General features: G+C 29.2%; 107 protein-coding genes and 1 pseudogene (2 of these 108 cut by a window edge). 25 read left to right on the forward strand and 83 right to left on the reverse strand.

The features are described from left to right. The 4 genes in view from IPH62_17520 to IPH62_17535 are tightly spaced (at most 46 nt apart) and all read right to left on the reverse strand, a layout consistent with a single transcriptional unit that may run on beyond the window. Positions 1 to 1,193: the 5' portion of a sugar ABC transporter substrate-binding protein gene (locus tag IPH62_17520; GenBank protein ID MBK7107075.1), read on the reverse strand. Its footprint begins 82 nt before the window's first position; only the first 1,193 of its 1,275 coding nucleotides appear in the window; it begins with the start codon at positions 1,191 to 1,193; its stop codon lies beyond the left edge, outside the window. A gap of 4 nt (positions 1,194 to 1,197) precedes the next feature. Next, positions 1,198 to 3,171 carry a T9SS type A sorting domain-containing protein gene (locus tag IPH62_17525; GenBank protein MBK7107076.1) on the reverse strand — a complete coding sequence of 658 codons (1,974 nt, stop codon included), beginning with the start codon at positions 3,169 to 3,171 and terminating at the stop codon, positions 1,198 to 1,200. Positions 3,172 to 3,217: 46 nt separating this feature from the next. Then, a complete protein-coding gene (locus IPH62_17530; protein ID MBK7107077.1) occupies positions 3,218 to 5,290 on the reverse strand; it encodes a beta galactosidase jelly roll domain-containing protein in 2,073 nt (690 codons plus the stop codon). A 30-nt stretch (positions 5,291 to 5,320) separates the two neighbouring features. Continuing rightward, a complete protein-coding gene (locus IPH62_17535) occupies positions 5,321 to 7,699 on the reverse strand; it encodes a glycosyl transferase family 36 (GenBank protein MBK7107078.1) in 2,379 nt (792 codons plus the stop codon). Positions 7,700 to 7,914: 215 nt separating this feature from the next. On the opposite strand from IPH62_17535, the pseudogene IPH62_17540 reads away from it, so the two are divergent. From IPH62_17540 to IPH62_17550, 3 genes and pseudogenes are all read left to right on the forward strand, one after another. Beyond that, a pseudogene (locus IPH62_17540) lies at positions 7,915 to 9,050 on the forward strand (integrase). Between the two features lie 1,005 nt (positions 9,051 to 10,055). Beyond that, positions 10,056 to 10,484 carry a hypothetical protein gene (locus IPH62_17545; GenBank protein ID MBK7107079.1) on the forward strand — a complete coding sequence of 143 codons (429 nt, stop codon included), beginning with the start codon at positions 10,056 to 10,058 and terminating at the stop codon, positions 10,482 to 10,484. Continuing rightward, positions 10,484 to 11,068, forward strand: coding sequence for a hypothetical protein (locus IPH62_17550; protein MBK7107080.1), 585 nt, complete (start codon positions 10,484 to 10,486; stop codon positions 11,066 to 11,068). The genes IPH62_17545 and IPH62_17550 overlap by 1 nt, the downstream gene beginning before the upstream one ends. 7 nt (positions 11,069 to 11,075) lie before the next feature. Here IPH62_17550 and IPH62_17555 read toward each other — a convergent pair whose 3' ends face one another. After that, the gene (locus IPH62_17555) at positions 11,076 to 11,726 is read right to left on the reverse strand and encodes a response regulator transcription factor (protein MBK7107081.1); all 651 of its coding nucleotides are present in this window, start codon (positions 11,724 to 11,726) and stop codon (positions 11,076 to 11,078) included. After that, positions 11,723 to 12,847, reverse strand: coding sequence for a sensor histidine kinase (locus IPH62_17560; protein MBK7107082.1), 1,125 nt, complete (start codon positions 12,845 to 12,847; stop codon positions 11,723 to 11,725). Before IPH62_17560 ends, IPH62_17555 begins: the two co-directional genes overlap by 4 nt. A gap of 213 nt (positions 12,848 to 13,060) precedes the next feature. Between IPH62_17560 and IPH62_17565 the strand changes: the two genes are divergently transcribed. From IPH62_17565 to IPH62_17575, 3 genes are all read left to right on the forward strand, one after another. After that, positions 13,061 to 13,321 carry a DUF3892 domain-containing protein gene (locus tag IPH62_17565; protein ID MBK7107083.1) on the forward strand — a complete coding sequence of 87 codons (261 nt, stop codon included), beginning with the start codon at positions 13,061 to 13,063 and terminating at the stop codon, positions 13,319 to 13,321. Between the two features lie 222 nt (positions 13,322 to 13,543). Continuing rightward, positions 13,544 to 14,524, forward strand: coding sequence for a hypothetical protein (locus IPH62_17570; protein ID MBK7107084.1), 981 nt, complete (start codon positions 13,544 to 13,546; stop codon positions 14,522 to 14,524). 496 nt (positions 14,525 to 15,020) lie between these two features. Beyond that, positions 15,021 to 15,209, forward strand: a complete 189-nt coding sequence (locus IPH62_17575) for a hypothetical protein (protein ID MBK7107085.1) — start codon at positions 15,021 to 15,023, stop codon at positions 15,207 to 15,209. A 70-nt stretch (positions 15,210 to 15,279) separates the two neighbouring features. Here IPH62_17575 and IPH62_17580 read toward each other — a convergent pair whose 3' ends face one another. The 12 genes from IPH62_17580 to IPH62_17635 all read right to left on the reverse strand — a co-directional run bounded on the left by IPH62_17580 (position 15,280) and on the right by IPH62_17635 (position 31,445). Next, positions 15,280 to 17,595, reverse strand: a complete 2,316-nt coding sequence (locus tag IPH62_17580) for a polysaccharide biosynthesis tyrosine autokinase (GenBank protein ID MBK7107086.1) — start codon at positions 17,593 to 17,595, stop codon at positions 15,280 to 15,282. 18 nt (positions 17,596 to 17,613) lie between these two features. Then, on the reverse strand, positions 17,614 to 18,141 hold the full coding sequence (locus tag IPH62_17585) for an SLBB domain-containing protein (protein ID MBK7107087.1): 528 nt from the start codon (positions 18,139 to 18,141) through the stop codon (positions 17,614 to 17,616). A 155-nt stretch (positions 18,142 to 18,296) separates the two neighbouring features. Continuing rightward, a complete protein-coding gene (locus IPH62_17590) occupies positions 18,297 to 20,222 on the reverse strand; it encodes a hypothetical protein (protein MBK7107088.1) in 1,926 nt (641 codons plus the stop codon). A gap of 230 nt (positions 20,223 to 20,452) precedes the next feature. Then, the gene (locus tag IPH62_17595; GenBank protein ID MBK7107089.1) at positions 20,453 to 22,300 is read right to left on the reverse strand and encodes a polysaccharide biosynthesis protein; all 1,848 of its coding nucleotides are present in this window, start codon (positions 22,298 to 22,300) and stop codon (positions 20,453 to 20,455) included. 991 nt (positions 22,301 to 23,291) lie between these two features. Further along, positions 23,292 to 24,932, reverse strand: coding sequence for a hypothetical protein (locus IPH62_17600; GenBank protein ID MBK7107090.1), 1,641 nt, complete (start codon positions 24,930 to 24,932; stop codon positions 23,292 to 23,294). 616 nt (positions 24,933 to 25,548) lie between these two features. Next, entirely contained in the window at positions 25,549 to 26,865 is a 1,317-nt protein-coding gene (locus tag IPH62_17605; protein ID MBK7107091.1) for an aminotransferase class I/II-fold pyridoxal phosphate-dependent enzyme, read from the reverse strand. Positions 26,866 to 27,176: 311 nt separating this feature from the next. Further along, complete coding sequence (locus tag IPH62_17610; protein ID MBK7107092.1) at positions 27,177 to 27,431, reverse strand: type II toxin-antitoxin system HicB family antitoxin; 255 nt, start codon at positions 27,429 to 27,431, stop codon at positions 27,177 to 27,179. Positions 27,432 to 28,162: 731 nt separating this feature from the next. After that, a complete protein-coding gene (locus IPH62_17615) occupies positions 28,163 to 29,422 on the reverse strand; it encodes an ATP-binding protein (GenBank protein ID MBK7107093.1) in 1,260 nt (419 codons plus the stop codon). Between the two features lie 127 nt (positions 29,423 to 29,549). Continuing rightward, positions 29,550 to 29,759, reverse strand: coding sequence for a type II toxin-antitoxin system Phd/YefM family antitoxin (locus IPH62_17620; GenBank protein ID MBK7107094.1), 210 nt, complete (start codon positions 29,757 to 29,759; stop codon positions 29,550 to 29,552). Positions 29,760 to 30,377: 618 nt separating this feature from the next. After that, positions 30,378 to 30,743 carry a PIN domain-containing protein gene (locus IPH62_17625; GenBank protein ID MBK7107095.1) on the reverse strand — a complete coding sequence of 122 codons (366 nt, stop codon included), beginning with the start codon at positions 30,741 to 30,743 and terminating at the stop codon, positions 30,378 to 30,380. After that, on the reverse strand, positions 30,724 to 30,972 hold the full coding sequence (locus IPH62_17630) for a hypothetical protein (protein MBK7107096.1): 249 nt from the start codon (positions 30,970 to 30,972) through the stop codon (positions 30,724 to 30,726). Before IPH62_17630 ends, IPH62_17625 begins: the two co-directional genes overlap by 20 nt. A 305-nt stretch (positions 30,973 to 31,277) precedes the next feature. Next, a complete protein-coding gene (locus tag IPH62_17635) occupies positions 31,278 to 31,445 on the reverse strand; it encodes a hypothetical protein (protein MBK7107097.1) in 168 nt (55 codons plus the stop codon). A gap of 608 nt (positions 31,446 to 32,053) precedes the next feature. Between IPH62_17635 and IPH62_17640 the strand changes: the two genes are divergently transcribed. Beyond that, complete coding sequence (locus IPH62_17640) at positions 32,054 to 32,449, forward strand: helix-turn-helix domain-containing protein (protein MBK7107098.1); 396 nt, start codon at positions 32,054 to 32,056, stop codon at positions 32,447 to 32,449. A gap of 29 nt (positions 32,450 to 32,478) precedes the next feature. Here the strand turns inward: IPH62_17640 and IPH62_17645 are convergent, their stop codons facing one another. The 43 genes from IPH62_17645 to IPH62_17855 form a co-directional block, all read right to left on the reverse strand. Further along, complete coding sequence (locus tag IPH62_17645) at positions 32,479 to 33,024, reverse strand: acyltransferase (GenBank protein ID MBK7107099.1); 546 nt, start codon at positions 33,022 to 33,024, stop codon at positions 32,479 to 32,481. Between the two features lie 27 nt (positions 33,025 to 33,051). Then, positions 33,052 to 33,699: an acetyltransferase gene (locus IPH62_17650; GenBank protein ID MBK7107100.1), complete on the reverse strand. Its 648-nt coding sequence runs from the start codon at positions 33,697 to 33,699 to the stop codon at positions 33,052 to 33,054. Between the two features lie 24 nt (positions 33,700 to 33,723). After that, the gene (locus IPH62_17655) at positions 33,724 to 34,473 is read right to left on the reverse strand and encodes an SDR family oxidoreductase (protein MBK7107101.1); all 750 of its coding nucleotides are present in this window, start codon (positions 34,471 to 34,473) and stop codon (positions 33,724 to 33,726) included. Positions 34,474 to 34,475: 2 nt separating this feature from the next. Next, the gene (locus tag IPH62_17660; protein MBK7107102.1) at positions 34,476 to 34,715 is read right to left on the reverse strand and encodes an acyl carrier protein; all 240 of its coding nucleotides are present in this window, start codon (positions 34,713 to 34,715) and stop codon (positions 34,476 to 34,478) included. A gap of 28 nt (positions 34,716 to 34,743) precedes the next feature. Continuing rightward, positions 34,744 to 35,724: a ketoacyl-ACP synthase III gene (locus IPH62_17665; GenBank protein MBK7107103.1), complete on the reverse strand. Its 981-nt coding sequence runs from the start codon at positions 35,722 to 35,724 to the stop codon at positions 34,744 to 34,746. A 98-nt stretch (positions 35,725 to 35,822) separates the two neighbouring features. Next, positions 35,823 to 36,242: a PIN domain-containing protein gene (locus IPH62_17670; GenBank protein MBK7107104.1), complete on the reverse strand. Its 420-nt coding sequence runs from the start codon at positions 36,240 to 36,242 to the stop codon at positions 35,823 to 35,825. Further along, a complete protein-coding gene (locus IPH62_17675) occupies positions 36,242 to 36,490 on the reverse strand; it encodes a hypothetical protein (protein ID MBK7107105.1) in 249 nt (82 codons plus the stop codon). The genes IPH62_17670 and IPH62_17675 overlap by 1 nt, the downstream gene beginning before the upstream one ends. A 238-nt stretch (positions 36,491 to 36,728) precedes the next feature. Then, positions 36,729 to 37,331 (reverse strand): sugar transferase, encoded by a 603-nt coding sequence (locus IPH62_17680; GenBank protein MBK7107106.1) that lies wholly within the window; start codon positions 37,329 to 37,331, stop codon positions 36,729 to 36,731. Then, entirely contained in the window at positions 37,321 to 38,535 is a 1,215-nt protein-coding gene (locus IPH62_17685; GenBank protein ID MBK7107107.1) for a glycosyltransferase family 4 protein, read from the reverse strand. The genes IPH62_17680 and IPH62_17685 overlap by 11 nt, the downstream gene beginning before the upstream one ends. A gap of 132 nt (positions 38,536 to 38,667) precedes the next feature. Continuing rightward, entirely contained in the window at positions 38,668 to 39,828 is a 1,161-nt protein-coding gene (gene wecB / locus IPH62_17690) for a UDP-N-acetylglucosamine 2-epimerase (non-hydrolyzing) (protein MBK7107108.1), read from the reverse strand. 65 nt (positions 39,829 to 39,893) lie between these two features. Continuing rightward, on the reverse strand, positions 39,894 to 40,247 hold the full coding sequence (locus IPH62_17695; GenBank protein ID MBK7107109.1) for a four helix bundle protein: 354 nt from the start codon (positions 40,245 to 40,247) through the stop codon (positions 39,894 to 39,896). A gap of 88 nt (positions 40,248 to 40,335) precedes the next feature. Then, positions 40,336 to 41,625 (reverse strand): NAD-dependent epimerase/dehydratase family protein, encoded by a 1,290-nt coding sequence (locus IPH62_17700; protein ID MBK7107110.1) that lies wholly within the window; start codon positions 41,623 to 41,625, stop codon positions 40,336 to 40,338. A gap of 222 nt (positions 41,626 to 41,847) precedes the next feature. After that, positions 41,848 to 42,114: a GIY-YIG nuclease family protein gene (locus tag IPH62_17705; protein MBK7107111.1), complete on the reverse strand. Its 267-nt coding sequence runs from the start codon at positions 42,112 to 42,114 to the stop codon at positions 41,848 to 41,850. Positions 42,115 to 42,413: 299 nt separating this feature from the next. Continuing rightward, positions 42,414 to 43,424, reverse strand: a complete 1,011-nt coding sequence (locus IPH62_17710) for a polysaccharide biosynthesis protein (protein ID MBK7107112.1) — start codon at positions 43,422 to 43,424, stop codon at positions 42,414 to 42,416. Positions 43,425 to 43,460: 36 nt separating this feature from the next. Further along, positions 43,461 to 44,231, reverse strand: a complete 771-nt coding sequence (hisF, locus tag IPH62_17715) for an imidazole glycerol phosphate synthase subunit HisF (GenBank protein ID MBK7107113.1) — start codon at positions 44,229 to 44,231, stop codon at positions 43,461 to 43,463. 2 nt (positions 44,232 to 44,233) lie between these two features. Then, complete coding sequence (gene hisH, locus IPH62_17720; protein MBK7107114.1) at positions 44,234 to 44,848, reverse strand: imidazole glycerol phosphate synthase subunit HisH; 615 nt, start codon at positions 44,846 to 44,848, stop codon at positions 44,234 to 44,236. Continuing rightward, a complete protein-coding gene (locus IPH62_17725) occupies positions 44,845 to 45,990 on the reverse strand; it encodes an N-acetyl sugar amidotransferase (GenBank protein ID MBK7107115.1) in 1,146 nt (381 codons plus the stop codon). The genes hisH and IPH62_17725 overlap by 4 nt, the downstream gene beginning before the upstream one ends. A gap of 93 nt (positions 45,991 to 46,083) precedes the next feature. After that, positions 46,084 to 47,298: a glycosyltransferase gene (locus tag IPH62_17730; GenBank protein MBK7107116.1), complete on the reverse strand. Its 1,215-nt coding sequence runs from the start codon at positions 47,296 to 47,298 to the stop codon at positions 46,084 to 46,086. A 22-nt stretch (positions 47,299 to 47,320) separates the two neighbouring features. Then, positions 47,321 to 48,634, reverse strand: coding sequence for an oligosaccharide repeat unit polymerase (locus IPH62_17735; protein ID MBK7107117.1), 1,314 nt, complete (start codon positions 48,632 to 48,634; stop codon positions 47,321 to 47,323). After that, positions 48,631 to 49,329 (reverse strand): LicD family protein, encoded by a 699-nt coding sequence (locus IPH62_17740; GenBank protein MBK7107118.1) that lies wholly within the window; start codon positions 49,327 to 49,329, stop codon positions 48,631 to 48,633. The genes IPH62_17735 and IPH62_17740 overlap by 4 nt, the downstream gene beginning before the upstream one ends. A gap of 1 nt (position 49,330) precedes the next feature. Next, positions 49,331 to 50,557 carry an oligosaccharide flippase family protein gene (locus tag IPH62_17745; GenBank protein ID MBK7107119.1) on the reverse strand — a complete coding sequence of 409 codons (1,227 nt, stop codon included), beginning with the start codon at positions 50,555 to 50,557 and terminating at the stop codon, positions 49,331 to 49,333. Positions 50,558 to 50,593: 36 nt separating this feature from the next. Beyond that, on the reverse strand, positions 50,594 to 51,667 hold the full coding sequence (locus IPH62_17750) for a phosphonoacetaldehyde reductase (GenBank protein MBK7107120.1): 1,074 nt from the start codon (positions 51,665 to 51,667) through the stop codon (positions 50,594 to 50,596). A 49-nt stretch (positions 51,668 to 51,716) separates the two neighbouring features. After that, complete coding sequence (aepY, locus tag IPH62_17755) at positions 51,717 to 52,841, reverse strand: phosphonopyruvate decarboxylase (GenBank protein ID MBK7107121.1); 1,125 nt, start codon at positions 52,839 to 52,841, stop codon at positions 51,717 to 51,719. 10 nt (positions 52,842 to 52,851) lie between these two features. Next, positions 52,852 to 54,153, reverse strand: a complete 1,302-nt coding sequence (aepX, locus tag IPH62_17760; protein MBK7107122.1) for a phosphoenolpyruvate mutase — start codon at positions 54,151 to 54,153, stop codon at positions 52,852 to 52,854. Positions 54,154 to 55,461: 1,308 nt separating this feature from the next. Next, positions 55,462 to 55,833 carry a nucleotidyltransferase domain-containing protein gene (locus IPH62_17765; protein ID MBK7107123.1) on the reverse strand — a complete coding sequence of 124 codons (372 nt, stop codon included), beginning with the start codon at positions 55,831 to 55,833 and terminating at the stop codon, positions 55,462 to 55,464. Positions 55,834 to 55,839: 6 nt separating this feature from the next. Then, the gene (locus tag IPH62_17770) at positions 55,840 to 56,238 is read right to left on the reverse strand and encodes a nucleotidyltransferase substrate binding protein (protein ID MBK7107124.1); all 399 of its coding nucleotides are present in this window, start codon (positions 56,236 to 56,238) and stop codon (positions 55,840 to 55,842) included. A gap of 142 nt (positions 56,239 to 56,380) precedes the next feature. Next, positions 56,381 to 57,556, reverse strand: a complete 1,176-nt coding sequence (locus IPH62_17775) for a glycosyltransferase (GenBank protein MBK7107125.1) — start codon at positions 57,554 to 57,556, stop codon at positions 56,381 to 56,383. Positions 57,557 to 58,173: 617 nt separating this feature from the next. Further along, positions 58,174 to 59,376: a GDP-mannose 4,6-dehydratase gene (gene gmd, locus IPH62_17780; GenBank protein MBK7107126.1), complete on the reverse strand. Its 1,203-nt coding sequence runs from the start codon at positions 59,374 to 59,376 to the stop codon at positions 58,174 to 58,176. Positions 59,377 to 59,447: 71 nt separating this feature from the next. Next, positions 59,448 to 59,816, reverse strand: a complete 369-nt coding sequence (locus IPH62_17785; protein MBK7107127.1) for a four helix bundle protein — start codon at positions 59,814 to 59,816, stop codon at positions 59,448 to 59,450. Between the two features lie 165 nt (positions 59,817 to 59,981). Then, positions 59,982 to 61,127 carry an adenylyltransferase/cytidyltransferase family protein gene (locus IPH62_17790; GenBank protein ID MBK7107128.1) on the reverse strand — a complete coding sequence of 382 codons (1,146 nt, stop codon included), beginning with the start codon at positions 61,125 to 61,127 and terminating at the stop codon, positions 59,982 to 59,984. Between the two features lie 151 nt (positions 61,128 to 61,278). After that, positions 61,279 to 62,313, reverse strand: coding sequence for a GDP-L-fucose synthase (locus IPH62_17795; protein ID MBK7107129.1), 1,035 nt, complete (start codon positions 62,311 to 62,313; stop codon positions 61,279 to 61,281). Continuing rightward, positions 62,306 to 64,003 carry an O-antigen ligase family protein gene (locus IPH62_17800; GenBank protein ID MBK7107130.1) on the reverse strand — a complete coding sequence of 566 codons (1,698 nt, stop codon included), beginning with the start codon at positions 64,001 to 64,003 and terminating at the stop codon, positions 62,306 to 62,308. Before IPH62_17800 ends, IPH62_17795 begins: the two co-directional genes overlap by 8 nt. A 40-nt stretch (positions 64,004 to 64,043) precedes the next feature. Next, a complete protein-coding gene (locus IPH62_17805) occupies positions 64,044 to 64,226 on the reverse strand; it encodes a four helix bundle protein (protein MBK7107131.1) in 183 nt (60 codons plus the stop codon). Between the two features lie 34 nt (positions 64,227 to 64,260). Next, positions 64,261 to 64,524 carry a GIY-YIG nuclease family protein gene (locus tag IPH62_17810; protein ID MBK7107132.1) on the reverse strand — a complete coding sequence of 88 codons (264 nt, stop codon included), beginning with the start codon at positions 64,522 to 64,524 and terminating at the stop codon, positions 64,261 to 64,263. 11 nt (positions 64,525 to 64,535) lie between these two features. Then, positions 64,536 to 64,706 carry a four helix bundle protein gene (locus IPH62_17815; protein ID MBK7107133.1) on the reverse strand — a complete coding sequence of 57 codons (171 nt, stop codon included), beginning with the start codon at positions 64,704 to 64,706 and terminating at the stop codon, positions 64,536 to 64,538. A 209-nt stretch (positions 64,707 to 64,915) separates the two neighbouring features. Then, complete coding sequence (locus IPH62_17820) at positions 64,916 to 66,112, reverse strand: hypothetical protein (protein MBK7107134.1); 1,197 nt, start codon at positions 66,110 to 66,112, stop codon at positions 64,916 to 64,918. A 172-nt stretch (positions 66,113 to 66,284) separates the two neighbouring features. Beyond that, positions 66,285 to 67,055, reverse strand: a complete 771-nt coding sequence (locus IPH62_17825) for an ImmA/IrrE family metallo-endopeptidase (protein ID MBK7107135.1) — start codon at positions 67,053 to 67,055, stop codon at positions 66,285 to 66,287. A gap of 82 nt (positions 67,056 to 67,137) precedes the next feature. Beyond that, positions 67,138 to 67,293, reverse strand: coding sequence for a four helix bundle protein (locus IPH62_17830; GenBank protein MBK7107136.1), 156 nt, complete (start codon positions 67,291 to 67,293; stop codon positions 67,138 to 67,140). A gap of 34 nt (positions 67,294 to 67,327) precedes the next feature. Then, positions 67,328 to 67,591, reverse strand: coding sequence for a GIY-YIG nuclease family protein (locus IPH62_17835; protein ID MBK7107137.1), 264 nt, complete (start codon positions 67,589 to 67,591; stop codon positions 67,328 to 67,330). A gap of 11 nt (positions 67,592 to 67,602) precedes the next feature. Further along, positions 67,603 to 67,773, reverse strand: a complete 171-nt coding sequence (locus IPH62_17840; protein MBK7107138.1) for a four helix bundle protein — start codon at positions 67,771 to 67,773, stop codon at positions 67,603 to 67,605. 252 nt (positions 67,774 to 68,025) lie between these two features. Beyond that, positions 68,026 to 68,724 carry a nucleotidyltransferase substrate binding protein gene (locus tag IPH62_17845; protein MBK7107139.1) on the reverse strand — a complete coding sequence of 233 codons (699 nt, stop codon included), beginning with the start codon at positions 68,722 to 68,724 and terminating at the stop codon, positions 68,026 to 68,028. Positions 68,725 to 69,243: 519 nt separating this feature from the next. After that, positions 69,244 to 69,624, reverse strand: a complete 381-nt coding sequence (locus IPH62_17850) for a hypothetical protein (protein ID MBK7107140.1) — start codon at positions 69,622 to 69,624, stop codon at positions 69,244 to 69,246. 102 nt (positions 69,625 to 69,726) lie between these two features. Then, positions 69,727 to 70,416, reverse strand: a complete 690-nt coding sequence (locus IPH62_17855) for a hypothetical protein (GenBank protein ID MBK7107141.1) — start codon at positions 70,414 to 70,416, stop codon at positions 69,727 to 69,729. Between the two features lie 1,081 nt (positions 70,417 to 71,497). Here IPH62_17855 and IPH62_17860 point away from each other — a divergent pair. Both IPH62_17860 and IPH62_17865 read left to right on the forward strand, forming a co-directional pair. After that, entirely contained in the window at positions 71,498 to 71,734 is a 237-nt protein-coding gene (locus IPH62_17860; GenBank protein MBK7107142.1) for a hypothetical protein, read from the forward strand. A 19-nt stretch (positions 71,735 to 71,753) separates the two neighbouring features. Continuing rightward, positions 71,754 to 72,182, forward strand: a complete 429-nt coding sequence (locus IPH62_17865; protein ID MBK7107143.1) for a hypothetical protein — start codon at positions 71,754 to 71,756, stop codon at positions 72,180 to 72,182. 550 nt (positions 72,183 to 72,732) lie between these two features. On the opposite strand, the gene IPH62_17870 is transcribed toward IPH62_17865, so the two are convergent. From IPH62_17870 to IPH62_17935, 14 genes are all read right to left on the reverse strand, one after another. Next, positions 72,733 to 73,104: a type II toxin-antitoxin system VapC family toxin gene (locus IPH62_17870; protein ID MBK7107144.1), complete on the reverse strand. Its 372-nt coding sequence runs from the start codon at positions 73,102 to 73,104 to the stop codon at positions 72,733 to 72,735. Beyond that, positions 73,091 to 73,261 (reverse strand): hypothetical protein, encoded by a 171-nt coding sequence (locus tag IPH62_17875; GenBank protein ID MBK7107145.1) that lies wholly within the window; start codon positions 73,259 to 73,261, stop codon positions 73,091 to 73,093. The genes IPH62_17870 and IPH62_17875 overlap by 14 nt, the downstream gene beginning before the upstream one ends. A gap of 264 nt (positions 73,262 to 73,525) precedes the next feature. Further along, entirely contained in the window at positions 73,526 to 74,182 is a 657-nt protein-coding gene (locus tag IPH62_17880; protein ID MBK7107146.1) for a nucleotidyl transferase AbiEii/AbiGii toxin family protein, read from the reverse strand. 1 nt (position 74,183) lies between these two features. Further along, positions 74,184 to 74,411, reverse strand: a complete 228-nt coding sequence (locus IPH62_17885) for a hypothetical protein (GenBank protein ID MBK7107147.1) — start codon at positions 74,409 to 74,411, stop codon at positions 74,184 to 74,186. A gap of 740 nt (positions 74,412 to 75,151) precedes the next feature. Next, entirely contained in the window at positions 75,152 to 76,273 is a 1,122-nt protein-coding gene (locus IPH62_17890; GenBank protein MBK7107148.1) for an ATP-binding protein, read from the reverse strand. 84 nt (positions 76,274 to 76,357) lie between these two features. Next, the gene (locus IPH62_17895) at positions 76,358 to 76,918 is read right to left on the reverse strand and encodes a hypothetical protein (protein MBK7107149.1); all 561 of its coding nucleotides are present in this window, start codon (positions 76,916 to 76,918) and stop codon (positions 76,358 to 76,360) included. Continuing rightward, positions 76,905 to 77,066 carry a hypothetical protein gene (locus IPH62_17900; GenBank protein ID MBK7107150.1) on the reverse strand — a complete coding sequence of 54 codons (162 nt, stop codon included), beginning with the start codon at positions 77,064 to 77,066 and terminating at the stop codon, positions 76,905 to 76,907. Before IPH62_17900 ends, IPH62_17895 begins: the two co-directional genes overlap by 14 nt. A gap of 457 nt (positions 77,067 to 77,523) precedes the next feature. After that, positions 77,524 to 78,111 (reverse strand): N-acetyltransferase, encoded by a 588-nt coding sequence (locus tag IPH62_17905; protein MBK7107151.1) that lies wholly within the window; start codon positions 78,109 to 78,111, stop codon positions 77,524 to 77,526. 224 nt (positions 78,112 to 78,335) lie between these two features. Continuing rightward, on the reverse strand, positions 78,336 to 78,686 hold the full coding sequence (locus tag IPH62_17910; GenBank protein MBK7107152.1) for a four helix bundle protein: 351 nt from the start codon (positions 78,684 to 78,686) through the stop codon (positions 78,336 to 78,338). A 41-nt stretch (positions 78,687 to 78,727) separates the two neighbouring features. Then, complete coding sequence (locus tag IPH62_17915; protein ID MBK7107153.1) at positions 78,728 to 79,675, reverse strand: Gfo/Idh/MocA family oxidoreductase; 948 nt, start codon at positions 79,673 to 79,675, stop codon at positions 78,728 to 78,730. Positions 79,676 to 79,709: 34 nt separating this feature from the next. Continuing rightward, on the reverse strand, positions 79,710 to 80,489 hold the full coding sequence (locus tag IPH62_17920; GenBank protein ID MBK7107154.1) for a copper resistance protein NlpE N-terminal domain-containing protein: 780 nt from the start codon (positions 80,487 to 80,489) through the stop codon (positions 79,710 to 79,712). Between the two features lie 54 nt (positions 80,490 to 80,543). Beyond that, positions 80,544 to 81,482: an SDR family oxidoreductase gene (locus IPH62_17925; protein MBK7107155.1), complete on the reverse strand. Its 939-nt coding sequence runs from the start codon at positions 81,480 to 81,482 to the stop codon at positions 80,544 to 80,546. Between the two features lie 321 nt (positions 81,483 to 81,803). Beyond that, complete coding sequence (gene wecB / locus IPH62_17930; GenBank protein ID MBK7107156.1) at positions 81,804 to 82,916, reverse strand: UDP-N-acetylglucosamine 2-epimerase (non-hydrolyzing); 1,113 nt, start codon at positions 82,914 to 82,916, stop codon at positions 81,804 to 81,806. A 157-nt stretch (positions 82,917 to 83,073) separates the two neighbouring features. Then, positions 83,074 to 84,315 (reverse strand): DegT/DnrJ/EryC1/StrS family aminotransferase, encoded by a 1,242-nt coding sequence (locus IPH62_17935; protein ID MBK7107157.1) that lies wholly within the window; start codon positions 84,313 to 84,315, stop codon positions 83,074 to 83,076. Positions 84,316 to 84,929: 614 nt separating this feature from the next. On the opposite strand from IPH62_17935, the gene IPH62_17940 reads away from it, so the two are divergent. The 10 genes from IPH62_17940 (at position 84,930) to IPH62_17985 (ending at position 97,736) form a co-directional block, all read left to right on the forward strand. After that, positions 84,930 to 85,754 (forward strand): glycosyltransferase, encoded by an 825-nt coding sequence (locus tag IPH62_17940; GenBank protein ID MBK7107158.1) that lies wholly within the window; start codon positions 84,930 to 84,932, stop codon positions 85,752 to 85,754. A gap of 3 nt (positions 85,755 to 85,757) precedes the next feature. Beyond that, positions 85,758 to 87,050: an NAD(P)/FAD-dependent oxidoreductase gene (locus IPH62_17945; protein ID MBK7107159.1), complete on the forward strand. Its 1,293-nt coding sequence runs from the start codon at positions 85,758 to 85,760 to the stop codon at positions 87,048 to 87,050. A gap of 160 nt (positions 87,051 to 87,210) precedes the next feature. Further along, positions 87,211 to 87,810, forward strand: a complete 600-nt coding sequence (locus IPH62_17950; GenBank protein ID MBK7107160.1) for a polysaccharide biosynthesis/export family protein — start codon at positions 87,211 to 87,213, stop codon at positions 87,808 to 87,810. Between the two features lie 25 nt (positions 87,811 to 87,835). Beyond that, positions 87,836 to 90,256, forward strand: a complete 2,421-nt coding sequence (locus IPH62_17955; protein ID MBK7107161.1) for a polysaccharide biosynthesis tyrosine autokinase — start codon at positions 87,836 to 87,838, stop codon at positions 90,254 to 90,256. 20 nt (positions 90,257 to 90,276) lie between these two features. Beyond that, complete coding sequence (locus tag IPH62_17960; GenBank protein ID MBK7107162.1) at positions 90,277 to 91,692, forward strand: hypothetical protein; 1,416 nt, start codon at positions 90,277 to 90,279, stop codon at positions 91,690 to 91,692. A gap of 59 nt (positions 91,693 to 91,751) precedes the next feature. Then, complete coding sequence (locus IPH62_17965) at positions 91,752 to 92,900, forward strand: DUF354 domain-containing protein (GenBank protein ID MBK7107163.1); 1,149 nt, start codon at positions 91,752 to 91,754, stop codon at positions 92,898 to 92,900. Beyond that, positions 92,857 to 94,044 carry a hypothetical protein gene (locus IPH62_17970; protein ID MBK7107164.1) on the forward strand — a complete coding sequence of 396 codons (1,188 nt, stop codon included), beginning with the start codon at positions 92,857 to 92,859 and terminating at the stop codon, positions 94,042 to 94,044. The genes IPH62_17965 and IPH62_17970 overlap by 44 nt, the downstream gene beginning before the upstream one ends. Positions 94,045 to 94,075: 31 nt before the next feature. Next, entirely contained in the window at positions 94,076 to 95,539 is a 1,464-nt protein-coding gene (locus tag IPH62_17975; GenBank protein ID MBK7107165.1) for an oligosaccharide flippase family protein, read from the forward strand. 3 nt (positions 95,540 to 95,542) lie between these two features. After that, complete coding sequence (locus IPH62_17980) at positions 95,543 to 96,844, forward strand: O-antigen ligase family protein (GenBank protein MBK7107166.1); 1,302 nt, start codon at positions 95,543 to 95,545, stop codon at positions 96,842 to 96,844. Positions 96,845 to 96,866: 22 nt separating this feature from the next. Continuing rightward, positions 96,867 to 97,736 carry a glycosyltransferase family 2 protein gene (locus IPH62_17985; GenBank protein ID MBK7107167.1) on the forward strand — a complete coding sequence of 290 codons (870 nt, stop codon included), beginning with the start codon at positions 96,867 to 96,869 and terminating at the stop codon, positions 97,734 to 97,736. 36 nt (positions 97,737 to 97,772) lie between these two features. On the opposite strand, the gene IPH62_17990 is transcribed toward IPH62_17985, so the two are convergent. The 5 genes from IPH62_17990 to glgP all read right to left on the reverse strand — a co-directional run bounded on the left by IPH62_17990 (position 97,773) and on the right by glgP (position 107,437). Next, entirely contained in the window at positions 97,773 to 99,926 is a 2,154-nt protein-coding gene (locus tag IPH62_17990) for a hypothetical protein (GenBank protein MBK7107168.1), read from the reverse strand. 181 nt (positions 99,927 to 100,107) lie between these two features. After that, positions 100,108 to 101,055, reverse strand: coding sequence for a T9SS type A sorting domain-containing protein (locus tag IPH62_17995; GenBank protein ID MBK7107169.1), 948 nt, complete (start codon positions 101,053 to 101,055; stop codon positions 100,108 to 100,110). A 1,171-nt stretch (positions 101,056 to 102,226) separates the two neighbouring features. Next, positions 102,227 to 103,324, reverse strand: a complete 1,098-nt coding sequence (wecB, locus tag IPH62_18000; protein ID MBK7107170.1) for a UDP-N-acetylglucosamine 2-epimerase (non-hydrolyzing) — start codon at positions 103,322 to 103,324, stop codon at positions 102,227 to 102,229. Between the two features lie 113 nt (positions 103,325 to 103,437). Then, positions 103,438 to 104,775, reverse strand: coding sequence for a nucleotide sugar dehydrogenase (locus tag IPH62_18005; protein MBK7107171.1), 1,338 nt, complete (start codon positions 104,773 to 104,775; stop codon positions 103,438 to 103,440). Between the two features lie 97 nt (positions 104,776 to 104,872). Next, complete coding sequence (glgP, locus tag IPH62_18010; GenBank protein ID MBK7107172.1) at positions 104,873 to 107,437, reverse strand: alpha-glucan family phosphorylase; 2,565 nt, start codon at positions 107,435 to 107,437, stop codon at positions 104,873 to 104,875. A gap of 217 nt (positions 107,438 to 107,654) precedes the next feature. Between glgP and IPH62_18015 the strand changes: the two genes are divergently transcribed. The 6 genes from IPH62_18015 to groL all read left to right on the forward strand — a co-directional run bounded on the left by IPH62_18015 (position 107,655) and on the right by groL (position 113,396). After that, on the forward strand, positions 107,655 to 108,263 hold the full coding sequence (locus IPH62_18015) for a glycerol-3-phosphate acyltransferase (protein MBK7107173.1): 609 nt from the start codon (positions 107,655 to 107,657) through the stop codon (positions 108,261 to 108,263). Between the two features lie 15 nt (positions 108,264 to 108,278). Next, entirely contained in the window at positions 108,279 to 109,466 is a 1,188-nt protein-coding gene (locus IPH62_18020) for a trypsin-like peptidase domain-containing protein (protein MBK7107174.1), read from the forward strand. Further along, positions 109,463 to 110,764 carry an adenylosuccinate lyase gene (locus IPH62_18025; GenBank protein MBK7107175.1) on the forward strand — a complete coding sequence of 434 codons (1,302 nt, stop codon included), beginning with the start codon at positions 109,463 to 109,465 and terminating at the stop codon, positions 110,762 to 110,764. The genes IPH62_18020 and IPH62_18025 overlap by 4 nt, the downstream gene beginning before the upstream one ends. A gap of 11 nt (positions 110,765 to 110,775) precedes the next feature. Beyond that, the gene (locus tag IPH62_18030; GenBank protein ID MBK7107176.1) at positions 110,776 to 111,285 is read left to right on the forward strand and encodes a peroxiredoxin; all 510 of its coding nucleotides are present in this window, start codon (positions 110,776 to 110,778) and stop codon (positions 111,283 to 111,285) included. 140 nt (positions 111,286 to 111,425) lie between these two features. Beyond that, positions 111,426 to 111,722, forward strand: a complete 297-nt coding sequence (gene groES / locus IPH62_18035) for a co-chaperone GroES (GenBank protein MBK7107177.1) — start codon at positions 111,426 to 111,428, stop codon at positions 111,720 to 111,722. Between the two features lie 36 nt (positions 111,723 to 111,758). Further along, positions 111,759 to 113,396: a chaperonin GroEL gene (gene groL, locus IPH62_18040; protein ID MBK7107178.1), complete on the forward strand. Its 1,638-nt coding sequence runs from the start codon at positions 111,759 to 111,761 to the stop codon at positions 113,394 to 113,396. Positions 113,397 to 113,471: 75 nt separating this feature from the next. On the opposite strand, the gene IPH62_18045 is transcribed toward groL, so the two are convergent. From IPH62_18045 to IPH62_18055, 3 genes are all read right to left on the reverse strand, one after another. Then, a complete protein-coding gene (locus tag IPH62_18045; protein MBK7107179.1) occupies positions 113,472 to 114,155 on the reverse strand; it encodes a Crp/Fnr family transcriptional regulator in 684 nt (227 codons plus the stop codon). Between the two features lie 132 nt (positions 114,156 to 114,287). Beyond that, positions 114,288 to 114,824, reverse strand: a complete 537-nt coding sequence (locus tag IPH62_18050; protein ID MBK7107180.1) for a WG repeat-containing protein — start codon at positions 114,822 to 114,824, stop codon at positions 114,288 to 114,290. 211 nt (positions 114,825 to 115,035) lie between these two features. Beyond that, positions 115,036 to 115,343: the 3' portion of a citramalate synthase gene (locus IPH62_18055; GenBank protein MBK7107181.1), read on the reverse strand. Its footprint extends 1,261 nt past the window's final position; 308 of the gene's 1,569 nt are visible here — the last part of the coding sequence; the start codon falls outside the window, past its right edge; it ends in the stop codon at positions 115,036 to 115,038.

Here is a 115,343-nt window from a genome sequence, read left to right on the forward strand (position 1 = left end):
GTCATTGAATTTCGAGCAGCCATTTCTGCATACTGCTGAATTTTTGAAAATGCAATTTGCTCCCATTCGGTAATTTTGGGTGTTTCGGTTACATTATGAAATTGATTGAAGAAAGCCTGCATAAATTCATTTTGAGAAAAAGTTGAATCTTCCCATGCCTGCTTCACTGAAGGAAGATCATTTATTAATAAATAAAATTCCAACTGAATTTTCGGATCAGATAAAAATTCAACAAGTTTCCATACAGAATCTTTATTTTCAGATTTATTGTAAATAACTAAACTTGATCCGCCGGCTAAAGAAGTACCTGGATAACTTCCATATTTGGCGGGCATTGCAGCAGTTCCCCATTTACTTTCTAAATCTCCTTTCATCCATTTTTTAAATTCCGGAATATTCCAAGGACCAGAAATGTACATCGAAAAATATTCTTCAGCAAAAGCTTGATAAACATTTGTAACTTGAGAAATTCCAATTGGAGCTAATTTTTCTTTGTGAAATTTTATTAAGTATTCAAATGCTTCTTTGAATTCCGGTTCGCTGAAGGCTCCGTAACTATTATTGTTTTTAAGTATTGATGATTTATTCTGCAGCGCAAAAATTATAAAACTTGCCCACTCGTTTGTCGGAAGATAAATTGCATACTTTTCTTCACCCTTAAAATTAGCTTTAATTTTTTTTGATGCATCGTATAATTCTTCCCAAGTTTTAGGGAAAGTTTTATATCCGGCTTTTTCTAAAATATCTTTACGATAAAAAATAATTCTTGTATCAATATACCATGGAATTCCGAATATAGAATTTTCAATTACATTTGTATTCCAAATTCCTTCAAAATAATTTTGTTTTTTTATTGTTGAGGATTTACTAAGAAATTGATCGAGATTTTCTAAAGCATCTAAAGCGACAAACTGCGGGACCCAAGTATTTCCTAGTTGAAACAGATCAGGTAAATTATCGCTGGCATATGCGGAAATTAATTTTTCTTGCGCAGCCGTCCACGGAATTGCTTGAACATCAACTTTTATATTTGGATGAAGTTTGTAAAATTTCGGAAGCAGCTTTTGTACATATTCTCCTTCGGCTCCCATTCCCCAAAATTTAATTGTTGTTATATTATTTTCTTGTTTTCTTTCACTGCAAGAAATTAATAGCAAAATTAAAATGGGTAATATTTTTAAAAGTGAATTCACTTTATCATTTCATCAAAATCATTTTTTTTGTTTCAATAAAATTACTGGCTCGCAAAGTATAATAATAAATTCCGCTTGATAAATTTTCTGCATTAAATTCTATTTGATAATTGCCGGGATTCTGGTTTTCATTTACCAATGTTTTTACTTCTCTTCCCAAAATATCATATATTTTTAAAGTTATTTTCACATCGTCATTTCGAGAAGCTTGCGACGAGAAATCTCTGAGATTTCTCACTTCGTTCGAAATGACTGCAACAGAAGGTACGGAGTATACAATTGTTGTTGTTGGATTAAATGGATTTGGATAATTTTGATCAAGACTAAACTTTGTAGGAATTTCAATATTATTTTCAATGTCAGTTGGTGTTTCAGAATCAAAAAATGGAGGATATGCATTAAATATTTTTTTGATATCGGGATCATTCATAAATAAATTCCATAATAACTGAGATCTATAATTCTCAATCATACAAACAATTGGACCTTGATCTATTGCCAAATATCCATCACTAAACCATTCACCATTTACGCCATTTGAAGAATATGTTAAATTAAAAGCATCTTTAAATCCATACTTCCCCCATAATTTATCTTTAAATGTTCTGTAAAAATATTTCACTGCTTGGGTTGAAGCATAAGGTGTATAAGGCATTGAAGAAAGTGCGGCAGTCGGAGAAATTGTACCATTATCATTATTCATCGGTTCGTGTGCAGTATATCCAACACCTGGAATTGAATAACTGGCTGTTAAACCCCAGCATTCATCGCTGTATCCAACATGATTTTTAGGATTATCAATACAATAGTTCAGATTGATTAAACTTTGATTCATATTTTGTCCAAAATAATTTGCATATAAATCTCTTTTTACTCGGGGATCAAAACCAATAAAAGAATAATGTGTGAAAAATAATGGACCACCATAACCTCCACCTACAGAAAGTGTAATTCCATATTTTGGCGTTCCGGTATATTTAATATTTCCATTATTTCCCCACCCGCTTGCATAGTATTGAGTTGATATTGGATAAGTTGGAGAAGCCAATGCCAGCAAGTACGGCATCAATGTTTCGTTCCATCCGTGAAAAATAAATGCATCACTAAAATCGAAACCTAATGTTGGCGACCAATTCCAATAAAGACCGGACGAGCTATTTCTATAAAAATTCCAATCTACATTTTCCCAAAGCTGAGTAATTAAATTTCTAATTTCACTTTCTGTCGAATCTGATTGATCAAAATATTGTCTTGCACATAATAAACCTTGAACCATAAATCCGGTTTCAACAATATCTCCGCCGTTTTGTGCTCCAAAGTTTATAACTTTTCCGGTTGTACCATTAAACCAATGCGGGAAAGCTCCGTGGAATTTATCCATTTTATTCTGCATAAAATCTGCAATTTTTAAAATTCTTTCGGCACCTTGTTCTCGTGTAATAAAGTTTCGTTCAATGCCAACAAGAATTGCCATTACGCCAAAACCGCCGCCGCCGATTGTATTAGTTTTATCCGATTCATCGGGGTGCCAGCGCTCGCGGGCAACTCCTGAAGTTGGATCGCCCCAATCCCAGAAATATCTAAAGGTTGCACGCTGAACCATATCCATAAATTCATCATCCGTAATTTCACTTGTCAAAATTTCAACTTCTTCACTTAATGGAGAAACATTTCCAGCATTATCCATTGATTGAATTTTATATTTTTCACTTTTATTAACTGTACCAAGCCAAATCATTTTATTATTTAAATTATTTGAAAGTATTTCGGAAAATGTATAAATGGATCCATTCCATTTATATAGAATATAATTTTTTATATCTGAGCTTTCTTCAATATCCCAATACAAATCGCCATGTAATTCATAAGAATATGCTCTAAAATTATTAGGTGTTTGCGGTGGGATTGTATCTTGTGCAAATATAAAATTATTCATCATCACAAAAACAATAAAACAATAAATATTTTTTTTCGTCATATATCCCCTTATAAACAAATTCAATTTGATAAATAAAAAATCATTTTTACATTTTAATAATATTTATGGAAAATTTATTTTGAGAAATAATTTTACTTTTATTTTTCAATTGAAAAATAATTTCATGCTTTCCTATATCAACCCAATTTGGGAATTTAATATTCATACTTTCAAAATGTTTGAAAATAATTGAATTGGGATATACATTTAAGTCAGTTACATTTCCAATATTTTTTTTGTCAATTAAAATCTCGAGCAAACAATTCATTATTTCATTGTATGTATCATTTATAATATGAAAATCAAAATTAATTTTTGATTCTTTGAAATACTGATCTTGCCTTAAATTTACCGAAAGTAAAATTGGTTCATAACATTCTTTCAATGTATTGAAACCATTTTTCTTTTCAAGATAATAATCAATAACCGACCAAGTTATAGAAGGCCAGCAATCAACAAACATAAATTGAAAAATTCCGGTAATTCCTTCATTCTTTTTTCTTCTATAAAAATGAATTGCTGTTCGTAAAAGTTCCGATTGATAATTTTGCGAATTTTCGATGAACTCATCAATATTTTTTCCGGTTTGAACTTTTGCAATATTATAAGTTGTGTCAGGCTGAAAATCATGATACTTCCAAAATTCAATATCCGGTGGAAATAATTTGTTTTCCGGAATAAATTTTTCTAAAGAATTTTTATTCGGCAAACCTTGAGCACCAAACTCTGTCACTAACGGTCCCATTGGTGCTGCAGCAAAATGCTCTTTATTTCCCCAATACCAGCCGTCGTATGGATGTTCTTCATAATTTGATGCAAGTCTTATTATTCTTGATTGATCTTCACTTTGCACTGCATTGTACAGCAATTTATCTAAAGAATTAATTTGTTCGCCGGGTTCATTATGACAACACCAAAATGCAATTGAAGGATGATTATAAAATTGATTTACCATTTCTTTAATTTGACAAACAGCATTTGCAGCAAATTTTTCCGATTCATCATAAGTCCATTGCAAAGCAAAATCTTGCCAAAGTAAAATTCCGATTCTGTCAAATTCATCATAAAGTTCTTTTCTATTTACATGAGCATGAATACGAACAATATTAATGTTTGCTTCTTTTATAAGATTTACAATTTTTGCAATTCTTTCGTTTTTTAGTTCGCTTAAAAATTGAGTTGGAATTATATTTGTTCCTCTTAAAAACAATTCTTTATCATTTAAGAAAAACCGACATTGGGAATCTAAGAAAATTTTTCTTACCGCAAATTTTTCACTAAATGAAATAAATTTATGAATGTTTATATCGAGATCATACAATTCCGGCTTGCCTAAATCCCAACTCCACCAAAGTATTGGGTTTGAAATTTCGAAAATAATATTTACAATTGATTGATTTGGTTGGATAAATATTTCTTGGAAATATTCAGTTTTTCTTTTTTTTGAATCAATTGCAGTAAATGATATTTTTGGTTTAACTGGCGAATTTAAATTTGATTTATAAGAAATTTCTACTTGAATTTTTGCACTTTTAAAATCTTGACTTAAATGAGTTGAAATTTTTGTGTTTTCAATAAATATTTTTTCATTAAAAAACAATTCAACATCATTCCAAATTCCGCCGGTATTTTGATCCTGCCCATATTCTAAACTCCATGCGCCCGGTCTGCAATCGTGGTGATTAAAAATTCCTTTTATTAATTGTTTTTTTAACGGCCAAACTTTTCCCGGTTCTTCATTTGGAGAATTTACTTTTACCGTTAAAATATTTGTTTCGTTAAATTTTAATTTGTTTGTTACATCAAAATAAAATGTTTGAAAATATCCTTCATGATTTTCAAGGAATTTTCCGTTTAACCAAATATCCGCAAAATAATCAACACCCTTAAACTTCAATATTGATAGGGTTTCATCCAGTTTCTTTTTATTTATTCTAAATGATTTTTGAAACCAAACCGATCCGGAAAAATTATGCAATCCAGCCAATTCCCAATTAATTGGGAGTTCCATAACGTTAGTTTTTTCTGATTGAAAAAGTTTATTAATTTTTGAAAAAGTAAAATTGGAATTTGAATCTTCAATATAATTCCATTTTCCGTTTAAACTCATTTTTGGCATTTCATTTACCGAATGTGAAAATTTATTTAATCACCCTAAATATACTTCTACATTAACTTCTTTCTTATCTTCAATTAAAATTGTATTTGAATTTACAATTTTTCCGTCAATTTCAATTTTCTTTATTCCATTATTTACATGAGCATCATTAAAAACATTTATGGAATATATTGTGCCTCTAAAAATTCTTTTAATTTTAAAACCATACCACTCTTTTGGAATATGCGGATCGATAACAAGTCCTTCATTTGAAGCTCTGATTCCAAGAATCCAATCAACAATAACTTTTTGATACCACGATGCTGAGCCGGTGTACCAAGTCCAGCCGGCCATTCCGTAATTTGGTGAGTCGGGACCATCAATATTTCCCGGCATTACATAAGGTTCGGCAACATACTTATCTGGATTCATTCCCGAATAAATTGGACACATTTTTTTGAATATATCATATGTAGTTTCGGAATCATTTAATAATGAATAAGCCCAAATTGACCAAGTTGCGGCATGCGAATAAACACCGCCATTTTCTCTTCTTCCCGCAGCATATCTTGAAAGATAACCAATATATTTATCCGGTTTGGAATAGGCGGGCTGCAATAGTAAAGCTCCATTATCACGGATTAAATGTTTTCTCACTGCTTCCATTGCCTGAATTTTTTTATCATTTTCTGCAATATCACTAATCACTGCCCATGATTGCGGATTTAAATAAATTTTTCCATCCTCACATTCTTTGCTTCCTATTTTTTCACCGGAATCTTTTGTCCCACGAAAATACCATTCACCATCCCATGCATGCTGATTAAAAGATTTTTTCAGTTCATCCTTTGCAGAAGTAAATTTATCGAAAATGTCATAATCACCTTTGAAAATTGTATATGGTAAAAATCTTTGAATTACATCATATAAAAATTCTGTAAGCCAAATAGATTCTCCCTTCATATCTAAGCCGACAGCACTCAATCCATCATTCCAATCTCCTGCACCAATAAATGTTAATCCTCTTGGGCTAAGTTTTGAAAGTACTTTATATATTGCCTTCAAACAATGTTCATAAATTGTATTCATTTTTTGTTTATCATCATAATACGGTTCCAAGTGATCAAGAATTTTTAGATCTTTTGTTTCTTGAATATAATGTGAAACAATATACGGCAACCATAAAAGATCGTCAGTCATTTTTGTTTCCAAACCGGTTTCACTTATTGGATGCCACCAATGTAAAACGGTTCCATCACTAATTTGATGACGAGCGTGCAAACGAATTTGTTTTTCTGTTAACTTTGGATCAATCGGCAAATAAACTAAACTATCTTGAAGTTGATCTCGGAAACCAAACGCGCCACTTTGCTGATAGTAAGCAGTTCTTCCCCAAAGTCTTCCAGATATTGCCTGATATCGTACCCACTTGTTAACAAAAATATTCATTGCTTCATCCGGCGTATCAATAACCATAGTGCCTAAAATGTCTTCCCACTTATTTTTTACATTTTGGAACGCAACATTTATTTGATTTTGTTCCCAATATGAATTTACAATTGATTTTATTTCATTTTCAGATTCGGCAAGCCCTAAATAATAATTTACGCTTTCTTCACAACCAGAATTAATTTTTAGATCAATTTTTAATGATGCAATTGAATCATAAAATTTGCCGCAAGTATTTGTCATATTTCCGGTTACAACTGCTTTAGGTTTTTCCAAATTTCCATAGTTTCCCAAAAATGATTCTTTATCACACTCAAATTGAGAAACTTTTTTATTTGCGATAAAATATGCAGAATATGGATAATCTATATTCCAATGCCCTCTATCGCCCAATGGAATATCCCAAATACGTTTTTTTGCAACTATGCCATTTAGATTTTCATTAAACTCAGTTTCTAAAAATTGTTTATGAAATTCACGATGATGATCATTTGAAGAACCTAAAACCCATTCAAAATAATTTATAATTGAAAGATCAATTTCTTCTTCGCTTCCATTTTTTATATTGAAATCCCAAATTTCCAAATTGTTATCAAAAGGGATAAAAATGGTAATTTCAACTTTAACTTTTTTGAACTCAGTAACAAATTTTGTGTAACCGATTCCATGAATACATTTAAAATTATCTAATTTAGTTTTTACCGGATTCCAAGTCGGACTCCAAATTTCATTTGTTTTATTATTTCTTAGATAGAAAAATTTTCCCCAATTATCTTGAATCAAATCTTGATGCCACCTTGTAATTCTGTTGAATTCTGAATGCTCATTCCAGCTAAAGCCGCCGCCGGTTTGAGAAATAATTACTCCGTAATTTCCATTTGAAATTACATTTACCCAAGGTTTTGGTGTTTTAGGATTTTTTATTACATACTCTGAACCATCATCAGAAAAAAAACCATATTTAGTTTCAAATTTTGCCATAGGTAATTACCAATATTTATAAAATGTGATTATGATTATTTGCAAAATAATGTAAGCGTTTACATATTTCTAAACTAACCAAACATTTATTTTTTGTCAAGAAGTTATTTTTTAAGTTTTGAAGTCGAATTGACTCACAATTAAAGTAACCGAAGTTAATTAGGAAAACAATACGTTGCCTCATAATATAAGTAACCGAAAAAAGCGGAAATATTATGAGCAAAAAGTCGAAACAAGAGTATATTGCAGCTATACGAGCAAGATATTTAAGTTCAAATAAGGCAGAAAAACAGAAACTTCTTTATGAAATATGCACTACTTGTGGATATAATAGAAAATATATAATAAGGGTATTGAATAAAAAAGAAATAAAAGGAACCCCAAAGAAAAAAAGCCGGCAGAAAGAAAAAATTTGCTCACAATGAGATAATAGCAGCATTAAAGAATATTTGGAAATCAACTAATCTTATTTGCTCAAAAAGATTAAAATATGCAATACCACTATGGCTTCCATTTTATGAGGGAGAACTAACAGAAGAAAATAGAAAACTTCTTCTCAGAATTTCACCAGCAACAATAGACCGACTCTTAAAACCGATTAGGAATAAATTTAAGAAAAAAGGATTATCAACAACCAAACCGGGTTCTTTAATCAAAAACAAATTCCAATAAAAACAAACCAGTGGGATGAGAGTTCCCGGGATTTATTGAAGCAGATACCGTAGCTCATTGTGGAGACTCGATTACTGGTAGTTTTGTCTATACAGTTAACACTGTTGATATTGCCTCCGGATGGACTGAAGCACGTGCTATATGGGGCAAAGGACAACAAGGAACTTTTAAGGCTATTGAATCTATTGAGAATTCTCTCCCTTTCAAAGTTCTTGGTTTTGATTCTGATAACGGTGGTGAATTTCTTAACTGGCATCTATTGGCTTACTTCACGAAACGTAAACAACCGGTTGACTATACTCGTTCACGAGCTTATATGAAAAACGATAATGTACATATTGAAGGTAAAAATTGGACTCACATCAGGCAATATTTTGGTTATCATCGCTTCGATAATATTAAAATTGTTGAGCTGATGAATGATATTTTTACTAATGAATGGTCTTTGTTTTTTAACTTCTTTATTCCTTCTTCTAAAATTATTTCCAAAGTTCGCGATGGCTCTCAAGTTATCAAAAAACACGATCAGCCTAAAACCCCTTTTCAAAGAATTTTAGACTCTACGGTTGTCTCTAAGAAAACTAAAATCCTCTTGACAAATAAACACACAAAATTAAATCCCTTTTTGCTACAAAACTCAATCTCTCGTAAAATAAATGAAATCTTGAAGTTGATTTGACGTTATCAACATATTAACAAAGAAAGAAAAAAGTAGCAAAAAAAGAAAGAAACAATTATTATTACTTTTTATTATCTATTTGGAATTTTTATGAACTCTTTTTTCAACATTTTTTCTTTACCATAGTTACCTTTTATTTTGAGGCAACTGGAGTTTGGTTTAAAGATTGAACAAAAGTCTAACTAAGCAGTATTGGGTTAATTAAACTTTTAAGTTACAAAACTTCAGTTTAGAAAGGAAAATCTTTGTTCTTCTTTTTGTTAGTGTTTATTTTCTCCGGATTTGTACAAAATATACTATCACCAAAATAATATCTATGATTACAGCCTTTTTCATTTTCTAAACAAATAATTAATTTGTTATCACAGATTGCTTTTGATTTACATAATTGGAATTTTGTTTTAGGTTTAGAAGATTCAAAATTTAATTGGGACATATTTACTTTCCTGCTTTAAATTATTTTTATTTTCCCGACCCAAGAAAATTAAATGTGCATGTAAAATTGACTTGAAAATTAGATAAATTTTAAATATTTCCAAATGAAAAAGTATAATAAAATTTATTTTTTTTCTAAATTTATAGAGATATGAATTATTCAAATTATTACGGAGAGAATATTTTTACGAAAATTTTAAAAAAAGTCCTCCGAAATTTTCAATATCCTATAATCTAATAATTTCGGAGGCACAAGGGGGTAATACAAATACGTTTAAAACGTACAATGAAATTATAGAAAATATTTCATTTCAAAAAATCAGTATAAATACTTATATACAAAATTTTTTATAAAAATAATTTTTTATTCCATTATTGCACATAAATGGAATTTTTCTTTTATAAAACTTATTAATCTCAAAATATTTATTTATCAAAATAAATTCGTAAGTACAAATACTTACAATACAAGTAAAAATATTTTCAAATAACATAAATTGATAAGTATTAGTACTGATTTATTTTTTTTGTTTTTCAATTAGCTTTCCTAATCAACAAAAAGGAGTTAATATGAAAAAATTAAAATTTATTATTGCATTTTTACTAATTTTATCAAGTACTTTAATATGTCAAGAAATTGGGGAAATTTTCATTTGGGAGGAAGCAGAAAAAATGTTTGGAAATGTTTTAGAAGAACAATCAATTACAACTGAGGCATTAAAAAATGTACTGAAAAATACGATAAATAGTGTTATGTTTAATGTAAATAATTCAGAGTTGACAATTTTGGGTGATAACAGAAAAGCATTGTACTTTACTGATTCTTATTCTGAAAATAATGAGATTTTTCATTTATTCAGTAAAAGTAAACTTGAAGAACTTTTAAATCTTGGGAATAAGGAAATTTGTTTATTTCAGAAAAGAGAAAAAGCATATACTATTCAAAATGGTCAATTTATTTTAGAATACTCTATTCCTTGTCCGCCAATATGTAACTAATGAAAACTTGGGAAATTATTGCTTATTTTTCTGTATTTATTTGGACGATAGTTCCAATTTTCTATCGTTCAAATAAACATTTTTATTTTTTTCTTCTTTTTGCAATTAACGATTTGTCTTCAGTTATAATAGATATATTATTTAGTTTTTCTACGACAGCACTTTGGATTCCTTCAACATATTTAATTGTACTAAGTTTAGATAAAGATTTTTTTTTCAAACACAAATATTTTATAGGAATAGGGCTAATAATTTCTATTTTTCTTGGATTTAACTCATCCATTACTTTTCATATGTACTTTGTATTAGCATCCCAAATAATTCTATTTATTCTTTTTTCAAGATTTCTGATTTCTATTTATTTAGATGAAAATAGGATAGATATTTTTTATCTAACTATGATTTTTTATGAAGCATTAACAATTTTTAAAATAATCGCTTTTCTAAATCAACTTAGTTCGGGTTTAAATATTTATTTTGCAACTAATGCAATTCAGATTTTGATAGGTTTATTTTTAATTTATATTAGCATTAGGAGAAAAAATAATCGAGATTTGGAAGGTAACGAAGTTTTATATGAATAATAAATTTTCATTTCTTCATATTTTTTAAAACTGCATATCTTATTAGTTGTCCAACAGAATTAAATCCAAGTGTATTCATCATTCTATAACGGTGTGTTTCAACAGTTCTTTTAGAAATTTTTAATTCTATGCTAATTTGCTCTGTTGTTAAACCTTCACCAATTAAGTTTAAAATCTCAAATTGCTTATTTGTTATTCCATTTATTGATTTTTGTTTTTCTTTCTTTTCAATTTGTTCAAATCTTCCAATTATTTCTGCAAGCTCAATGTCACTTTTGTTTACGAAATATTGTTTACCTTTGTTTACAACTTTAATGGCATTAACAAGTTCATCACGCATGCTGTTTTTGCTTATAAGACCTAATCCCCCGGCTTTTAAAATTGAATAAATAAAATCATCGCCCAAATACTGCGAAAGAAACAAAATTTTTGCTTCTTTAAATTTATTTATAATTGTCGATGCAGCTTCCGGTCCGGATTTTATAGGCATATTTATATCTGAAACAATTACATCCGGCATTAGCTCAAAAAATTTTTTTTCTAAAGTTCTTCCGTCTTCAGCTTCTCCAACAATTATAATATCCGGTGAATCTTTTAAAAGGCTAATTATTCCTTCTCTAAATAAATTATGATCATCTGCAAGTAAAACTCTTATCATAAAACTCGCTCCTCAAAAAACTTAATAAAAATTGTTGTACCTTCGCCAGGAGCTGAAATTATATTCATTTTTCCATCATAATTTTCTGCTCTCTCTTTAATATTTAGCAATCCTAAGGATGATTTTCCTTCTGTGAAATATTCATTAACATTAAAACCAATTCCATCATCGGAAATTACTAGTTTAATTTGTTCATCATCTTGAATAAGTTGAATAAAAAACTCTGAACAATTTGCATGTTTTATAATATTACTTATGCTTTCTTGGCAAATTCGATAAATATTTAGTTCATGCTCTTTATTTAGTGAACCCAATTTGTAATTTGTTGTTAAGTAACCTTTAATGTGATCTTTACTATTTATTGCATCAATAATTGATGTTAATCCGGCAACAAGTCCAAACTCATTTAAAATTCTCGGTCTTAATTGATGTGAAATATCTCTAATTTCCACAGCCAATTCATCAATTAAATTTATCATTTTTACAATTTCAGTATTATGATTAATTTTATTTTCACTTTGCAGATTTTGTAAATTAAGTTTTAACATTAATAAATTTTGACCAACACTATCATGCAGCTCTTTTCCTAATCGATCTTTTTCTTCTTCATTTAAACTCTCAACTTTTGATTTAAGCTGCTTAAGACTTTCTTGATTTTTCTTAATTAAAGTTTCATATTCAATTCTTTGAGTAATATCTCTTAAATAAATATGACTAAATCCAAATGGTTCTATTTCTTTTGTAACGGCACTATAAAATTTATTTCGATAAGAAATTTCAACTGATTTTTCATTCAGCATATTTTCCTTAAAATTTCCGAAAATATCAAATACGTTTTTTCCTAATAACTTTTTTCCAAATTCATTTTCTGCACAATTATTTAATTCTATTATAATAAAATTTTTATCAATACGAATTACCGGATCCGGATCAACTTCGGCAAATAATGCCATTAATTTTAAATTTTTTAACTCAAGTTCAGCTTTATTTTTTCTTAGCGGACTTATATACTCTTTCTTAATCAGACTAATAACTATAACCAATAAAACAATTATTGTAACCCCATAAATTAATGGGTTATCTAAAGTATAAAATACGCTGAAAATATCTGTTGGTTCCATAAAAATATTTAATTAACTCATTTTTTTAAACAAATAAAACTATAAGTATAATTACTTACAATTTTTAAATAAATTATATTTTTGTATAAAAATAATTAAAAGTGAACGAAAAAGAGAAAATAATTTCTGATTTAATGCGTAAGTATTTCTACTGATTTTATTCTAAAAATCCTTGTCTATATTTTCATGGTTTTGAAATCTCTTGGTAAATAAATGATAAAAAGACGAGTTTTAAGAAGCCGAAAAGAAAACGGAGATATCATAGCTCTTGGAAATCCATTTGAATATTGGAATCCAAAATTTAAGAATGATATTATTGATGAAATTGAAACCGGACTTTATAATTATTTTGTTGAATTAGATGACAACACAGAAATTGAAGTAAAAGTTATAATTGAGAATGAACAAAAATATTTATCTACAGATCCTGATCAAACAACTTTAAACTTTTTATTTAATTTGCCGGATTGTTAAACAAATAGTAAAATATAAAAAAGAATAAATAATTCATAATATTGTATATAACAAAAAATAAAATGAAGTTTTCTTGTAGAAATAATTTACTTTTTATATCTTAAGTTCAATTATAATTAGATATTATTTATGATACTTATCACATTTTAATATTTAACTATTAGTTATCTTGTTTTTAATGTTCATTTATTTTTTTAATTGATTAATTTAGCATCTTAAATAATGAAAGAATTTAGTCTTCTACATTTAATACAAAAAACAAAAAATGAAACTCTAACTCAAGCTGAGATAAATTTCTTAATCGAATATTCTTTAAAAATTGCCATTTCATTCCTAAAAAATAATTATAAATCAAAAATAAATCATAGTTTGTATTATCAAGATACAATTGAAGATCTTGCGATTGATTCAATTGTTCCTTTATTCATAAAGAATAATTCGGGAATACTTGGATTAAAAAGATCGCTTGAAAATTGGTCAACTCCAATTGATGATGGAATTAATGCCGAATTCTTTATATCTAAAATTGTATGGAAAAGAACAGATCAAACATTGACAAATTTATTAAAAGAAAAAGACCCGTTTTTCGAAAAAATACTTAAAACATTAAGTCTTTGCGTAGCTAAAAATGATTTGAAAAAATTAAGATATTTCGGAACGGTTTATATTGTTCAAGATAATCTAACTGAATTAAATAGTAACTTAATCAAATATGATTCATTTAAAAATATTCCATCTGAAATTTTTGGATATAAACAAATAGTTCTTTTTGATAAATTATTTGAATATATAAAAACAAAAACTGAATATACGCCGGCAATTCCGTTAAACCTACTTGTTAAGAGGATAAAAGAATTTCATATTGAAAAATCAAAAATAGAAGAAATAGAATTTTCAACCGACGATAATAGCTTTATATATGATGAAATAATTAATACCGGATTAAATTCGCTTCAAGAAAAAATTGATACTTTCTATATTCCTAACGGAAGATTGTCAAAGGATGATTCAGAATTATTGATGGCATCTTTTGAAGATATTACAAAAGATATGTTAAACGGCGGAATGAGCGGAAGTTTATTTGATTACTTAAAATTTAGAAAAAATACTCTCACCTCAGAACAATTTTATAATAATTATCATACAATTATGAATAATTTGTTAAAAAACCTAAAAAAGACTCTTACTGAATTTGTACAATAAATCTTACAATCCATCTGATATTCAATTTCTGAAATAATTAAAAGCTAATTTCCTTAGAATTTTCAATTATTAATCTAAATTCTCGCTAAAATTTTAACATTTCTTTTATCTTGACAAATTTATTATTTTCTATTTTTTTCTCTAAGTTATTATAAAATAATCAATTACAGAAAACAAACTGTTACAAACTTTATCTACGACTTTACTTTATATTAATTTTCTAAATTATTTATTTGCAATAAGTTATAATTTATATTATTTTACTTTTATTCAAATAATTTTTTGTTCTATATCTCTAAACATTATGCTGAAATATTCGAATATAAGCAGACACCTTGAGGAGGAAAAATGGGGAATATAGATTTTTTATTTCTTACAATATTAATTGTTTTATTTCTGATAGTAAATTTTGTTTACAAAAGATTTCCTAGAAGTAATGAAAAATTATTAAAATTATTAACAGACGATAAAATTTAATTTAATATTGGGAGAAAATTTGGAAAAATTAAATATTATTCAAAAAAATATTCTAATGGAAGAAAATGTAAAGGATTTTGTTGCTAATACTTTATTCATTGAAGATCAGCACATCCAAGATGAAAAAAAGAAAAAGAAGTTAACAATGATTGGATTAGTTTCCCTATACATTTTACTTATAACAGTCTCTTTAACATTGCTAAGTTAGTATTTTAGTTATTTAAAAATAAAAAGGTGATATTAAATCACCTTTTTACTAAAAATTATTTATTAACATATCATTTTTGCGGTTCTACTGTAGACTTTGATTTACTTTTTGCCTTTCCGTTCTGATTATGACCATTTCTTGCATAAATATAAGCATATTTATAATACGATCCGTAGCTATTTTGTAATTCAAAATTATTAAGTAATGCGCCTATGAATGAACTGCTAGCACCTGCTTTAAGCAAAGTAACCGCTTTGGTCATTAATTCAGAATCGGTACTATTGGCAGATACAACTAGAATAGTCTCATCAACCAATCTTGAAAGAATCTCAGCATCCGTTACTGTAAGAATCGGCGGTGAATCAATTATAATAATATCAAATTCATTTGTCAACTTTCTTAAAAATGATTTCATCCCTCTCGAATCTAAAATTTCAGATGGATTTGGCGGAATTGTTCCGGCAGTAATAAAAGAAAGATTTTCGACACCGGATTTTCTTTCTATTTCTTCGAATGATGCTCTACCAATAAAATAATCTGTAAATCCCGGAAATCTCTTTTCATTAAAAATACTGTGAACTCTTGGTTTTCTAAGATCGCAATCAAGAATTACTGTGCGCTTATTTGCCATTGCAAAACTTCCCGCAAGATTAACAGCAATCGTTGATTTTCCTTCTCCTGGAGCTGATGATGTAATTAAAATAGATTTTGCTTCTCCATCTACCATCGAATATCTTATTCTTGTTCTGATAGCCTTAAAAGCCTCACTTGCAACGGAATCCGCATTATCCGAAATAATAAACTCTTTTCCTTTTTTATTTGCTTCACCGCTAATTGTTTTAACTTTCGGAACCCAACCAAGCAAATTGATATTTTTATCTTCAATATCTTCTGGACTTTTAATTCTTCTATCGAAATAATTTAATACAAGTGCATAACCAATTGCTAATCCAATTCCCAACACTAGCCCAATTAAAATAATTAGTTTTCTATTTGGTTTAGCCGGTTCCTTGGGAGTTCGCGCAAAATTTAGAACCAGAACTGATCCTGTAGTTGACTGTTCATTAATTAACGCTTCTTGAAATTTTTCTTCAAGTAGTAAATAAAGTTTTTCATTTGCCAATTGTTCTCTTGTTAATCTTGCCAAACCGATTGTTTTTTCGGGTAATGTTGTAAATCTGTTTTCGTAGCCGTTTAGAAAACCTTTTAATTTGTTAAAAGAAGCTTCATGAGCATTATATTTTACTTGTTCTTCAAATATTTTTTGCGTCAAGGTTTTAATTTCTTCCGGACTTGCAGCAAGAATAGTATTTTTATACTCCAGCATACTTTCTTTTAATTTCTTTTTTAAATCAGTTAATTTATCATCATGCTGTTTAATTAATTGAGGATTATTAGCAGAATTTTTTGAGGAATTTGATAGTGCTATATCTCTCTGAGTTTCAACTTCTGCAATTTGTTCTTGCAATCTCAATAAATAAGGTTCAGCAGTTTTATTTTCAAGATATTCAGAAATTGTTGGATCTTTTTTCTTTAATTCAGCTTTATATTGGTTAAGATTTTCCTTAGCAATTGAAAGTTCGACTTGAGCAGAGTTTACCTTTGTTTCTAAATCTGTAATAGTTTCAATTAAAGATTTTGCTTGTTCCCCAAGTTCTACAACTCCGCCTTTTCTCTGGAATTGTGTTAAATTATCTTCAGACTGAATTAATTGATCAAGTTTTTCATTTTTTTGATTGAATAAAAATTCTTTTACTTTTGAAACTTGTTTTCTATTATCTAAAAGGTTGAATTCTCTATAAACTTTAGTATATGTGTTAGCAATTAATGATGCTTCATAAGGCGAAGGTGATTCAACAGAAATTTCAATAAAATCTAATCCCCTTTTTTGCTCAACAGAAACTTTACTTGAAAGAATTTTTAAAATATCATCATAGGATTTAAGTCCTTTTTTCTTTTCGCCAAAATAATCCTTGTCAACTACAAGCGAAAACATTTCATTATTATCAGAAGTAATGAATGAGTCCATTATTTCAGTTGCAACTTGTTCAGTAATAGTAATATTTTTTATAGTTTCAATTTCGTTTGCAATAAACCTATCAGCTTGGTTACCGCCGCCAAATTCCGGCAGAAAAGAAGATGCATCCAAAATACTGCCTTGTGGCTCGGAAATTTTAAGAACTGTACTTGCCTGGTAAATATCAGTTGACGATGCAGCATATATTATCGATAGTACCAAAATTGTTAAAGAGATTATCATAACACTTATTAAATGTTGCCTGATTATATTTACATAATCCTTAAGGCTGTGAGTTTCCTCTTCTGCAATTAAATCTTTTAAGTACGAGTTTTCACTACCGTTTGAATTATTATTTTGTAAAGCCAATTTTTACTCCTTAACCAATTATTTTGTATTGTTTATGGTTAGTATAAGCACAGATAAGGCGCTTAAAACTGAAATAACAGAAAGTGACATGCTTAACCAATCTAAGAAATATAATCTTGGTTCACCGGGAATTACAAGAATATCACTTGGTTTAATGGTCGGGACTTTTTTATATTTCCCATCTAATCCATCTTCCCACATTAAATCATTAAAATCAAAAGGAATCATTACTTCTTTATTATTTTCAATTCTGTAAATTCTTAGTTCATCCAAATTTGAATCGTCTGTTGGTCCTCCGACAAACGAAATTAAATCCACAATGCTTGTGTATTCGGGAACAATATATCTACCAGGATATCTTACAAAACCCCAAACAGAAACATTAATATTAACAGCCTCAGGATCTGAATAGTCATAAAATCCGCCGTAAATACTTCTCCTTGCATTTTCTGCCCACTGGGTACCTAATTCATAATCTCTAACTTGGGAAAAATTTGTTGTCTGAAACACAACGAAAATTAAAATAACTTTATAAAATAATTTCATTATACTACCTATTTATTTAGGATTTATTAAAATTAAAATAATTTATTATTGTTGAAATATTCTTAGCGAAAAGATACAAATTTTTTATAAAAAAGAAGTGTAAAAATAAAAATTTATGTCTTATAATAATTCAATTGTCTCTTTATGAAAATATATTAAATTCCATATCCTAAGGTAATTGAAAAATCTCTAAATAGTGTTGTATTGTATTTTCCAATATCTACCTTTTGTTCAAACTCAATATACTGAAAGTGAGCCTTCACCCATAGCTCTGGTATAATTTCATATTCTGTATCAATGCCAAAATATGAATAATTTTTTCTATCCCTAATATTATCAGTAAAAAGAAAATGCGGCTGTGGAATTGTAACTTTATAGGCTCTGTTGCCAAGTGCCTCGGTACCTTTACGGATATACTGAGCCCACAATTTTAATTTAAATCCTCTAAAAAAACTATAATCCAATGCCCAGTAAAACATATCAGCATTGTCTCCAATCCAATGCCCCATTAGCGAAGACGAGCTCTCATAAGTTAATGTTGGAATAAAATGCCTGTATTCACCTGGATATATTTTTGTATATTCTAAAGTTAATCCAAGATTATTTATCGGAAGATCAATTACATTACCACCAAATGTAAATGCCATTTTATAATATTGTGATTTGGGATCGAACAATCCATCAGGTGTTAATTCATCAGCATGAAAATTTGAGTAAAGATGAGTATTTGGAATATGATTTCTTGAACTAAGCGAAAGGAAAAGCTGCGTGCTTGAACCTGCATAATTACTATTCCTCATCAAATATTCGTCGGCTAAATCAAAAAACATAATTGGAATTAGATAAAGGACCTGTATTTTATCAGCATAGACAACTGATTCACCTAATGAAAATTCTAATCCTTTAATGGGATAAAAAGTAAAAGAGTGCAGGGCAATAAACTTTGAAATATATCCAAATCTATCCGTATTACCATAATCGTTATAACGCCATGTAGAATAGTATGAATTTGAATCGATTACGTCTGTGTTAAGCCAACCATGAATATAATTAAAGCTAAACCAATCTGCTGGTTTTAAATCCAAGCGTAAATACGGAAATGACGGCGCTTTATCTGATAAAACAATTTTACCCCTTTCACCATAACCCCAATTTAAATTATTTTTCCCAATTGTAAATGAACCCCAATTCCATCTCAGACCAAGATCAACATTAACTGCAGGGTATTCAAGTCTTTCTGAGTCAGAAAAAAGAAGATCAATAGATGTTTTATTGGAGAAATTATTATATAACGGATGAATATAACTTGGTGTCTGCCTTGTTTGTTTTAATTCAAAATTAAAACCTAGAACACCGCCGAATTCCCCGTTAAATTTTACTCCGGCAAATAAATTATTGTACTTTTCCTTTTCCCAATTTCCATTTTCATAACCAATTAACGGACTAACATTTAACCTCATTTTACTGTTTTCATAACTAAAAAATCTCAAGCGATTGTAATTATCTTTTTCAAAAAATGCTAACTGTTCTTTTTCATTCAAATCATTATTCACAACATCATTCGTCCTTATTTCAAACTCCCAGCTTTTATCCAGCAAATCTCTTTGCTTTTTTTCATCATTTGTTATTTGATCATTTTCATTTGTTATTTCTTCTTTATTGTTTGTTATTTGTTCACTGTTATTTGTTTTTTGTTCTTCGTCATTTTCTTTTTCTCCTAACTCCTCACTTCCTTCTTCTTCACTTTTCCCTTTTAACATTTCTTCTGACTTCTGACTTCTGACTCCTGACTTCTGTTTCATTATTTCATACCCAAATTCCTCTTCATAAAATTCTAATTCATCTTTCTGTAAACTTGTCAACAAAGTAAAATTATTACGCGTTTCAATCAATTTTTCTGCAATATATCTTCTTGAAAGAGGCTTAACCAAATCTTCATAATGAATTATACCTTTCTGACTTAAATGTGAAAGAAAAGAATATACATTATCATCCAATTTAACATTTGAGATTTGTCCATAGTTAAATGTTGAAGTAATTAATAACAAAAATATTACATATGATTTAATTATCGATTTCATTCAGTCCTTTATTTTGTTTCAAATCTAAATTAATGATAAAATATAATGTGTCGATCTTAAGTGAAAAAGTAAAATTCATTTGCTATTCAATCTCACCAATGTAAATAAAAAAGATTTTTTAAGAAATTAATTGGCATAATAATTATCGAAAGTTACCGGATTTATTAATAGCAATCTGAAAAGAATTAAATGTTTCAAATACGATTATGTGGGTTTAAATATTTTTAATTTTATTTTTTAGTTGTAATAAATGAATTGGAATTTATTGGTTCGATACTTTGATGGGTAAATTCCGGGACTATTACAGCAAAGGCTTTTACAATTTCTTCAGGTGTATATTTATTACAATTTTCAATTAAATTATTTATTTTCTGTTCAAGATCCGAAGGAATAAATGAACTGGAATTTTTTGCAAACATTATTTTATCATGTTCGGTTCTTAAATAGTCTTCACCATCCTTAAATAATTCCTCAAACATTTTTTCCCCGGGACGAAGTCCGGTAAACTCAATATCAACATCTATTCCCTCTTCTAATCCTGCAAGCCTGATTACATCTTTAGCCAAATCTAAAATTTTAACAGGCTCTCCCATATCAAGGACAAATATTTCTCCCCCTTTACCTAAAACCGAAGCCTGCAGAACCAATTGAACTGCTTCCGGAATCGTCATAAAATATCTTGTAATTTCGGGATGTGTAATTGTTAACGGACCGCCTCTTTCAAGCTGGCGCTGAAATGTTTTTATTACACTTCCTCTGCTACCCAAAACATTTCCAAATCTTACTGCCTTAAAGTTTTTACTATGTTCCAATGCCGCTTTTAGAACAATCATTTCTGCGACACGTTTTGAAACTCCCATTAAATTAGTTGAATTTACAGCTTTATCAGATGAAATAAGAATGAAGTTTTGTACGCCATACTTAACTGAACAATTAATTAAATTTCGAGTGCCTAGTAAATTGTTAGTTACAACTTCGGATGGATTATTTTCCATTAAAGGCACATGTTTATGTGCGGCGGCATGAAAAATTACATCAGGCTTAAATTCTTCAAAAATAATATCCAGACGCTGAAAATCTTTTATGTCTGCAATTCTGCTTATAATATTTGTGTGTACTATTTTTCTCAGAATATTAACATCTTTTATGAATTTTAATTCTTCTTCAATTTCAAAAATTGAATTTTCTCCATGCCCCAATATAATTAGTTTTGAAGGGTTGCTCTTTAGAATTTGACGGCAAAGCTCGCTTCCGATCGAACCGCCGGCTCCGGTTAATAAGATAATTTTCCCTTTCAAAAGTTCGTTTACTTTTTGAATATCGGTTTTAATTGGCAGCCTTCTTAACAAATCTTGAATTTGAATTTTTCTCAATTTGCCAATATCAACTTTACCGCCAAGGATTTCATTTATACCAGGAACAGTTAATGTTTCTAAATTATTTAATCGTGCCGTTTCCAAAATATTTCTGATAACTTTTCCTGAAGCCGTTGGAATTGCAATAATTACCTTTTTAATTTTAAATTGTCTTGCAATTTTTCCCATATCGTCAATTTTTCCAACAACAGGAACACCTCTTATTCTAAGCTTTAATTTTGAAGGGTCATCATCCAAAAAAGCAACTGGCGTCATCTTCAAATTATTATTTTTTTGTAATTCCTGCGCAACAGAAGCGCCCGCTGAGCCTGCACCGACAATCAGAACGTATGCGCCAAATGATTCCAAAGAAACTCTTCTTTCGTCTATTCTTTCAAAAAATCTGATGCTGAATCTTGCAGAAGCAACCAGAAGCATTACAAGTGTGCTCTCAATAAACGGAAACGAAAACGGTAATACAAAAAAAGGTAGTGTGTGAAAGGATCTTAAAATAACAAATACTATTGATTCAATTAAAACAGTGTTTACTGCAATATAAATAAGTCTTGCCAGTTCATCAATGCTTGCTGTAGCCCAAAACCTTCTATATAAATCAAAAAAGTAAAATACTGTAAGTTTAATTACGGAAAAAACTACCGTGGAATAAATAATTGCGGTTCCGTATTTGTCTAAATCTATATCGCCGTCTAAGCGCATAAACATGGTTAAATATGGCGCTATCAGACATATTAATAGATCAATAATAAAAAAATGTCTGTTTCGTAATTGTTTTGTAAAATGTGCTAAACTTTTATATGGCATAAAAAATAAACTTAAAATCCGTTATTAAAATAAAAATTAAACTTATCTACAATTTTCATAGCAAATAATTATAGTTGCTCTTATTTGTTAGGTTTTACTCTGAATACAATTTAAATAAATTACAACTGAAACAAAATAAATATAAATCACTATTTAAGAAATCTTAAGATACTATTCAATCCTTTAAATGCAATATTATTATATAGTCCAATTTAAACTCTTTTTGATAAATTGACTAATTCTCGCAAGATTCCGAATAATTTCAGAGTTACAAACTACAATTCGAAATTTCCGGAGTGACAACTCTCTTCCTCTGATCATGCTGACTATGAATTAATATTGAGTTTTGTCTGTTAGCGAACATATTTGTTTATTATTTGAATATTGCTTTTGCAATTTGTTTGTCATTTGAAAACTGATTATTGTGATTTTTTTAATTCATAATTCTTAATTTTAAATTCATAATTTCTTTTAAACGCTTAACCACAAAGACCACAAAGTTTTTGCACAAAGTAATCTTTCAATCTTGGTAATTTTGGAATTTTGTAATTATGGAATCTTATTCTTTTTTATGAGATTTCTCACCCAAAACATCGGGAATCGAAATGACTTAGTTGTCTTGTCGAATTGTTTTTATGAGGCATCTCTATTCATCTTGTTCTCGGTTTCCGTCAGCTGACGAATAATAGATTTGTTTTTTGAGATTTGAATTTTGTCCGTTGACTAAAGGATTTATTTGTAATTTATATTTTGTTATTTGTTTACAATTTGTCCGTTATCCGTTAGCAAACGGAAACGGAATTGAATATTATGATTTGTTTTTTTTTATTCATCTTTCATCTTTCATAATTATTAATTCATCATTCAACATTCATAATTCATAATTGTTTTTTCACATTCCATAGCGTAAAGAAAACGAAACATAATTTCCTGCCGACTGCAAAAGATATTTTTTGATGGTTTCTTTTGAACTTTGATATTCAATTTTAGCTTTTAAACTGTGAATAATTTCATATTCTATGCTGCACTGCCAAATTGTAATTTCATCTTTATCGCCCCAAAGGAATTTATGCTTTTCCTGATATCTATCTTCATCAAAACTTTCTTCATCTCCTTTTCTTATAAACGAATAACTCAAATCAACATTTAAACCACGCAGAATTCTTTTCCTAAACGATAAATAAATTTGATCTGCATTACTGCCAATCCAATGTCCCATATCGTATCCGTAATTTACATAAGTCTGGGTGTCATCCGCATGGAAATAAACGAAAGGCTCAACCTTTGTGTACTCAATATTAAATTCACTTTCTGGAATTATTGGATCAACAGTTTTTATTCCAAAATTAAACGCAAGTGCCTGAGGATATTCAGAGTTACTTAATGATAATTCATCGATGAATAAGGAACCGTAAATTTTTGTTCTTAAATTAAAATTCTTATACCAGAAAGATCCGAACAACTGTGCATTACCGGCAGATTCATCAGGATCAGTCAAGTAATGATCGGCTACTCTAAAGAATGCAACCGGAATCAAATATATCGGCTCAAACCTATCACTATAAATAACGGATTCACCTAGAGAAATATTTAAGCTATTGAATGGCGTAAAAGAAAACATGTGTGCAACAAAATATTTTTCAACTTTTGGATAATGATCCCTTAATGATGCCTGTCTGATTTCAGATGAATCAATAATCTGCGAATTTAAATAACCATGTAAATAAGAAAACCTAAACCAATCGGAATAATCTGCTTCAATTTTTATAAAAGGAAATGAGGGCGCTTTTTCAGATAAAAAAATTTTCCCGTTTTCTCCGCTGCCGTAATAATTAAAATCTTTCCCAATTGTGAAACTTCCCCAATTCCATGAGTAACTAATATTAGCCGTCATTCGGTCAAATTCATGACTATTATCTCTAGTAAAATCAAATTCATATCCGGTTTCATTTGAAAAATTTCTTACATTATCAATATGTTTACCGGATAAATGATTATCATAAAACTCAAGATTAAAACCAACATTCTCCTCCAAGTATCCGTTAAGTTTTAGTCCGCTGTACCAGTATGTATTATTTGCATCACTGAATTTTGAATATTCATATCCAAATATCGGATCAAAATTAAATGCAAAATCTTCACTTTCATAACTGAATATTCTGAATCTATTATATTTATTAAAACCAAATTTGTCATTTTTCAAATCAATTATTTTATTTTTAGCTTCATATTCACTCAAATCAAACCCAAGTTTTTTCAATTCTATAGTGTATTCTCTAATATAAAACTCCAATTCCTCTTTTTCCATTCCACTTATCGCTACTGAATTACTATTGAATGACGATTTATTTTTTTCAATCATGCTCAGCGAAGAAGAATCATTAGTTTGTTCATCCTTAGTTCTTAATTCTAAATTCCCTCCTCGGTGGGCAAGCTGAATTCTGAATTCTATTTTTTTTATCTTCTCCGCTATCTCCATCCTGCTAAACGGCATTATCTCTTCATTAGTTTGAATAATTCCTTTCGCACTCATTCTTTCCAGAAATGAATATACTCTGCTTGATAAGGGCTCGAATATTATTTGGGCGAAAGATATAGTGAAAGTTGAAAAGAAAAAGGTGAAAAGTAGAAAGGAAAAACGTAAAGACGTTAAAACGTTAAAACGAGTGGATGTTGATACTTTTAATAAATTTATATCTTTTGGCAAATTATATTCTATATTTTTTATTTTAATTTTCATTTTTATGAACTTTTCTAAAATTCAATTTAGCATTTTCATACTAGAATTGCTTTCTTGACTACAGCGGCAATTTGATAACATAATCATTTCTCGATGGTTCGCAGCAGTTATTAGTTTCTGGCACCTAAAGGACTGAATTCTGTTTTCCTAGTTCTTTTCCTTCTTTACATTTTTAGTTTTCAACATTTTTCATTCCTAATTCATAATTACTTTTCATCGTTTTTTCTTTTCCCTTTTTGAATTGCCTTTTTTTAGATTTGTTGGTACTTAGAATTTTGGAATTTGTTTGTCATTTGTAAATTGCTTTTTGTGATTTTTTCATTCCTAATTCATAATTACTTTTCATCGTTTCTACTTTTCCACCAATTACAACTAATGACTACCGAATTACAACTGAATTTCCATAGAATTACCTTTTTTTACCTTTAACTTTTGACTTTTTTTTTACAATCCTTACTATTCTTTCCAAATCCTCTTCTGTTAAATTTGAGCCGGATGGCAGACACAAACCATCTTCAAATAATTTTTCTGAAGTACCATTTACATATTTAGGAGCATTCTCAAAAATCGGCTGTAAGTGCATCGGTTTCCATAATGGGCGCGATTCTATATTATCCTTTTCCAATTCCAAACGTATATCTTCCCGAGTAAATCCATAAGTTAATTCCGGATTAATAGTAACTGCAGTAAGCCATCGATTTGAAAAACTTCCTTCAATTTCAGGCTGGAATTCAATTCCTTCAATTTGGCTTAAAGCATTTTTGTAATATTCAAAATTAAATCTTCTTTGTGAAACTCGTTTATCAAGAACTTTTAATTGTCCGCGTCCAATTGCCGCACACACATTACTTAACCTATAGTTATAACCTATATTCGAGTGCTGATAATGTGGAGCATTATCTCGTGCTTGCGTTGCTAAAAATCTTGCTTTATTTATAAATTCTTCATTATCAGAAAGCAATGCCCCACCTCCTGAAGTTGTAATAATCTTATTTCCATTAAAAGACAGAATACTCATCAAACCAAATGAACCGCACTTTCTAAATTCAGAATTATGAATTAAGAATTCCGCTCCAGCGGATAAATTTGAATTCTCAATTTCTGCATGCTGCTTTTTACCTTCAACTCTTTCACTTTTAACTGTTACCCTTTCACTTTTCACTTCACCGTATCCTTCATCTTTAATTTTTAATTTTTCATTTTTCATTTTTAATTGGTACTTACTTCCCAACGCCTCCGCCGCATCCTCAATAATTGGAATGGAATACTTGTCACTTATAGTCAGTAAGTCATTAAGTTTAGCCGGCATCCCATACAGATGAACCGCAATAATTGCTTTTGGCTTCTTACCTTTCTTAATTCTATCCTTAATTGCTTCTTCCAAAAGAATTGGACTAATATTCCAAGTGTCTTTTTCGCTATCAACAAATACCGGCGTAGCTCCTTGGTAAACAATAGGATTAGCTGAAGCAGAAAAAGTAAAACTCTGACAAATAACTTCGTCTCCTCTTTCAATGCCTAAAATTATTAAAGCCAAGTGAAGAGCTGCAGTACCGGCACTTAATGCTGCAGCGTATTTTGCTCCGGTATAATCAGCAAGTTCTAATTCAAAATTATTAACGTGCGGACCTAAAGGTGCAATCCAGTTTGTTTCAAATGCATCTTTAACATTTATAAATTCATTACCACTCATGTGAGGGGATGACAACCAAATTTTAGTTTTCATAAATTATTTTTTAAAGTTAAATGAGAGTAATAAGCAAGAATTATTCTTAATTATAAAAATCTTTAATTGGCACACCAATTTCTTTAATTATGGCTTTAATAGTCACTCTTCTAATTGATTTTCCTTTATGTTGAGGTACATGAATAACTTTCCCCCACGAAATAAAAAGAAAGATTATTTCATTGGGCAGGCGTCAGAGTCTCTCACCCATAATTCGTGAGAACCTTTTCCTGATCTATAAAATCTAAAATTAAATTTCTCAAGTTTTTTAGTTAATTCACGATATGATAATTCTCTTAAAAGTGAGCTCATTAGTTAATGCCAATTGGTAGTGCAACAGTCATAGAAGAAGTTTTGTTAAAATTAAATACATTAAAACCTAAGTCTTCCCCTCTTTCTTTTCTGTACTGTACAATTAGTTTAACTACATCTACACAATTAAAAAGAGCTTCTTCAATAGTATCACCTTCAGCAAATGCTCCTTGAATACTTGGTAATGTTGCCAAAAATCCATCTTCATTTTTTTCAATTTGAATGGATGCTAGTAGTGTTTTATTAGATTTCATTTTATCTCTTTTTTCTAAAATAGAAGTATTTTCATTTTCAATTGATCAGATTACTATAAGAAATATCTTCCAGAAGTTCGATTACTTCAGAAAATGTAGGATTTTCTTTCATCTTGTCCCAATCCTTTCTTGGAATTTGCACTTGCTTTTTGTTTTTTGTTATCATTTTAATCCTTAATTTTTGTAATAACTAAATATACAAAAATTTGTTTTTTTTATTTGGCAATCTTCTTTTTTATTCTTCTTTGGCTTCGATTGCAAAATATTTATAAAAGTTTCGTTCTGATTTCTGCATTTATGTATGGCTTAAATATTAACCACAAGGACACTAAGTTTTTTCAAAAAAGATTTTTTTTACTTCCCTAGCTTTTTTACATTTTAACTTCTCTTCGTTTTTACGTCTAAACGTTTTCACTTTTTACCAATCTTGCCAATTTTGTAATTTTGCAATCTTTCAATTTTATTTCTGACTACTGTATTCTGAATTCCTAATTTCTTCACTTCCTCTCTTCACTCATCCATTAGCTAACGGACTGATCACTAATTACTGGTTACATATTTTAATCCATAATTCTTCATTCTTAATTCTCTTTTAATTGTGCAATCCAGTTTGTATCAAATGCATCTTTAACATATTTAAATTCCTGCCCGCCAGTCTGTTTGGAGGGTTTATCCGCCAGTTTGTTAGGCGGACATTGCCACCCATGTGGGGAGATGACAGCCAAATTTTCTTATTCATCAAAAATCTTTCCAGTTATTATTTTATAAAAAGGTACAAATGAAACAGTTGTTTCATTGATTTTAATTTCATTTTCAAATTCTAAATTTATTACAAATGCTTTTGGCGGCGAATATTTTTCAATAAAACTTCTTAATGATCTCTTTATACTAATACTTTTTAATGCAGAATATTTAACTTCAATTGGAATTAATTTTTGGCTAAATTCAATTACAAAATCTACTTCAGCTTTATCAGTAGTTCTCCAATATTTAATATTCCAAGATTTCCATTTAATTTTTTCGTATATAATATTTTTTACAAGGTTCTGAAAAAGAAATCCTAATTCATTCTTATTTTCTACTAATCTAAATGTATCATTTGCAAAATTTCTTAATCCTAAATCATAAAAATATATAGAATATGATTTTGTTAATTCTTTAACAGTATTCCTAAAAAATGGAGGAATAGTTTGAATTACATACGTTTTCTCACTATACCACAGATATTTCTTTAGAGTAATTGTAGATATTCCGGTTAATTTTGCCAGATTAGAATAATTAAGAATCTTACCAACTTCAGCAGATAAAAGTTTTATCAATAAACTAAATGCTTCAGGTCTATCAATTTTTAGTAAACTTACAATATCTTTCTCAATATAACTTCTGTAAATCTCATTTATAATTTTCTTTTTTTCTTCAAGAGAAGATTCAGTTATAACTCTCGGATATCCCCCAAAACTTAAATATTCTAATAAAAAATAGTTTGTTTTTTGTGATTCTAAATCAAAATATGAATCAAGTTTTTTTTCATATTTGTATTTAGTTTTATAATTAATAAATTCTTCAAATGTTACCGGCAGCAGCTCAAATAATCTCTTTCTGCCAGTTAATGATTCTTGAATATGTTCTTTTAATTCTAAGCTTCCTGAACCTGAGATGATAAACTTATAAGGTAAATCCAAATCGTATAAGCCTTTTAAGAAGAAACCCGCATTTTCTTTTCTCTGTATCTCGTCAATAAAAACATATCCACTTTCACCAATTTCTAACCTTATTTTATTTAGTAGCAACTCTTGACTTTCAAAAAATCGTTTATCGTTTTCAATATCAAGATTCAGAAAAATTATATTATTATTGGTTTGTTTAAGCTCACTAATCAGTTCCTTCATTAAGGTTGTTTTGCCAACTTGCCGGGGACCAATAATTATTGAAATTTCCTTTGCTGATAAATGATCCTTGATTTCGTTAAAAAGCGTTCTTTTGATTAACATTTTATGTTTTGCCCGATATTTTCTATAGTCAACTTACAATATTATCGGGTTATTTGCAATTTGTGTTACTTTAGATGAAGACCCTATTTTGGGATTTTAAGATTTGTTCTAGAATATTTCATATTTTTTAATTACTTTCATTTAAGAAATCATCTAGTTTTCTAAATTTTAAAGATTTATTTTTGAGACTTTCAATGTAATTAATGTCTTCAATAACATCTGAGCGTTCAAGCATTTCTTTATATTCGCTGATATCAGTAATAACTGATACTGGGTTATTTCTTTTATAAATTACTTCCGGATCTTTTATTTTTCTCATTTTCGTTTTTGTTAACATTTTAGTTCCTTCTTAAAATATTACTAAAATATACAACAAATCTGTCTTTTATTATTTGGTAATCTTCTTTTTTATTCTTTTATGGTTTCGATTGCAAAATATTTATAAAAGTTTCGTTCTGATTTCAGCATTTATGTATGGCTTAAATATTAACCACAAGGACACTAAGTTTTTTCAAAAAAGATTTTTTTTACTTCCCTAGCTTTTTTACATTTTAACTTCTCTTCGTTTTTAGGTCTAAACGTTTTCACTTTTTACTTTTTACCAATCTTGCCAATTTTGCAATCTTTCAATTTTATTTCTGACTACTGTATTCTGAATTCCTAATTTCTTCACTTCCTCTCTTCACTCATCCGTTAGCTAACGGACTGATCACTAATTACTGGTTACTTATTTTAATCCATAATTCATCATTCTGAATTCTCTTTTAATTGTGCAATCCAGTTTGTTTCAAATGCATCTTTAACATTTAAAAATTCATTGCCACTCATGTGAGGGGATGATAACCAAATTTTCTTATTCATTTTACCTTTTTAGTTATTTAGGTTATAATTTGGAAATTATTATTCTTAATATTTATTAAAAAATTATGAGTGATTTAAGAGAAGGACATTTCAATTAGTTTAACAATTTATTTAGTTTCTTATCAAAAGTTATAACTTCAAAATTTAGAGTTTGTTTGTATGATAATAATATTGAATCAGCAAAATCCAAATTATATTTATGATAAGCACTTAATGCGAAAATAATAAAATTCTTATCTTCGAGCACAATTAAACGACTTTCAAAAAGATCATTTAAAGCCAGATGAATTTCATTTTTAGGAATATTATAAACTTTTTCTAGCACATAAACTATTTCAGCAACAATTGGTGTGGGAATAAATGACTCAGTCTTTTCAATAATATTTACGGATTTATCAAATAATAATTGATCATCCTTTAGTAAATATCTTAAAACAATATTAGCGTCTATAATTTTCATGCTTTTCACTAACTGCTAATTCCCAAGCATTTTTTTCTTTAATCCTTAAATTCGTATCTGCATATTTTGAAAAAATGCCCGCAACAGTAAGAATTTTATTTTTTGATAAATCATCCTTTAACTCTTTTACTGTAATTTTTAATTCCACACTCTTTCCCTTAAATAATTCCAATTCCTTAATTTTTAATAGTGAGGAATTAATACGTCTTTTGATTTTTATTGTTCTCATTGTTTAATTCTTTTAGATCAGATTATTTTTTTTTGATTTAATCCATCGTATAAAGATAAATAATAATTATTAAATAAATAAAAAGCTATTTTTTAAAGTACTTCTTATAACAGACTTTTTTATAATTTCTGTTCTATCTCACCCGTAAGCTTTTATCCTATTTATCCACTTTTTACTTTTTACCAATCTTGCCAATTTTGTAATTTTGCAATCTTTCAATTTTATTTCTGACTACTGTATTCTGAATACCTAATTTCTTCACTTCCTCTCTTCACTCATCCGTTAGCTAACGGACTGATCACTAATTATTGGTTACTTATTTTAATCCATAATTCTTCATGCTGAATTCTCTTACAATGGCGCAATCCAATTGTATTAAATGCATCTTTAATATTTTCAAATTCGTGACTGCTCATATGCATAGAAGCCTGCCGGTAAAACGGCGGGTAAAATAGCCAAATTTTTTTATTCATATTTTATCTAATTTATTTCTTCAAATAGTAAAATTGTGATTTCACCACTTCTTTTTTGTGGATAATTCACAACGTAAATATTATATCTTCCTTTTGAATGTGAAAATTAATTCAAAATTGTGGTCTTTTTAGGAATACACCACCTATGTTTTGAACTGAGCAACAAATCAATTATTTGATTTTTATATTATTCTATTCCACCAATAATTTTACAAATTTGTATAAATACCTTAATGGAAAAAATAATTATTTGATTAATATTTTACTCATTTTAAGATACATTCCAATTTGTTTAAGATGGTTCTTTTAACTTTTTTTATTAAATCGCACTAAAGTATGTACAAAAACTGGAATTTCTTTTTAACAAAATTAATTTTTATTTCCTAAATGTTCGTTTTTTGATGCATAAACAAAGGTTAGCATTCTTTTACAAACCACGAAAAATTGATTTTAGATAAAATTAAAATTTTATTTTATCGCAATAACTGAGTTACAGAAAATAAGTTACGATTTTGAGCTAAAAACGTAATTTTTATTTTTAAATGTTTACTTTTTCTTTACTTTATGTTTAATTTTACTTTACTTTTTAATTGAATTTATGGTGAATTATGCACGATTTTGATAAAATTAGTGTATTTATTTCTCTTAGAGCAAGCGGTTTTACTTATAAAGAAATTCAAGAAGAAATTGGTGTAACTAAACCTACTTTAGTTAAGTGGAATAAAAAATATGAAGATGAAATTGAAAGCACAAGTAAATTTGCATTTTGTAAATTATTTGGACAAGAATTGATTGAAGATAAAAACCAAATAATGTTATATACCGATATTTTAATAAAAAGCAATAATGAAGAATATGATGAACTATTAGATCAAAAATATGTAAATAAAGCTTTAGATTATCTTGAGAAAAAATTCAAAAATGAAATAAAATCTATTGGTTTTACTTTAACAAAATATGGAAAGATAAAGGTTGTAACTTACAATTTTATCAATGAAGAATAGATGAATAATGTTCAATGTTTAGCATAAAATTAGGTTTTGCCGGAATTTAACAAATCATTCGCTTTTGAAATGATTTCATTTTTATATTTTCTTTTACCTATTAGTTTACATTCAGAGCCATCATAAATATTCCAAGCTTGTAAATTCTTTTTAACGATTGTTCCAGGATTAACAATTACGCCTTCACCAATTTTTACTCCCGGATAAATAATTGAATTTGCACCAATAAATACATAATCCCCAATTTCAATATTCAACCTTTTAGTATTTCTTAATTTTGTTGGTACGCTTGGAGTAAATAAGGATTTGCCAAAAATATCATCAGTACCACTTATAATTTTTACACTAAACGAAATTTCAACAAAATTACCAATATACACCTCGCCGCCACCGGTTATTAACGAATATGGTGATAAATTACTATACTTACCAATTCTAACATATTTACTAGCTAGAATGAAACAAAAGTCACTAATAATTGAATAGTCATCTAAAAAAATATTCAAAGGATTAATAATTTTTGAACTTGAATAAATTTTTACTTCTTTACCAAAATATAAAAATTCGGTGTTCATATTTTTTTTATTAAGCAAAATTATATTTCAACTATGAAACTTAACTGGTTTTGCTGGAAGACCTACAGCCGTACAATTTGCAGGCAAATTTTTTGCTACTAATGCACCAGCACCGATAATTGTATTTTCACCAATTTCTAATTGATTGATTATTTTTGCGCCAGTACCTACATACACGCAATCTTTGATAATAACTTCTCCTGAGATATTAACAGTTGGCATGAAGGATGAATAATTACCAATAATTGTATCATGGCCAACGGTACAAGATAAATTTAAAATTACATGCTCGCCTATATCAATGTTTACAGTAATAATAACACCAGCACATATAATTGAGCCTTGACCAATTTTCACATATTTATTATTACCAATTATAACATTTGGATGAATTAATACAGGATATTTAATTTTTTCATTATTAATACTGTTGACAATTTTCTTTTTTGTAATTGGATTTCCAATTGCAAAGACGACATATAGTTCATCCGCCCAACAATTGAGTTCAGTCATTCCTCCGAGTACAGGAATATCATTAATTACAATACCTTTTGAAATTCCATCATCAAAAAAACCAATTAAATTCCATTCATTTACATTAAGATTAATATGATCGATTAACATTTGAACTTCTCTGCCAAATCCCCCAGCACCAAATATTGCAATTTTTTTCATAATACTACCATTTTTTAAAATTTATTAATTGCATGAAAAACCACCATCAATGATTAAAGTAGTACCAGTAATCCATCTACTTGCATCTGAAAGCAAAAATACAATTGCATTGGCTATATCTTTTGGATCGCCATACCCAAGTGGATATTTTAGTTTATCTTTGTTAATTGCTTCCTCAGATAAACTTTTTTGCGTTGCTTCAGTCATTTCGGTTTCAACCATACCTGGCGCAATACAATTCACTCTTATATTTTGTTTAGCAACTTCAAGTGCCATAATTTTTGATGTACCAATAAGTGCAGCTTTACTTCCAGCATAAGATGAAATTGCTTGGCCTCCACCTTTTACACCACTTATTGACGAAAGAAATACTATCGAACTATTATTTTTAATTTTCTTTTGTTTTAATAACAAATTTGTAAAATAGAACGGCATTGTATAATTGATATTTATTACTTTTGAAATCTTTTCCGGAGTATAAAATTTTGACGGCAAATATTCAATGATCCCTGCAGAATGCACAATTCCATCAAGCAATGGGCACTTATTTACCAAATCTTCAATAAATACCTTTTCATTTAAATCACCAATAAAGGAACTATGTGTACTACCATTTAACTGTAATAATGTATTGTTTAATTTTATTTCATTCCTTCCTAAAACAATTAAATTTGCACCTAATTCAGAACAAATAATACTTGTTGCTTTTCCAATTCCAGAAGAAGCACCCGTAATTAAAATAGTTTTATTCTCTAGTGAAAATAAATTAGTCACAACTAGGCCTCACTTTTACTTTTTACCAAATCAAATAACTGGCTAATTGTTTTACATTTCTCTATATCCTTACCTTCAAGAATTACATTATACTCCGAATCAATCATTGCTAATGTTGTCATAACGGCTAACGAATCCCATTGTTCCAGCTCATTTTTAAAGTCCAATTCTTCGGTTAATTGATTGAACTGTACATCCTCAATTGCATCTGCAAAATTTTGCATAAAAGTATTAATATCCACAAGTTGCTCCTTTTTTGTATTTTTAAGATTAAAGTTCTATAATTGTACCACCCCAAGAATACCCAACTCCAAAACCAACCAACATGATTTTACTACCTTTTAAAACTCTTTTTTCATTTATCGCATTCGCTAAGGCAATTGGAATTGTAGATGACACAGTATTTCCTACATTCTCAATAAAATAGTAAAATTTTGTTTCAGGAATATTAATCTTTTTTCTTAATGTTTCAAGCATATATTTGTTTGCCTGGTGAAAAATTACAAGATCAATTTCATCCATAGATATATTATTTTTTTCCAATAAACTGCTTACAACTTTAGGTACCATTTTTAAAGTAAAAGTAAAGATTTCTGATCCTTCCATAAATAAAAAATCCCCATTATCTGGTTCATTGTTATTTATCTTAACATTTCTAAGACCGCCATTTCTAACTATTAAATTTTTTTCACCTTTTCCATCAGTGCCAAGAATAAATTTAAATATTGATCCGTTATTTTGAAGTGATAATAAGGTTGAAGATGCAGCGTCACCGAAAATGGAACGATTACTTTTATCTGATTGATGTAAAAACTTTGAGTATGTTTCCGCCATAATTAGCAATACATTGTTTGCTTGCCCAGATTCAAGAAGTGCTTTAGATAAACTCAAACCGTAAATATAACCGGAACACCCAAGATTAAAATCTAAAGCAGCACAGCTTGTTGGAAGACCTAATTTATCCTGAATAATACAAGCGGAGGTTGGCAAATAATAATCCGGGCTTTGCGTACAAAATAGTAAATAGTCAATTGAATTTGGATCAATTTTATTTTCTTCAAATAACTTTATAGAACTCTTAACAGCTAAATCAAGTGAAGTTTCATTTTCATTTGCTATGTGTCTATTTTTTATTCCTATTTTAGATGTTATTTTTTCTACCGACCATTCCGGAAACTCTGCTGCCAAATCTTCATTTGATAATGTCTTTTCCGGTATAAAATAACTAATTGCTTTAATTGTTGCATGCATATAAATACCTAATTTTTATTGCCATTAAATTTTTCCATTGTTGCAGATGTATTAGAGGAGCTAATACCTTCTTTTATAAAAATTTGCAATATTTCATTTTAAATTGTTTCCCAACTCTTTAGAAATTCTTCAGCCGTTGCAATTGGTATTTTACTTTTTTTGAAATCAACTTTATTCCTAGTTAATAATACGTTAATTCCATTGTTTACTGCCGTGAAATACTGAATTGCATCTTCAAAATCTGCAAAATCTGAATTTAAGGCTTGTTCTATAACTCTTTCATCAACTGGTAATATGTTTACTAAAGTTTTTAATTTTCTCAAATTTTTAAGCGCTGATAAATTTGAAGTATTTTTTTTAAGAAGATAATGTAGATTGGCAAAAACTATTGGTGATGTAAAACCTATAATTTTTTGTTGATCAATTAATGTAAATAATCTTGCTGCAAAAATATAATTTGGTTCTCGTTTTGCAAGCAAATCTAATATTATATCAGAGTCTACAAATACTTTTTTCATTAAGAATATTTCTCCTCAAGATGTTTCCCGTATGTTTCTTTTATATTTATGTTCTCTGATAAATTTATAATTCCAGATAATTCTATAACGTTTGGAGAAATTTCTATTTCATCTAAAGAATCTTTATTCGAGATTAGGTTAAAATAATTTTCAACAATTCCAGAAAGGCTTTGTTTGTTTTTCTTCGCGTATTTTTTTGCTCTTTCTATTGCTCTTTTATTTAATTTTAATGTTAACTTACTATTCATTTAAGACCTTTATATTTACGTATATTTTAGATGTTAATATACGTACGGTAATTCCATAATTCAAATATTTTTTTTAGCACTACAAATAGTAACTGATGATTAGTAATTAGTGATTTGTGATTGGAAATTAGTCAAATTCGTTAAATTTTATATTTGCAATAATATTCATTTATACAGCTATTAAGTAGATATTTTACCTATTATTTGGTTGTACAACGTTAATAAATGAAAAATATTTTTAGTTTCCGTTAAACTTTTCCATAGTTGCAGAAGTTTGGGAATTTATTCCTTCTTTCTTAAAAATTTTTAATATTGTAAGAAAAAAAATCTTTATATCTAAAAAAAACGAAATATTATCAACATACCAAACATCAAGTTTAAATTTTTCTTCCCAGGATATAGCATTTCTACCGTTAACTTGTGCCCAGCCGGTTATACCTGGTTTAACTAAATGTCTTTTCTTCTGTTCTTTATTGTATAAAGGTAAATACTCAATAAGTAATGGTCTGGGACCAATTACACTCATTTCACCCTTTAATACATTAAAAAATTGTAGTAATTCATCAAGTGAATATTTTCTTATAAATGCACCTATTTTTGTTATTCTTTTTTCATCTGGAAGTAAATTACCAAACTTATCTTTATTGTCAGTCATTGTTTTGAATTTATAAAGCTTAAAAATCTTTTCGTTTTTTCCGGGTCTATTTTGCACGAAGAATATATTTTTAGTGTTTAATACATAAAGTGATAACATGATAAAAATTAATACTGGAGATAGAATAAACAAAACTAATAAAGAAAATATTTTATCAAAAAAAGTCTTAAATAATTTACTGTACATTTTCAAAGTGCTGCATTATAATATTGTATGAATGATTTGTTGTATAATTTTTTAACAAATAATTATACCCATTAAGGCCCATTCTAGTTATTTCATCTTTACTTTTAACAAAGAAATTTAAGTTTTTTTCAAAATCATTAATTTTGTAAGTTTCACTCCAAAGACCAAATTTGTTTTCAACTGCAATTTTCCCAATATCAGTTGCTAAATCAGTAGCAAAAACAACAGGCTTTTTATTTTCCAAATAAGATAATAATCTTGAAGGGAAATTAGGGATTGTAAATCTTTTATCAAGAAAAATCATTCCGACATCACATACTTCAACCAATTTATCGTAATCTTTCTTAAGCAATGTTTTTATTAATTTTACATTTTTTGGTTTAATATTTTGTATCCAAGAATTTAGTTTTTGAAATTCAGTACCATCACCTATAATTAAGAAAAAAACATTAAAATTTTCTTTTTGACTATCCAATACTCTAATTAAAAAGTCTATACCTTGAGGTTTACCTAAATTACCACCATAAAGAAATAACAGTGCATCGTGCGGGATTTCATATTTATACCTTATTTCAGTATTTTCATTAATATTTCCATTAACTGAAATCGGTTCAATACTATTTGGATTTACTTCAATTTTATTTACATCAATTTCTCTATTATGCTTGATTAAATATTCAACATTAGCAGGCGACATGCAGCCAATATAATCGGATAGTTTATATAGTATTTTCTCTTTCTTTCTGAAATACTTATGAAGAATTCCCGCTTCTTTCATGAGACCAATGTCAACAGCATTTTGTGGAAATATATCCTTCAATAAAAGATAAGATTTGGCTTTACATGTTTTTTTTATATACGAAATAATTTTGGAAAAAGTAATAGGCGGAGTAGAATATAGAACTAAATCAAATTTAATATTTTTGAAATGTTTTTTTATGGATGCTAAAAATAAATATTCTATGGAAAGTGTACTTAAACCCTTTTCAATAATATTTGTTTTTTGGATATTTAGTGTTTTTACTTTGAGAAGTTTAATACCGTATTGTTCAATTAACTGAGTTCGTTTTTTAAGTCTGCGTTCAAATGGTGAAACAATAAAAACCGAATGCCCTTCATCTCTAAATTTGCGCATTAAATCATTATAAATTCCACGCTCATTTATGTCTTCCGTTCCAACAAGGGTTAAAAATAAAATGTTCATTAAAAAAGTGAATTGTGATTAGTAAATAGTAATTAGTAAACAGTAATTTGTAAATAGTAAATAGTAATTTGTAAAAAGAATAATAACTAGTAATTAGTGAGTAGTGATTTGTGAATATTAAAACTGTAAAACTCATTCATTCCAAACAACACGCTTAATATAATCGGTATAGGACATAATAATTCTAACTACTTTGTCTGATACATTCGGCATAGAATAATCATATACTTGGCGGAGTGTTCTCTCATCAAATCTCTTTTGACTTTCAAGAACTTTTATTGCTTGAAATATTCTTTCTTCATTAAATCCGGTCATCATAACTGATGCTTCTTCCATTGCTTCCGGTCGTTCATGAGCTTCTCTAATGTTTATTGCAGGAAAGTTAAGAATAGAAGATTCTTCAGAAATCGTTCCGCTATCGGATAAAACAACTTTTGCATTCATCTGTAAATAATTATAATCAATAAAACCCATTGGCTTAAGGAACTGGATCAAATTATTAGTAACTGGTAATTGGTGATTGGTGACTAGTGATTTATTGTATTGATCTAATTTATTTCTTGTTCGGGGATGTGTACTAACAATAACCGGAAGACCATATTTTTCAGCTAGCATATTTAATGCGTTAATGAGTCCTTTAAAATTTTTTTCATTGTTAATGTTTTCTTCTCTGTGGGAGGAAATAAGAAAATAGTGATTAGTAACTAGTGATAAGTGACTAAGGATAGTTGAGGAATTTATTTTTGGCAAAAAGTGATTCAGTACTTCAAACATCGGGCTTCCGGTTTTAATTATTCTATCTGCCGGTAAACCTTCTCTTAACAAATATTCTCTTGCAATTGAACTGTATGTTAAATTAATATCACTAATATGATCAACTATTTTTCTGTTTGTTTCTTCAGGCACTCTTTGATCAAAACATCTATTCCCAGCTTCCATATGAAATATTGGGATATGTCTTTTCTTTGCCGGAATTGCACAAAGACAGCTATTTGTATCACCCAAAACCAAAAAAGCATCGGGTTTTTCTTTTTCTAAAACAGGATCAATTTTAATTAAAATGTGACCAATTGTTTCAGCGGCATTTTTACCGGCAGCTTCAAGAAAATAATCGGGTTTTCTTAATTCAAGGTCTTCAAAAAATATTTGATTAAGCTCATAATCATAATTCTGTCCGGTATGAACTAAAATATGTTCAATACTTTCTGTTTCATCAAGTTTAGCAATTACACGAGATAAACGGATTATTTCCGGTCTGGTACCAACAACGGTGAGAACTTTTAGTTTTTTCATCAAATTAGTAAATAGTTATTAGTGAATAGTAATTAGTAAACAAAAAACAAAATAAAAAAAAACAATTATACTTTTAACGTTTTTAATAATCCTTGAATCATTTTAGATATAGTACTTAATTCACTTATCAAATTTAAATAAGAATCATTCGTAATAAAATCTAAATTCTTAGCAATAATTAATTGGGTATCAATTTCAACAGAACTTGATAAAGCTATATACAAAAATTGTTTAAACTCGATCTTACCTTTTCTTGCGGCGCCTTCGGCTATATTCGAAGGAATTGAAATTGAAGCCCTTCTCAATTGATTACTTAATCCAAATTTTTCTTCTTCTGGAAACTGTTTAGTAATTCTATAAATCTCAGTTACAAAATCGATTGATTTTTTCCAGACATCTAAATCTTTATGTGTTTTCATATATTTTAGGACACAACTTACTTAACACAAATCATTGATATCTTTTTCACTTTTCATTTTTTACTAGTTACCAGTTACTAATTACCAATCACTGTATTCTGACTTTTTCAAAATAAGTATCCGGATCATTTGGGTCGTAAGGTTCATTTATCCAGAATAAAGTGTAAAGATCGGTATCACCAATATTTGTAATGTTGTGTGTTGTCCAAATCGGCATATCGACAAATGAAGGATTTTCACCATTTAAGTCATAGCTAACAATTTCATCGGTTCCGATTCGTCGAAGTTCAATTTTTGCTTTACCACTGATTACAGCAAATCTTTCTATTTTTCTTGTATGGTAGTGATCCCCTCTCGTAATTCCGGGTTTTGTCGTTGAGTATGAATATTGCCCCGAAACGTTTGTCCTTATTATTTCTACAAAACTTCCTCTATTATCAATATTTTGTTTTAAGAAAAACGGAAATTTTTCAATTGGGAAATAACATCGGAAAGTATTAAATAAAGCCAGTTCAAAACCGTTGTTAATTTCTGGAATTATTCCATTATCAAAATATTGCTCTTTAAAGATTTTTAGTAATTCAAGTATTTCAGAAACCTTATTTACTGATGTATGCGGGACTTCATATCTTTCAACTGTTGAATGGTAATTAGTGATTAGTGATTTGTGATTTGTAATTAGTGATTTGTGAATTGTAATTTGTGATTCGTGATTGGTAATTTGTAAATAGTGATTAGTTTGGTGAATTTTTTTCCAAAACTCTTCTACAAGCTCATTTATATAAATAAGTTTTAGTTCGCCATCAACTTGAATTTGCGGTAATTCTCCATGAGTTAACTGATGACAAAAAGTTGCTATAACCGAATTATAATATGGCTGACCAAATGGACCGAATACATTCGGAATTAGCATTCCGGTGAAATATGCGCCGTTTTCGTTTGCCCATTTTTCTAATAATTCGCGTCCTTCTTTTTTTGATTTTCCGTAAAGATTATCTCTGTTTTCTTGAGTTGAAGATGACATTAAAATATGAGGAGTTGAATTTGTGTTTTCGCAAGCTGAAATTAAATCTTTTACCAATTTTATATTTGTATTATAAATTACGTTCTGATCATCATGTCTGTTCATTGCGGCAAGATGAACAATTACATCACATTGTTTAACAAAATTTTCAAGTATTTCTTGTGAATTGAAAAATTCATCTTTGAACGGAATTAATTCTACACCTTCTTTCAATTTGAGATAATTGAATAAGTGCGTTCCCATAAATCCCGCTTGACCGGTAATGCCTATTCTAATTGGTGACTGGTGATTAGTAACTTGTGATTGGTTACTTGTGACTTGTGACTGGAGATTGGTTGATTTCGAATGTTTCATGTTTGCTAAATAGTAATTGGTAATTAGTAATTAGTCCGTTAGCTAACGGATTGGTGATTAGTAACTAGTGATTAGTTTAAAATTAAAATTTTATTTTTGTTAATTCTGTCATTGCGAGCGTTTTCAGCAATGCAATCTAAATTCTAAAAACTGAGACTGCTTCGTTCCTCGCAGTGACAGATAGAAGAATGTCATTGCGAGTGGTTTTTGCGAAGCAATCTATCAATTAAAAAGTTTTGTGTATAAATCAATCCATTCCGGATTATCGACTTCAATTAATTCAATTTTCTTTTTCCGTGAACCAGCTTTTAATTGTTTTTCACGAGTTATTGCAGAGTACGCACTGCTATGCTGTTCAAACCATATCAATTTATAACAATTATATTTTTTTGTAAATCCTTCAACCAGTTTTTCTTTATGTTCATACACGCGTTTTGCTAAATTATTTGTCATTCCAGTATAGATAACTTTATTGTTTTTATTGGTCATCATATATACAAAAAATGATTTCTCCAATTTCTTTTATCCTAAGAGATTACTTCGAACTAAAAATCAGTTCTCGTAATGACGAGGGAAAATTACCGTCATTGCGAGCGTTTTCTGCAATGCAATCAAAATGCTAAAAACTGAGACTGCTTCGTTCCTCGCAGTGACAGATAGTAGAATATCGTTGCCAGCGTTTTTGTGAAGCAAGCTATTTAAATTGAGATTACTTCGAACTAAAAATCAGTTCTCGTAATGACGTTAGAAACTTTTTACTTTTATCTTTTTACTTTTAACTTTAGTCTTTATTTCCATTTTATTAATTCTTCTTGAATGTAAGGCAGTTTAAGAACCATTTCTTTTAATTCATCTTTTGTAAGGCGATAAGCATTATGGGAATTATAATGAAGCAAACCGCTATCTTTTTTTACACCTTCGGAAAAATATTTACCGTAATTCAAATCTCTATCATCCGGTCTTACGCGGTAATAATTACCAAGATCTTCCGCAACCAAACATTCTTCATCGGTTAACAAAGATTCATAAAGTTTTTCTCCGTGGCGAGTACCAATAATTTGCACTTCACTTTTAGAATTGAAAATTTCTATCATAACTTCAGCTAATTCTTTTACGGTTGATGCCGGGGCTTTTTGAACAAAAAGGTCTCCGGTATTTCCGTTTTCAAATGCAAATAATACTAATTCAACTGCATTTTCAAGAGACATCATATATCTGGTCATATCCGGGTTAGTAACTGTTAAGGGTTTACCAGCTTTTATCTGATCTACAAAAAGAGGAATAACCGAACCTCGCGATGCCATTACATTTCCGTATCTTGTACCAACAAACGTTGTTTTTTCAGTTAAACGCGCTTTTGCAACATAGAGTTTTTCCATAAGTGCTTTGGAAATTCCCATTGCATTTATGGGATAAACGGCTTTATCAGTACTTAAACAAATTACTTTTTTAACTCCCATTTTAACAGATGCATTAAGAACATTTTCTGTTCCCATTACATTTGTATAAGTTGCTTCCATCGGGAAAAACTCACTTGATGGCACTTGCTTAAGTGCTGCAGCATGAAATATATAATCAACCCCTTCCAAAGCTCTTTCAATTGAATCATATTTTCTAACATCACCAAGATAAAATTTTAATCTGGGATCACTATATTTCTTCCGCATATCGTCTTGTTTCTTTTCATCACGACTAAAAATCCTAATTTCTTTAATTTGAGTATTTATGAAACGATCCATTACAGCATTGCCGAATGAACCGGTGCCTCCGGATATCAAAAGAGTCATTTTATCGAACATAATTTTGCCTTTAATTTTTTGTTTTTTTGTGGTTAACTAAATATTATTTATGAGTTTTTCTTTTTCGGAAGGAGTAGGATAGCTGATTAACACAGCACGGAACTTTCCTTTAAAAACAAATAGGCTTCCAGCTGATACCCCAATTATTCCATTCTGATCAATAACACTTTTTAGATCTTCGTTTGTACCTGCACCGCCTATAACGGTTAGAGGAGTACTTATTACTTTTCTCATCTTTTCTATTAAGCTTAAATCATAACCTTTCATGGTTCCATCATTATCTATTGAATTTATAACAATCTCACCGGCACCCATTTTTTCCATTTCAATTGCAAATTCAAAAGGATTTATACCGGTGTTTTTTGTACCATTATTTATGTACAACTCATACTTATTACCCAAAATTTTCTTTTTTACATCTAATACAACAACAACACTTTGATTGCCAACTTCCTTAGCAATTGCAGATACAATTTCGGGTTTTTCAATAGCTATAGAACTTACTGCAATTTTTTCAACACCAAGTGAAAATATTTTTTGCGCTTGTTCTATTGTTTTTATTCCACCTCCATAGCACAAGGGCATGCGACATTCAGCTGCAACATTTTCAATCATTTTGTAATCGGGTTCAGCATTTCGAACTGTAGCATCAATATCAATAATAATTAATTCATCCACTTCCTTTTCATTGAATATTTTAACTGCATTAATCGGATCGCCAACATATTTGGGTTCCCTAAATTTAACTGTCTTTACTAATCCATTATTATGAACAAGAAGGCAAGGAATTATACGAGGATAAAGCATATTTACAAATTTCCAAAGTTTTTAAGAATTTGAACTCCATTATGATGACTTTTTTCAGGGTGAAATTGTACACCATAAATATTATCATTTTTTATTACACAAGTGAAATTATCTCCATATTCGGCAGTGGCTAAAATATTTTTCGAATTTTCACAAGAAAAATAATATGAATGCAGGAAATAGAATCTAGGTTTTGGTTCTAGGTCATTAAATAAAGCATCATTTTCAAGCAAATTAACTACATTCCAACCCATGTGGGGCAAATGAGGTTTATGAACCAACTTTGAGGTGTCAAATTTTTTAACAGATCCAGAGAACCAACCTAAACCAGGTAATACACCCTCCTCACTGGATGCAGCCATAATTTGCATTCCAACACAAATTCCAATAGTAGGTATTTTTTTTTCTAATACCAGTTCATCTAATTTTTCACGCATTCCGGAATTTTGCAACAACGTCATTGCATGATCAAAAGCGCCGACTCCTGGTAAAATTATTTTTGTTACTTCTTCTAAATCTGAAATAGATTTTGCAACTTTAATTTGTATATTCAAGCGATTATAAACGTTTATAAAAGCTCTAATATTTCCAAGACCATAATCAATAATAGTGATCATTTTTTTCTACGCTTTGTTTTTTCTGCACCAATAAGTTGAAGTACCTTAGCACCAATATTAAAGAATGTTTTCTGATTCTTATAATCCCAGTAAAATTTTTTGGGCATTTCAAAATAATGCTGTAATTCGTCTTTTGTTATTCCCAGTTTTGTAGCTATGTAATTAAATTCGTCTTTTATTGTCATAGGATCATAAGCCGGTTTTGAAAGAATATTTAATGCCTCATCACGGGTCATTTGTTCAGTAAGAATTAAGCTCGATAATTGTACTCTTCTTGTATCAAAACCAAAACGTTCAGGCAGCCAATAACCTTCATAAAATTTTGTAAATCTGGATTCAAAATGTTTTTGCGGATATGGCTTCCATCCATATTTCTTTTCTAAAAGTTTTAAAGCATCTGCTTTAACAAATGGAATATAATTTAATGGTCTAACTACTTGAACTCCTTTAAAATATCTTAAATAAATCTTGTGCTTAAAAATTGAAGAGAAAGGGTAAGTTTTCATCTCAAGTGTTGAAAAGTTACTTATAATATCGTTAATATGAACCATATCTGTTCCGTAATAAAGCCAGTACATTGGGTATTGTACGCATTCAGTAGCAATATTTCCGCCATTTAAAATATATTTTATTTTATATTTTTCGGCAAAATTATACAAAGTTGCTACAAAAGCATGATCTTGAGGTATATCCAAATGTGGAACTCCGGATTTAAAGAACGCAAGCTGAAAGTCTTTCATCTCTTCCCAATTAATTACTTCTGTATAAAGATCAAGACCCAATTTATCAATCATAACATTAATATTATGAACAGCAAGTTCCGAATTCCAGCCTCCATCTACGTGAAAGACCAAAGGACGCAGGCCAAATTCACTAACTGCCAAGTGCAGCATATAAGAACTATCCACTCCTCCGCTTAAACCAAGAATGCAGTCAAATTCTTCGTTTTTTTCTTGTGATTTAATTTCATTGATAATTTTGTTTAAGGATTTTCGCCCAAATTCATCTGTTTTCCAGTGTGGTTTTACAAATTCATAAAAATCGTTACAATGATCACATATACCTTTGTCATCAAAAGTTATAAACTGATCAGATGAATCCATTACGCATTTGGAGCAAACTTGGTAGTTAGTGTAGTTCATTTTTTATCTATAATTATTGATATTATAATAATTATAGTCCAAAAAATATAAAATTTATATTTACGTTTAAATTAATTTAAAATTAAGATAATTTTATTTTGAAAGTAATCTTTCATATAGTTTGATATAATCAAGATATCTATCTTCTGAATTAAAATTTTCAACTGCTCTTTTGCGACAATTCGTTTGATAAAATGTTTTACCATTTTGTTGGATTTTTTTTACTGATCTTAAAAGACCATTAATGTCACCTTTGTCAACGACAATACCTGTATTTTCATTAATAGCTTCAACACTACCTCCAGTCTTATATGTTATTACTGGTGTACCACAAGCTAAAGCTTCTAAATTTGTTGTTGGAAAATTATCTTCCAATGTTGGATTAATGAAAACATCGGCTGCTGAATACAATTTACATAGTTCATTCAAATCTTCAGTTCTACTAATCCCAATTATATGTTTTGGAAGTTTACTAATTTGTTTTTTTGAAAGCCCTACAAGAATTATTGTCATATCATTATCAATAAATTCGCTAAGTTTTATAAAATCTTCTAACCCTTTGCGCTTAGACCATGGGCTTGCAACACCCAATATTAGGAACTTATTTATAATATCGTACTTTAATCTTGTTTGATGAGAATCTAGTGGTTTAAAAATGTCCAGATTTATGCCATTGTATATTACTTTTATCTGATTTTTTTTTAAAAAAGATTGCTTCACCTCTAATTCCAACCATTTAGAGACTGCAACTAAATATAAAGATTTTACTGAATTAAAAAGATATTTCTTTAAATAATAATTTTTTTTTGATCTGTCAAAAAGAAAACTACTTGGATAAGTTTTTTTTTGTGGGCAATTATTACATTCAGTTTTCCATTTATCGCAACCTATAAAGTCATAGTAGGCACAATGGCCTGTAAAAGACCAACAATCATGAAATGTCCATACAACTGGTATTTTAGATTTTTTTAGATATTCAAATAATATTTTAATGTTAATATAATAACCATGAAGGTGATGGAGATGAATAATATCTGGTTTTATTTTATCTATTGTTTGAATTAATTTTTTTGTTGCAAAATTTGACCCTAAACCGTGTCTATCAAATAACCTTGTAATTACAACGTGATTTAATATGTCAATATTATTGCCAATTTTAATAATTTTTGATTCACTTTTTCTTATTCTTCTCCCAATAGCAATATAACTTGCCCATTTGTTTTTTGTTATTTGAATTCCTATCTGTTCAGCAATTCGTCCAGTAGAACCAAAATTACCTTCAGTTACGATTTGTAAAATTTTCTTCATACTATTCCTTTCGTTTGATTAATCAAACTCTTGCTTTCTGAACAAATATAACAATAAACCATTTTATAAACATTGCCAAAGTATACACCATAATAATGTTTACAACTAAATTAAAAATATAATAATTAGTGAATTGAAACTTAACAACGACAAATGAATAAATAAAAATAGCAAATGGAGAAAAATTATGTTGATAAATAAATGCTTTTAAATAAGAATGTAAACTCCCAAGTAGAAAAAAACCAAAACAAACACCTAAAATTCCAAAATTGGCATACATATTTCCAAGCGTCGAAGGTGGCCAAGAATTGCTTAGCAAATTACCATAAGGAATAGGAGGGATTATTTGAATGCCATTTAGAATATTAAAGAAATAGACACCTTCATCGATTGGTGGTTTATTTATATACATTGATCTTGGAATAAATGCAAAAAAAAGATCTAAAAAGCTTTTGCCAAACCAAAAATTATCAAAATCAAAATAATTTTGAATTAAAAGCTGAATATTAATGTATTCATTACCATTTATCAAAGAAGCAAAATTATTTAATATAACTTTTTCAATATTTATATCTAAACCAGAAATAGATCTTAGTTGTGGAATAATAATAATAAAGATTACTAAAAATATATAAGCAGGTAAAAGTTTTATATTAGCAAGGTTAATTTTCTTTATATAATAATTATATGAAATTAAAAATTGAAAGAAAAATAAAATAAATGGTGTTCTACCACCAGTTAAAGTTAATGCAATAAAATAAATTGGAAATAATAATAATAAGATTAAATAATTTATTTTTTTATTAAAAGAAAAATATCGGATCAGAAAAATCATAGAAAATAGTGCACAAAAATTAATAAGTGTAATGAAAAAATACTTTCCTTCAAGAAATTGGTTAGCGTACATAAAATTAGAAAATATATAATATAAACTACCAATTGAATCAATAAAAAATACACTAGTAATCATTAAACTAAAAAATAGAAGAAAAAATAAAGTAAGATTTGTCTTTTTTGAATTTACGACGATAAAATTTTTGATTTTAATATTAAATTTACGTTTTTTATAATATCCAAAATAATAAAACAAAATGCCTATTATTTGAATAAATAAGAATTTTGATAAAGATAGCTCAAAATTATCACCAATAACTTTAATAACACGCGAATCTATAAATGAATATTTATCAATCAGACACCCCAAAATAAACGGAATTGAATTAAAGGAAGTAATTAAGACAAATAGTATAACTGGACTAAAAGATTTATTTTCATCTTTTTTTTTGAAAGGAATAATTATTATAAATAAATATACAAGCAAAAATATATATATCATTTTAAAGATCTGTCATCAACAATGTAGTTATAATTTTTATTTGGTACTGTCCAATTTGAACCATATCTGCTTGTTAAATAATCATTAAATAAAGTAGGAACAAAAAATTTTGAATCGTAAAATTCAATTTCTTTAAATTCTTTAAATAGTTTTTTATCAATTTGAACTAATTTACTTATTGGTTTTGAAATTTCCCTTAAGAAAGCAATAATAAAATTTGGGCATACAAATGATAAATTCGTTAAAACATAAAAAATATAAGTTTTGATGTTGAAATTAATGCCATATCCTTTTCTAAAAAATATATTTCTATTAAGATATTCAGAAATTGAGAATAATAATTTATTCCCATCAATTTTTATTAATTCAAGTTCATAATATTTATCCTTTTCTTTATAGAATTTTACGCTAATTTCAACAGACATATCCTTTGGGTAAATTGTAATTCCTTCATATCCGGTTGATACACAAAACCCAGCTTTGAAAAGTGAATTTGAAATTTCATAGAAAGATTTCTTTTTGAAATCGAAATCAATAATTCCGATGTCTATGTCATTGTCCCATTCAATAAATTTTTTTTCTCTTATTGCTCCTAATAGTGTTCCAGTGTCTAAGAAATACTTTTGATTATTTGTATTCAATACTTGACTTACACCATTTAGTGCATTGAGCCATTTTTTTTCAAGTGTGTCCATATTAAAATCTAAATAAATTAAATTTTTTTACTCCATATATTCTATTTATTAAAACAATTAACTGAGCAAGAACGTAAATATATGATAAGGAATATATATTAATGTAGTCAAAAAAGTACATAAAAAAAATTGATATAATATAAATTATTCCTACATTAATAACACCCATATTCGTGTATTTTGAAAAGCCCAATGCAGCCAAAAAAGGATAGCCAAGTAGCTGACTAGGTATTGAAATTAACAATGAAAAAATCATAATTCGAAAAGTAGTTATAATTATTTCTTCGCTAGTCTTAAATATTATTAAAATGATATCTTGGCCAAAATAAAAAAGGAAAAAGGTAATAACTATACCAAATAAACTTAATAATTTAAAAATTTTTTTAAAAAATACAATATCCTTTGAATTGGTCATGAATGGATAAATTGCTTGCTCTATTGGAGATAGCAAGCTTGAAAAAGCAAAAACTATTTTTGAAGCTACATCATAAAATGCAACCATATTCGCACCATATACCATTCCTAAAATAATTGAATTACCAATTGAATAAAATGAAGCGGCAATTCTTGACAAGAAAAACAATGAACTGCCTTTTAAGTGCCTAATAATTTCACTGATTGAAGGAATATAATATTTTACTTTAAACTTTTTGATCATTATGTAAAAACTTAAAGAACCAGCAAAAATATATCCGAATGCATAAAATAATGCAGTAATTAAGCCATCATTAGGAGATCTAACAAAAATAAACATTGGAATAAATGAAAGAATTTTTGCTAGTGAAAATGTTATTGTCATATACTTCATTTCCTCAATCCCTTGAAAAAACCATATAGGAAAGAATAAATTTCCAATAACTATTCCGAACATTGACAAGAAGGTTAATTTATGATTTTGCGTAATTTCTATAAACTGCGAAAAAATTACAGTAACTAAGAAACATAAGATTAGAAGAATAAACTTTGATGAAAAAGTATTACTTACAATTTCATTTATTTTTTTTTTATTTTCTCTATTTAATGAGATTTCTGCAGTCGAAGAAAAATTAAATCCGTAATCAACTACAATATTGATAAAAAGCATATAAGTATATGAAAAAGCAATGATTCCATAAATTTCTTTTTCAAGATTAATAAATAAAAATGGCAATACGACCAATGGTAAAATATAATTTACGCCTTGAATAACAAATAAATAAAATATATTATGAAATAACTTTTTTTTCATATTCATTTTGTTATTTTGAAAAATAATTGAAATGATTTAAATAACATTTTCAAGTAAAGCATATAACTCAAGTTTAGAAATAGACTTAGGATTATTTGATAATCTTTCAATATTAATATTTTCAACAATATAAGCAATATCTTCTTTATGAAAATTGTCTAATTCGCTAAGTTTTGTTTTTAATCCAATCTCTTTAATCAATTTTTCTATTTTTAATTTTCCTTGTTCAGGTGTCTTTGCATCTAAAGTTACTAACAATCTTTGACTAAATGAATCTTGAGTTTGGTACTTATTTTTTTCAAATTTTTTAAAAGTTAGATTATACAAAAAAAACGCAGGTAATGTAATTGCTACCGCATTTCCATGAGCAATACCATAAATTTTAGTTAAAATATATGATATTGCATGAGGTGCAGTAGTTTTAGTAATATTTATAGCTCTTCCCGCAAAATTTGAACCAACGGCAACATTCAAATGAGATACTTCATTTCCAAAAACTATTGCATTTTTAAGATTTCTCCAAAGAAGACGAATCGCAATTTCGGAATATTCTTGTGATTCTTGATTTGCATTTATACTCCACATAGATTCAATTCCTTGACAAAAAGCGTCAATTCCAGATAATGCAATTTGTTCTTTACTAAGACTATAATGTAATTCTGGATCAATTATAACATGATTTGGCAGTAACACTTGATTTGCAATAGAAAATTTCTTAAATCCGATGTACATCACGGCAAAATGTGTTGCCTCGCTACCACTTCCAGCTGTTGTAGGAATACAAATTATTGGTAATGGTTTTAGATTAAAGTCTAATAAATTATTCTCTGTTATACTTCTAATGTCAGTGTTATTATAATATTTAATAAGTTTTGCCATATCTATAACACTTCCACCTCCAATAGCTACTATAACTTCGCACTTATTCTGATTAAATATTTCAACACCTTTTTTAACATCTTCAAAACTAGGATTTGTTTGAAAATCAAAAAAATGTATAATATTTAAATTATTAAGAAATGGCATTATCTTTTTTTTTGCTCCACTTTGGGTATAGGAATCTCTCCCTGTTACAAGGAGAATATTCTTTTTGTTTAGCTTTTTGAGCAAATATTTCAGTTCTAAAATTGAACCTTGATAAATATAAGTTGAACACATATTATTGGCTTATAAATTGCATTAATAGTTTTTTATTTTCAACTGGCGAACTTGTTGGTCTGCCAAGATTGCTGCGTGAACCTTTTTTAATTTTTATTTCTAATAATGAACAACTAATGCAGTTTATTATTTTAGGCAAATATTCTGAAATTTCAAGCTTGTTTGTTGCTGTTCCAATAAAATCAATTCCATAGGCATGACACAAATTCTCGAATTTAATATCATAACCAACGGTAGGTTGCCCTCCAACTGAATCATGAGCGCCATTATTAAAAATAATAACTTTTAGATTTTTTGGACTTATATGTCCGGTTATTGCATAATTACCCATGTGCATAATTAGTGACCCATCCCCATCGAAACAGTATACTGTTATTTCTGGTTTTGAATGAGCAATTCCTAACGCAATTTGAATGGTATGACCCATTGAACCAACCGTAAGAAAATCATTAATATGAGTTTGGTTCATTTTTTCACGTAATTCAAATAATTCGCGAGATAACATACCAGTTGTTGATACGACAATTGCATTATTAGGTATACTTTTTATAACTTCTTCTAATGCTTCCTCTCTTGAAAGTAAATTTTGTTTTTCAGTACTATTATCAAGTCGAAAAGAATTAAAAGTATCCTTACGAATAAGTATTGCAACTGGTGCAGATGTCCTTTTTGCCAAATTAACAATATCTTGAATATTTTTCATATAATCACAATTCCCATCAATTATAACATAAGGTATTTCCAGACTTTCTAGAATAGCAGTTGTCACTCTACCTTGCTTTAAATGTTGAGGTTCATCCTTCGTATTTGGTTCTCCTCTCCAGCCGATCATTAGTATCATTGGTATTGAATATACTTCTTTATCAGCTAAGGAAAGTAATGGATTTATTGCATTCCCAATACCTGAATTTTGCATATATATAAAAGGAATTTTATTTGTTGCTAAATGATAACCGGTACCGAGAGCAATAGCTCCACCTTCATTTGCTGTAATAATATGATTGTTATTTGGACTTTTAAAAGTTATATATGCACAAATATCTTTAAGTAAGGAATCCGGTACACCCACGAAATACTCAATACCGTTATTAATAAGTATATTATAAAAATCATCAACATCTATCATATTTAAACCTCTATTTAGCACTAGGGATTAATGTTAAAATTTCCTTAATTGGCATACAAAATTCATCAACTTCTTTAGAACGTGAATTTTGTAATATTGATTTTGCAGTTTTAACCATCGCTGGATATGAACTTCTTAATAAATGATTCGCATAAATAACAATATTAACACCTGCCTTTTTTAATTCTTCTTCTGTTATTTCGTTGAATGTACTTGGTACAACAATAAGTGGTACTTGAAATTCCAGATATTTATATCTTTTACAAAATTCTAAAATCTCATTCGGATCCTTTTCCATACTATGTATCATTATACCATCCGCTCCTGCTTTTATATAAGCATCAACTCTATTAACAGCATCATCCATGCCTGCCTTTAGAATTAAACTTTCAGTTCGAGCAATAACCATAAAATCATCAGTAACTTGAGCTTTTTTACCGGCTCTGATCTTTTTAGAGAAATTTTCGATTGAATCTTGAGTTTGCTCAACATCTGTTCCAAATAATGAATTTTTCTTAAGCCCAACTTTGTCTTCAATTATAACAGCGGATACTCCATCTCTTTCAAGAGTTTTAACCATGAAAACGAAATGTTCAGTTAACCCACCGGAATCACCATCAAAAATTATAGGTTTTGTTGTAACTTCTAATATATCTTTTATAGTATTCATTCTTGAAGTAAGATCAACTAATTCAATATCAGGTTTACCTTTGGCTGTTGAATCAGTTAAGCTACTCAGCCACATCGCATCAAATTCCTTAATGCCTTTATCATTTTCAATTTTAACATTTTCAACAATTAAACCGGTTAAACCACTATGTGCTTCCATTACTCTTACGATTTTTTTTGCATCTAACAAACGTCTTAGCATTTTTAATCGTGCTCCTGGTGTTGTGCCAACCTCCTTCAATGCCATATTAAGTTTTGTTGATGAGATATCAGGAGTATACGATGGTTCAATCAATTTTCCACCCCATTCATTTAACGTATTTATAACTCTTTGACGCGTTGATTTTTGAATGCCCGTTTTCCAATCATCACCATGAACAACAAAATCAGGTTTTAATAATCTTAGATTTGGTACATAATCAAGTGTAATTTGTGGTATTACTTTTGAAACACCCTTAATGTTTTCCATAATTATTTTTCTCTGTTCATATGCTAAATATGGTAACCTTTTATAACTCGAAATTGCTTCATCGGTAAGTAATCCAAGTATTACTTCACCGTATTTTGTGGCTTCTTTTATTATATTTAAGTGTCCAGGGTGAATAAGATCAGCACTCATTGCAACATAAACCTTTTTGCTCATTTGTTCAATCCTCCTTAAAATTTAATTAAACATTTTTATCATTCAATTTCAAAATTGTTAGGCTATCATAAATATTTAGCTGAAAAATTTTTTATTTATTTAACCATACTTGCAATAGTAATACTAAATTAACTTTTTTATTATTAAAAATTTAAATTTATTTAGTTTTCATAAATACATTTATGAAAATAAAAAAGGTTGATTATAAAATTAAATATTTCACTTTTTTAGAAAATTGTTCATATTTGCAATTTTATCGAATTAATTTTTATTTCATAAATTAAAAATAATTTAATCATATTTTTAGTGTTCTTTGTTGTTTCATTAAAATTATTTATATGTTCTCTGATAAATTTTGTTATTTAAAAATAGACTCCAATAGTTTAGATTATATTTAGCCTATTCATCATTTGCATTTTCGCATTTCTTACCAAATTCTTAGTCTTTTCAAACAATTTCTTTATAATATAACTGGACAAGTTTTCCATCATTTCCTTCTATTATTTCAATTGATTTATTTTTAGTTTTCTGAATTCGTTCCACTTAACTTGAATGACATTTTCAAATTGTTAAAATTCTGACTTTCGTCAGTATAGAATACCTTTTATGATTTCTATATGCAAAATACTTTACCAATCAATCTTTCAACTAATGAAGACGGATAACAGACTTAATTCAGTTTTTTTGACACCCAGCCTTAGGCGGGTAAAGCTTCGCCAAGTGAGTTACATAAGAGTTAAATTAATAATATAATTTGTTATAAATTGTATTAATAGTCCAAATATATGATTATTTGTAAATTGAAACAATTATTTAAACCAAAGTATTTAATAAAAATAGTAAGCTATTGTAAATAAAGGAATTAAAGAATGTGGAAAAATTAGTATTAAGAAATTAGTAATGAGTAATGAGTAAATAGTGATCAGTAAATAGTAATTAGGGAAATCAAAATGAAATTTAGAATTAAGCAAATCTATAAGAAATTATGAATTAAGAAAATTGATAAAAAATAATAATATTGATTAGAAAAGAAATTCAAAAGATTAAAAGTTGGGAATATGTTGACTTCAAAACGTAAACAACTTTTCTCACTGTTGTTATAAATTATTTTAATATATTTGGGATTGCTTCATACTAAGAGAATAGGTGTTCGCAATGACCTGCCAGAGGCAAGTAAACCACGCCAAAGGCTAATAAACATGTATTTTTTCTCTTTTTTGGAATGAAAGATTTTCATTCCCTACATTCTCTATTTTTAATTCTTAATTCCTACCAAAGTAGGCGCTAGCATAACTTTTAATTTTACTTTTACACCTTTGCCTTACGCTGCAACGGAGTAATTTGACCTTTCACTTTTTTAATTTGTTTTATAAAAATAATTTTCCCATTTTCAATTATGTGTTTTTTTAACTCAGCATTTGAGATACTGTTATATTCAACAACATCAATAAAATAAGGAATATTATATTTTTCATTTAAAAGAATTTTTAATTCCCTAACTATATCAGTATTAAGTTCATTCCCAAAAACTGCAATATCAATATCAGATCCGGCTTTAGCATTTCCAATTGCTCTTGAGCCAAATATAACTGCTTTTTCAACTTCGGGGAAATTTTTTAAAGCCGTTATCAAGTAAAAAAAACTCTTCTCGGATATGCCGAATGTAAGATCATTTTTCATAAACAACTAAATTTTTGTTTGAAAAAATGAATTCAGTTCTTTTAGTAATTGAAAGTGATTTTTTTTAATTCTCTGAATAACTTTATTTGCAGTTTCAATATCATAAATGTGAGCAGTTAAATTTCTATCATCCAAAGCATCAAGCCAATCTTCACCTTTTAAAATAATACCCAACTGAAATGCTTGTTTAATTGTTTCTCTAGGCGATTTAATATCAAAACCTTCAGACTCTAAATAATCTTTTAAAGTTTTCCAAGATAACTCAAATGTAACCTCATAAAACTGAATAATACCGCCTTTTTCAGTTTCATTTGGTTCCTTAATTTTTATAGCCCGATGCAATGCATCAAAAGAATTAGAAAAATTTTTATACCTTTGCTGCCACCTTATTTGTTTTTGATTCATAATTTTTCAAAATTAGAAAATAAATTGTTGAATAGGAAATAATAAGTAAAGATTACTCAATATAGAAACTTACACTATTGGGAAATTAAAAAAAAATTGCATTTTATTTTGAAATGTACCTTCACAAAAAAAGTAATTCGATCTAAGTGAATAATTCAATATTTGTATTTACAATATTATCCTTTTTAAAATAATTCAGATATGAATTACAACCACGAATAATGTTTTGATAGTCGGGTGAATTGAACTCAATTAGCTTTTCAATTTGCTCAACAAATTTCTTTGGCTTAAGAATATTTAAGTTCCATCCGGCATTAAAAGAATCTAATTTATCCCAAGGAGTTTTTCCAGCTGTACATAAAACCGGACAGCCATAAAATAAAGATTCATAAATTACATGTCCGTAATTTTCTCCTAATGTTGGAAAAAAGAAAAGATTGTAATTCGGATATATTTCATGGATACGGTCATTTGGAATAATACCTATATAAGAAACTTTATTTTTAATCTTGCCATCGATTGCATTTAAACATTCTTTCCAATACTTTTGATCTTTAATGGGTCCGTAAATATCAATGATAAAATTGCCTTCCACTTTGTTTAAAACTTCAATTGCAAATTTTAGATTTTTCTTTGGAACAATTGTGGAAATGAATAAAATTTTAAGCTTACCTTTTTCTTTTAAATGGGTTCTTACATAATCACTTTTCAAATTGTAATTTGGTACATCCAATGCAATTTTAATTTTTTCATTAGACCCAAATTCTCGTTTTATATCCACAGCTTCATATTCACTTGAGGCATGCCATATAATATTTTTATAAAGATTTAATAATTTAGTTATAGATAAAAATATTCGTTTCTTAAGAGGTTTAATTGAAAGAGCACCTTCCATTAATTCCCCTCTTGGTGCTAGAAGTATTGGTTTTTGAGGTAAGAGCTTTAGTTTCCAAAGTAAAATAATCTTTGTTGAAAAATTAACATCAAGCAGACTATTCAAGTAATATTGATCAAATTCTATGCTCTTAATAACAGTGATCAGTGATCCGCCAAAAAGATGGCGGACAAGTTTGTAATTAGTAAAAAGTGAAAAATTATTTGCCATATAGAAAATTTTACAATTTGGTCCGTCATTCCATTCATTAACTTTAATATTTTCATAAGGTTTATTATCAAGACTATCTCTATCACGTGTAATTATCCAAAAGTTAAATTCTTTTCCAAGCAAATCAAGCATGTTGGAAATTGTTCTTACGGGGCCACCGGATTTGTAACCGGGCAAATAATGACCAATAAATACTAGGATTGTTTTTTTCAAAGTATAAAAGCAGTAATGAGTAAATAGTAATCAGTGACTAGAAATTAGTGAACAGAAAAAATAATTATGAATTAGAAATTAATAATTGAAAAAATTAATAATTAAGATATAGGATATTAGTTTATGAAAAAAAAATAATAGTGACAAGTGAATTGTAATAAGTGAACTGAAATAAATGAAAAAATAGTCATCAGTAACGGGTAAAGAAGTTTAGAAGATTTGAAGTTGGGAATTTGAGTACTTCAAAATATAAACATCTTTCAAACTACTTCTCTAATTCATTATTTCTCCTTTAGCTACCGGATGGAATGACAACCCTCTTTGCCATGTTGGTTTGATTTTCAATACCGGCATCTGAAAATATTAAACGGTTACTGAGTAATACCGATAAATACATTAGAATTAAAACTCAATCTGTTTAAATTTAACCGGTATGTATCGAATAACCGGTTTTATTTGGAATGAAAGATTTTCATTCCCTACAGCTCTAGTTATAATTTTTAATTCATAATTTTTAATTGCTAGTGCTTAATTCTTAAAACTACAAAACAATGCACTACGAACTTTCTAACTTACCTATCAGTCTTTACACATCACTTGTAAACTATCTGGTTTATCTAGATCACATTCTTAAGAATTTTTATATAGTCTTCTCTAACCATAAGTTTAGCCAATTCATCCCATTTTGTATTAGCTTCCCAGCCAAGTTCTTGTTTAGCTTTTGCCGGATTACCAAGAAGCAAATCAACTTCTGTTGGGCGGTAGTATTTGGGGTTGACGGAAACAATAACAGAATTAAGGAGTAAGGAGTAAGAATTAAGTAGCTTAGCAGCGTTCAGTGGCAAGCGTTCAGTATTCAGATTACCAGCCTTAAGCGTTCGGCGTTCAGTGTTTATTTTCTGACCGCTGACCGCTAAATCACTGCTAACAATTTTTGCTAGCTTATCACTGTCGACTGTCTTCACAATTCCTTTTTCGTTCTCATTTTCGCCTTGCCATTCAAGTTCAATACCTAATTCATTAAAAACGACTTCGATAAATTCTCTAACTGTATTCGTTACTCCAGTTGCAAGAACAAAATCATCTGCTTTTTCGTGTTGTAATATACTCCACATGCCTTCACAATATTCCGGAGCATAGCCCCAATCGCGTTTTGCATTTAGGTTACCGAGTGTTAAAACTTTTTGCTTGCCCAAAACAATGTTAGCTGCTGCCATTGTAATTTTACGTGTAACAAATGTTTCACCTCTTCTTGGACTTTCATGGTTAAATAAAATACCGTTGCTGGCAAAAATGTTATAAGCTTCGCGGTAATTTTTTACAATCCAAAAGCCGTATATTTTAGCAACTGCATAAGGCGAGCGCGGATAAAAAGGTGTAGTTTCACTTTGCGGAATTTCCTGTACTTTTCCGTAAAGTTCAGATGTTGACGCCTGGTAAAATTTAACTATTTTCTCTAAGCCTTCTTCACGAATTGCATCTAAAAATCTTAAAGTTCCAAGTGCATCAACTTGCGCTGTGTAATCCGGGACTTCAAAAGATACTTTTACATGACTTTGAGCACCTAGATTGTAAATTTCATCAGGTTCAATTTTTTCAAGCATTCTATGGATGCTGCTCGTATCAACAAGATCCCCGTAATGAAGAAATAATTTCTTTCCGTAAATTTCCGGATTATTAAAAAGATGGTCAATTCTGCTTGTGTTAAAAGAACTGCTTCTTCTTAACATTCCATGGACTTCATAACCCTTATCCAATAGGATTTCGGTTAAGTAGCTGCCGTCTTGTCCGGTTATACCGGTAATGAGTGCGCGTTTCAAAATATAAGCCTCGTATAAAATTCAAAAAAAATAGTTATAGTTATAAAGAATTAAGAAGTAAGTAGTAAGAATTAAGGGGAAGAACTAGAAACTCTTATGCTTTGCATATAGGCACCTAATAACTTAGAAACTTCTTCAAGTAAAAATCCAAATTCATTATTGCTGTAATAACCCAAATCTTTTGAAAGAATTAAATAATATTTACACTCATGAATAGATCCTTCAGCAATATTATAAAATCTTAATTTATCAGCCTTTCCTTTTCTGACAAAACCTTCGGCTATATTTGCCGGTACTGAAATGGCAGCTCTTCGAAACTGAGAAGTTAGCCCATAAATTTCATGTTTTGGGAAAGTATTTGTAATATTATAAACTTTAAGAACAAATTCATGTGCTTTTTTCCATACAATCAAATCTTTAAAATCTTTTGCCTTCTCCATATTTTGTTCTTACGTCTTAATGCTGTCTTCTAAATTTTTAATTCAATCTTTTTTATTTTTTATTCTTACTTCTTAATTCTGTCTTTTTTATTTTTTAGTCTTACTTCTGTCTTCTAAATCCTTTCTACTTCTTACTTCTAAATTCTTACTTCTTACTACTGTTTTTTAGAATATTTCTTTTCTAATTTTAATTTTTAAGGAGTTGGGTATTTCTTCTTTGATGAATGCTACAATATAACCGCCGCCGCCGGCACCGCTTAATTTCCAGCCGAATGATTTGTCTTTTATTTTTTCAATTCCTTCCAACACTTCGGGAATGATCATATTTGGGAACATTTTAATCTGTGCATGGAAAGATTCGGTAAAAGCTTTACCAAACAATTCTTTATCCATTTTTAAAGCCCCATCCCATAGTTTATCAGCCGCAACAGCAAGAGCTTCCGCATTTTCTGAATTTATATCCGTTCCTTCCAATACATTAAATTTTTGTTCTCTTGGTTTTAAGCTAATTAATCTGATATGATCTTCAAGCCATTTAAGAATTTCTATATTTTGTTCGGATGTTATTTTAACAGGCCAATAATCTTCGGATTTATAATCAAGTTTATTTAAGCCTGGCATCACGATACCAATTGCATCCTGCGAACCGCTTATGTAATGCTCTCCGGGAGGGTTTTCATAACAGAAGAGAATTTTAGCTAAATGCTCTTTATCCCCTTTTGGAATTTCAAATTCCCACAAGTCAATTGCTTTTTTTCTTGTACTTGTTGCCATTCCGCTTCTGTTATTAAATTCATATTCCGGTTCAATTGAAATAGTAATAACCGAACCCGGATAATATTTTGAAACAAAGGGCTGGTCAAGCCATCCTCCGGCAAGATCGATGCGGTAAGGAATGCTGCATTCTTTTCTAATTGATGTTGTTGAACGAATCGGTAAATTTTCATGCGGAATACGTTTACTAATTACATATTCAAACCCGTATTTTTCACAAAATTTTTCTTTTTCAATCGAATGTCCGTCTTCATTTACGAACAGAATATCAGGTTTAAGTTTTAATATATCTTTATCGAAATCTATAATTCCATCTCCACTGTTAATCCATGCATCTTTAACAAAACGTAAAGATTTTATCATATATAAACGTTCATTTTCATTATAAATTGTCTTACGTCCCTTAAGGTTGTAGATTGTTTTATCGGCACCGAGTCCGACATAAAGATCACCATATTTAGCGGCTTCCTCAAAAAATGCAATATGTCCGCTATGGAGAGTATCAAAACAACCGGAAACGAAGACTTTCTTTTGCATCTTGATTTTTTTTAAATGCTGCTTACTTAATTATGATTTATCTATATTTCTCAAGCTGATCCGTTAGCTAACGGAATGAGGCTACATTTTTGTGGTTATTAATTTTGATTTGCGTTGTTAATTTTACATTCTTAATTCTGCATTCCTAATTCTATTTTTCCACATTTTCCAAAAACCACTTATACGCTTTCTCAATTCCTTCTTCCAAACTCGTACTATGTTTCCATCCCAAATTGTGCAAACGGCTAACATCCATTAGTTTTCGTGGTGTTCCATCCGGTTTAGAAGAATCATATTTTATTTCACCTTCAAAACCTATCACTTTTGCAATAACATTAACCAATTCGGCAATTGTTAAATCTTCTCCGGTTCCAATATTTATATGAGTTAATCCATTTTCATATAAATCTTTGGCATTTACTTTTTGCATTAGATAAAAAATTGCATCAGCTAAATCTTCTACATAAAGAAATTCTCTTTTGGGTTTACCGCTTCCCCACACAGTAACTGTACTTGGTGCTTGGCTAATTTGTTCGTTGTTATTTGGTTCTTTGTTTTTATGTGTTTGATTTTCTTCTGAATTCTGAATTCTGAATTCTGAATTCTGTTTTTTTGCTTCATGAATTTTACGTATTAGAGCCGGCAGTACGTGAGATGTCTCTAAATTATAATTATCAAAAGGTCCGTACATGTTGGTCGGCATAATGGAAAAGAAATTTGAGCCATATTGTTTATAATAACTTTCGCAGAGTTTAATACCGGCAATCTTGGCAATTGCATACGGTTCATTGGTATATTCTAAAGTATCTGTTAATAAATACTCTTCCTTCAAAGGCTGCGGTGCCAGTTTTGGATAGATACAAGAACTGCCTAAAAACAATAGTTTCTCAACGCCATATTTATGCGCAGAATTAATAATATTAGCTTCAATCATTAAGTTATCATAAAGGAATTCAGCTCGGTAAGTATTGTTAGCAAGAATTCCCCCAACCTTTGCAGCGGCAACAATCACTTGTTCGGGTTTCTCCGTTTGAAAGAAGTCATTTACTTCTTTTTGATTTGTGAGATCCAACCCGGGATAATTCCGTGTAATGATATTTTTATATCCTTCGGATTGATATTTTCGCGTAATTGCTGAACCAACCATTCCAGTATGTCCTGCGATGTAAATTTTTGTGTTATTCATAATGTATTTTATAAAATGTTAATAAATTCGTAAATATTAAAAATAATAATAACGGAAGACCACTTATTCCAGTCCACCAACCCTCAAATTGGGAATGAATGAGAAAGGCAAGTACAAACGATAGTATTAATAGTTGAGACGTATAAACGTAAAAACGTTGAGAAGATATGAAGTTCGGAAGATTAGATATTCTTGAATCAGAAACCTGGTTTTCTAGTGATGAGTGATGAGTGATGAGTGATGGATTGTTCTTCACACTTGACTTATTACTCACCGCGGAGTGTAAGCTGATTACTGATTTCTTAAAACTAATAATTGAACTTGCTATCGCTTTTCCAAGTGGTAATATAAACAAAACTAGTCCAATTATTCCAACTTCTTCAATCAAAGCAAATATGCTGTTACCTTTTTCGCGTTTAAGTTCTCCGAATTTGTTTTCTTTTTTATAGTTTGATTTAATAGTTGGATCAGTAACTCCATAACCCAAACCAAATATTCCGCCGTTTAATGCCGCTTGATAAGACGGTTCCCAAAGAATATTTCTTCTTGCAAAATAATCAGGTCCGCTTTTTTTTAAGTATTTTGTAATATTTTCATTAAAAAGAAAGAAAATGCTCGTCCCTACCAATAATAATGCAATAGTAAATATTACATTGAATTTTATGGTACCTAACAAATAAATAAATGCTAATCCGCCGATAAATAAAGCAAGCATTACTGCACGTGAGTACGAAAGATAGATTAAGTAGAGGTTTGAGAGAATAATAATAAAGTAAACAATAGATTCCCGCTTGAACAATTTGAGAATGATAAACCTTTGTTCTGTCATGCTGAAATGTTTTTGTTCAGCATCTGTCTTAGATTCCGGCTTTATGCCTGCCGACCTTGCTTGCCGGTCGGCATGAATGACAGAATCTTTTGTGTTGTAATTCCCGTGAAAGCAGGAATCAAGGTTTTTATTCCTCTTAGATTCTGAATCAAGTTCAGAATGACGAGTTTTATTATTGTCATGCTGATGAATATCATCATCTTCTTTTAGATCTTTTAAAAAATCCACATTGGGATTGCTATTAATATTGTCATTCTTGCGAAAGCGGGAATCCATGTTTTTATTGCCTTCTGCCTTTTCACTTTTCACTTTTGACTTTTGACTTTTCACCAAGTCCATATTATCTAACAAAAAATAAGCCGGTCCAATAAGCGTAAACATTAATACTGCAGCTAAAGTGTTTTGATGAAGAAAAATTGAAGTAAACCCTAATCCATGATTTGCCGTCCATCCATCACTTGGAATGCCGCTAATTAGGGAGAGAAAACTCAAAACAACAAATGCTGAATTAAGAATAAAAAAAATTCTAAACAAATCACTTAATTTACTTTTATAAAGTAATGCAATTAATAGAGCTGTCATTGAAATAAAAATATAAAATAATCCTCTACTAAAACTAACGAATGGTTCCAAAGACCAAAACGTACTAACTACTGCCCAAATTCCACATGGTAAAAACCAAAGCAGACTGTGCTTTAATTGCAAATCCCAAAATGTTTTGTAATTTAAAATCCAAATGCCAACAAATGAAAGAACAGCTACAATGTATAAATTATCTGTTCCTCTTATCATCCTTGCGGTAGAGAAAAGAAGACCTGAGAAGACAAGAGAGTTAGTTAAAAAGATTTTATTAAGTTGCATTAAAATAGTAATCTGAAAATAGTGCTTGGTTCTTAGTTAACTATTGCTTAGTTGTAGTTGATTTTAAATATTTAATAAAACCACCAACCATTTTTTTAATTTGGGAAGTTTTTGAATATAATTTCTCAAAATCAACATCGTTTATATATTCAACATCTTGTGCGACATATAATAAACTTTGAACTTCAGATGCAGATCTATATGAATAGTTCAGAAACTGAATAAATGATCTATTTGTTCCACTATCAAATCCTTCTTTACCCCATCAAATAAGATTTGAGTCTATTTTTTAAAAACATTTTACCATAATGAGTTTTTAAATATTTTTCACGATGTAAAGCATCAGCCTGATTTAGACATGCTTCAAAATAAATTAATCTTAGTGGTCTTCGTTCTTTAGTGGATTGAACTAATCCATTATTATGTTGCTCAAATCTTAATTCAATATTTTTTGTATACCCAGTATAAAATTTATTATCTTTTTCACTTTTTAATACATATGTAAAATAAAATTCACTCATAAAATATTGATTTATTTGACTGGGCTTATATTAGTCATAACTGAAACAGCACTTCTTTGAATTTGATCTTTTAGTCCAAAATCTTTTGAAAATTTATTTTGGTTAGTAATTTCATATATTTTCTTTACTAATTCTCTGGATTCTTTCCAAGCTTCAATATTTTCAAATTTTTCAATTTTCATTTTTTAACACGATCAAGAATCACACAATTTTTTTTGTTTTTTCGGTTCACCTGCTTCTAACCTCGGACCAAGAACTTCGAACTGTTTCTTTTAAGTTTTCGGGCTTCTGTTGGGAGTTTTCAATCTTTTCTATATTAAATCCTTTCACTACGCACCAAGAACTAAGAACTTTTAACCTTTACCCTTCACTTGTTACTCTTTACTCTTCACTAATCACCGTTTTTTAGAAATTCCAAAACCTCTTTTCTTTGAAGAATCAAGATTGATATAATTTTACTTAATGAAAGCAGAATAAGCATTGCAATAACTAAGGTAAATAATCCCAAATAATCATCAGCGTCAATTGAAATAATATTAAAATAATAAGCTGAAATAAATCCCGCAAAAATAATTATATGTGCTATTGAAGTTACTCTTTGGGTACGATGCAAGTTAAATTTGAATAAGATGCCATTCAAAGGAAAGTGTAAAAATATATATGCAACATAACCGCCGAACATAGTTAATACAATATTATTGAATAATCCCACATCAATACTGCTTGGAAGCAAATTTGAGAATAAGTTTGTGAGTAATAAAATTCCTATAAAGTAAAAAAACAAACCTAATGTAATTAAGCCCAAAGAATTAATAATCGCCGATTTAAGTTCGCTTTTACCGGAAGCGGCATAAATATTTTTCTCGGCAACGTTGCCCAAGTAAAAAATTGGCGCAATAATAGCCCAAGAAAATGTGTAAGCATTTGCCAGTTTTATGTTAAATAGATTATTAGCAAAAAATTTATCAGCCATTAAAACCATTCCAGCCGCAGAATTTATAATAAAAGTTGAAGCGCCGATTTTATAAAAATCTTTTACCTCATTTATATCTTTTATAGTACCTAATTCAAAATATTTAAGACATAGAATAACTGCCAGTAGTCCAAAAGCTCCATATAAAAAGAGAATATTTGTTTTGAGTAAAAGACTAAACAAAAGCGCTAAAAAATATCCGGTGGAGATTATAATAATTGTTAAAAAATATTTATTTGTTTTGGAATGAAATAATAATTGAAAATTGTAAATATTAAATATTATGGTAGAAAAAGAAATAATTGCAATGTTTAAAATATTAAATAGCGAAACATCAATTCCGGAAAATGCATTAACCAAAATGAAGCTTATAACAATATTGATAAAAACTAATCCAGCTAAAATAAAAGGAGTAAAATTAATTTGTGTAATTGCATAAGTAAATCCAAAAGTACCAATCGTTGAAATTAAAGATGCATAATAAAAAACTTTATTGAATTCGTTGTATTCTGATTCGTTTAGAAAATAAGGCAGAACCAAGTTAAATGATTTTAACAATATAAACGATAAAGCGATTAAGAAAGTATTTTTAAGGTATTCTTTTGAAATTGGCATTTAACAACAGTAATTAGTGAACAGTAGTCAGTAGTCAGAAATAAAGGAAAAAGGAAAAAGACAAAAATGAAAAGGAAAAAGTTCAGGATTAAGAATTAGGGAAATCAAAAAAAAAATTAATAATTATGAATTAAGAAATAATGATTTAAAAAATTGAAAAGAAATAATGAATTTAGTCTTCAAATTGCCATAATAATGTTAATACAGAATTATAGTTACTCATAAAAACATTTTGTTCCCATAAATAAAGATCGTCTCGTCCTCGTGTATCTTCGTACCAGGTATTAGCCATTACAATATTATCATTTTCATCAATTTCATTTTTTGCAAAGAATTTATATGCCTTGCTTTTTCTATCTACTTTGTAATTTTTAGGTATCCATTTTAACGGAAAATACTCATTCTTACAGTGCCAGATCACCTTTTCCCCTTTACTCATAATTACTGCACTGGGAGTTGAGCCAATATTTGCATATTTTATTGCGGTTGCCGTAAGTGAAGCATTAAAATATCCGGCGGTGTCTTTAATGAGATCAAAATTTAATTTTCTTCTTCCGGTAAACTTTTTAAACCATTCAGATGGCATTAAAAGTTCAGATGCAAATTCATTTGCATTTGCTTCCCAAATCTTATTTGAATTAAAAGAATTTATATCCTCGTTCAAGCAAGTAAACAGATCATTTTCCCTTAATTCCCTTTCGTTAAAATAATGCCCCATTTCGTGTGCTAAAGTAAAACGTTTTTGTCCTTTTTCTATTATATTGCTGTTTATTTTAGCTATTGCCAGTCCCTTTTTAAATTGGATACGACCCAAAGCATTTTCCATCGGTTCTTCATCAATAATTAGATTCTCGGCAAATGAAATATCTTCCAGATTAAGATCACCCGGTTTTTTAATACCGTAATCTTTTAAAATATTTAATGCGTTGGCAGATGGATTCAAAGAAATAGTTAATTAGTCCGTTAGCTAACGGATTGGTGCTTGGTTAATTAGTGCTTGGTGTTTAGTTAATTGTTGATTTAAGTTATTTAATAAACCCGCCAATCATTTTTTTTATTTTTGAAACATGATCATACATATTAGAAAATTCGTCATAATCTATGTAATTTAAATCTGAAGCAACATATAAAAGGCTTTGTACTTCAGACGCGGATCTATACGAATAATTCAAAAATTGAATAAATGATTTATTTGTTCCACTATCAAATCCTTCTTTACCCCGTCAAATAAGATTTGAGTCGATTCCCCAAAAACATTTTGCCGTAACATGTTTTAAGATATTTCTCTCGATGAAGAGCATCCGATTGGTTCAAGCAAGCTTCGTAATAAATCAATTTCAAAGGTCTTCTATCAGATGTTGATTTAACTAGACCTTTATTATGCTGCTCAAATCTTAAATCAATATTTTGTGTATAACCAGTATAAAACTTATTATCTTTTTCACTTTTTAATACATATGTAAAATAAAATTCACTCATAAAATATTGATTTATTTGACTGGGCTTACATTAGCCATTACAGAAACAGCACTTCTTTGGATTTGATCTTTTAACCCAAAATCTTTTGAAAATTTATTATTATTAGTTGCGTTGTATATATTATTAACTAATATTCTTGCTTCTTTCCATGATTCTATATCTTCAAATTTTTCAATTTTCATTTTCTTTAATCACGCACTAAAATCTACGTATCAGGCACTTTTTTTTATTTTTTTTATGTATTCAGACTTATTTTTTTGATTTTTCAGTTCACCTACTTCCAACCTCGAACCAAGAACAAAGAACTGTTTTTTTTTGTTTTCCGTCCTCTGCTTTCAATCTTTCTTTTCACCATTCACCAACCCGTTAGCTAACGGTCTATTCACTAATCACTCATCACCCTTCACTATTTACTAGCTACTAATTTCCGAGTATTATTCTAAGCTTTCCTCAATTACTGCTTTTAGTTCTTTGAATGCCTTTTGATAATCTTCAGTTTTATTTAGTATTTCTTTTATTTGGTATTCGTCATAAACATGACTAGTTAAATTTCTTTGCTCAATCATATCTAACCAAACGGCTTCATCTTTAATTAAACCTTGAGCATATCCTTCCTGAAAAACCATTCTTGGACTTTTGGCTTCAAAACCAAGGAATTCAAGTAATCTTTTTAAGGCTTTCCATCCCATTTCAAAAGTAAATTCAAATCTTTTAACAATAAGGTCCAAATACATATCTTCAAATCCCTGAGCTTTGATTTCATTCTCCATTTCTATAACTGCAATAAATTTTTCCAAAGCATTATTAAAGTTATAAAGTCCGTCCTCAGCCCTTAACCTTTTTGTGGAACTATAAATTACTTTACCGGTTGTTTCAACTCGATTCTTAAATCTTTTTTCCGTTTTTGAAATATTTACTACATCAACTTTTAAAAGCGTATTTATATTTTGAATTTCCTCTTTAATTATATGCATATCTTTAAATTTTTCATCATCGAATGCAATATCAATATCACTAGTTAATTTTGATTCGCCGTTTGCTTCGGAACCATAAAGGTAAATTCTTACGGGTTTTGCATATTTTAAAATTATTGATGTTACTTCTTTGATTATAGCAGCTTTATTACTCTGCATAACTTCTCCATCAAAATAAAAGTTAATTTATTAAATTCTTAATATTGTATCGATTCTTCATCTATCAGCTTCCAATTTCCGCCCTCAGTCCACCGCCTTCCGAATTCCGTCCACCGCCTTCAAATTTTTCAATTTTCATTTTCTTTAACCACACACCACGATCTAAAAATCACGCACTTTTTTTTATTTTTTATGTATTCAGACTTATTTTTTTGATTTTTCAGTTAACCTGACTCAAACCTCGAACCAAGAACTGTCTTTTAAGTTTTCCGTCATCTGCCTTCCGTACTCAGCCTTCCGAATTCCGTCCCCCGTCTTCAAATTTTTCAATTTTCATTTTCTTTAACCACACACCACAATCTAAAAATCACGCACTTTTTTTTATTTTTTTATATATTCAGACTTATTTTTTTGATTTTTCAGTTAACCTGCTTCTAACCTCGAACCAAGAACTACGTACTGTTTTTTAAGTTTTCTGTTATCCGCCTTCCGTCTTCAATTTTTTCTATTCACCAGTCACTAGTCACTATTTTTTTCTAGTTCTTTAGCCAACTCTTCCAGCAATATTTCATCTTTTAATATGCTGTCAATTTCTTGATCGGATAGTTTATCTTCCATGTTCCTAAAAGCCAAAGCAGTTGGATAATTTTTACTATGTTCTAGAATTCCGAATTCCGAAGTCTTAATCCTTTCTTTAAGTTTTTCAAAAAGTTTTTTCAGCTTTCTCCCTTTTTCATATTTCAGATCTCTTTCTCTAATTTCTAACAAATCCAGCATTTTTTTTTGAAACTGCACGGTATCAATACCGGCGCTTTTTAATTCTTCATCAATAATTTTATTATTTTCCGGTGTATCCTCATATAAAAAATTAATAAAATTATCTACTCGGCTATTATTCATAGCATCCTTTCAAATTTTTATTTTTATAAAATTTTTATTTTCACGATTTCTGATTTTTTACATCCCGTCTTGCCGTTTTCACGTCTTTACGTTTTCACTTCTTCACGTCTTTCCGTTTCCACGTTTTCTTACTTTTCCTGCTGCTCTTCTAATTCTTTTTTTAGCATTTCTTACTTCTTCAATTTCAATTTTTAATGTCTGCGAAATTGGAATATCTTTTGTCTCACCATTTAAAATTTCTTCCAAAACAAAATATGCATTTACGTCATTTTCCAATATTTTTTTAATTTCTACTATTTCGTCTTCAATACATTTATTAAATATAGACTCCTCATTTTGTGTCTCAATATCTAATAAAGATTTTTTATCCTCTAAATATTTTTCATTTAGTTTTTCATCTTCGTCAAGATTGAATTCAACGAGGGCTTTCGGCTTTTCATATTCAGTAAGCTTATTTAATTTTCTTAAGTTTTTATGAAATTCATTTCTCATTTCACTAACAATAGCCATGATCAATTGATTTTCAAAAGTCCTAACATTAACTTTATTCCAAGTCCGTTCACCTTCTATGAACTTTTGAAAAATATCTTGAAGAATGTCCTTTTCAGTTTTTCCATGCATACTATTTGCTTCAAAATAATACCAGATTTTTCCTAATGTAAAATAGGTTAGTCTATTAAGTGTATTTTTATTTTTACAAATAATATTTAGTTCAAAAAATATTTCTTCGCTAGTAGCGATTTCATTTTTAAATTCAATTCTATTAGTTGATTCGACAGATACTCTTTCCAAAATTACTCCTATTTTTCATCCGTTTCCTTAGATAATTGTGATTTAAATAGTTTGTATGTATCATGTCTAACCCTCCTAAATTAAATGATTCTTGTAATATTAATTTGCATAGAACTATATTTGGAAACTCATGTCATGTTACTCAAGCTAATCCGTTAGCTAACGGAATGAGGCTAAATTTAACATGCATTTATTAAATATTTTTCAATAGCTGTTCATTCCCTTTTTTTTCTGTTCCTTCAACTACCGGCATGCATTCCGATTTCTGTATTCTGATTTCTGCTTTTATTTTCTTCTTCACTCTTTTCTAATTTCCACAACTCCATCCTACTGACTCCTTACTTCTTACTACTAACTTCTATCTTTTCATACTCATATACTTTCTTTTCCCGCATTTTGCCGTTTTTAATTAAAAAAATTTTCTATGGCAAAATTTCTTTTTTCAAAGTAATTAATGTTAGAAAAGTTAAAGCGTTTTGTTTCTTATAAAAAATAATAAAAAAAGATTTCTCAGTCGTAAACCCTTCGAAATGAGAAGGTGACTAAGTGTGTCGGCGTTTCGATGCACATTGTTACTCAATGACCGGCACATATTAAAGCCACAAAATAGGGACCAATAATCTGGATTCCCATCCGTCAGTTGACGGATCACGGGAATGACTTTTCAAAATCATATAATTGCAAACAAAAGAAAAAAAATAAAGGAAAATAAATGTTCATATTTGATTTAGACAATTTCACCGATATATACGTTAGAAACAGAGTATTCTATCTTGGTCTTATCTTGTACTTCAATTGGCTTCAGAAATACCTGAAAACAATAATCAAAATAAGGCGTCAATTTATCGATGACTTCACAAAGATTTATAAAACCGATCACCCAATATTATTTATACGTGCACCGCCGATTATAATCTAAACATGGCAAAATATTAATAAAGTTAAAGAATAATATTAATATTACAAATTTTAAATGTTATAAGATTAATTTATAAATTACTTGTTTAACAAACAAGAAAAACTATAAATTCAAACAAAATGTCAAAGAACTTTTTTTAATACAAATATAGGATAAACAAAAATGGCTGAGCTAAATAAATCCGTACTTGGAAAAGTAAGCGGCAGTATAGGTGAACTCACCTTCCGTCAGAGAAACGGTAAAAATGTAATATGTATGAAACCTTCTTCGTTTACACCAGGCAGTGACGCAAATTCCATTGCAAGAAGAGATCGTTTTAAACTAAACTATCAAACTTGTAAAAGAACTAAACAGCATTCCCTTTATCAAAGAATATTGGAATTCCGTATCTCCTGCTGAAATGACGGGTTTCAATCTAATGTTCAAAGTTAATTATCAGAATGTAAGCTCAAATGATATAGTTTCAAATCCAATGATAATGCCGGTTACGGGGTTTAATATTAGTAACCCGACATGTGTTTTTAATACGGATAACTTTGAAATTACACTTGGTGCTATTGGTAATAATTCGGGAATTGATACACTAACCGAATCAAATTTGTCGTTGGTTAATATTTTACTTCTTAAAAATCCGGTAAACCCAACATTTGATTCTAATTATGTATCAACAATAATATCCGCGAATATTGCAATGCAGATTGATAATCCTCTTAATTTTTCAGTCAATATTCCAAACAATATTCAACATTTTTACAATAACTATCAAACTAAGAAAGTGTTTTCTGTTCTACTAACTTCTGATGCTTCAAATCAGATAATTCACTTCTCTAATACTTTCTCGGTGTAACATTGGGGCGGAGAAATCCGTCCTTTATTTTGATGTTAGTGAATTGTTAAATAAAAGTTTTTTCATTGGGATAAAAGATTTTCATTCCCTACATTTTTTGCTTTAATTCATAATTCTTAATTGCTAATTCTTACTCTTAATCCTAATCTTACTCTTTATCTTTATGCTGCAATATTAGGTTCCGGTACTAACTTTGTTTAACCCGAATGGCTGCCCCTTTGTTATCCCGGTTTGATTTTAATACGGGCAACTTTTTTTTAGAATATTCTGGGCATAGATTAAAAAATGAGTAACTGATTAGACGCAATATATTGCGTCTCTACATTGAAAAAAACATTTATTTAATTATAAAGATTTTCATTCCCTACATTTTTTGCTTTAATTCATAATTCTTAATTGCTAATTCTTACTCTTTATCCTAATCTTACTCTTAATCTTTTTGCTGCAATATTAGGTTCCGGTATTCCAAAAGATGGAAACCGGAATGACAAGCTATTAAATAAGTTTCAAGATTAACTTCTTCTTAAGGAATAAAGTTTGGGAATCAGATTTATTTTTGATAAAAAATTAAATTTGATTCTTCGACTAACTTTAACTGAGAATCTGCGCTTATTAATGGAAGTTTTAGAAAGATTCCTGTTGCAATAATAATACTATCTGGTAATTTCAAAGAATATTTTCGTTTAATATTAATTGTATGTTCTTTTATATGTGTATTGATATCAATAATTGTACATTCTGATAAAAAATCATTTATACTTTTAGTATCTGTTTTCGTAATTTCTTTATAAGAAAGTAATTCAAGTTGGGTAATAAATGAAACGAATAAATTCTTTTCATTTAAAATCGGAGTAAGTGTTTTATCTCCATTAAGGAAATATAAAATAATGTTTGTATCTAAAAGTAAACTATTCCCATTCATTTCTTAATTTTTTCTGAATTTCTAAAGGATCTTCTTTAAGTATAAGTACGCCGCAATATTTTTTAATATCTATTTTATTTTTAAGTGTTATTTTATTTCTATCAAGTATTGAATTTATTTGTTTTCTATTCATTCCTTTTTTAATTACTGTAACCATTTTGAACCTAATTTCTTAAATATTCTTTATTATAAATATACAAATTCTTTTTTATTGTATTATTTTTTTTCGGCCAACATCGGTCGACTCTTGTTTATAAATTAATTCTTTATTTTATGCAAATAAATGATGAAAACGACAATTTACTTAAATCATTATACCTAATTTCTAATTTTTCCGTTTCTGTCTCCGTTTCCGTTTCCGTTAGCTAACGGATAACGGATTCAAAAGTCTTTAAATTGTCGTAAATCACATGTCATTAAATTATATTTTTTCTTTAATTTTCTTTAATTCCGATACAAAATAATCTGCAATCATTTCTTTGCTCAAAATCTCCGCTGGTTCAAGGTGTTCCCCAATACTATTCTCTTCGAGATCATCTGTAAATATCAAAGTTTCAGAGTAAATTATTGGTGAAATATTTGGTGCTTTTATTTTAGCTATTTCAAATAGTTTCTCAATACCAATCACTTTTTTCGTTATAAAGTAAAGGTCATAATAATCTCTAATTGTATTTCTCTGTGAAATAGTTATAAGTTTTAATACACCAATAATTGCGGGTTTTGCAATATAAATTTTACCTAATTTACTAGAATGTTCTTGAATATTAAATGGAACTAAGGCTGCTCCGGTCGAAAAAAAAGTAACTTTAACTTCATTAATAATAAAGTCTACTTGGTAGTTCTTCTCTTCATTAATAATTTTATATTTACTAAAAACAGCATTTATACTTCTTTTAATATTTTTGGTATTAATTTCTTCACCATCAAAAACAAAATCAAGGTCTTCAGATTTTCGATGTTCAATTTGCATAGCTAAAGCAGTTCCACCGACTAAAGTATAATCTTGCATAAATTTCTGCTTCGATAAAACATTGAAAACATTTTTAGTATTTAAAGGTAAATATTCCAGATTAAACATTTTAAATAATCACTTTTTCAATAAAATTAATTCTTTTTTTATATTTATTTTTATTCGTAATCTTTTCCACCGTCTTTTTTATTTCTTTTATCTCAACCAGTTTTGTTAAGAGGATAATATCCTTTACATCTCCATAAAGTAGAACATTTTGGGTAATTACACTAAGCGGCAAGTCAGCTTTTTCTTTATAACTCCAGAATATGTATTTGGGGAATTTATCGATGTTCATGTGTTTCTTTTTGAATTTAATTCTACAACTTAAAAATAAAAATAAAGCGATTAGTAAATAGTGAACAGTAATGAGTAAAGAAGATTGGAAGTTGGGAATATATTGACTTCAAAACGTAAACAACTTTTCGCTCTACTTTACTAATCCAAAATTTTTTCTTCTCTTCCTTACTTCGTCTCTCTTGAGATTTCTCAACCGAAAACATTGGGGTTCGAAATGACAAGATCTTTTTATTTTCTTACTACTGTTTACTGACTTCTGTTCCGTTAGCTAACGGACTGACTTCTGTTCCTTTGAGATTTCTTACCCAAAAAAAACATTGGGATTCGAAATGACAGATTATTTATTTTATCTGTTAATTTGTTAACTCACGGATGTAATATTTTTATTTTTCCGCATCTGAGGTAAGTCTTAATAATTCATAATTTTTAATTCATAATTTTTTTGTTTCTTCCTTACTTCATTTATCTTGAGATTTCTCACCCGAAAAAACATTGGGATTCGAAATGACAAGTTCTTTATATTATTATTACTAGATACTTGATACTAGATTCCGGATAATTTCATTATTAAAACTATATTTTCGAAATTTCCGGAATGACAACTCGCTTCATTTGGTCATGCTAACCATATTTGTTTAATATTTGAATATTGCTTTTTGAAATTTGTTTGTCGTTTGTAAATTGTTTTTTTTGCCTTATTCTCGATTACGCTCTGAAGCGTTACACCAAAAAGCGTAATTACAAATACTTAAATAAAAATAGTTTATAGATTGGATCAGCAAATTCATACTTATTTTCGAATGGTTCAATTATACCGTCTTCAATGAATGATGAAATTGCTTTTTGTGTTGTTGAATTAGCTCCCAGACTAAATTTTTCCATCACTTCTTTGGAAAATATCCCAATTGATGAATTACAAAGAGCACTTAAAACTTTCTTTCTGTAATTTGTTTGTTTTGAAGTTAACTCCCAGTAATAATCGGATTTTAATTCAATGATTGTTTTTATTGCACTATCTACATGTTTTTTTGTTATTTCTTCATGTTTGTTAATTACTTGCTGCCAAATTTCCGCAGCAACGAATTGAATATAATATGGTATTGAATTAACTGAATTGATAATGTATTCAGCTACTTCAGTCGTAATTTTAATTTTGTCCTTTTGGAATTGTTTCCGTAAATAATCAATCGAAAACTTAATATCAATTGTGTTTAAATTAAGCAGTGCTGCTGAATTATAAAATGCTCTGTTTTTATTTGAGAACATGTCTTTTAACAAATGTGTTCTGCTGCCAAGAAATAAATATGAAACATTTTTGTGATGCTGAATTAGACTTCGTAAAATTTTCTCAAATGATTCACCGTTTAACTTTGTTATTTCTTGAAATTCGTCAAAAGCAACAATCCAACGTTTTTTAGTTGTAGCAAATTTTTCGGGTAAATTTATAACATCTTCTAAAGTCTCAATTTTTTCTGCACCGTTTATCCATGAAAAAGAAAATTCAGGACTACCTTGCTGATTAAATGTTATACTGGGAACTATACCTCTAATTAATTTGCTTATTTTTTTAACTGTTTTCTCAATTTGATTTTCTTCATTTTCCGCTATTAATTTTGAATAATTTTTTATGAATGTTTCTCGTGAATAAATACTCATAAAATCCAAATAAACCGTAATTAATCCTTCTTTATTTAATTCCTTAAGTGTTTTTTTTACTAATGAAGATTTCCCATATCTTCTGGGTGCATATAAAACTATATTATTGCCTCCCGCTAAAGTTGCTTTAAGTCTTTCCACCTCAACTTCTCTATCATAAAAATATTCACCTTCAACTATTTGTCCGTACTTAAATGGATTCATTTTCTATTTCCATTAAATTAACCAAATTTGTAAAATTTATTACCTTTTACACATGTAACAAGCAGATAAACCTTTCATTTCAATTCACATCTTATCAATCAATGTCCAAATTTCGTTTAATTCAAATTTCTTAATTTTATTATTCAAAAATGAAAAATTAATTTGTGATTTAGAATTTTCTAATATTCCCTTAATATCAATTAAGTGTTTTTGACTTTTACCTTCTTTATAAAATTCCATTTTTTTTATAATTATATATTCAATTGGAGCGACATAAATAAATCCTCCCAAGAATTCTACTTCAACTTTATTTTGCATTGCCCAATGCTGAAATTTATCATCTCCAATTAAATAAATATCGGCTCTAAAACCGGTTTCATGATGAATAAGATTAAAATGACCTTTAGATTTCTGTTTAATTTCTTCAAGAATTACTTCTCTGGGGGGACAATAAAATTCTTCCAACTTGAAAGCAGAAATAAATTTATTGATTTCATATTCATTTAAAGAAATAATTAAATCAATATCGTGCGTCATTCTGGGATCACCATAAACTATTGATGCAATTGATCCGGTAATAAAATAATCGATGTTATTTTGTGCTAAAATATTTGTATAAATTGCAAATAAATTAGTTTCTTGCATTCAGAAATATCTCTTTTACTTTTCGATTTATTTCTTCTTCCGATAGATTTGGATTAAATTTTTTTAAAGCAGCTTTTTTTAATTCTTTTGCCAAATTTATAAGATTTAGTGTTTGTATTAGTTTTTGTTCCGGTGTTAAATTTGTCATTTTAAAACTAATCTTTTATTATTTTTTGATGTATATTTAGGAAATAAGGTTTTCAAATCGTAAACAAGTTTTCGCACTAATTTACTAATTCATTTTTTTTTCGTCACATCCTTAATTCACTTATCTTGAGATTTCTCACCCGAAAAAACATTGGGATTCGAAATGACAGATTAATTATTGAATCTTTCAATCCGTTCGCTAACGGATTCATAATTTTTATTGCTTGTTCTCCAATAGGTTCAAAGTATTCCTATGGAGGATGCGCTTGACATTAATCTTTCTCTTAATCTTTTAGCTGCAATATTAGATTCCGGTCATATTCGCTTACTTATGTATTACTGGAATGAAAGATTTATGTAAACAACAATTTTAATTTTCAATTCTTAATTCATATTTATTCCCGCCAAAGAAGGGCAAGCCATGCCAAAGGCGGGCAAGCATAATTATTAATTTTATTCTAAATTTCTTTTACAACTCCATTTTCAAATTTGTATGTTTTACTCGATTTTTCACAAAAAGCAATTCCGTTTTCATCAAACTTTAACTTCTTGCCGGCTTCACTATACCAACCGACTATTCTTGCGGGATTACCTACTACGAGAGCAAAATCTGGGACATCTTTCGTGACAACAGAACCGGCACCGACAAACGCAAATCTGCCGATTGTATGTCCGCACACTATTGTAGAATTTGCACCCAGTGATGCTCCTTCCTTTACAAGTGTTTTGATATAATATTCCGCACCGACTTGGGGATATTTGCTTCTTGGATCTAAAATATTAGTGAACACCATCGAAGGACCGCAAAAGACATAATCTTCCAATATTACACCTTCATAAACAGAGACGTTGTTTTGGATTTTTACAAAGTTACCTATTTCAACATTATTTGCGATGTTTACGTTTTGTCCGAGTATGCACTTTTTACCAATTTTTGCACCGCTTTGAACATGTGTGAAATGCCAAATTTTGGTGCCTTCACCGATTTCAACATTATCATCAACTACTGCGTATTGGTTAACATAATAATTGTTTTGAGTTGACATAAAAGCCTGAAAAGAAATTATAAATTAAGCTTGCCCGCCCAGCCCCGGCTGGTAAACGTGGCGGGAATTATGAATTAGAAAAGAGTAGAAGAAATAAGAAATAATTATGAATTAAGAATTATAAAAAAATGAAAATGACGAGTTATGAAAATTAAATTAGAAATTAAAAAGAGAAAAGAAAATTAAGAATTAAGAATTAAAAAAGTAAAAATGAAATTGAGAGATTATAAATTTTGTTTGGAACTTTTTATAATTGAAGTAAGAATTCTGATTATTTCATCATTTGAAAATATTGCATCGTTAAAATTAGTACTTGTTATTTTGCTTTCTTGCAGTAATCTTAACCAATATTTTGTTTCCCTTGCTTCCTTTGCCGCGATACTTAGTTTATTTATAAAATCTTTTTTAGATACTGCTGAAATTGATTCATTAACATTTGCACCAATGCTTGTTCCAGATCTGAGTAATTGTTTCGATAAAATAAACTCTTTTTCATTAACAAGTAATTTGTACAATTGAATTATTTGAATTGCAAAATCAAATGACTTTTGTTCAATTAGATTATCTTTCTTCAATTTTTTTTATTTTTTAATTCAATATTCCTAATTCAAAATTATTAATTTCTTTTTATTGTCGGATGCGGATACTCCATTTTATCTTCAACTTTTGCGTTTCTAATTTGGTGAACTATTTCAATTGACTGCCTTGCGTCACACAATCCAAATCCTTTTCCTGCAAGAATTGATTCATAAACTTTTAAGTGAAGATCAGTAAATCCCTCGCTAAATTGGAATTCTTCTCCATCTAAAGTAAGCGAACGAAATGTTGTTTTATTTTCACTTCTTACCTTTTCGGGTAAATCATTTTTTTCCAAAGACAAAAACCATCTTACATTTGCTTTTTCAAATTCGAGAAATCCGCTAACTCTTCTATTTTCTTTCAAATAAATTTTATTACTTTGAACTTTCCCAAATATCCAACCAAGCATATCAAAAAAATGAACGCCGATATTTGTTGCAACTCCTCCCGACTTTTCAATAATACCTTTCCAAGAAAAATCATACCAAGGACCTCTAAAAGTTATGTATGTTAGTACAATTTCGTGTTTACTGATTTTATTTTCTTTTTCAACTTTATTCTTCAATTCAATTATTGCTTGATGTTCTCTTAGCTGAAGAACATTATATACCTTTTTTCCGGTTTCATTTTCAAGTTCTTCAAGTGCATCTAAATTCCATGGATTTAGAACCACGGGTTTTTCGCAAATGGCATCTGAATTTGACCGTAATGCAAGTCTAATATGTGCATCATGCAAAAAGTTAGGTGAGCAAATTGATAAATAATCTATTGAATTTTCTGGTGATTTTCTTCTTAATCTTTCAAGATGTCGTTCAAATCTTTCAAACTCTGCAAAGTAACTTACGTGTGGGAAATATCGATCAAGAATTCCAACAGAATCATGCGGATCTAAAGCTGCAATTAAATTATTTCCGGTTTCTTTTATTGCCTGCAGATGTCGAGGAGCAATATATCCGGCAACACCGGTAATTGCAAAGTTTTTCATTTTAACATTTTCCACTTTAAAATTTCATAAGAATTTACTTTAGATAAACAGCTTCAAATTTTGCTAAGGGAGCCATTCTTGCTTTATTCAATGTTAAAGTATCGTTTCGGAAATTGAAATTATCTGAAGTGTTTAATACTTTAAAAAATTGTGATTCGGTTTCCATATTTTCACATGCCATTAAAGTAGATGCAATATTGGTAAATGAAATTCGGTTTCCATCTTTTAATTCATAATTTCCGGAAAATGAATTACACCCGCCGAAACCAATAATCTTATTATCCATTTTCAGAATAAAATGCAATTCTTTCTGCTGATTTTCTTTCCATTGAATTCGCTTACCATTGAGTTCTATTAGTTTCCAATATTTCTCAACAATTTCATTATTTAATTTTGTAATAATATATTTATCGGCAAGTATCCCGGAAATTCTATTTCCATCCATATCAAGTTGGATAATTTTATTTTCACCAACGAGAAATTTACTTGCTCCATCCTTAATATTTTGAAGTGTGATAATATTTCCCGAATCATTCCAAATAAAATTTCCTTCGTTTTTAAAGTATTCTTCTGATTTGCCTAAATATTTAGTACGTTTTAAATAAGTCATATTTTGCTTAAGTACAATTTGCGTCTCAATTCCTTCACAATCTGCACATGGTAAAATTCCGGTATAAGTTCCTTCCCAATCAACAGAATTTGAAGAATTGTCAGCTGTGGAAATTACATTTTTATTTAAATCGATTTCTGTTTTTGTAGAACATGAAAGGATAAATGCCAAACTAAAAAGTAAAGTCACGAAACTTACATACATATTTTTAAAATTAAATTTTTATATTGAAAATTTTTATAAGCAATTAAACAATAATTACTTAACTATGGTTTTAAAATAATCTATTGTTTTAATTAAACCCTCTTCAAGTTTAATTTTTGGCTCCCAATTTAATTCTTTTTTGGCAAGAGTAATATCCGGCTGCCTTTGCATAGGATCATCCTGCGGTAAAGGTTTATATACAATTTTTGATTTTGAATCCGTTAACTGTAAAACTTTTTCAGCCAATTCAAGCATGGTAAATTCACCGGGATTGCCAATATTAACGGGACCGGTAAAACCATCTCTGCTATTCATCAGCTTAATCATTCCGGAAATTAAATCATCAACATAACAAAAACTTCTTGTTTGTTTTCCGTCACCGTAAATTGTAATATCTTCGCCTTTCAGTGCTTGAACGATAAAATTACTTACAACTCTTCCGTCATTCGGATCCATTCTTGGTCCGTAAGTATTAAAAATCCTCATAACTTTAATATCCAAGTTATAAATTCTATGATAATCAAAGAATAGTGTTTCCGCACATCTTTTACCTTCATCATAACAAGCGCGCGGTCCAATTGGATTTACCAAACCTTTATAAGTTTCCGGCTGCGGGTGTACGTCGGGGTCACCATAAACTTCGGAAGTACTTGCTTGAAGAATTTTTGCCTTTGTTCTTTTTGCAAGTCCAAGCATATTAATTGCTCCAACAACTGATGTTTTTGTTGTTTGAATTGGATCGAATTGGTAATGAACTGGAGATGCAGGGCAAGCTAAATTATAAATTTCATCAACTTCTACATAAAGCGGAAAAGTTACATCGTGCCGTAATAATTCAAAATATGGGTTATCGAGTAAATGCTCTATGTTTTCTTTGTTGCCTGTAAAAAAATTATCTGCACAAATAACGTCATTTTTTTCACTGACTAATCTTTCTGCCAGATGACTTCCTAGAAATCCTGCTCCACCGGTTATTAATATTCTTTTTTTCATTTTATCCCTTCTTGAAAAATTTAAAATCTTATAAGGTTTTAATTATAGCTTCGCCAATTAAGTCACATTTTACTAATAATAGAGATTGAATCTTATTTGAAAAGCAGATTTTCTATAATCCCTATTTATAGTCCAAATATATTTGTTTTTATATATTTTATCAAAAATATTTAAATAAAATTATTAATGAATTACTATAACTTTATATTTATAAACAATTTGATAAAAAAAATTTGCCTTTCACTTTTTTAGATTGCTTCTATTCTCTCGCAATGACTGTCATTTTTTTACTTTTCACATTTTACTGTTCACGCTTCACGTCTAGCTCTTAAGTATTTCCAAAATTCTTTTGCTTGCTAAGCCATCACCGTAAGGATTTACGGCGTTTGCCATTTTTTCATAAGCATTTTTATCGTCAATAAGTTCGGAAACTTCATTAATAATTGTGTTTTTATTGGTTCCGACTAATTTTACAGTTCCGGCTGTTACTGCTTCAGGTCGTTCAGTATTTTCACGCATAACTAAAACCGGTTTACCTAAACTTGGGGCTTCTTCCTGTACTCCTCCGGAATCCGTTAAAATTATCTCTGCATTCATCATAAGTGAAATGAAAGGCAGATATGTTTGCGGTTTTAGCAGAATAATATTTTTCCTTCCGCCAAGTAATTTATTTACGGGATCTTGAACATTTGGATTTAAATGTACGGGATAAATAAAATGGTAGTTAGGAAATTTATCCGCAAGTTCCGAAATTGCTTCACAAATATCGATAAATCCTTGTCCAAAATTTTCTCGTCTGTGCCCCGTAATTAAAACATACGGTTTTAGATTTACCAGATTATGGTTTTCCAATCCTTCAATTATTGGTTTTATTTCTTTTACTTTTTCTGTTGCCAAGAATAAAGCGTCAATAACTGTATTTCCGGTAATAAAAATATTGTTATCTGAAATTCCTTCAGTAAGCAAATTTTCTTTTGATATTAGTGTCGGTGCAAAATGCAGTTCAGCAATTCTGGAAGTTAAAACTCTATTCATTTCTTCGGGAAACGGAGAATATTTTTTAAAAGTTCTTAGACCGGCTTCTACGTGTCCCACTTTTATTTGGTGATAAAATGCGACAAGTGAAACTGCCATAACCGTTGTCGTATCACCTTGAACAAGTACAATATCGGGTTTGTAATTTTTAAAGTATTCATCGATTGAAGAAATTATTGTTGCGGTTAATTTGCTCAAAGTTTGATTCGGCTGCATCAAATTAAGATCAACATCTGGAACAATATTAAAAATTTCCAAAACTTGATCAAGCATTTGTCGGTGTTGAGCAGTTACGCAAATATTTACTTCAAAAGCGGGATCTTTTTTTAATTCAAGAATTACGGGAATTAATTTTATTGCTTCAGGCCTTGTTCCAAATACAACTGATATTTTCATAATAAGCAAATTTATTAATTATTGAAATATTCATTCTAAAAAGGTTAAATAACAAAAAACAAATCTGTTAGCTAACGGACAAATAACAAACAAATCTCAAAAAACAAACAAAAAAAAATTCCAAAAAGGAAATTCCAAACAACAAAACTTTTACTGATTATTATTTTTTCACAAACTCATTAATTTTTTCAACAACAAAAGTAATTTGTTCTTCAGTCAGTTCAGGATAAATTGGCAATGCAATAGATTTCTCAGCTGCAAAATCTGCAACCGGAAATACTTGATTTTTGAATTTAGAATTCTTGAAAACTTCTTGGAAACATTCTTGTTTATGAAACGGAACAGGATAATAAATTTCTGTTGCTATTCCATTCTCTGTTAAGAAACTTCTCATTTCATCACGTTTTTCAACACGAATAATATACTGATTATAAATATGGTAGTTGGAGATTTGAGATGAGAGATTTGAGATCTCAGATTCAGAATTCTTTTCTCCTTGCTCCTTACTACTAACTCCTAACTCCTTATAAATTGCTTTCGGAAGCAGAACTTTATTCATTTTATCAAATTCAGAAATTCCCTCTTTATCTGCTAAGGAGAATGATTTAAATAACGAATTATATAACTCTGCATTTTTTCTTCTTTTTTCCGACCAAGAATTTAGATGCGGAAGTTTTACATTTAAAACTGCAGCTTGAATTGCATCTATTCTAAAATTTCCACCAATCACACTGTGATAATATTTTGGTTCTCCACCGTGAACTCGTAATATTTTAAGTTTATCGGCAAGTTCCTCGTTATTTGTAACTACCATTCCGCCATCGCCAAAACATCCCAAATTCTTACTTGGGAAATATGAATAACAGCCAATATTTCCAATCGTGCCTACGCATTTTCCATCTTTGTATTGTGTAGAAATTGCCTGCGCACCGTCTTCAATAACTTTTAGATTATAATTTTTTGCAATTTTCATTATCGGATCCATATCTGCACTTTGTCCGTACAAATGAACCGGAATTATTGCTTTGGTTTTATTTGTAATTTTTTCTACAATTTTAGATGGATCAATATTAAAAGTTACGGGATCGCTATCGACAAAAACCGGAACTGCATTTAATCGAGAAACTACTCCCGCGGTTGCAAAGAAAGAATAAGTGGGAACAATCACTTCATCGCCGGGCATAATATCAATTGCCATTAAAGCAACCAAAAGTGCATCCGTACCCGAAGAAACTCCAATTGCCCGTTTTGCACCTAAATATTTACATGTGGCTTCTTCAAGTTTTTGAACTTCCGGCCCTAAAATAAAATATTGAGATTCAGCAACTTTAAGAATTGCTTCATCCAATTCTTTTTTAAGTGACTGATATTGCATTTTGAGATCTAATAATGGAACTTTCATAATTATACTCTTAAAATTGTTTTATGTTTTTGTTGTTTATATCGGTATAAAAAATTTTAACTATAGCTTCGCCAATTGAATTACATTATAAATTAAATTGATAAAGAAATTTTAATTTTTCTAAATCAATAGATTGATAAAACCTTGAAAATCAAGCAAATAATTTAAACATAATAATTAATAAAAGAAATAACCATCAACTTAATAATAGAAACTTTTGAAAAATTAAATTAATGATGCTTGTTATGAGGTTGACTCAAAAAATCTGACATTATAATGCTGAATTCATTTCAGCATCTATATTTCTGCTGATTTCTATATATTAGATTCCGAAATAAACTTGCCTGACATAAGTTTGGGTAGGAATCCAGAGAGAATTTAATAAATTCATGTCCGTTTGTTGACGTATCATCGGAATAACATTTTGAATATTTCTGAAGCATCCTAACACTTATTTCATAAAATTATTTTAACTTTAACTACTGCTATTTTTGTTCTAAGTCACATTAAACTTTTTTTGCTTCTTTACATTTGCTTAAAAGTTTAATGAAATTTAGGAAGGACAGAAAATGGTAGTAACAAAAACATTAAGTAGAAACCTATTTTTAAGTGCAATGTTTAATCAGAAAACGTTTACAGCTTCTCAAACTTTGGATTATGATCAAGCACCTACTTTGCAAAAAGTAGAGAACGTATATTTTGTTTTGCCTGCATATAATGAAGAAGAATCTTTACCAAACCTCTTGAAAAGAATTTCGGAAATTAATTCTAAGAATAACGTCCAAGTGAAAGTGGTTGTTGTAAACGACGGTTCAAAAGATAAAACTGCCGATGTTACAATTAAAGCTGCCGAAAATCTAAATTTGACTTTGGTAAATCACGAAAAAAATATGGGTTTGGGACAAGCAGTTCAAACCGGAATTAAGGAAGCTTTATCGCAAGCAAAAATAAATGATATAATTATCATTATGGATGCCGATGATACGCATGATGTAAATTTAATGGATCAGATGATTGATAAAATTGAAGGCGGCGCAGATATAGTAATTGCTTCTCGTTTTGTTAACGGCGGGAATGATGAAAGCGCTCCAATATTCAGAAGATTTCTTTCACGCGGCGCAAGTTTTGTATTCAAAACAATTCTTCCTTTAAATGATATTAATGATTTTACAAGCGGATACAGAGCTTACCGTGTAAGTATGCTGCAAAAAGTTTCCTTCCATTTTGGTGAAACTTTAGTGAATGAACAAGGTTTTGCTTGTATGGTTGAGCTTTTACTCAAACTAAGACATTGGTCGCCGAAAATTGTAGAAATTCCATTTTTCCTAAGATACGATAGAAAACTTGGCGCAAGCAAATTAAAATTGTTCAAAACAATTATGCAATATTTCAAATTAGGTATTCGCGATCGTGTTTCACCAAGTCCGAGAAGAATATAATTTATGAAAAATATTGTAGTAATTGGCGGCGGAATTGCCGGATTAGCTTCTGCACAGAAACTTGCTAAAGACGGTTATAATGTAACTCTTCTTGAGGCTAACAATCAGCTTGGCGGATTGGGCACATTTTTTAAGCATAATGATTTATGGATTGATAAATTTTATCATTGCCAAATGCCGAGTGACGATCCACTTCTAAAATTAATTGATGATGTTGGAATTTCAGATCAATTATACTGGAAGCCAACAAGAATGGGATTTATTGTTGACGGAAAAAGATATTCATTTAATACTCCTATTGATCTTTTAAAATTCAAACCAATAAGTTTTATCGAAAGATTAAGATTCGGAATTGTAAGCCTTTCACTAAGATATTTGGGAAAAGGAAAAGATTTAGATAATCTCCCAATAGAAAAATGGTTTAAGAAATTATACGGCGCTAATGTTTGGAATAAAATTCTAAAGCAATTATTTCTTTCTAAATTCGGAGATCATTCCGGAAATCTTCCATCATTATATATTTGGCAAAGGCTTGGTCGAGAAAAAAATGTTGCAACCCGCGGATATATGAAATGCGGAATGAAAGGGTTTATTGATGCAATTGAAAGTAATATCAAATCAAATGGCGGAAAAGTTTTAGTAAACTCCCCCGTTAAAAAATTAGTGCAAAATGAAAAAGGAATTGATGTAATTTTAGAAAATCAAACAATTAATGCCGATTGGGTAATTTCCACAATCCCAATTCCGTTATTTGCAGATTTAGTAAAAGATTCAAATTTGAATGATAAATTTTCCGATCCAAATCTTACTTACCAAGGTGTTGTTAATGCAATGTTTTTCTTAAAACGACCTTTGGATAATTTTTACTGGACTCCGGTTGTTAACTCAAATACCGAATTTGACGGTGTTGTAGAAATGACCGAACTTGTTGAAAAATCTCAATACGGCAATATGAATATGGTTTACGTTATGAAATATTGCAGCAGAAATTCTGATTTATTCAAAGAAGATGAAAAATCTATTGCAGAACGATGGAAAAAACAATTACTAAATCTTTATCCCGATTTGAATTTTAACGAAAGTGATATCTCAGATATAAAAATCTTTAAAGCTCCGTTTGTAGAACCTATTTATCCGTTAGGATATTCGACAATAAAACCAGATCTACACTTAAAAGGAACAAATATTTTGTTAGCTACATCGGCTCAAGTTTATCCAAATATTACATCTTGGAACGCGAGCACCGGTTTAGTAGAAAATGTTTTAGAGTTACTTAAAAAACTCGATAGTAACTAGCAATATTTTTTGATTATAAATTTTTATTGTATCAAATTGATTTAAATCAAAATTTCCTTTGCTCTAAATCACAATTAAATTATAAAATTATTATTTATTTGAGACTGTAATTCTAATTTAGACTTAAATCGTGAAATTTCAAATAAACAAGAAGTGATTTATGAAAAAGTTCAATATTGCAATATTTTTAATGGTTACATCGCTTAGTATTTTAGGGCAAAATCTAAAACCCGGCGATGGAATTAGAATAAATTTTTACAATATCACAGAAAATCTAACCGGTGATTATTTCATTCAAGATAACGGAAATCTTCATCTTCCTTATTTGGGTATGATAAATTCTGTTGATAGTGACTTCAACGATTTAAGAAATCAAATAATTTCGGAATATTCAAAAATTTATAAAAACCCGGAATTAAGCATTCAACCGCTTTACAGAGTTGATATTTTAGGCGAAGTTGGTAAACCAGGAGTTTATTACTTAACCGGATATGAAACAATTTCCGATCTTTTATCTTTAGCAGGCGGAGAAACAAGTGATTCTAACATTGATGAATTATCAATAATCAGAAACGATTCTCAAATGGAAATTGATATTGAAAAATTCTTAGAAGGTGAAAATAATTTAGCAGATATTGGTTTAGAATCCGGCGATAAAGTTTACGTTCCAAGAAAGTGGTTGGTCGGAGTTAGAGACGCATCTGTTATAGTTTCCGGAGTTGCAGTTTTAGCAGCTATTGCAAGTTTATTCACAAGATAAAAATTTAGAGCATAAGGGTTATAAAATGAGCCGAAATAAATACATTAGAAAATCAGAAATTTCATTAAAAGAAATTTTTAGAATTTTTATGCAGAGAAAGTTAATAATCATTTCCTTTATTTTACTTTCTGTGCTTGCAGCAATAATATACAATAGTTTTAAAACACCGGTTTATCAAAGTTCGGTATTGCTTAAAAAAGAAATGTTAGCCGATCAAAATGATAATGATGATGTTATTAAAACTATTCTAAGCGGAAGAACTCAAGATGACCTTGAAACTGAAATGCAATTAGTTCAAACTCGACAAGTTTTAAATTCCGTAATTGAAAAACTTTCACTAAATATTATTATTTCAAAAATTGTTGAACAAGACGGAAATGTTACAATTATTGATTTACCTTTAACTGAATATCAGCATAATTATTTGCTTAATGAATATCCAACTACTTTTCCAAATATAAATAATTTAGGTATCGGACTGAGAACCCATGAGAATTCATTTATAGTTTTAGCAAAAAAGAATAACACTTTTGATGTATTAAACAAATACAGAGAAAGCGTATTTACAGACGGAAAAAGATATTCAAACCTTTCTTCATCGGAATGGAATATAAACATCGATTGGGCAAAAAATACTTCCGGATGTGAAATTCATTTTGAAACTTTAGATTACAATGAAGTTCTTGAAGAATTATTTCAAAATGTTTCAACCGAAAAGAAAATTAAAACTAATATTTTCGAACTGTTCGCAAAATCAAATTATTCATTTACAACAAAAGAGATTGCAAATGTTATTGCAGATGAATACAAACAAAGCAGAGTTGATTTACAAAAAGAAAACTTAAAACATTCTTTTACTTTTATTGATGACAGATTAAAAGACGTTGCGCATAATTTAGAAAATGCAGAACAAGAATTAAGTAATTTCAAATCGCAAGAAAAAATTGTACAAATTGATGAGCAATCAAAACAGTTGGTAGAATTTCTCAGCAATTTAGAATCTGAAAAACTTAAAGCCGAGCTTGATCTTGGTGTTAATAAAAATAAATTCAGAGATATTGAAAAACAAATTAATACTGAAGGCTATGTTGATCAAACATATTTAACTCCGGAACAATATACATCATTTGATACGCCGTTTTTGAATCTGATGAAAGAATTAACAAATACGGAATTACAGAGACTTGAACTTTTGCAGAGACGAACAGAACTTCATCCGGATGTAATTTTATTAGATGAGCAAATAAGCAGAATTAAATCGGAGTTAACAAGATATAATCATAACACATTAACAGCGTTAAAGATTATTGCAAATTCACAGAAAAATAAATTAGAAAATATAAATACTTTGATTTCAAAATATTCCGGTGATTTGGAAAAACTTCCAGAACAAGAAAGTATGCTTGCCGGTTTAATGCGACAAAAAGAAGCTTACGAGAAAATGTACAATTTGCTTCTTGAAAAACGCGAAGAAATGAGAGTTGCCGAACTTTCTAAACTTCAAGATATTATAATTCTTGATAAGGCAATTGAGCCAATAAAACCAATAACTCCGAATAAAAAATTAAATTTAGTTTTGGCAAGTTTATTTGGTTTACTTTTAGGTTTGGTTGGTGCACTATTCGTTCATTTTAATGATAAAAAGATTAGTGATATTTCTGATATTGAACGCGAATTTAATTTCCCAATTTTAAGTGTAATTCCGCCTTATGATAAAGAATTAAAAAATACAATTTCTTCAACAGATAAAGTGAGTGATAAATTTGTAAGTATGATGGACGAAAAATTCAGATTTAAAGAAGCTTACAGAACTTTAGAAACAAAACTTAGTTCAAAAATTTCCGGTCAACCTAAAAAAGTAATGATTACAAGCTGTGAAGAAAACGCCGGAAAAACAACAACAGCAGCAAACTTGGCAATAACTATTGCACAATCCGGTAAAAAAGTTTTGTTAATTGATTGCGATATTAAAAAACCAAGTATTTCAACAATGTTTAGTTTACCGAAATTTTCTTCCGGATTAGTTGATTATTTAACCGAGAAAACCGAAACGCCAAATATTTATAAGCCAATTAAATTAACAACAAATTCTAATCTGCTTATGAATATTGATGTTCTGCCAACCGGAGTTTTCTCAAATATTTCCGGTGAAATTCTTGCTTCGGATAGAATGAAAAAATTATTAAGTAATCTTGAATCTTACGATTTTGTAATTCTTGATACACCTCCTATTACAAGATTATCAGATGCTCTTTCACTTGGAAGAATTGTTAAAGATACGGTTTTGGTTGTCAGATCCGGACAAACAGAAAAAGAAAGTATAAGCTGGGCAATCAGCGAATTACAATCTGCCGATATTAATTTTTTAGGAACTTTAGTAAATGATTGCGAAGTAAAAGACAGCAGTTTAAAATATCAATATGGCTATAACTACGGAAAATCATAAACACCAATTATGCAGTTAAAATGCAGACTAATGATAATCTTAAAATATCGTTAATATTATTTTTTTCGTTTTTGTTTTTTTATGCTTTGCAGATTCCATATTACACATCTAAACCGGATGTTATTGTTTTTGCAATTAGATCTTTAGCAGAAAAACCAATTACTGACTTCGCATATTTACCTCAAAATACTCTTCTAAGCGGAAAAGCTTTACCAAATTATCATTTAGGGCATACAATATTATTATGGCTGGTTTATCAAGTTGTACCGCTTGATTATTCCGCAACCATTTGGACTTCGGGATTTATTTCATCAATTAGCGGAGCCTTAATTGTTGTATTTACTTATTTAATTTGGCTGAGCTTAGGATTTAATAAAAAGAAATCTATAACGATTGCAGTAGTAGTAGGTTTAATTCCAAGTTTCTGGGAGCAATCAGTAATCGGTGAAGTTTATTCACTTCAATTTTTATTTATTCTTCTTTTTGTTTTTGCGTTTATAAAAGATCATATTTTACTTTCATCACTATTTTTTGCATACGCCAATTTGGTTTCGCCACTTTCCGGATTGGCATTTGGTTTAATTTTTCTAAAAGGTTTTAATAAAACAACAATTAAAAAATCAACTATTGTTGGTGCTTTAGCTGTTGTAATTTATGCAATTGTCTATTTACTAATCGGCGCAAATTTACTTGATTTGTTAAATCCACTTTCCGCCGAACCAGAAGGAAGAGGAATTCCATATCGAACTATTGCATTTTTATTTTTTATCCTACTTAATTTTAATTTTTTTATTTACCATTTACTAAAAGGAATGATTTATAGTTTAAAAGATATTCCCATTATTTCGATAACATTAATATTAGCTACAATTCCGCAAATGTTTCTAATTTTTGCCGGTGCAACTTTTTTTATTGAATTAGGAAGTTTTCAACTTCCGGTTTTTTGGGCTCTTGCATTTCCGCTTGGATATTATATCTCGACAGTAAAAATTAATAAATATTTCTTTGCAATCGCATTAATTGTTGCAATATCATTATCATACACACTTTGGATTAGAACAAATGTTGTTGTTGGTAAAGAACGCGAAGATGCCGGAAAATGGTTAAGAATAAATGATCTGAACAATATTACGGTTATTGGTCCTTGGAGTGTTGGAGTAAGTGTAATAAAAGGAAGAGACGGAAGTAATTTAAATGCTTTGAAAAATTTTTATATAGAAAAATCGTGTCCCAAAAACTGTGATGTTGAAAAAACACATAAATCAGAATTAATTATTGCAAGCGCAAAAAAAGTTCCGCTTAGAGTTGCGCTGAGCAAACTTAATTTGGATGGATTACAAATTGAAGAATATAATCCCATAAAAGAAATTACCGTTGGAAATATTAATAAAATTTATGAGAACGAATCGGTTACTCTCTTTAAATGGAAAAAGTGATACAGATCGCAACTTTAAAATAAAAATACAACTTATTTGAATTAATTATTGCTGATGAAATGAACAAAAAATACTCATATAACGTAAACACAGATAAAGTAGTTTGGATTGATTTGGATAATTCTCCGCATGTTCCATTTTTTGCTCCAATAATTTCTAAACTTCAAGAGGAAGGTTATACAGTTAGAATTTCTGCAAGGAATTACTCGCAAACTGTTGAGCTTGCACAACTGTATGGACTTGATTTTACTGATGTCGGTAAACATCATGGAAAAAATAAAATTATAAAAGTTATTGGATTAATTTACAGATCGCTTCAGTTAATTCCGTTTGCATTAAAGAAAAAACCTACAATTGCAATTTCGCATGGCTCAAGATCCCAAATGATTGTTGCACATTTTTTTAAAATTCCAATTGTGATTTTTTTGGATTATGAGTTTGTTCAAACTATTCCTTTTGTAAATCCCAAAATGATGTTTTTCCCAAATATTATTTCTAAAGAAAGACTTGCAAAATTTAAACAAAACGTAAAAACTTATCCCGGAATTAAAGAAGATATTTATGTGCCGGGTTTTAAACCAGATGAATCGATAAAAAAATATTTTAAATTTAGCGCAAATACAATTACAGTAATTTTACGTCCTCCAGCTCATGAAGCTCATTACCACAATCCGGAAAGTGACGTACTATTTAGTGAAGTAATTGATTTATTAATAAATGTTGGAAATGTTCAGACAATAATTTTACCGCGTGATGACAAGCAAAAAGAAAGCATAAAAAATCACTATGCAGAACATTTCGGCTCTTCAAAATTAATTATCCCGGAAGATGTTGTAGATGCATTAAACCTAATGTGGTATTCAGATTTAGTAATTAGCGGCGGCGGAACGATGAATCGAGAAGCTGCAGCATTGGGTGTTCCCGTATATAGCATTTTCAGAGGTAAAATTGGTGATGTGGATAAATATCTTGCACAAACCGGAAGACTTACTTTAGTTGAAAATATTGATGATGTAAAATCAAAAATAAGATTGAAAAAAAGAGTTAGACCAAATAAACCAGAAAATATTAATTCTCTTGCGTTACATTCAATTGTAAATGATCTTGAATCTCTCATTGAAGAAATTACTGGTGAGACTAAAACTGTTTCAATAAATGAGAATAATGAACAAATATTATCATTTCCCAAAAAACACAAAGTACAATAGTCTTCTTTCAGAAATAGTTAAAATTTCAATTGAAAGTTTGGAAGAAATGTTTCTTCCAGACAAGAATGAATTTGCTATGATGAAGTCATTGCACAATAATTTAATTTTTTCGGAAAATTTCAATTCACGTTACACTTTAATAAATTTAATCGGACTTCATAAAGCCAATAATTTTGGATTTAATACAAATTTAGATTTAACTAAAATTCTCAAGCATCATATTGATAAAGCTGAAACAATTACCGGCATTGGTGAATTAGGATTATTACTTTGGGCAATTGGTTTAATTTCTCCGGAAGAATCAACAAAACTTTTAACTAAAATTAATTTTAATGAGGCGTTGGTTAACTTCAAGGATTCAAAATTGGGTTATACAATGGAGTTATCTTGGTTTTTAACCGGATTACTTTTTGCTTCAACATTTAATGAAAAATTTAAGAACTCAATTGATAATCTTCCAAATTTAGTTTATAAAAGAATTAGAAAAAATTACGGCGGACACGGAATTTTTCAGCATGAAGATAAAAATAATTTTGAGGGAAAACTTAGAGCAAATGTTGGTACAATTGCCGATCAAATTTACCCGATTTATGCATTATCAATTTATTCTCAACAAATACAGAATGAAGAAGCTTTATTAATTGCAAAAGAATGTGCAGAAAAAATTTGTGAGCATCAAGGTAAAAATGGCGAATGGAAATGGCAGTATGATTCAGTAACCGGTGAAATTATTAGTCACTACCCTATTCATTCTGTGCATCAACTTGCGTTAGCACCAATGGCGTTATTCTCAATTCAAATGGCTTCCGATACGGATTTCTCAAAAAATATTTTTAGCAGTTTAAATTGGCTGGCTGAAAATAATAAATTATACAATCAAATAATCGATAAAAAAAATAATGCGATTTGGAATAAAGTTACTCCTATTTTAAATAACAAGCTGAGTTCACTTTTGTATTATTTAAAAATAAATTCGCTTAATAAATTCCGAAAACTAAAAGTTGATTATGTAAGCAGTTCTTATGATTTTGGCTGGATATTATATACATTTGCCGGAAGAATTAGTGTTGATCAATCAATTGAAAATGAAAACAGAGTTCAAAATAATTTACATTTATTTGAATTAAATCAGCAAAAAACTTAATAATTTTATTTTACTTTTTTGCTTACGAAATATGAAAACAAAATCATTCAGTAAAAATACTCTTTATTATGCAACTGGAATTATTGCAATTAGGTTTACTACATTTTTGCTGATTCCTTTATACACTGAATATTTGTCAAAAGCGGATTATGGTTTATTGGCTACTTTACTTTTTACTACTGAAATTATAATTACAATTAATGATGTTGGAATGCGATCTGCATTTATGAGATTTTTTCCCGAGTTTCAAAGTAAAAATAAATTAAGTGAATTAATTGGTAGTACAGTTTTAATTAATATTTTAGTTGGAATTTTATTAGTCGGAATTGCTTTGCTGATTCCGGAATCCTATTTATCAACATTGTTTCAAGTTGAAGTTTTAGAAAATGTAATTATTCTAACAATTTTAGTAGGAATATTTAGAACATTAAGTTTAAATATTTTATCATATTTTCGTGCGAAGAATCAAGGCAATTATTATATGCTGATCAGCATAATTTCTTCGATAATTTTAATTATCACAACATGGATTGCATTAAAATTTTTAAATTGGGGAATTATCGGAGTTCTGTATTCACAAATATTTTCGTTTGGCTTAGCTTGGCTATTTGTCCTAATTTGGATTTCTCTAAAAGACGGAATTAAAATTGATTCCAAAACATCTTCAATGTTATTCAAATTCGGATATCCATTAATATTAGCAACTTCCGGAACAATGTTAGTAAATACTTCGGGAAATTATTTTTTAGGCGCTTTCAGAAGTTTAGAAGAAGTTGCCGTTCTTGCTGTAGCCTACAAAGTTGCAACAATTGGAATTATGGTTTTGATTGCCCCATTTCAATTGGCATATGAACCTTATGTTTTCAACAATAAAAATAATCCCGATTTGAAAAACATAATTTCAAAAATTATTTCTTACATAACAATCGCATATCTTGCGGTCAGCATTTTGATATTATTTGTTTTTAAATATTTGATGAATCTCATCGGTAACGGCGGATATTCGGATGCTTACATTTTAGTTTTCTTAATGCTTCCGGCATTAGGTTTTACAGCAATAAATTATATTGGTCAATCGCAAATACATTTAAATAACAAAACAAAAACAACAGGTTTCATTTCATTTATTGTAACGATTTTAAGTATTGCAATTTCCTATTTTGGAACAAAAGCATATGGAACTTACGGAACAATTTTAGGAATAAACTTATATTTAGTTCTTTCCGGATTAGCTTTATTTTATTACGGAAATAAAGAATTCCCAGTTGCAGTTGAGTATAAAAGAACAATAATAATTTTTTGTTTGGGAATAATTTTATTTGCTGTTTTTTACATTTTAAGTTTTTATTCAAATTTAATTTTCTATGCAATTTCTGTTGTAGTAATTTTAATTTCATCATTTGGATTATATTTTAGTAATTTTTTCTTTGTTGAAGAAAAGAAGCAAATTAATAATGTGATTAATAAATTTTTAAAATTTGCAAAGTTGAGTTAAAAATTGGGTAATGATTTATACATATTTTTTATAATAGGAATTGCAGTAATTTTAGGAATTGGTTTACTATTTTTATGGTTTAAAAAATTTGAAACAGCCGTTTTCTTCTTTGCACTATCGCCATTAATCTCAGCAATTTTCTTTGATAATTTGCCTGAAGAAAATGTTGCAATGGATGAAGTTACAATTGGAATTGGCGGAACTTTGCGTGCGGCAACCCTTGTTTTATTGGGGATTGTTGGAATAACAAAATTTCTTTTATCAATTCCGAGAAGCAAATTAAAAATTCCAATCCATTTTTTATTACTTGGAACATTTATAGCATTATCATTCGGATCCGCGTTTTATTCTTTAGATCAAAAATTTACTTTTATTAGAGCCGGATTACTTTTTGCGGTTTTCTGTTTTCTTTTAGGATTTCATATTTGGCTGCAAGAAGGTGAAAATCTCAAAAAAGGATTAAACTCATTATTTGTATTAGTTTCAGTTATAATTTTCGCAACTTTAATCGGAATAGTAATTATTCCATCAAGAGTTTGGTGGTGGAAATTGCCAAGATTAGTTGGTTTATGGGAACATCCGAATACATATGGATCGTTCAGTATGTTATCTTATCCTATTTTAATTTGGAAATTTTATTCGATAAAATCCAATAAGAAATATTTTATTATTGTTATTATTTTAATTAATTTAGGATTACATATTTTAACTGGATCGAGAACAACTTTGTTGGCTTCTTCAGTCGGAGTTTTGATTTGGCTACTATTAGAAAAAAACTGGGTGAAATTATTTTCCTTATCCATAATAATTGGAATATTTTTAATACTGCTTCTTAATTTTTCTCCATCAAGTTTTAAGAGAAATGAAACTTCCGAGATAACAGATTTAAGTTCTCGAGAAGACATTTGGAATAGTGCTGAAATTTTCATTAAAGAAAAACCAATTCTTGGTTATGGTTTTGGTGTTGAAGGAAAAATTTTTCAAGATGAATTAAAAGTTGATCTTGAAGGAAGTTTTATTGAAAGAAGCGTTAGGCAATCTTTACACAATGGTTATTTATCAATCCTAGTTGGCGGTGGAATTCTGGGATTATTATTGTGGTTAATAGTTTTATTATTTCCCTCCATATTTACAATTACTGCCGCATTTTCACCTGAAAAAGCGTACGCATTTTATACCTTTATAACAATATTTATAACAAATTTTGTTGAATCGGCTTTAACAGGTTATAGTTTACCAAGCGATATATTTTTCTGGCTTGCGTGGACGATTTTGGGATCAGTTTGGGTTAAAAGTTCAAAATAATTTTAAGAAAGAAAGTAAATTGATGAAAAAGTATATACTTATTACTGCTGCAAAAAATGAACAAGATTATATTGGTGAAACAATTAAATCAGTTATTTCACAAACTGTAAAACCGAGTTTATGGTGTATTGTTAGCGATGGCTCAACAGACAAAACTGATGAAATTATTAAGAAATTTGCTGAGACAAATAATTTTATAAAATATATTAGAAATGATAACACGGATGACAGAAATTTTGCTTCGAAAGTTTATGCAATAAATATTGCACTGAATTTTATTAAAGAAAATAAATTTGAATACCACTTCATTGGAAATTTAGATGCCGATACAGTCTTTGAACCAAATTATTATGAACAAATAATTAAGGAATTTGAAAAAGATGAAAATTTAGGTCTAGCCGGAGGAATCTTTTTTGAGAATTATAAAGGAAAAAAAATTAAAGTTGTTTTGGCAAGTAATAGCGTTAGAGGCGCAGTTCAATTTTTTAGAAATGATTGTTTTGAAGAAATTGGCGGTTTTGTTGCACTTAAAAACGGCGGTGAAGATATTATTACAGAAGTAACAGCAAGAATGAAAGGCTGGAAAGTTAGATCATTTGATTATTTGCATGTTCAAAATTTACGTCTTTCCGGAACCGGTCGCTGGGGAATTGCGGAGACAAAATTTAGAGAAGGAATGTTAGCTCACTCAATTGGTTATCATCCGTTATTTCAAATTTTAAAATCATTTTATCGATTAAAAGAAAGACCGTTTATAGTTAGCGGTGTTCTGCATTTGTTAGGTTATTTATGGGCTCTCTTTGGTAATAATAAAGTAAAAGTAAGTGATGAATTTAAAACATATTTAAGAAAAGAGCAGATTCAAAGATTAAAAGAAACATTCATTCCTTAAATTTTTCGTATCCAATTAAAAACTTTCTAATCAGATTTAATTAAAAGAAACCGGAACGGAACTCATTATTGGCAAGTGGTTTCTGTGATAAATTACAACGTAATAATTACTTTCTGGAATATCAAAACTTAAATTCGTAATTCCATCTAAGCCGACAATTGTACCATCGGTTTTAACAAATCCGGCTTTTCTTGCTTTAATAGAATTTGCTTCCGTGGTTTCTCTAAGTTCAACCAAAACCCAATCAACAACTCCAATTGGAATACTCAAAACATTTTCAGTTCCATTATAATTCCAAGGGCTTGAAGAAAATGGCTGCGATGTTTGAATTACGCTTTGAAATGTCGGATCAATTGGCATTGAGTTTGCACTCGAGTAAGCTCCTTCTAAAAAGATTTTAAGATTTGTTGATATTGTTGGTATTTTCTTTGATAAGGACATTCCACTTACACTTATTGGTCCAGTTTGAAATCGTGCAAGAACCTCAACATTCACCAATGAAACATCAGATGGTATAATTAAATCGGTATTATCATTTGTAGAATTAAGTAAATTATATTTTTGCCAATTTTCTGTATTAGCTGGAATTATAAATTCCTCATTTTGATAAGATGTATTAGGAAAAGAAAAGACAATCTTAATTCCATCGCTTTGTCCACCCTTTGTCCAAATTTCAAATTCATTTTCTCCTTTCTCAACACCACCTAAATTTTGAACCAAAAATATTCTTGCCCAATTATCATAATATTTTGTATAGCAATATCCTTCCGGAGCCGTTGCATCAATCTCCCAAACACCCTTATCATCAATTATATTTCCATCTTTGATCCATGTAGTTCTTGGTTCATATCCATCTGGAATACCATCAGGATTTAAAGTATTTGTATAAGTATCAAGATTTACATTTAAAGGTGGAAAAACATTATCATATGGGTCCGAAGTTTTTTCATATAAAATGTCTGCCCATTCAGCATATGTATTAATTTCTATATTATTTTGATGACACCAAGCAAGAATTTCTTCAACTCTTTGAAAATATTCAGTTGGTAAAACATAACCATTATTACCTTTTAAGTCATAGAAATGATTATGCCCAATCATAACTTTATTTTTTGCAATTCCATCTGAGATTGTTGTTTTAATTGTCTCAAGTGTTTGAGTAGTCTTATCTTCATTAAAATCTTCCCATTGCATACCAAATTCCAAATATTCATTTGGATCATATTCATTAAATATTTTGAAGGATTTTGGACTATCTCCGAATGAAGCCCCCGCTTTATATCCCAAAGGTTTTAAAGCGGTACTTAATTCTAGAGTTGAAATTACTGGATGTCTTCCACCTGGTTGAATCCAAGTTGTTGGTCTATCAATATCAAATAATTCAGCTAATTTTAATGTTTCATTTGCTAAAACTCTTATTGCATCTATACTTAGTTTATTTTTTCTATCAAATTTATAAAAATTAACATTATTTGCTTGTGGCAAACTTACAGGATTCTCCCAAAAATCTAAAATTTGCGCTTTAGTTTTACTTTTGAAAAAATTGTAAATAAAATATAATCCGTATCCTTCAAGATAAACATAAATCTCAGTATCATAGTCAATTGCAGTAAAATTTCCGTATATAGTATCATTAAGAACATTACAAGTTCCAATTGGAGTTAATTCAGAAATATCAACAGAATTGAATTCCAAACAAATTTTTCTTTTTCCATTTGCTTGTTCAATAATATGATCAACTCCAGCAATAGGTGTAAGTAAATCTATTTCTAAATATTCAGATGCAGGGAATTCGGTTATAAAATAATTTGTTCTATGATTTGGTGTGTGATCCATAATTTCATGTCCGGCATCTTGAATTGTCTTTATTGCCGAAATATATGAAGGGCTGCTAAATGGTATTGCCGTACTATTATAATTATAACTTGCCGCAAAATTTAGCGCAAAACTAAAATGATAAGATCTTCCATAAGTCTCATTATAATCATCAAAAATTTCAGCCATTTGAGTGTAATATTCATGCGCATAATTATCATCAATTCTAAACGCAACTCCGGCTTCTTTTGGGACAAATGAATTTATGTTTGATATACTTTGAAATTCTGTTTGAATATTCTTTTGAGAAAAAATATTTTCAACTAAAATGAATAGTATTATTGTTGCAATAATTATTTTTGGGGTTTTAATCATAAAAACATTTCTTTAAAAATCTTAATAATACTTAAAATCTTATTATTTAATTTACTTAAAATTGTTTCAAATATAAATCAGTGGTGATTTGCATCACATATAAAATCCCTTAATCAAAATTTTGAATTAAGGGAATTAATTATTTTATAATATAATTTTTATAATCTTTTCATCTTTCACTTTATCTAAGAAGAATCATTTTTTTAGTAAGAGAAAAATTATCAGTATTCAATGAATAGAAATAAACTCCGCTTGCCAAATTTGTTGCGTTAAATGTTATTTCATAATTTCCGGAATTTTGCTTTTCGTTTACTAATGTTGCGATTTCACTTCCTAAAATATTATAGACTTTTACCGCTACTCGTGAATTTTTCGGTAAACTATAGGAAATTTTTGTTTCGGGATTAAACGGATTTGGATAATTTTGGTTTAATACAAAATTATTAGGAATTTCTTCAATTTGTTCTTCAATATCTGTTGTTGTACTTTTTGCTAAAAATAATCCGCTAACTTTTACTTTTCCGGAAATATAATCAGAACATTTTATATCAACAGAAATAAAATTTACATTTTCCGGAATTATTAATTCTTTATTTCCGTTGGTAGAATTTTCTAAAGTATATTCAACCCAATCTTTTGTATCTGCAGGAAATTTATAAACAGCATCAACATTACTTGTGTATTCTCCAAAAGAAAAATATACTTCTACCGAATCACCAGCAGCTCCTTTGGTTTGAATTTTAAAATCATTTTTACCTTTTTCTATTCCGGCTAAATTTTCAACTCTGCAAATTCTTGAATTTGTTGAAATTGAATATACGTACTTTCCTATTCCGGCAATAATTGTATCTCTTTCCCATTGTCCATGTCCTGACCAAAATCTTGGTGAATAACCATCCGGAACTCCATTTATATCCAATGCAGAAATATTTTTGTCTAAATCTGTATTTAATGAAGGAAAAATATTTATATACGGATCAGGTGTTTGATCATACAATATTTCTGCCCATTCAGAATAAGTTTTAACGGGAACATTATTTTCAGTAGCCCAAGCCAAAATGCTGTCAACTTTAGAAAAATATAGGTTAAGTGAATCAATTTCGTAAAAATGAGCGTGCCCAATTTGCATATAATGTTTTGCAATTCTATCTGCAATTACATTTTTGGTTTTTTCAACAGTCCAAGTATCTTCAAAAAAATCACCCCATTGCATTTCAAATCTTTCAAAATTATTCGGATCATATTCATTATAAATTTGTCTGCCTTTTTTAACAGATGCACCGGCAACATATTTTAATTCATCACCAATAGTATTACTCAATTTTTCTTTAGATAACTGAGGGAAATTTCCGCCGGGTTGAATCCAAACTTTTGGCGGTTCAAGATTGAATTCATTTGCTAATTTTAATGTTTCATTACCTAAAAGTTTTAAAGCTTCGTCTGAAATTTGTACATTAATTTTATCGAAAATAAAATATCTTGTCTTCCAAGTTGTTGGTAAAAGAATTGGATCACCCCAAATATCAACAAAGAAGATTTTATTATTTTCCAAATAACTTCTTTGAACTAATTTATTAAGTGCAGGCAAATAAATATAAATTTCACTTTCAGGAAGTTCTGCAAATCCATTTAAAAGCTGGTTTTGATAAACATCGCAAATACCGCTTTTTGAAGCTAAAGTTGTGTCAACATTATCAAATTCAAGACAAATTTTATTGTTTACAATGTGATCAATTCCATCAAGCGGATTAGTTGTGCCTGGCTTATAATATTCTACAACAGGAAATTGTGTTACAAAATAATTTGTTCTGTGATTTGGAGTGTGATCCATTATTTCGTGACCCATTTCTTGCAGAACTCTTATACTATCTTTATACTCTGGGGATCTAAAATCATTTAAATTTAGAGCGATACAAAAATTTGCATTATATTTTTTAAAAACCTGAGCCATTTTCATATAATCAGCAATTTTGGCATTATCATCAAACCTAAAACAAATACCGCCTTTTTTTGCAAGATATAAACTATCTTCGGAAACTATATCTAGGTTTGAAGTAAAAGTTTTTGCAATTAATGATGATATAGTAAAAAGTAGAATTATAAATACCTTAACTATTATTTTATTTTTCATTCTAAATTCCCGTTCCAAATTTTTGAGATTTTCTACTTAAATTAATTTTATTCTTTCTGCAATTAGATGAAATTTTGAAGTGAATATGTGATAAATATCAAATAATTCAACTTTAATTAATTCGAAAAATTTTTGCCTTTCTTCAACAAAATAGAATCGTTTAAAGTTTCTAAAAATTTAATTTTTCTGAGATAATTGCTGTAATTCTTTCTGCTGCCTTTCCATCCCACAAATCTGGAATATTTCCTTTTTTAAGTTTCCCATCAAGAATTTCTAACGCAACTTTTTTAGCTTTTTCTAAATCATTTCCTAAAAGTTGATTTGTTCCAACTTCAACGGTAATTGGTCTTTCTGTAGAAGTTCTTAAAGTTATGCATTGAATTCCTAAATATGTAGATTCTTCTTGTATTCCGCCGGAATCCGTTACAATTAGTTCTGCGTTGCTCGTTAAAGTTAGAAAATCTAAATATCCTATTGGATCTGTTAAAAGAAGATTTTTACTGATTTTTTCAATTAATCCAAAGTCTGTAAGATTTTTTTGAGTACGAGGATGTATTGGAAATAAAACTTTTCTCTTTTCTGCAAGTGTATTTAGAACATCAATTAATTTTATTAACTGATTTTTATCATCAACATTGCTTGGTCTGTGCAAAGTTACTAAAATATATTTTTGTGGTTCAAGATCAAAACTTTTTAGAAAATCAGAATTTACAACTTTAGGTTTAAAATATGCCAAACTATCTATCATTACATTTCCAGTGAAAAATACTTTTTCTTCGGAAACACCTTCTTTTTTTAGATTTTCCATTCCACTTTTTTCGGTTACAAAAAGCAGATCGGAAATTGCATCGGTTAAAACTCTGTTTATTTCTTCGGGCATTTCTCTATCGCCGCTTCTCAATCCCGCTTCAACGTGTACAATTTTAATATGAAGTTTTGATGCCGTTAAACTGCATGCAATTGTGGAATTTACATCACCAACAACCAAAATCATATCGGGTTTTTCTTCAAGCAGAATTTTCTCAAATTTTATCATCACATTTGCAGTTTGCTCTGCATGACTTCCGCTTCCAACTCCTAAATAAAAATCCGGTTTTGGTAATTCCAAATCTTCAAAAAATACTTTCGACATTTTTTCATCATAATGCTGACCGGTATGACAAATTAAATGTTGAATTGAATCTTTATATTTTTGAAATGCTCTGTGAATTGGAGCAATTTTCATAAAATTAGGTCGAGCACCAACAACAGAAATAATTTTCTTCATTAAATTTTCTGATTTTAGGATATATTACTATTATGAATTACTACATATTTATAGTTAATAATATAGCCGAAAAAGACAATAATTACTAAATTCGGCTATATTTAAAATCTTTATTATGATTTTTTAATATGATTTGCTTTAACTCCATGTTTTTCGAACGCATTTCTTGTATCTAAAATTAACTTAGAATTTTCCGCAATGAATTTATAATCATAATCTGAATGATCTGTACTTAGTACAACTAAATCATACTTTTTAAGAACATCCGCAGTCAACGGAACAGATTGCATTGTATAATTATATTTTCTCATCTTAAATAATTTGGGAACATACGGATCATTAAAATCTACTTTGCAGCCTTTTCTTTCAAAAAGTTCAATTAATCTTAATGATGGCGATTCGCGCATATCATCAATATCTTTTTTATAAGCTGCACCAAGAATTAAAACATTTGCACCGTTTAATGCTTTCTTTTCATCATTCATAAATTTTGCGGCATTTTCTACAACATAATACGGCATAAATGTATTTATTTCACCGGCAAGCTCAATAAATCTTGTATTAACTTCATAAGCACGCGCTTTCCAAGTTAAATAAAACGGATCAATCGGAATGCAATGTCCGCCTAAACCCGGACCCGGATAAAATGCATTAAATCCAAATGGTTTTGTTGATGCAGCGGAAATTACTTCCCAAATATCAATTCCCATTCTATCAAAAACCATTTTTAATTCATTTACAAGCGCGATATTTACCGAACGATAAATATTTTCAACTAATTTAGTAGCTTCGGCAACTTTTGGTGATGAAACCGGAACTGTTTTTACGATTACATTATTATAAAGTTCAGTCGCAATTTTAACGCATTTTGGAGTTACTCCCCCTATAACTTTTGGAATTGTAGAAGTATTAAAATCTGGGTTATTTGGATCTTCTCTTTCGGGTGAAAATGCTAAATAAAAATCTTTTCCAACGACTAATTTTTTTGTTCCGATTTTTTGAATCATCGGAGAATTTTCAAATAATGGTTGAAGAATTTCTTCAGTTGTTCCGGGATATGTTGTTGATTCAAGTGTTACTAATTGCCCTTTTCTTAAATACTTTGAAATTGTTTCTGCAGTATTTACTACATATGACATATCCGGTTCTCTATGCTCATTTAAAGGCGTTGGAACACAAATAATAATTGCATCAACTTCCGGCAATCTGTTAAAATCCGAAGTTGCTTCAAATTTCTCGGAATCAACCGCAGCTTTTATTCTTTTTTCGGAAATGTGTTTAATATAACTTTTACCTTTTTTTAGTAAAGGAATTTTTCTTTCATCAACATCAAATCCTATTACATTAAATCCTTTTAGTGCAAATTCTAATCCCAAAGGAAGTCCGACGTAACCAAGTCCAATAATTCCTACTTTTGCAGTTTTTAATTTAATTTTTTTTAAGAAATCCATAATGACCTTTTTATTTAGACTTTAATAATTTATTTAATTTCAACAAAAAAGAAGTAATTTTTACATTAACGCAAATGATTTAAATCAACCAAAATTTCTATGCCCAGTGAATTAAATTCAATTCAAATGGATTATTTAGTAAACTATGTTTTGGTAAAACTCTTAAAGTATAACCAAAATGACCGGTATTTCCGCATCTTATTTCTCCAGAAAATGTATGAATTCCATGTTCTTCATTGGTTTTGATGTAATTCATTACAACAAAATGATTAGAGTTTGCATCATTTATATTATCGATCTTTCCATAATAAATTTGAACGTCAACATCATTTGGCGAAAGTTTTCCCAAATCAACTTCGCAGCTAATTTTATATGCCGAATCAACTTTCATTTCAGTTTTGGGATTTTCCTCAGAAACGCTAATAAATTTAATACTTTTCCAGTTTTTTAATAATCCGGATTTCCATTTAGAAAATTTCTTACCTTCTTCCCATTCATTTTCTAAAATGAATTTACGTCTGTTTAAAGCTTTCACGTAATATTTATCAGAATATTCAGATACCATTCTATTGGTGTTAAAAACGGGACCGAGATTTTTCATTGATTCTTTCATCATATGAATCCATTTTCTCGGAAGTTTATCTTCTCCTCTATCGTAAAAAGTTGTAACAATTTCTTTTTCTAAAGTTTCATACATTATTCTTGATTCAATTTCATCTTGATAATCTGTGTTGGGATATTCTTCACCGTTACCGATTTTCCAACCTAATTCTCTTTGATAAGCTTCATCCCACCATCCATCTAAAATGCTGAAATTTAGTCCGCCGTTTGCAATAATTTTCATTCCTGAAGTTCCGCTGGCTTCCAAAGGTCTTCTTGGATTATTTAACCAAACATCGCAGCCTTCAACCATATAACGCGCAATGTTCATATCATAATTTTCCAAAAATACAATTCGTTTTCTAAAAAGCGGATCTTTAGAAACTGAAACTAATTCTTGAATTAATTTTTTACCTTCTTCATCTTGCGGATGTGCTTTTCCCGCAATAATAAATTGCACTGGTCTGTCTGGATTTGTCAAAAGATCCGAAAGTCTCTCAATATCTCGTAAAATTAAAGTAGCACGTTTATATGTTGCAAATCTTCTTGCAAAACCAATTGTTAACGCAGATGGATTAAGAACCTCTTTTGCCGCATCAATTTCTATATTTGAAGCGCCTCTCGAAATAAGTTGTTTTCTTAATCTTTTACGGGCAAACGAAACTAATCTTTCGCGTCTTCTTTCATGCGTATTCCATAATTCTTCATCTGGAATTTCATCAACAGCCTTCCATGAATCATTTTCACCGTTTCCGGAATCAAAATCTTCACCCAAATATCTTGTTAAAAGTTCAGACATTTCTGACGATAAATGTGAGCGTGTGTGAATTCCGTTTGTAATATGTTCAATCGGAATTTCATCAAACGGAATATCCGGGAATCCATTTGTCCACATTTTCTTTGAAACTACTCCATGAAGTTTGCTGACTCCATTGACCATTCCCGCCATATTCATAGCTAAATGTGCCATGTTAAAATTTGCTGGAGGTTTATTTTGAATAATTGTTCCCAATTGATAAAATTGCTTATCGGAGATTTTTAATTCTTCTCTGTAATATTTTCCAAAATATGTTTCAACCATATCATTTCCAAAAACATCAATTCCGGCGGGAACCGGCGTGTGAGTTGTGAAAATATTCGAGAAATTTCCAATATCTCTTGCTTGATCAAATGTTAAGCCTTTTTGAATTAAAAGACGAATTCTTTCGAGTGCTAAAAATGCAGAATGACCTTCGTTCATGTGACAAACTAAAGGTTTAATATTCAATTCTTGCAAAGCTCTAATTCCACCAATTCCTAAAATAATTTCCTGTTGAATTCTCGTTTCCTTATTTCCGCCGTAGAGTGCACGTGTAATTTTTTTATCTTCATCGTTATTTTCTGCAACATTTGTATCCATCAGATAAAGAGGAATTCTGCCTACTTGTATTTTCCAAATTTGGAAAAAAACTTGTCTTCCGGGAAAATCTAACGAAATCTTAACCGGAGAATTATCCTCATTTATAACTAAAGTCATTGGCAAATTTAGAAAATCAGAAAGCTGATATTGTTCTTGCTGCCAGCCATCTGCGGCTAAATATTGTTGAAAATATCCTTCTTTGTAACATAATCCAATTCCAACTAAAGGAATTCCTAAATCGCTTGCAGATTTTAAATGATCACCAGCTAAAACTCCTAACCCGCCGGAATAAATTTGTAAACATTCGGTTAATCCAAACTCCGCAGAAAAGTATGCAATAAACGGAGTTTCAGCATCGCCATATTTTTTTTGATACCAAGTAGAATCTTCCAAATAAATATTTAATTGTAAATAAACTCTGTTCATGTGCGAAACAAATCCGTCATCTTCAGCAATTTCATTCAATTTATGTTGACTAACTTTTCCAAGCATCATAACGGGATTATGGTTTGTACTTTCCCATAAATCTCTATCTAATCTCCAAAAAAGTTCTTGTGCGTCGTGGTTCCACGTCCAATGTAAATTATAGGCAATTTCTCTAAGTGGTTCTAATTTTTCTGGCAGAGATGGAATTACACTAAAATTTCCAATAAAATTTACCATTACAACTCCTCTATATGTATTATTTCCAAATTCAAAATCATTATTTATATTGAACTTCTGAAAAAAGTAATTGTTAATAAAAATTCAATTTTCGGTTATTCTTTGTTAATAACTTAAATTTACTTATATCGTAATAATTATGTCTATAGAAAATAAAAGTTTACAAAATAATAACAAAGTTGATTTTTATATTTATTCCATAAATTATTGAAATATAATGGCATTATCGATTCTTTTTGTAATTTGTTATATAATTGGTTCTTTTCCAACCGGATTTATAATATTAAAAAAAACTCATAATTTGGATTTGAGAAAAGTAGGTTCCGGAAATATTGGAACTTTAAATTCTTTTGAAGTTACAAATTCAAAAAAAATTGGAATTATTGTTCTATTTATGGATTTAACAAAAGGAATTATTTCTGTTCTTTTAGCTAAATTATTTTTTCCAAATGATTTCTCAGCATCAATTTTAGCATTAATTGCAGCCGTTTTGGGCCATTGTTATTCAATTTGGATAAAATTTTCCGGTGGAAGAGGTTTAGCAACTGCAGCTGGCGGAGCATTAATTTTATCTCCAGCAATCTTATTAATTTGGTTATTGAGTTGGTTTTTGATCAATAAAGTAAATGCAAATATTCATATCGCAAATGTTGGAGCAACAATAATTATTATTTTTTCTTCAATCTTATTTTCTGAACAACTCAATTTAATTACATTTCCTCCGGCAAAGGAGGGTTTTATTTTTATATTTTCCATATCTTTACTTATGTTTATAATTCTTACAAAGCACATATCCCCAATAAAAGATATTATTTACAAAAATTAGTTCGGAATATTTATAATGAAAAATTTAAAGTATGTTTTTTTGTCATCATTTATAACTTTGCTTATAGTTTCTATTTTCTTTGCATTCTTTTATTATGAAAAATTTTCCTCAAAAAATGAAAATTCAAATCAGCAAAACTCTGTTTTAGAAAATCGGCAAATTACAGAAAACAGTTCAATTGTGCCGGCAAATATTAGAAATCTTATTGATAACACAATTACAAACAGTCGTGAAAACATAATTACAAATACTGTAAAAAATGTAAGCTCAGCAATTGTTGGAATTAATGTAACTCAAACAAGATATTTTAGAGATCCGTATAGTTTCTTTTTTGATAGAATTTACGAAAGACAAATCCCCGGACTTGGATCAGGAGCAATAATCTCGCCAGATGGTTACGTTATTACTAATGATCACGTTGCCGGTGATGCGAATAAAATTATTGTTACAATGACTGACGGTACAGAATACAATGCTGAACTTGTTGGAACCGATAAATCCTCAGATATTGCTTTGTTAAAAATTAATGCCCAAAATTTGCCATATATTCAATTTGGAAATTCTGATGATATTTTAATTGGAGAATGGGTAATCGCTTTAGGAAATCCATTCGGACTTTTTGAAATAAATGATAAACCAACCGTAACAGTTGGAGTTGTAAGTGCACTAAATATGAATTTGGGATTAAGCGAAGAACGATATTATTTAAAAATGATACAAACAGATGCATCAATAAATTCCGGTAATAGCGGCGGACCATTAGTAAATAGTGTAGGCGAAATGATTGGAATGAATACAATTATCTGGCGAGAAAATAAAGGCGGAAGTATTGGTGTTGGTTTTGCAATTCCAATAAATACAATTAAAGATATTATTGAAGAATTAAAATCCAACGGTTTTGTAAACAGAGATTTTTGGACGGGAATTAGTATTCAGCCAATTGACGATGCAATAGCAAAATACTACAAACTAAACAGCACCTACGGAGTTATAATTTCAAATGTTGATAGAAGATCTCCGGCAGAAAAAGCTGGGTTAGAAGTCGGCGATGTTATTCTTGAAGTAAATGATGTAAAAATAAATAATGACCAAACTATACTTTATGTTTTTCATCAAGCAAGAACAAATGATATTTTGAAACTAAAAGTTTTTCGAGATAATAAAATACTTTTTATAAATTTAAAATTAGAACCAAAACCATGATAGAAAGATATACACGCCCGGAAATGGGAAAAATTTGGGAAGATGAATTTAAATATTCAACTTGGTTAAAAATAGAAATTTTAGCTTGCGAAGCCCGTGCGGAAATGGGTGAAATTCCAAAAGAAGATTTAGAAATTATTAAATCCAAATCAAATTTTGATGTAAAAAGAATTTTAGAAATTGAAGAAGAAACCAAACATGATGTAATTGCGTTTCTTACAAATGTTGCGGAATATGTTGGACCGGAATCTCGTCATATTCATTACGGAATGACTTCTTCGGATATTTTGGATACCACACTTTCTTACCAAATGAAAGCTGCCGGAGAAATTTTATTAAACGATTTAGAAAAATTAAAAATCGCACTGAAGAAAAAAGCACTTGAATATAAAAAAACAGTTTGCGTTGGAAGAAGTCATGGAATTCACGCCGAACCAACAACATTCGGATTAAAATTTGCGCTTTGGTATGAAGAAACAAAAAGAAATATTTTACGATTAAAATCTGCAATTGAAACAATAAGTGTGGGACAAATTTCTGGTGCAGTTGGAACTTTCGATCATCTTTCTCCAAAAGTTGAAGAATATGTTTGCGCAAAAATGGGATTAAAACCGACTCCGGTTTCAACCCAAGTAATACAACGAGATCGCCATGCTGAATATCTTTCAACATTGGCAATTATTGGAGCCACATTAGAAAAAATTTCAATTGAAATTAGACATTTACAAAGAACCGAAGTTTTAGAAGCGGAAGAATTTTTTTCAAAAGGACAAAAAGGTTCATCTGCAATGCCGCACAAACGAAACCCAATTATTTCAGAAAGAGTTACGGGCTTAGCAAGATTACTTCGAGGAAACGCCACAGCAGCTTTGGAAAATGTTGCACTTTGGCACGAAAGAGACATTTCACATTCTTCGGTTGAAAGAATTATTGTTCCCGATAGTACAATTATCTTAAATTACATGTTGAATCTTATGATAAATTTAATTGATAATCTTTTAATATATCCGGAAAATGCAATTGAAAATCTTAACAAAACAAGAGGTTTAATAGTTTCACAAAAAGTGCTTCTTGCACTTGTGGAAAAAGGCGCAACACGAGAAGACGCATACAAATTAGTTCAAACTTCAGCAATGAAAGTATGGCAAGATAAATCAACAAATTTAGAAAATGAATTAATTATTTCTGAAGAAATAAAAAAATATTTAACAACTGAAGAAATAAAAAATATTTTCAACACAAATGAAATGGTTAAAAATGTTGATTATATTTTTAATCGTTCGGTTGAATTAGAATAGAAAGGTAAATTATGCGAAAATTATTTTTGTTATTTATTGTAATTACTTTAATTTCATGCGGCGGAAGCGCTGAAAATTTATCCGTAGGAAACAAAGCCCCCGATTTTACTCTTCAAGATTCAGATGGAAATTTTTTTACACTTTCTGAATACAAAGGTAAATCTCCGGTAGTTATTTATTTTTATCCAAAAGCTAACACTCCCGGCTGTACAACAGAAGCTTGCGGAATTAGAGATCAATATTCACAATTTAAAGAAAACGGAATTGTAATTTTTGGTATTTCCGTTGATTCAAAAGAAGATAATAAAAATTTTATTAACGATCACAATTTGAACTTCCCGCTTCTTTCTGATGAAACAAAATCTGTTTCCGAAAGTTATGGAGTTTTGAATAACATTGGGAAAGCAAGCAGAATAACATTTATAATTGATAAAGATGGAAATTTCTCAAATATTATTCGTGATGTAAATGTAGAAACCCATGCTGATCAAGTATTTGAATTAGCAAAAAAATTATTATAAAATTTGATATTTACTTTAAAACCTTTCAAAAAATTTTGCATCAAATAAATTGAATTTATTCATTTCTTGACAAATTTTTATGTTCTTTATATATTAGCACTCGTCTTTAATGAGTGCTAATTTTAAAAAGGAGAAAAAAAATGAAAGAATTCAAAATTAAACCTCTGGAAGACAGAGTTATAGTTAAACCAAGTAATGCTGTTGAAAAAACAAAAGGCGGAATAATTTTACCGGATACCGCAAAAGAAAAACCAATTGAAGGTACGATTGTCGCAACTGGTCCCGGTAGAATAAAAGATGATGGGAATGCAATTTCCATGAATGTAAAAGTTGGAGACAAAGTTTTATACGGAAAATATTCCGGCAATGAAATTACAATTGATGATGAACAATATCTAATAATGCGTGAAAGTGATATTTTCGGAATCTTGTCATAAATTTTAATATTTAACAATCAAAAAAATGAGGATAAAATGGCTGCAAAAATAGTTGAATTTGGCACAGAAGCTCGTGCTGGACTAAAGATAGGCGTTGATAAACTAGCAAACGCTGTAAAAGTTACTTTGGGTCCAAAAGGTAGAAATGTTGTAATCGATAAAAAATTTGGTGCTCCAACAATTACAAAAGATGGTGTTACGGTTGCTAAAGAAATTGAGTTAGAAGATGCAACTGAAAACATGGGTGCGCAAATGGTAAAAGAAGTAGCTTCCAAAACAAGTGATGTTGCCGGTGATGGAACAACAACCGCAACAGTATTAGCTCAAGCAATTTTTAGAGAAGGTTTAAAAAACGTTACTGCTGGTGCAAATCCAATGGATTTAAAAAGAGGAATTGATATAGCTGTCGCAAAAGTTGTAGAATATTTAAGATCTATTTCTAAAGAAGTTGGCGGAAAAGATGAAATTGCTCAAGTAGGTTCTATTTCAGCCAATAATGATAAAGCTATCGGAGAATTAATTTCTGATGCAATGGAAAAAGTTGGAAAAGATGGCGTAATTACTGTTGAAGAAGCAAAAGGTACAGAAACCGGATTGGAAATTGTTGAAGGTATGCAATTTGACCGCGGATATTTATCACCATATTTTGTTACAGATTCAGAAACTATGGAAGCAATTTTAGAAAGTCCGCAAATTTTAATTCATGATAAAAAAATCTCTTCGATGAAAGACCTTCTTCCAGTACTTGAAAAAGTTGCACAAGCCGGAAGACCACTTTTAATTATTTCTGAAGATTTAGAAGGCGAAGCTTTAGCAACATTAGTTGTTAATAAATTACGAGGTACTTTAAGAGTTGCTGCAGTAAAAGCACCTGGATTTGGCGATAGAAGAAAAGCTATGTTGGAAGATATTGCAGTACTAACTGGTGGTACAGTAATTTCTGAAGAAAGAGGTTACAAATTAGAAAATGCTACTGTAGAATTTTTAGGTACCGCTAAAAAAGTTGTAATTGATAAAGACAATACAACAATTGTTGAGGGTGCTGGAGAAGGCGAAGAAATTAAAAAACGAGTAAATGAAATTAAAGCTCAGATTGAAAATACAACTTCAGATTATGATAGAGAGAAATTGCAAGAAAGATTGGCAAAACTTTCCGGTGGTGTTGCTGTATTAAAAATTGGCGCTGCAACAGAAGTCGAAATGAAAGAAAAGAAAGCAAGAGTTGAAGATGCATTGCACGCTACAAGAGCAGCAGTTGAAGAAGGAATTGTTGCCGGCGGAGGTGTTGCGTTAGTTAGAGCTGCTTCTGTATTAGATGATTTAAAAGGTATAAATGCAGATCAAACAACCGGAATTAAAATTGTGCAAAAAGCAATGGAAGAACCTTTGAAACAAATTGTTAACAATGCTGGTTTAGAAGGTGCTGTTGTATTAAACAAAGTTAAAGAAGGAAAAGATGATTTTGGATTTGATGCATCAACTGATGAATATGTTAATATGATTTCTGCTGGTATTATTGATCCAACAAAAGTTACAAGAACTGCATTAGAAAATGCCGCATCTGTTTCTTCATTATTAATTACAACTGAAGCTGTTGTTTATGAGAAGAAAACTGAAGAAAAAGCTCCAATGATGCCTCCTGGCGGAATGGGCGGTATGGACGGAATGTATTAATAGATTCAAATCTTTAAAATTAAAAAGCCCAGCTTTTCAAAAAGTTGGGCTTTTTTTATTAACAATAACTAAAATTTATAAATATGTAGATTTAAACTTATCAAATTGAAATATTCTTAATTTAGATCCTTCTAATTCAATCAAACCTTTTTTTGCAAATGAGTGCAAAGTTCTGGAAATTGTTTCTCTCGATGTTCCAGCCATATTTGCCAAATCTTGCTGCAACGGAAGTTTATCTATTTCAACTGCGCCTTGTCTTATTCTTCCATGATCATTAGCTAACTGAACAATTACAGTTGCCACTTTCCCTTCAGCATCTTTCAAGGAAAGCGATTTTATCTGCATATCAGCAGTTCTTAATCTTTTTGAAAGTTCCTGCATTAATGCAATTGATATTTCCGGATGTTCCTTTAAAAATTCCAAGAATTGATTTCGCTGTATTATAAATAATTCAGAATCTTCTATAGCCGTAACTGTTGCAGATCTTGATAATCCATCCAGCAATGCCATTTCGCCAAATATATCAGCTTCAGAAAGAATATTTAAAATTACTTCCCTTCCATCATTACTAGTTCTTGTTACTTTTACTTTTCCAGTAATAATTATAAAAAGTGCACCGCTATCATCTTCTTCCATTAAAATAATTGTTTCTTTTTTAAAGGCTTTTCTTACTCCAACTTGCAATATTTGTTCAATTGTTTCATCCGGTAAATCTGAAAAAATTGGTACATAATATAAAAAGTCAGATGATGATTTCATTTAAACCTCCCGAGTAAGTCAAGAATAGACGTATTGCTAAACAAAAAAACAATTTTATTCTTTAATATATTATTTTATTTTGAAAATATTTACAAAATTTTTCAAAACAAAAATAAGTTTTGCGAAGGAATTCTAGTAGGATTTACTTTTTTTTGTAATTCTATTTTGAATAATATTTTTAACAGGTTCTTTTATTTGATCGATATAAGTTTCAGAATTAATTTCTGGTAATTGCATTAATGATTTTTTGTCTACAAATTCAATTGTAGAATCAAAATTATGAAGAACTAAACCCTGCCCAAATCTTTCAATCTTTTTAAAATTTATTGGAATAATTTTTCTTCCACGTTTATTTAATAATCCGAATTTATTACCTTTTTTAATTTTTGTTATACCAAACATTCCGTAAAATGGAAATAAAGAATCATATTTTTCAGACGATATTTCTTCTCCGAGATTATTATAAATTTTCCAAAAAAATCCTTCACGTGCTGCTATTAATCTTAAACCGAACGAAATCGTAAATACTTCATTGAACTGCATAGGAAGAATTTCATTACCTTCAAAATCATTAATTCCCCAAAGTTCATTTTCTTTTAATCGAATTGTATTAGAAAGAACGCCAATATATTGGTATTTATTCTTCACATACATTTTTTTGGCAAGCATAATATTCTCGAGTAATTGAAATTTCTAATATGAAAAATAAACTTTTTGATGAAAATAAGTGTGAGTTACAACACTGTATTTTATTGAATAATGTTAAGAAGAAATTTGAGATTCCTATATTTTATAGAAATATTTTATATTAAAAATAATTCGTTAAATTAACGTAATTTTAATTAAATTTATTTAATCTTTAATTTTTATTTTTAAAATTTTATTTTAGGTTATTTGTTTTAAACAATTTATAATTCATTGCATCGGTTAAAGCCATTAAGCTTGCTTCAATTATGTTTTCCGAAAGACCAACTGTTGACCAATTAATTACACCGTCACTTGATTCAATTAAAACTCGTACTTTTGCTTTAGTACCATTTTTGTCACCAAGAACTCTTACTTTATAATCAATAAGTTTCATCTGAGAAATTTCTGGGAAAAATCTTAACAATGCTTTTCTTAGAGCACTATCCAATGCATTTACAGGTCCATTCCCATCTGCTGCAGTATGTTCAATTACGCCATTAA

It is taken from the genome of Ignavibacteriota bacterium (assembly GCA_016708125.1).
Taxonomy (GTDB): Bacteria; Bacteroidota; Ignavibacteria; order Ignavibacteriales; family Melioribacteraceae.

What these genes read in the sequence shown, in the direction of transcription:
- IPH62_17525 (MBK7107076.1), bottom strand. Translation starts at nt 3,171, where the DNA reads ATGACGAAAAAAAATATTTATTGTTTTATTGTTTTTGTGATGATGAAT.
- IPH62_17530 (MBK7107077.1), bottom strand. Translation starts at nt 5,290, where the DNA reads ATGCCAAAAATGAGTTTAAACGGAAAATGGAATTATATTGAAGATTCA.
- IPH62_17535 (MBK7107078.1), bottom strand. Translation starts at nt 7,699, where the DNA reads ATGGCAAAATTTGAAACTAAATATGGTTTTTTTTCTGATGATGGTTCA.
- IPH62_17545 (MBK7107079.1), top strand. Translation starts at nt 10,056, where the DNA reads ATGAAAAAATTAAAATTTATTATTGCATTTTTACTAATTTTATCAAGT.
- IPH62_17550 (MBK7107080.1), top strand. Translation starts at nt 10,484, where the DNA reads ATGAAAACTTGGGAAATTATTGCTTATTTTTCTGTATTTATTTGGACG.
- IPH62_17555 (MBK7107081.1), bottom strand. Translation starts at nt 11,726, where the DNA reads ATGATAAGAGTTTTACTTGCAGATGATCATAATTTATTTAGAGAAGGA.
- IPH62_17560 (MBK7107082.1), bottom strand. Translation starts at nt 12,847, where the DNA reads ATGGAACCAACAGATATTTTCAGCGTATTTTATACTTTAGATAACCCA.
- IPH62_17565 (MBK7107083.1), top strand. Translation starts at nt 13,061, where the DNA reads ATGATAAAAAGACGAGTTTTAAGAAGCCGAAAAGAAAACGGAGATATC.
- IPH62_17570 (MBK7107084.1), top strand. Translation starts at nt 13,544, where the DNA reads ATGAAAGAATTTAGTCTTCTACATTTAATACAAAAAACAAAAAATGAA.
- IPH62_17585 (MBK7107087.1), bottom strand. Translation starts at nt 18,141, where the DNA reads ATGAAATTATTTTATAAAGTTATTTTAATTTTCGTTGTGTTTCAGACA.
- IPH62_17590 (MBK7107088.1), bottom strand. Translation starts at nt 20,222, where the DNA reads ATGAAATCGATAATTAAATCATATGTAATATTTTTGTTATTAATTACT.
- IPH62_17595 (MBK7107089.1), bottom strand. Translation starts at nt 22,300, where the DNA reads ATGTTTATGCGCTTAGACGGCGATATAGATTTAGACAAATACGGAACC.
- IPH62_17600 (MBK7107090.1), bottom strand. Translation starts at nt 24,932, where the DNA reads ATGAGTGCGAAAGGAATTATTCAAACTAATGAAGAGATAATGCCGTTT.
- IPH62_17605 (MBK7107091.1), bottom strand. Translation starts at nt 26,865, where the DNA reads ATGAAAACTAAAATTTGGTTGTCATCCCCTCACATGAGTGGTAATGAA.
- IPH62_17610 (MBK7107092.1), bottom strand. Translation starts at nt 27,431, where the DNA reads ATGAAATCTAATAAAACACTACTAGCATCCATTCAAATTGAAAAAAAT.
- IPH62_17615 (MBK7107093.1), bottom strand. Translation starts at nt 29,422, where the DNA reads ATGTTAATCAAAAGAACGCTTTTTAACGAAATCAAGGATCATTTATCA.
- IPH62_17620 (MBK7107094.1), bottom strand. Translation starts at nt 29,759, where the DNA reads ATGTTAACAAAAACGAAAATGAGAAAAATAAAAGATCCGGAAGTAATT.
- IPH62_17625 (MBK7107095.1), bottom strand. Translation starts at nt 30,743, where the DNA reads ATGAAAATTATAGACGCTAATATTGTTTTAAGATATTTACTAAAGGAT.
- IPH62_17630 (MBK7107096.1), bottom strand. Translation starts at nt 30,972, where the DNA reads ATGAGAACAATAAAAATCAAAAGACGTATTAATTCCTCACTATTAAAA.
- IPH62_17635 (MBK7107097.1), bottom strand. Translation starts at nt 31,445, where the DNA reads ATGAATAAAAAAATTTGGCTATTTTACCCGCCGTTTTACCGGCAGGCT.
- IPH62_17640 (MBK7107098.1), top strand. Translation starts at nt 32,054, where the DNA reads ATGCACGATTTTGATAAAATTAGTGTATTTATTTCTCTTAGAGCAAGC.
- IPH62_17645 (MBK7107099.1), bottom strand. Translation starts at nt 33,024, where the DNA reads ATGAACACCGAATTTTTATATTTTGGTAAAGAAGTAAAAATTTATTCA.
- IPH62_17650 (MBK7107100.1), bottom strand. Translation starts at nt 33,699, where the DNA reads ATGAAAAAAATTGCAATATTTGGTGCTGGGGGATTTGGCAGAGAAGTT.
- IPH62_17665 (MBK7107103.1), bottom strand. Translation starts at nt 35,724, where the DNA reads ATGCATGCAACAATTAAAGCAATTAGTTATTTTATACCGGAAAAGACA.
- IPH62_17670 (MBK7107104.1), bottom strand. Translation starts at nt 36,242, where the DNA reads ATGAAAAAAGTATTTGTAGACTCTGATATAATATTAGATTTGCTTGCA.
- IPH62_17675 (MBK7107105.1), bottom strand. Translation starts at nt 36,490, where the DNA reads ATGAATAGTAAGTTAACATTAAAATTAAATAAAAGAGCAATAGAAAGA.
- IPH62_17680 (MBK7107106.1), bottom strand. Translation starts at nt 37,331, where the DNA reads ATGTACAGTAAATTATTTAAGACTTTTTTTGATAAAATATTTTCTTTA.
- IPH62_17685 (MBK7107107.1), bottom strand. Translation starts at nt 38,535, where the DNA reads ATGAACATTTTATTTTTAACCCTTGTTGGAACGGAAGACATAAATGAG.
- wecB (MBK7107108.1), bottom strand. Translation starts at nt 39,828, where the DNA reads ATGAAAAAACTAAAAGTTCTCACCGTTGTTGGTACCAGACCGGAAATA.
- IPH62_17695 (MBK7107109.1), bottom strand. Translation starts at nt 40,247, where the DNA reads ATGAAAACACATAAAGATTTAGATGTCTGGAAAAAATCAATCGATTTT.
- IPH62_17700 (MBK7107110.1), bottom strand. Translation starts at nt 41,625, where the DNA reads ATGAAACATTCGAAATCAACCAATCTCCAGTCACAAGTCACAAGTAAC.
- IPH62_17705 (MBK7107111.1), bottom strand. Translation starts at nt 42,114, where the DNA reads ATGACCAATAAAAACAATAAAGTTATCTATACTGGAATGACAAATAAT.
- IPH62_17710 (MBK7107112.1), bottom strand. Translation starts at nt 43,424, where the DNA reads ATGTTCGATAAAATGACTCTTTTGATATCCGGAGGCACCGGTTCATTC.
- hisF (MBK7107113.1), bottom strand. Translation starts at nt 44,231, where the DNA reads ATGCTTTATCCTCGTATAATTCCTTGCCTTCTTGTTCATAATAATGGA.
- hisH (MBK7107114.1), bottom strand. Translation starts at nt 44,848, where the DNA reads ATGATCACTATTATTGATTATGGTCTTGGAAATATTAGAGCTTTTATA.
- IPH62_17725 (MBK7107115.1), bottom strand. Translation starts at nt 45,990, where the DNA reads ATGAACTACACTAACTACCAAGTTTGCTCCAAATGCGTAATGGATTCA.
- IPH62_17730 (MBK7107116.1), bottom strand. Translation starts at nt 47,298, where the DNA reads ATGAAGAAAATTTTACAAATCGTAACTGAAGGTAATTTTGGTTCTACT.
- IPH62_17735 (MBK7107117.1), bottom strand. Translation starts at nt 48,634, where the DNA reads ATGATATATATATTTTTGCTTGTATATTTATTTATAATAATTATTCCT.
- IPH62_17740 (MBK7107118.1), bottom strand. Translation starts at nt 49,329, where the DNA reads ATGGACACACTTGAAAAAAAATGGCTCAATGCACTAAATGGTGTAAGT.
- IPH62_17745 (MBK7107119.1), bottom strand. Translation starts at nt 50,557, where the DNA reads ATGAAAAAAAAGTTATTTCATAATATATTTTATTTATTTGTTATTCAA.
- aepY (MBK7107121.1), bottom strand. Translation starts at nt 52,841, where the DNA reads ATGATAGATGTTGATGATTTTTATAATATACTTATTAATAACGGTATT.
- aepX (MBK7107122.1), bottom strand. Translation starts at nt 54,153, where the DNA reads ATGAGCAAAAAGGTTTATGTTGCAATGAGTGCTGATCTTATTCACCCT.
- IPH62_17765 (MBK7107123.1), bottom strand. Translation starts at nt 55,833, where the DNA reads ATGAAAAATGATCTTACATTCGGCATATCCGAGAAGAGTTTTTTTTAC.
- IPH62_17770 (MBK7107124.1), bottom strand. Translation starts at nt 56,238, where the DNA reads ATGAATCAAAAACAAATAAGGTGGCAGCAAAGGTATAAAAATTTTTCT.
- IPH62_17785 (MBK7107127.1), bottom strand. Translation starts at nt 59,816, where the DNA reads ATGGAGAAGGCAAAAGATTTTAAAGATTTGATTGTATGGAAAAAAGCA.
- IPH62_17790 (MBK7107128.1), bottom strand. Translation starts at nt 61,127, where the DNA reads ATGCAAAAGAAAGTCTTCGTTTCCGGTTGTTTTGATACTCTCCATAGC.
- IPH62_17795 (MBK7107129.1), bottom strand. Translation starts at nt 62,313, where the DNA reads ATGAATAACACAAAAATTTACATCGCAGGACATACTGGAATGGTTGGT.
- IPH62_17800 (MBK7107130.1), bottom strand. Translation starts at nt 64,003, where the DNA reads ATGCAACTTAATAAAATCTTTTTAACTAACTCTCTTGTCTTCTCAGGT.
- IPH62_17810 (MBK7107132.1), bottom strand. Translation starts at nt 64,524, where the DNA reads ATGAGTGAATTTTATTTTACATATGTATTAAAAAGTGAAAAAGATAAT.
- IPH62_17815 (MBK7107133.1), bottom strand. Translation starts at nt 64,706, where the DNA reads ATGAAAATTGAAAAATTTGAAAATATTGAAGCTTGGAAAGAATCCAGA.
- IPH62_17820 (MBK7107134.1), bottom strand. Translation starts at nt 66,112, where the DNA reads ATGCCAATTTCAAAAGAATACCTTAAAAATACTTTCTTAATCGCTTTA.
- IPH62_17835 (MBK7107137.1), bottom strand. Translation starts at nt 67,591, where the DNA reads ATGAGTGAATTTTATTTTACATATGTATTAAAAAGTGAAAAAGATAAT.
- IPH62_17840 (MBK7107138.1), bottom strand. Translation starts at nt 67,773, where the DNA reads ATGAAAATTGAAAAATTTGAAGATATAGAATCATGGAAAGAAGCAAGA.
- IPH62_17845 (MBK7107139.1), bottom strand. Translation starts at nt 68,724, where the DNA reads ATGCAGAGTAATAAAGCTGCTATAATCAAAGAAGTAACATCAATAATT.
- IPH62_17850 (MBK7107140.1), bottom strand. Translation starts at nt 69,624, where the DNA reads ATGAATAATAGCCGAGTAGATAATTTTATTAATTTTTTATATGAGGAT.
- IPH62_17860 (MBK7107142.1), top strand. Translation starts at nt 71,498, where the DNA reads ATGGCTGAGCTAAATAAATCCGTACTTGGAAAAGTAAGCGGCAGTATA.
- IPH62_17865 (MBK7107143.1), top strand. Translation starts at nt 71,754, where the DNA reads ATGTTCAAAGTTAATTATCAGAATGTAAGCTCAAATGATATAGTTTCA.
- IPH62_17870 (MBK7107144.1), bottom strand. Translation starts at nt 73,104, where the DNA reads ATGAATGGGAATAGTTTACTTTTAGATACAAACATTATTTTATATTTC.
- IPH62_17875 (MBK7107145.1), bottom strand. Translation starts at nt 73,261, where the DNA reads ATGGTTACAGTAATTAAAAAAGGAATGAATAGAAAACAAATAAATTCA.
- IPH62_17880 (MBK7107146.1), bottom strand. Translation starts at nt 74,182, where the DNA reads ATGTTTAATCTGGAATATTTACCTTTAAATACTAAAAATGTTTTCAAT.
- IPH62_17885 (MBK7107147.1), bottom strand. Translation starts at nt 74,411, where the DNA reads ATGAACATCGATAAATTCCCCAAATACATATTCTGGAGTTATAAAGAA.
- IPH62_17890 (MBK7107148.1), bottom strand. Translation starts at nt 76,273, where the DNA reads ATGAATCCATTTAAGTACGGACAAATAGTTGAAGGTGAATATTTTTAT.
- IPH62_17895 (MBK7107149.1), bottom strand. Translation starts at nt 76,918, where the DNA reads ATGCAAGAAACTAATTTATTTGCAATTTATACAAATATTTTAGCACAA.
- IPH62_17900 (MBK7107150.1), bottom strand. Translation starts at nt 77,066, where the DNA reads ATGACAAATTTAACACCGGAACAAAAACTAATACAAACACTAAATCTT.
- IPH62_17905 (MBK7107151.1), bottom strand. Translation starts at nt 78,111, where the DNA reads ATGTCAACTCAAAACAATTATTATGTTAACCAATACGCAGTAGTTGAT.
- IPH62_17915 (MBK7107153.1), bottom strand. Translation starts at nt 79,675, where the DNA reads ATGAAAAACTTTGCAATTACCGGTGTTGCCGGATATATTGCTCCTCGA.
- IPH62_17920 (MBK7107154.1), bottom strand. Translation starts at nt 80,489, where the DNA reads ATGTATGTAAGTTTCGTGACTTTACTTTTTAGTTTGGCATTTATCCTT.
- IPH62_17925 (MBK7107155.1), bottom strand. Translation starts at nt 81,482, where the DNA reads ATGAAAAAAAGAATATTAATAACCGGTGGAGCAGGATTTCTAGGAAGT.
- IPH62_17935 (MBK7107157.1), bottom strand. Translation starts at nt 84,315, where the DNA reads ATGAAAGTTCCATTATTAGATCTCAAAATGCAATATCAGTCACTTAAA.
- IPH62_17940 (MBK7107158.1), top strand. Translation starts at nt 84,930, where the DNA reads ATGTTTAATCAGAAAACGTTTACAGCTTCTCAAACTTTGGATTATGAT.
- IPH62_17945 (MBK7107159.1), top strand. Translation starts at nt 85,758, where the DNA reads ATGAAAAATATTGTAGTAATTGGCGGCGGAATTGCCGGATTAGCTTCT.
- IPH62_17950 (MBK7107160.1), top strand. Translation starts at nt 87,211, where the DNA reads ATGAAAAAGTTCAATATTGCAATATTTTTAATGGTTACATCGCTTAGT.
- IPH62_17955 (MBK7107161.1), top strand. Translation starts at nt 87,836, where the DNA reads ATGAGCCGAAATAAATACATTAGAAAATCAGAAATTTCATTAAAAGAA.
- IPH62_17960 (MBK7107162.1), top strand. Translation starts at nt 90,277, where the DNA reads ATGCAGACTAATGATAATCTTAAAATATCGTTAATATTATTTTTTTCG.
- IPH62_17965 (MBK7107163.1), top strand. Translation starts at nt 91,752, where the DNA reads ATGAACAAAAAATACTCATATAACGTAAACACAGATAAAGTAGTTTGG.
- IPH62_17970 (MBK7107164.1), top strand. Translation starts at nt 92,857, where the DNA reads ATGAACAAATATTATCATTTCCCAAAAAACACAAAGTACAATAGTCTT.
- IPH62_17975 (MBK7107165.1), top strand. Translation starts at nt 94,076, where the DNA reads ATGAAAACAAAATCATTCAGTAAAAATACTCTTTATTATGCAACTGGA.
- IPH62_17985 (MBK7107167.1), top strand. Translation starts at nt 96,867, where the DNA reads ATGAAAAAGTATATACTTATTACTGCTGCAAAAAATGAACAAGATTAT.
- IPH62_17990 (MBK7107168.1), bottom strand. Translation starts at nt 99,926, where the DNA reads ATGATTAAAACCCCAAAAATAATTATTGCAACAATAATACTATTCATT.
- IPH62_17995 (MBK7107169.1), bottom strand. Translation starts at nt 101,055, where the DNA reads ATGCAAATTGGGCACGCTCATTTTTACGAAATTGATTCACTTAACCTA.
- wecB (MBK7107170.1), bottom strand. Translation starts at nt 103,324, where the DNA reads ATGAAGAAAATTATTTCTGTTGTTGGTGCTCGACCTAATTTTATGAAA.
- IPH62_18005 (MBK7107171.1), bottom strand. Translation starts at nt 104,775, where the DNA reads ATGGATTTCTTAAAAAAAATTAAATTAAAAACTGCAAAAGTAGGAATT.
- glgP (MBK7107172.1), bottom strand. Translation starts at nt 107,437, where the DNA reads ATGGTAAATTTTATTGGAAATTTTAGTGTAATTCCATCTCTGCCAGAA.
- IPH62_18015 (MBK7107173.1), top strand. Translation starts at nt 107,655, where the DNA reads ATGGCATTATCGATTCTTTTTGTAATTTGTTATATAATTGGTTCTTTT.
- IPH62_18020 (MBK7107174.1), top strand. Translation starts at nt 108,279, where the DNA reads ATGAAAAATTTAAAGTATGTTTTTTTGTCATCATTTATAACTTTGCTT.
- IPH62_18025 (MBK7107175.1), top strand. Translation starts at nt 109,463, where the DNA reads ATGATAGAAAGATATACACGCCCGGAAATGGGAAAAATTTGGGAAGAT.
- IPH62_18030 (MBK7107176.1), top strand. Translation starts at nt 110,776, where the DNA reads ATGCGAAAATTATTTTTGTTATTTATTGTAATTACTTTAATTTCATGC.
- groES (MBK7107177.1), top strand. Translation starts at nt 111,426, where the DNA reads ATGAAAGAATTCAAAATTAAACCTCTGGAAGACAGAGTTATAGTTAAA.
- groL (MBK7107178.1), top strand. Translation starts at nt 111,759, where the DNA reads ATGGCTGCAAAAATAGTTGAATTTGGCACAGAAGCTCGTGCTGGACTA.
- IPH62_18045 (MBK7107179.1), bottom strand. Translation starts at nt 114,155, where the DNA reads ATGAAATCATCATCTGACTTTTTATATTATGTACCAATTTTTTCAGAT.
- IPH62_18050 (MBK7107180.1), bottom strand. Translation starts at nt 114,824, where the DNA reads ATGCTTGCCAAAAAAATGTATGTGAAGAATAAATACCAATATATTGGC.